Origin of the sequence: Rhizobium freirei PRF 81, from assembly GCF_000359745.1 — a bacterium.
GTDB lineage: Bacteria > Pseudomonadota > Alphaproteobacteria > Rhizobiales > Rhizobiaceae > Rhizobium > Rhizobium freirei.
The window spans coordinates 115,344-228,979 of record NZ_AQHN01000089.1 but is presented as its reverse complement, the minus strand read 5'-3'; the positions used below and the strand labels follow the sequence as shown (position 1 = coordinate 228,979).

At 59.0% G+C, this 113,636-nt stretch carries 108 protein-coding genes, 3 tRNA genes and 1 pseudogene (2 of these 112 cut by a window edge); 56 read left to right on the top strand and 56 right to left on the bottom strand.

Translation table 11 applies throughout. The annotated features are described in order from the left end of the window. From RHSP_RS28830 to RHSP_RS28805, 6 genes and pseudogenes are all read right to left on the bottom strand, one after another. Positions 1-1,162: the 5' portion of a divergent polysaccharide deacetylase family protein gene (locus RHSP_RS28830; RefSeq protein WP_004127299.1), read on the bottom strand. The gene continues 23 nt to the left of window position 1, outside the view; the window shows 1,162 of its 1,185 coding nt (coding positions 1-1,162); the start codon lies at positions 1,160-1,162; its stop codon lies off the left edge, out of view. Positions 1,163-1,489: 327 nt separating this feature from the next. Further along, positions 1,490-2,818, bottom strand: coding sequence for a S41 family peptidase (locus RHSP_RS28825; protein WP_004127296.1), 1,329 nt, complete (start codon positions 2,816-2,818; stop codon positions 1,490-1,492). Next, on the bottom strand, positions 2,808-4,247 hold the full coding sequence (locus RHSP_RS28820; RefSeq protein ID WP_157385462.1) for a murein hydrolase activator EnvC family protein: 1,440 nt from the start codon (positions 4,245-4,247) through the stop codon (positions 2,808-2,810). Before RHSP_RS28820 ends, RHSP_RS28825 begins: the two co-directional genes overlap by 11 nt. Positions 4,248-4,437: 190 nt before the next feature. Next, on the bottom strand, positions 4,438-4,920 hold the full coding sequence (gene rlmH / locus RHSP_RS28815; protein WP_004127292.1) for a 23S rRNA (pseudouridine(1915)-N(3))-methyltransferase RlmH: 483 nt from the start codon (positions 4,918-4,920) through the stop codon (positions 4,438-4,440). A gap of 226 nt (positions 4,921-5,146) precedes the next feature. After that, positions 5,147-5,589, bottom strand: a pseudogene (gene rsfS, locus RHSP_RS28810) (ribosome silencing factor). Between the two features lie 163 nt (positions 5,590-5,752). After that, on the bottom strand, positions 5,753-6,052 hold the full coding sequence (locus RHSP_RS28805) for a DUF1330 domain-containing protein (RefSeq protein ID WP_004127290.1): 300 nt from the start codon (positions 6,050-6,052) through the stop codon (positions 5,753-5,755). 172 nt (positions 6,053-6,224) lie between these two features. Between RHSP_RS28805 and RHSP_RS28800 the strand changes: the two genes are divergently transcribed. After that, complete coding sequence (locus RHSP_RS28800; RefSeq protein ID WP_037155113.1) at positions 6,225-6,596, top strand: winged helix-turn-helix domain-containing protein; 372 nt, start codon at positions 6,225-6,227, stop codon at positions 6,594-6,596. 7 nt (positions 6,597-6,603) lie between these two features. On the opposite strand, the gene modC is transcribed toward RHSP_RS28800, so the two are convergent. From modC to rplU, 11 genes are all read right to left on the bottom strand, one after another. Continuing rightward, positions 6,604-7,677, bottom strand: coding sequence for a molybdenum ABC transporter ATP-binding protein (gene modC, locus RHSP_RS28795; protein ID WP_037155110.1), 1,074 nt, complete (start codon positions 7,675-7,677; stop codon positions 6,604-6,606). Further along, positions 7,674-8,375 carry a molybdate ABC transporter permease subunit gene (gene modB / locus RHSP_RS28790; protein WP_037155482.1) on the bottom strand — a complete coding sequence of 234 codons (702 nt, stop codon included), beginning with the start codon at positions 8,373-8,375 and terminating at the stop codon, positions 7,674-7,676. The genes modC and modB overlap by 4 nt, the downstream gene beginning before the upstream one ends. Before the next feature lie 151 nt (positions 8,376-8,526). Continuing rightward, on the bottom strand, positions 8,527-9,324 hold the full coding sequence (gene modA, locus RHSP_RS28785; protein WP_004127286.1) for a molybdate ABC transporter substrate-binding protein: 798 nt from the start codon (positions 9,322-9,324) through the stop codon (positions 8,527-8,529). Between the two features lie 555 nt (positions 9,325-9,879). After that, positions 9,880-10,461 (bottom strand): nicotinate-nucleotide adenylyltransferase, encoded by a 582-nt coding sequence (locus RHSP_RS28780; protein ID WP_240535540.1) that lies wholly within the window; start codon positions 10,459-10,461, stop codon positions 9,880-9,882. Positions 10,462-10,498: 37 nt separating this feature from the next. After that, positions 10,499-11,782, bottom strand: a complete 1,284-nt coding sequence (locus RHSP_RS28775) for a glutamate-5-semialdehyde dehydrogenase (RefSeq protein ID WP_037155479.1) — start codon at positions 11,780-11,782, stop codon at positions 10,499-10,501. Further along, positions 11,775-12,944: a glutamate 5-kinase gene (gene proB / locus RHSP_RS28770; protein ID WP_004127278.1), complete on the bottom strand. Its 1,170-nt coding sequence runs from the start codon at positions 12,942-12,944 to the stop codon at positions 11,775-11,777. Before proB ends, RHSP_RS28775 begins: the two co-directional genes overlap by 8 nt. Further along, a complete protein-coding gene (obgE, locus tag RHSP_RS28765) occupies positions 12,941-14,047 on the bottom strand; it encodes a GTPase ObgE (RefSeq protein ID WP_004127275.1) in 1,107 nt (368 codons plus the stop codon). The genes proB and obgE overlap by 4 nt, the downstream gene beginning before the upstream one ends. 267 nt (positions 14,048-14,314) lie before the next feature. Continuing rightward, positions 14,315-14,902: a GNAT family N-acetyltransferase gene (locus RHSP_RS28760; protein WP_004127272.1), complete on the bottom strand. Its 588-nt coding sequence runs from the start codon at positions 14,900-14,902 to the stop codon at positions 14,315-14,317. Beyond that, entirely contained in the window at positions 14,899-15,534 is a 636-nt protein-coding gene (locus RHSP_RS28755) for a GNAT family N-acetyltransferase (protein WP_004127270.1), read from the bottom strand. The genes RHSP_RS28760 and RHSP_RS28755 overlap by 4 nt, the downstream gene beginning before the upstream one ends. 129 nt (positions 15,535-15,663) lie before the next feature. Next, positions 15,664-15,933, bottom strand: coding sequence for a 50S ribosomal protein L27 (rpmA, locus tag RHSP_RS28750; protein ID WP_004127267.1), 270 nt, complete (start codon positions 15,931-15,933; stop codon positions 15,664-15,666). A gap of 32 nt (positions 15,934-15,965) precedes the next feature. After that, positions 15,966-16,283, bottom strand: a complete 318-nt coding sequence (gene rplU / locus RHSP_RS28745) for a 50S ribosomal protein L21 (RefSeq protein WP_004127263.1) — start codon at positions 16,281-16,283, stop codon at positions 15,966-15,968. A 304-nt stretch (positions 16,284-16,587) separates the two neighbouring features. Between rplU and RHSP_RS28740 the strand changes: the two genes are divergently transcribed. Further along, positions 16,588-16,677 (top strand) — tRNA-Ser (locus RHSP_RS28740). A 64-nt stretch (positions 16,678-16,741) separates the two neighbouring features. Here RHSP_RS28740 and RHSP_RS28735 read toward each other — a convergent pair. After that, on the bottom strand, positions 16,742-17,137 hold the full coding sequence (locus RHSP_RS28735; protein ID WP_004127259.1) for a cupin domain-containing protein: 396 nt from the start codon (positions 17,135-17,137) through the stop codon (positions 16,742-16,744). 80 nt (positions 17,138-17,217) lie between these two features. On the opposite strand from RHSP_RS28735, the gene RHSP_RS34950 reads away from it, so the two are divergent. Next, positions 17,218-17,289: transfer RNA gene (locus tag RHSP_RS34950), tRNA-Ser, on the top strand. A gap of 65 nt (positions 17,290-17,354) precedes the next feature. Here the strand turns inward: RHSP_RS34950 and RHSP_RS28730 are convergent. From RHSP_RS28730 to RHSP_RS34945, 3 genes are all read right to left on the bottom strand, one after another. After that, positions 17,355-17,813: a GyrI-like domain-containing protein gene (locus tag RHSP_RS28730; RefSeq protein ID WP_004127256.1), complete on the bottom strand. Its 459-nt coding sequence runs from the start codon at positions 17,811-17,813 to the stop codon at positions 17,355-17,357. Between the two features lie 285 nt (positions 17,814-18,098). Continuing rightward, positions 18,099-18,683, bottom strand: a complete 585-nt coding sequence (locus RHSP_RS28725) for an IMPACT family protein (protein WP_004127253.1) — start codon at positions 18,681-18,683, stop codon at positions 18,099-18,101. Between the two features lie 120 nt (positions 18,684-18,803). Further along, a complete protein-coding gene (locus RHSP_RS34945) occupies positions 18,804-19,067 on the bottom strand; it encodes a hypothetical protein (RefSeq protein ID WP_004127250.1) in 264 nt (87 codons plus the stop codon). A gap of 184 nt (positions 19,068-19,251) precedes the next feature. On the opposite strand from RHSP_RS34945, the gene RHSP_RS28720 reads away from it, so the two are divergent. Beyond that, positions 19,252-19,914 (top strand): flavin reductase family protein, encoded by a 663-nt coding sequence (locus tag RHSP_RS28720; protein WP_004127248.1) that lies wholly within the window; start codon positions 19,252-19,254, stop codon positions 19,912-19,914. Positions 19,915-19,946: 32 nt separating this feature from the next. Here the strand turns inward: RHSP_RS28720 and tetR are convergent, their stop codons facing one another. Further along, the gene (tetR, locus tag RHSP_RS28715) at positions 19,947-20,570 is read right to left on the bottom strand and encodes a tetracycline resistance transcriptional repressor TetR (RefSeq protein ID WP_004127245.1); all 624 of its coding nucleotides are present in this window, start codon (positions 20,568-20,570) and stop codon (positions 19,947-19,949) included. Positions 20,571-20,645: 75 nt separating this feature from the next. Here tetR and RHSP_RS28710 point away from each other — a divergent pair, with 75 nt between their 5' ends. Then, positions 20,646-21,827, top strand: coding sequence for a TCR/Tet family MFS transporter (locus RHSP_RS28710; RefSeq protein WP_004127242.1), 1,182 nt, complete (start codon positions 20,646-20,648; stop codon positions 21,825-21,827). Positions 21,828-21,884: 57 nt separating this feature from the next. On the opposite strand, the gene RHSP_RS28705 is transcribed toward RHSP_RS28710, so the two are convergent. Then, entirely contained in the window at positions 21,885-22,805 is a 921-nt protein-coding gene (locus RHSP_RS28705) for a DUF1003 domain-containing protein (protein WP_004127239.1), read from the bottom strand. 471 nt (positions 22,806-23,276) lie between these two features. Here RHSP_RS28705 and RHSP_RS28700 point away from each other — a divergent pair, with 471 nt between their 5' ends. Then, positions 23,277-24,233 carry a phytanoyl-CoA dioxygenase family protein gene (locus tag RHSP_RS28700; RefSeq protein WP_004127236.1) on the top strand — a complete coding sequence of 319 codons (957 nt, stop codon included), beginning with the start codon at positions 23,277-23,279 and terminating at the stop codon, positions 24,231-24,233. Positions 24,234-24,393: 160 nt separating this feature from the next. Here RHSP_RS28700 and RHSP_RS28695 read toward each other — a convergent pair whose 3' ends face one another. The 5 genes from RHSP_RS28695 to RHSP_RS28675 all read right to left on the bottom strand — a co-directional run bounded on the left by RHSP_RS28695 (position 24,394) and on the right by RHSP_RS28675 (position 27,308). Beyond that, positions 24,394-24,879 (bottom strand): DoxX family protein, encoded by a 486-nt coding sequence (locus RHSP_RS28695; RefSeq protein ID WP_004127233.1) that lies wholly within the window; start codon positions 24,877-24,879, stop codon positions 24,394-24,396. Positions 24,880-25,008: 129 nt separating this feature from the next. Continuing rightward, complete coding sequence (locus tag RHSP_RS28690) at positions 25,009-25,764, bottom strand: HvfC/BufC N-terminal domain-containing protein (RefSeq protein ID WP_037155101.1); 756 nt, start codon at positions 25,762-25,764, stop codon at positions 25,009-25,011. Positions 25,765-25,774: 10 nt separating this feature from the next. Beyond that, complete coding sequence (bufB, locus tag RHSP_RS28685) at positions 25,775-26,629, bottom strand: MNIO family bufferin maturase (RefSeq protein ID WP_037155098.1); 855 nt, start codon at positions 26,627-26,629, stop codon at positions 25,775-25,777. Between the two features lie 82 nt (positions 26,630-26,711). Next, positions 26,712-26,996, bottom strand: a complete 285-nt coding sequence (locus RHSP_RS28680; protein WP_004127227.1) for a BufA1 family periplasmic bufferin-type metallophore — start codon at positions 26,994-26,996, stop codon at positions 26,712-26,714. A gap of 45 nt (positions 26,997-27,041) precedes the next feature. After that, on the bottom strand, positions 27,042-27,308 hold the full coding sequence (locus RHSP_RS28675) for a BufA1 family periplasmic bufferin-type metallophore (RefSeq protein ID WP_004127225.1): 267 nt from the start codon (positions 27,306-27,308) through the stop codon (positions 27,042-27,044). Positions 27,309-27,551: 243 nt separating this feature from the next. On the opposite strand from RHSP_RS28675, the gene RHSP_RS28670 reads away from it, so the two are divergent. The 9 genes from RHSP_RS28670 to RHSP_RS28630 all read left to right on the top strand — a co-directional run bounded on the left by RHSP_RS28670 (position 27,552) and on the right by RHSP_RS28630 (position 35,979). Beyond that, on the top strand, positions 27,552-28,118 hold the full coding sequence (locus RHSP_RS28670; protein ID WP_004127222.1) for a sigma-70 family RNA polymerase sigma factor: 567 nt from the start codon (positions 27,552-27,554) through the stop codon (positions 28,116-28,118). After that, positions 28,105-28,740, top strand: coding sequence for an NrsF family protein (locus RHSP_RS28665; RefSeq protein ID WP_004127218.1), 636 nt, complete (start codon positions 28,105-28,107; stop codon positions 28,738-28,740). Before RHSP_RS28670 ends, RHSP_RS28665 begins: the two co-directional genes overlap by 14 nt. A gap of 238 nt (positions 28,741-28,978) precedes the next feature. Continuing rightward, a tRNA-Gln gene (locus tag RHSP_RS28660) sits at positions 28,979-29,052 on the top strand. Positions 29,053-29,338: 286 nt separating this feature from the next. Next, on the top strand, positions 29,339-30,553 hold the full coding sequence (locus tag RHSP_RS28655; RefSeq protein WP_004127214.1) for an acyltransferase family protein: 1,215 nt from the start codon (positions 29,339-29,341) through the stop codon (positions 30,551-30,553). A gap of 191 nt (positions 30,554-30,744) precedes the next feature. Next, a complete protein-coding gene (locus RHSP_RS28650) occupies positions 30,745-31,683 on the top strand; it encodes a sugar nucleotidyltransferase (RefSeq protein ID WP_157385461.1) in 939 nt (312 codons plus the stop codon). A gap of 334 nt (positions 31,684-32,017) precedes the next feature. Further along, a complete protein-coding gene (locus tag RHSP_RS28645) occupies positions 32,018-33,538 on the top strand; it encodes an aminotransferase class I/II-fold pyridoxal phosphate-dependent enzyme (RefSeq protein WP_167332681.1) in 1,521 nt (506 codons plus the stop codon). Positions 33,539-33,563: 25 nt separating this feature from the next. Beyond that, a complete protein-coding gene (locus RHSP_RS28640) occupies positions 33,564-34,343 on the top strand; it encodes a class I SAM-dependent methyltransferase (protein WP_004127206.1) in 780 nt (259 codons plus the stop codon). Next, positions 34,340-35,032, top strand: coding sequence for an acetyltransferase (locus RHSP_RS28635; protein WP_004127203.1), 693 nt, complete (start codon positions 34,340-34,342; stop codon positions 35,030-35,032). The genes RHSP_RS28640 and RHSP_RS28635 overlap by 4 nt, the downstream gene beginning before the upstream one ends. Further along, positions 35,029-35,979, top strand: a complete 951-nt coding sequence (locus tag RHSP_RS28630; protein ID WP_037155093.1) for a GNAT family N-acetyltransferase — start codon at positions 35,029-35,031, stop codon at positions 35,977-35,979. The genes RHSP_RS28635 and RHSP_RS28630 overlap by 4 nt, the downstream gene beginning before the upstream one ends. Here RHSP_RS28630 and RHSP_RS28625 read toward each other — a convergent pair. Further along, positions 35,974-37,152 carry an FkbM family methyltransferase gene (locus RHSP_RS28625; RefSeq protein ID WP_004127177.1) on the bottom strand — a complete coding sequence of 393 codons (1,179 nt, stop codon included), beginning with the start codon at positions 37,150-37,152 and terminating at the stop codon, positions 35,974-35,976. The genes RHSP_RS28630 and RHSP_RS28625 overlap by 6 nt on opposite strands. Positions 37,153-37,265: 113 nt before the next feature. Here RHSP_RS28625 and RHSP_RS28620 point away from each other — a divergent pair, with 113 nt between their 5' ends. The 7 genes from RHSP_RS28620 (at position 37,266) to RHSP_RS33220 (ending at position 46,324) form a co-directional block, all read left to right on the top strand. Beyond that, a complete protein-coding gene (locus RHSP_RS28620) occupies positions 37,266-39,164 on the top strand; it encodes a glycosyltransferase family 61 protein (protein ID WP_004127174.1) in 1,899 nt (632 codons plus the stop codon). Between the two features lie 82 nt (positions 39,165-39,246). Next, complete coding sequence (locus RHSP_RS28615) at positions 39,247-40,059, top strand: phytanoyl-CoA dioxygenase family protein (RefSeq protein ID WP_004127169.1); 813 nt, start codon at positions 39,247-39,249, stop codon at positions 40,057-40,059. Between the two features lie 90 nt (positions 40,060-40,149). Further along, positions 40,150-41,070, top strand: coding sequence for a glycoside hydrolase family protein (locus RHSP_RS28610; protein ID WP_004127166.1), 921 nt, complete (start codon positions 40,150-40,152; stop codon positions 41,068-41,070). 39 nt (positions 41,071-41,109) lie between these two features. Then, positions 41,110-42,264 (top strand): glycosyltransferase family 2 protein, encoded by a 1,155-nt coding sequence (locus RHSP_RS28605; RefSeq protein ID WP_004127158.1) that lies wholly within the window; start codon positions 41,110-41,112, stop codon positions 42,262-42,264. Between the two features lie 175 nt (positions 42,265-42,439). After that, positions 42,440-43,240 (top strand): ABC transporter permease, encoded by an 801-nt coding sequence (locus RHSP_RS28600; RefSeq protein ID WP_037155083.1) that lies wholly within the window; start codon positions 42,440-42,442, stop codon positions 43,238-43,240. A gap of 4 nt (positions 43,241-43,244) precedes the next feature. Then, a complete protein-coding gene (locus tag RHSP_RS28595) occupies positions 43,245-43,997 on the top strand; it encodes an ABC transporter ATP-binding protein (protein WP_004127152.1) in 753 nt (250 codons plus the stop codon). 95 nt (positions 43,998-44,092) lie between these two features. Beyond that, positions 44,093-46,324 (top strand): glycosyltransferase, encoded by a 2,232-nt coding sequence (locus RHSP_RS33220; RefSeq protein WP_004127149.1) that lies wholly within the window; start codon positions 44,093-44,095, stop codon positions 46,322-46,324. Here the strand turns inward: RHSP_RS33220 and RHSP_RS34120 are convergent. The 7 genes from RHSP_RS34120 to RHSP_RS28550 form a co-directional block, all read right to left on the bottom strand. Then, a complete protein-coding gene (locus RHSP_RS34120; RefSeq protein WP_037155081.1) occupies positions 46,272-47,078 on the bottom strand; it encodes a glycosyltransferase family 2 protein in 807 nt (268 codons plus the stop codon). The two genes, RHSP_RS33220 and RHSP_RS34120, sit on opposite strands and share 53 nt — an antisense overlap. A gap of 3 nt (positions 47,079-47,081) precedes the next feature. Then, on the bottom strand, positions 47,082-48,005 hold the full coding sequence (locus RHSP_RS28580; protein ID WP_004127146.1) for an NAD-dependent epimerase/dehydratase family protein: 924 nt from the start codon (positions 48,003-48,005) through the stop codon (positions 47,082-47,084). 3 nt (positions 48,006-48,008) lie between these two features. Continuing rightward, positions 48,009-48,722 (bottom strand): nucleotidyltransferase family protein, encoded by a 714-nt coding sequence (locus tag RHSP_RS28575; protein ID WP_004127143.1) that lies wholly within the window; start codon positions 48,720-48,722, stop codon positions 48,009-48,011. Positions 48,723-48,746: 24 nt separating this feature from the next. After that, positions 48,747-49,751, bottom strand: a complete 1,005-nt coding sequence (locus RHSP_RS28570) for an SDR family NAD(P)-dependent oxidoreductase (protein WP_004127140.1) — start codon at positions 49,749-49,751, stop codon at positions 48,747-48,749. Between the two features lie 41 nt (positions 49,752-49,792). Next, entirely contained in the window at positions 49,793-50,950 is a 1,158-nt protein-coding gene (locus RHSP_RS28565) for a glycosyltransferase family 4 protein (protein WP_004127137.1), read from the bottom strand. A 263-nt stretch (positions 50,951-51,213) separates the two neighbouring features. Beyond that, positions 51,214-52,599: an O-antigen ligase family protein gene (locus tag RHSP_RS28555; RefSeq protein WP_240535536.1), complete on the bottom strand. Its 1,386-nt coding sequence runs from the start codon at positions 52,597-52,599 to the stop codon at positions 51,214-51,216. A 158-nt stretch (positions 52,600-52,757) separates the two neighbouring features. Beyond that, positions 52,758-53,333 carry a sugar transferase gene (locus RHSP_RS28550; RefSeq protein WP_037155461.1) on the bottom strand — a complete coding sequence of 192 codons (576 nt, stop codon included), beginning with the start codon at positions 53,331-53,333 and terminating at the stop codon, positions 52,758-52,760. A 186-nt stretch (positions 53,334-53,519) separates the two neighbouring features. Here RHSP_RS28550 and RHSP_RS28545 point away from each other — a divergent pair, with 186 nt between their 5' ends. Then, complete coding sequence (locus RHSP_RS28545) at positions 53,520-54,455, top strand: NAD-dependent epimerase/dehydratase family protein (protein WP_004127129.1); 936 nt, start codon at positions 53,520-53,522, stop codon at positions 54,453-54,455. 120 nt (positions 54,456-54,575) lie between these two features. Here the strand turns inward: RHSP_RS28545 and RHSP_RS28540 are convergent, their stop codons facing one another. Further along, positions 54,576-55,862 (bottom strand): nucleotide sugar dehydrogenase, encoded by a 1,287-nt coding sequence (locus RHSP_RS28540; protein WP_004127128.1) that lies wholly within the window; start codon positions 55,860-55,862, stop codon positions 54,576-54,578. A gap of 254 nt (positions 55,863-56,116) precedes the next feature. Here RHSP_RS28540 and RHSP_RS28535 point away from each other — a divergent pair, with 254 nt between their 5' ends. The 4 genes from RHSP_RS28535 to RHSP_RS28520 all read left to right on the top strand — a co-directional run bounded on the left by RHSP_RS28535 (position 56,117) and on the right by RHSP_RS28520 (position 59,802). Continuing rightward, a complete protein-coding gene (locus tag RHSP_RS28535) occupies positions 56,117-56,305 on the top strand; it encodes a hypothetical protein (RefSeq protein WP_037155076.1) in 189 nt (62 codons plus the stop codon). A 127-nt stretch (positions 56,306-56,432) separates the two neighbouring features. Continuing rightward, positions 56,433-57,116: a YoaK family protein gene (locus RHSP_RS28530; protein WP_004127126.1), complete on the top strand. Its 684-nt coding sequence runs from the start codon at positions 56,433-56,435 to the stop codon at positions 57,114-57,116. Between the two features lie 156 nt (positions 57,117-57,272). After that, positions 57,273-58,256 carry a UDP-glucose 4-epimerase GalE gene (galE, locus tag RHSP_RS28525; RefSeq protein ID WP_004127124.1) on the top strand — a complete coding sequence of 328 codons (984 nt, stop codon included), beginning with the start codon at positions 57,273-57,275 and terminating at the stop codon, positions 58,254-58,256. Further along, complete coding sequence (locus RHSP_RS28520; protein WP_037155074.1) at positions 58,234-59,802, top strand: alkaline phosphatase family protein; 1,569 nt, start codon at positions 58,234-58,236, stop codon at positions 59,800-59,802. The genes galE and RHSP_RS28520 overlap by 23 nt, the downstream gene beginning before the upstream one ends. 5 nt (positions 59,803-59,807) lie before the next feature. Here RHSP_RS28520 and RHSP_RS28515 read toward each other — a convergent pair whose 3' ends face one another. After that, a complete protein-coding gene (locus tag RHSP_RS28515) occupies positions 59,808-60,314 on the bottom strand; it encodes a DUF1993 domain-containing protein (RefSeq protein ID WP_004127121.1) in 507 nt (168 codons plus the stop codon). A gap of 375 nt (positions 60,315-60,689) precedes the next feature. Here RHSP_RS28515 and RHSP_RS28510 point away from each other — a divergent pair, with 375 nt between their 5' ends. The 13 genes from RHSP_RS28510 (at position 60,690) to RHSP_RS28455 (ending at position 74,991) form a co-directional block, all read left to right on the top strand. Continuing rightward, positions 60,690-61,619 (top strand): sugar ABC transporter substrate-binding protein, encoded by a 930-nt coding sequence (locus tag RHSP_RS28510; protein WP_037155072.1) that lies wholly within the window; start codon positions 60,690-60,692, stop codon positions 61,617-61,619. Between the two features lie 72 nt (positions 61,620-61,691). Beyond that, entirely contained in the window at positions 61,692-63,233 is a 1,542-nt protein-coding gene (locus RHSP_RS28505; RefSeq protein WP_004127105.1) for a sugar ABC transporter ATP-binding protein, read from the top strand. A 32-nt stretch (positions 63,234-63,265) separates the two neighbouring features. Beyond that, the gene (locus RHSP_RS28500) at positions 63,266-64,291 is read left to right on the top strand and encodes an ABC transporter permease (protein WP_004127101.1); all 1,026 of its coding nucleotides are present in this window, start codon (positions 63,266-63,268) and stop codon (positions 64,289-64,291) included. Between the two features lie 207 nt (positions 64,292-64,498). Beyond that, positions 64,499-65,569: a dipeptidase gene (locus RHSP_RS28495; protein ID WP_004127099.1), complete on the top strand. Its 1,071-nt coding sequence runs from the start codon at positions 64,499-64,501 to the stop codon at positions 65,567-65,569. A gap of 36 nt (positions 65,570-65,605) precedes the next feature. Beyond that, entirely contained in the window at positions 65,606-67,246 is a 1,641-nt protein-coding gene (locus RHSP_RS28490) for an ABC transporter substrate-binding protein (RefSeq protein ID WP_004127097.1), read from the top strand. 21 nt (positions 67,247-67,267) lie between these two features. Then, positions 67,268-68,335, top strand: a complete 1,068-nt coding sequence (locus tag RHSP_RS28485; RefSeq protein ID WP_004127094.1) for an ABC transporter permease — start codon at positions 67,268-67,270, stop codon at positions 68,333-68,335. Beyond that, complete coding sequence (locus RHSP_RS28480) at positions 68,332-69,258, top strand: ABC transporter permease (protein WP_037155070.1); 927 nt, start codon at positions 68,332-68,334, stop codon at positions 69,256-69,258. Before RHSP_RS28485 ends, RHSP_RS28480 begins: the two co-directional genes overlap by 4 nt. Then, on the top strand, positions 69,255-70,088 hold the full coding sequence (locus tag RHSP_RS28475) for an ABC transporter ATP-binding protein (RefSeq protein ID WP_004127089.1): 834 nt from the start codon (positions 69,255-69,257) through the stop codon (positions 70,086-70,088). Before RHSP_RS28480 ends, RHSP_RS28475 begins: the two co-directional genes overlap by 4 nt. Continuing rightward, on the top strand, positions 70,085-70,834 hold the full coding sequence (locus RHSP_RS28470; RefSeq protein ID WP_004127087.1) for an ABC transporter ATP-binding protein: 750 nt from the start codon (positions 70,085-70,087) through the stop codon (positions 70,832-70,834). The genes RHSP_RS28475 and RHSP_RS28470 overlap by 4 nt, the downstream gene beginning before the upstream one ends. 262 nt (positions 70,835-71,096) lie before the next feature. Next, the gene (locus RHSP_RS28465) at positions 71,097-71,285 is read left to right on the top strand and encodes a hypothetical protein (protein WP_037155068.1); all 189 of its coding nucleotides are present in this window, start codon (positions 71,097-71,099) and stop codon (positions 71,283-71,285) included. A 162-nt stretch (positions 71,286-71,447) separates the two neighbouring features. Beyond that, a complete protein-coding gene (locus RHSP_RS35240; RefSeq protein ID WP_167332680.1) occupies positions 71,448-71,606 on the top strand; it encodes a hypothetical protein in 159 nt (52 codons plus the stop codon). A gap of 736 nt (positions 71,607-72,342) precedes the next feature. After that, complete coding sequence (locus RHSP_RS28460; protein ID WP_004127086.1) at positions 72,343-73,557, top strand: OpgC family protein; 1,215 nt, start codon at positions 72,343-72,345, stop codon at positions 73,555-73,557. A 342-nt stretch (positions 73,558-73,899) separates the two neighbouring features. Further along, complete coding sequence (locus RHSP_RS28455) at positions 73,900-74,991, top strand: porin (RefSeq protein ID WP_004127085.1); 1,092 nt, start codon at positions 73,900-73,902, stop codon at positions 74,989-74,991. A gap of 443 nt (positions 74,992-75,434) precedes the next feature. Here RHSP_RS28455 and RHSP_RS28450 read toward each other — a convergent pair whose 3' ends face one another. Continuing rightward, entirely contained in the window at positions 75,435-77,204 is a 1,770-nt protein-coding gene (locus RHSP_RS28450) for a glucan ABC transporter ATP-binding protein/ permease (RefSeq protein ID WP_004127084.1), read from the bottom strand. A gap of 369 nt (positions 77,205-77,573) precedes the next feature. On the opposite strand from RHSP_RS28450, the gene RHSP_RS28445 reads away from it, so the two are divergent. After that, entirely contained in the window at positions 77,574-78,314 is a 741-nt protein-coding gene (locus RHSP_RS28445) for a helix-turn-helix transcriptional regulator (protein ID WP_004127083.1), read from the top strand. Positions 78,315-78,430: 116 nt separating this feature from the next. Beyond that, the gene (gene pyc / locus RHSP_RS28440; protein ID WP_004127081.1) at positions 78,431-81,892 is read left to right on the top strand and encodes a pyruvate carboxylase; all 3,462 of its coding nucleotides are present in this window, start codon (positions 78,431-78,433) and stop codon (positions 81,890-81,892) included. 99 nt (positions 81,893-81,991) lie between these two features. Here pyc and RHSP_RS28435 read toward each other — a convergent pair whose 3' ends face one another. The 4 genes from RHSP_RS28435 to RHSP_RS28420 form a co-directional block, all read right to left on the bottom strand. Then, entirely contained in the window at positions 81,992-83,248 is a 1,257-nt protein-coding gene (locus RHSP_RS28435) for a multidrug effflux MFS transporter (RefSeq protein ID WP_004127078.1), read from the bottom strand. Positions 83,249-83,512: 264 nt separating this feature from the next. Continuing rightward, positions 83,513-84,274 (bottom strand): amino acid ABC transporter ATP-binding protein, encoded by a 762-nt coding sequence (locus RHSP_RS28430; protein ID WP_004127076.1) that lies wholly within the window; start codon positions 84,272-84,274, stop codon positions 83,513-83,515. Beyond that, positions 84,271-84,951, bottom strand: a complete 681-nt coding sequence (locus RHSP_RS28425) for an amino acid ABC transporter permease (protein WP_037155066.1) — start codon at positions 84,949-84,951, stop codon at positions 84,271-84,273. The genes RHSP_RS28430 and RHSP_RS28425 overlap by 4 nt, the downstream gene beginning before the upstream one ends. An 87-nt stretch (positions 84,952-85,038) precedes the next feature. Continuing rightward, complete coding sequence (locus RHSP_RS28420) at positions 85,039-85,812, bottom strand: amino acid ABC transporter substrate-binding protein (protein ID WP_004127070.1); 774 nt, start codon at positions 85,810-85,812, stop codon at positions 85,039-85,041. 282 nt (positions 85,813-86,094) lie between these two features. Here RHSP_RS28420 and RHSP_RS28415 point away from each other — a divergent pair, with 282 nt between their 5' ends. After that, the gene (locus RHSP_RS28415) at positions 86,095-87,033 is read left to right on the top strand and encodes a LysR family transcriptional regulator (RefSeq protein ID WP_037155064.1); all 939 of its coding nucleotides are present in this window, start codon (positions 86,095-86,097) and stop codon (positions 87,031-87,033) included. On the opposite strand, the gene RHSP_RS28410 is transcribed toward RHSP_RS28415, so the two are convergent. The 3 genes from RHSP_RS28410 to RHSP_RS28400 all read right to left on the bottom strand — a co-directional run bounded on the left by RHSP_RS28410 (position 86,984) and on the right by RHSP_RS28400 (position 89,593). Then, a complete protein-coding gene (locus tag RHSP_RS28410) occupies positions 86,984-87,712 on the bottom strand; it encodes an SDR family oxidoreductase (protein WP_200863309.1) in 729 nt (242 codons plus the stop codon). The genes RHSP_RS28415 and RHSP_RS28410 overlap by 50 nt on opposite strands. 302 nt (positions 87,713-88,014) lie before the next feature. Continuing rightward, complete coding sequence (locus RHSP_RS28405) at positions 88,015-88,596, bottom strand: CHAT domain-containing protein (protein ID WP_004127034.1); 582 nt, start codon at positions 88,594-88,596, stop codon at positions 88,015-88,017. Between the two features lie 124 nt (positions 88,597-88,720). Then, positions 88,721-89,593, bottom strand: coding sequence for a DMT family transporter (locus RHSP_RS28400; protein WP_037155062.1), 873 nt, complete (start codon positions 89,591-89,593; stop codon positions 88,721-88,723). A gap of 252 nt (positions 89,594-89,845) precedes the next feature. Here RHSP_RS28400 and RHSP_RS28395 point away from each other — a divergent pair, with 252 nt between their 5' ends. Beyond that, a complete protein-coding gene (locus tag RHSP_RS28395) occupies positions 89,846-91,045 on the top strand; it encodes an MFS transporter (RefSeq protein WP_004127030.1) in 1,200 nt (399 codons plus the stop codon). Positions 91,046-91,172: 127 nt separating this feature from the next. After that, positions 91,173-92,426: a flavodoxin-dependent (E)-4-hydroxy-3-methylbut-2-enyl-diphosphate synthase gene (gene ispG / locus RHSP_RS28390; protein ID WP_037155060.1), complete on the top strand. Its 1,254-nt coding sequence runs from the start codon at positions 91,173-91,175 to the stop codon at positions 92,424-92,426. 74 nt (positions 92,427-92,500) lie between these two features. Here the strand turns inward: ispG and RHSP_RS28385 are convergent, their stop codons facing one another. Together RHSP_RS28385 and RHSP_RS28380 are read right to left on the bottom strand one after the other, a co-directional pair. After that, positions 92,501-93,142, bottom strand: coding sequence for a LysE family translocator (locus RHSP_RS28385; protein ID WP_037155057.1), 642 nt, complete (start codon positions 93,140-93,142; stop codon positions 92,501-92,503). Between the two features lie 183 nt (positions 93,143-93,325). Continuing rightward, a complete protein-coding gene (locus RHSP_RS28380) occupies positions 93,326-94,240 on the bottom strand; it encodes a polyprenyl synthetase family protein (protein ID WP_004127026.1) in 915 nt (304 codons plus the stop codon). 163 nt (positions 94,241-94,403) lie between these two features. On the opposite strand from RHSP_RS28380, the gene mtgA reads away from it, so the two are divergent. From mtgA to rpmF, 4 genes are all read left to right on the top strand, one after another. Then, complete coding sequence (gene mtgA / locus RHSP_RS28375; RefSeq protein ID WP_004127024.1) at positions 94,404-95,165, top strand: monofunctional biosynthetic peptidoglycan transglycosylase; 762 nt, start codon at positions 94,404-94,406, stop codon at positions 95,163-95,165. A 94-nt stretch (positions 95,166-95,259) separates the two neighbouring features. Further along, the gene (locus RHSP_RS28370; protein WP_004127022.1) at positions 95,260-95,982 is read left to right on the top strand and encodes a DUF1868 domain-containing protein; all 723 of its coding nucleotides are present in this window, start codon (positions 95,260-95,262) and stop codon (positions 95,980-95,982) included. 17 nt (positions 95,983-95,999) lie between these two features. Next, a complete protein-coding gene (locus RHSP_RS28365) occupies positions 96,000-96,647 on the top strand; it encodes a glutathione S-transferase family protein (protein ID WP_004127020.1) in 648 nt (215 codons plus the stop codon). 169 nt (positions 96,648-96,816) lie between these two features. Next, complete coding sequence (gene rpmF / locus RHSP_RS28360; RefSeq protein WP_003543812.1) at positions 96,817-97,002, top strand: 50S ribosomal protein L32; 186 nt, start codon at positions 96,817-96,819, stop codon at positions 97,000-97,002. A 355-nt stretch (positions 97,003-97,357) separates the two neighbouring features. Here the strand turns inward: rpmF and phaR are convergent, their stop codons facing one another. Further along, the gene (phaR, locus tag RHSP_RS28355; protein ID WP_004127018.1) at positions 97,358-97,930 is read right to left on the bottom strand and encodes a polyhydroxyalkanoate synthesis repressor PhaR; all 573 of its coding nucleotides are present in this window, start codon (positions 97,928-97,930) and stop codon (positions 97,358-97,360) included. 240 nt (positions 97,931-98,170) lie between these two features. Between phaR and RHSP_RS28350 the strand changes: the two genes are divergently transcribed. Next, a complete protein-coding gene (locus RHSP_RS28350; RefSeq protein ID WP_004127016.1) occupies positions 98,171-99,352 on the top strand; it encodes an acetyl-CoA C-acetyltransferase in 1,182 nt (393 codons plus the stop codon). Positions 99,353-99,450: 98 nt separating this feature from the next. Then, positions 99,451-100,176, top strand: coding sequence for a beta-ketoacyl-ACP reductase (phbB, locus tag RHSP_RS28345; protein ID WP_004127015.1), 726 nt, complete (start codon positions 99,451-99,453; stop codon positions 100,174-100,176). Positions 100,177-100,321: 145 nt separating this feature from the next. Here phbB and RHSP_RS35235 read toward each other — a convergent pair whose 3' ends face one another. The 3 genes from RHSP_RS35235 to RHSP_RS34115 all read right to left on the bottom strand — a co-directional run bounded on the left by RHSP_RS35235 (position 100,322) and on the right by RHSP_RS34115 (position 101,107). Then, a complete protein-coding gene (locus tag RHSP_RS35235) occupies positions 100,322-100,495 on the bottom strand; it encodes a hypothetical protein (protein ID WP_167332679.1) in 174 nt (57 codons plus the stop codon). Positions 100,496-100,649: 154 nt separating this feature from the next. Beyond that, positions 100,650-100,907: a YMGG-like glycine zipper-containing protein gene (locus RHSP_RS28340; RefSeq protein WP_200863308.1), complete on the bottom strand. Its 258-nt coding sequence runs from the start codon at positions 100,905-100,907 to the stop codon at positions 100,650-100,652. Positions 100,908-100,951: 44 nt separating this feature from the next. Beyond that, positions 100,952-101,107: a DUF3309 family protein gene (locus RHSP_RS34115; RefSeq protein WP_075853478.1), complete on the bottom strand. Its 156-nt coding sequence runs from the start codon at positions 101,105-101,107 to the stop codon at positions 100,952-100,954. A gap of 1,233 nt (positions 101,108-102,340) precedes the next feature. On the opposite strand from RHSP_RS34115, the gene RHSP_RS28335 reads away from it, so the two are divergent. The 5 genes from RHSP_RS28335 (at position 102,341) to RHSP_RS28315 (ending at position 108,641) form a co-directional block, all read left to right on the top strand. Continuing rightward, a complete protein-coding gene (locus RHSP_RS28335; RefSeq protein ID WP_037155052.1) occupies positions 102,341-105,481 on the top strand; it encodes a helicase-related protein in 3,141 nt (1,046 codons plus the stop codon). 3 nt (positions 105,482-105,484) lie between these two features. Beyond that, complete coding sequence (locus tag RHSP_RS28330) at positions 105,485-105,889, top strand: RNA-binding S4 domain-containing protein (RefSeq protein WP_004127006.1); 405 nt, start codon at positions 105,485-105,487, stop codon at positions 105,887-105,889. A gap of 173 nt (positions 105,890-106,062) precedes the next feature. Further along, positions 106,063-106,401, top strand: a complete 339-nt coding sequence (fdxA, locus tag RHSP_RS28325; RefSeq protein WP_004127002.1) for a ferredoxin FdxA — start codon at positions 106,063-106,065, stop codon at positions 106,399-106,401. A gap of 396 nt (positions 106,402-106,797) precedes the next feature. After that, a complete protein-coding gene (locus tag RHSP_RS28320) occupies positions 106,798-107,370 on the top strand; it encodes a CarD family transcriptional regulator (protein ID WP_004127000.1) in 573 nt (190 codons plus the stop codon). Positions 107,371-107,777: 407 nt separating this feature from the next. Then, positions 107,778-108,641 (top strand): RNA polymerase factor sigma-32, encoded by an 864-nt coding sequence (locus RHSP_RS28315; RefSeq protein WP_004126997.1) that lies wholly within the window; start codon positions 107,778-107,780, stop codon positions 108,639-108,641. Positions 108,642-108,678: 37 nt separating this feature from the next. On the opposite strand, the gene RHSP_RS28310 is transcribed toward RHSP_RS28315, so the two are convergent. The 4 genes from RHSP_RS28310 to thiB all read right to left on the bottom strand — a co-directional run. Next, the gene (locus tag RHSP_RS28310; protein WP_037155455.1) at positions 108,679-110,103 is read right to left on the bottom strand and encodes a M48 family metalloprotease; all 1,425 of its coding nucleotides are present in this window, start codon (positions 110,101-110,103) and stop codon (positions 108,679-108,681) included. Positions 110,104-110,484: 381 nt separating this feature from the next. Beyond that, positions 110,485-111,213 (bottom strand): thiamine ABC transporter ATP-binding protein, encoded by a 729-nt coding sequence (locus tag RHSP_RS28305; RefSeq protein WP_004126992.1) that lies wholly within the window; start codon positions 111,211-111,213, stop codon positions 110,485-110,487. After that, a complete protein-coding gene (gene thiP / locus RHSP_RS28300) occupies positions 111,200-112,843 on the bottom strand; it encodes a thiamine/thiamine pyrophosphate ABC transporter permease ThiP (RefSeq protein WP_004126991.1) in 1,644 nt (547 codons plus the stop codon). Before thiP ends, RHSP_RS28305 begins: the two co-directional genes overlap by 14 nt. Positions 112,844-112,853: 10 nt before the next feature. Beyond that, positions 112,854-113,636 carry the 3' portion of a thiamine ABC transporter substrate binding subunit gene (gene thiB / locus RHSP_RS28295; RefSeq protein ID WP_004126990.1) on the bottom strand. Its footprint extends 246 nt past the window's final position, so 783 of the gene's 1,029 nt are visible here — the last part of the coding sequence; the start codon falls outside the window, past its right edge; the stop codon is at positions 112,854-112,856.

The following is a 113,636-nucleotide window of genomic DNA, read 5'->3' as shown; positions in this document are numbered from 1 at the left end:
CAACGGCCGAAACCGCAACGATTTCGATGCCGCGCATGGCGGCTTCCTCACTCCATTTGCTGATGGCGTCGACGCTCTCGTCGAAGGCGGAGGCGACGCCGATCGCAGAGCCGTTGCGACGGGCAATACGCTCCAGCTCATCGAGCTTCCTCAGGATCGCGTCCCGCTGCAGTTCTCCATCAAGCTGGACGTCGGCAAAGGCATGCGGCACTTGCAGCGTCTTGGCAAGGGTTCCGGACCTGGATTGCGCCGAGGAGCCGTCGTCAAGGAAAAGCAGGCCGCGCTTGCCGATGTCGCGCAGCACCGGTTCCATGGCGCTGGTATTAGCGAGGAACCGGCCGCCGAGATAATTCATCACGCCGGTATAATTGGTGATCCTGCCCATCGCCTTATGCAGATTGTCGACGTTCTTCGCCGATGACAGCGAGGTCAGCAGCGTATCCGGGCCTGGATTGTTGCTCGGATAGTCGAAGGGCTCGAAGGGGACCTGGATGAGGACTTCGTGGCCGCCGCGCCGCGCATCCTGCATCCAGCGCTGCAGGCTGTTGCCGCTGACGGCAAAAGCGAGCGTGATTTCTTCCGGCAGCTTCTCGATGGCGCGCTGCGTGCCGGTCTGGCTGAGGCCGAGGCCGCTGACGACGATGGCGACGCGGATGCCGCGGGCGCCGGACCAAGGCCTGGCATACTGATCCATCGGCCGCAGGCCGCTTGGCCCCGTGATCGGCAGCTTGCCGAAGGGAGAATCCTCGAGCAAGCTGTCGTTCGGCGTCGCCGCCATGCGGGGATCCTGGCCGACCTGATTGGCGTTGATCAGGACCGGGCCGTTGCCGTCGCGATTGTTGGGACTGAACATGGTGACGACGGAACCGTCGTTGGTCACGACGCGGGTGGTATTGGCGCCGGATTGCGGATCCACCTGCGTTAGGCCTGTTTGGCCAGCTGCTGCCGGCTTGGCGTCGGACGGGGGAGCCGGATCTTCCTTCTTGGCCGTTTCGATCGGCTGGGTTTTCTTCAGATCGTCGCGCAGCAGCGCCGAATAAAGCGAAAAACCGGCAATCGCGATCAGGCAGAGGCCGCCGAGAATGCGCCCGAAGGGCGGGAGTCTCCGCTGACGGCCGGGGCGGCGATTCTGTCCCAGCGGTGCATGCAAATCCGTTCCCAAAGTCCGTATCCACCCCAAACGGGAATTTGTTCCGGCGCTGAGCGTTCCGCTTTCCCGTTGTCACTGCAATGGAAAATCGGGCTTCAGGCTCAAAGTATCAAAACATCAACGAAACAGCTTTCGAACGACATCACGCCCGTTCGACTAGAGCGGTTCAGCTTTTCACGGCAACTCTGAACCGCTCTATCTCTTTGTTCTTTCGCAATTCCGGACGGAAAACCGCTACGCACTTTTCCTGGAGTTGCTCTAAGGCGAGCGGAACGATACGCGAATCCCACTCACTCCTTATGAAAGCGCCGGGTCTGTTTCCAGCCCGGCGCTCTATCCTTACTTGGAGGAGACCGCCTTTTCCGGGTTCGGCGGGAAAGCTGGATCCGTCTTGTCGCCACGCAACAGGTCGAGCGCGTAGTTGAGCTGGATATCGTCCTTCGGGTCCGGCGGCATATAAGCCGAGGAGCCGGAGCCCTTGTCGGTCTCGCTCTGGCCCTTGATGTGCCCCGGCAGGCTGGATTCGCCTTCGGACGTCAGCTTGCCCTTCAGATCGTCCGGCAGCGGCTGGTCGACCTTGATGTCAGGCGTGATGCCGGTGCCCTGGATCGAGCGGCCCGAGGGCGTATAATAGAGAGCCGTCGTCAGGCGCAGCGCGCCATTGCCATCGCCCAGAGGGATGATCGTCTGGACGGAGCCCTTGCCGAAGGACTGCGTGCCGAGAACGGTGGCGCGACGCAGATCCTGCAGGGCGCCGGCGACGATTTCCGAAGCGGAAGCGGAGCCGCCGTTGGTGAGCACGATGATCGGCTTGCCATCGGTCAGATCGCCAGGCGTGGCGTTGAAGCGGCGGGTTTCGTCCGGGTTGCGGCCACGGGTCGAAACGATCTCGCCACGCTCCAGCACGTCGTCGGCAACGTTGATCGCCTGGTCGAGCAGGCCGCCCGGATTGAGACGCAGGTCGAGGACATAGCCCTTCAGCTTGTCGGCCGGGATATCCTTCTTAATCTTGGCGATCGCGGCTTCGAGGTCCGGCGTCGTCTTTTCCGTGAAGGAGATGATGCGGATATAGCCGACATTGCCGCCTTCCTCGCGCGACTTGACGGCAGCGACTGCGATCACGTCACGGATGATGGTAAGCTCGATCGGCTTGTCGGCGCCCTTGCGCATCAAGGTGAGCTTGATCGGCGTCTTGACCGGGCCGCGCATCTTCTCGACGGCGTCTTCCAGCTTCAGGCCGCGGACAGACTGGCCGTCGATGGCGGTGATATAGTCGCCTGCCAGAACGCCGGCCTTGGCGGCGGGCGTATCGTCGATCGGAGTAATGACCTTGACGAGGTCGTTGTCCATCGTGACTTCGATGCCGAGGCCGCCGAATTCACCCTTGGTCTGGGTGCGCATGTCTTCGGCATCCTTGGCATTCATATAGCTCGAATGCGGATCCAGCGAGGACAGCATGCCGTTGATGGCGGCTTCGATCAGCTTGTCTTCCTGGGGCGGAGTCACATACTGGGCACGGACGCGCTCAAAGACGTCGCCGAAAATCGACAACTCCTTGTAGGTGGAAGTTCCTGCGGCTTCCGCCGGCGCCACCGCCGAGTAGATAACGCTCATCGCGGTCGCACCCATCAATGCGCCGACGAGAACAAGAGAAGCCCTACGTATCATTGCGTGCCTTTCCAGTGTCTTTGGAGGTCCACCACGGCCGAGAATCGACCGGCTTTCCATCTTTTCGGAATTCAATGTAAAGCGTTGGCCGATCCGTTTCCAGCGCCAATGCGGTCGCGCTCGCGACTCTTTTTTGACCCATTGAGGCGAGCGGCTCGCCGGCGAAGACGAATCTGCCGGGGCGCGTCTTGATCGCGTCCATTCCCGACAGCACCATGTGATAGCCGTCGCCCGTATCCAGAATGATCATCTGGCCGTAGCTGCGAAACGCGCCGGCATAGACGACCGTGCCGTCGGCGGGAGCTGTGACGAGCGCATCCGGGCCGGTTGCGATGGTCAATCCCATCGCGGTATGGCCGGTGCCGTCGTCGTCGCCGAACTGGCGGAGAGTATCGCCCGCCACGGGCAGCTCCAACTTTTGTCTAAGGTCCGAAAAGGCATATGCGGGCGTAATGCGGTTTTTATCGGGCACGCCGCTCTCGGCAAGCGCTTTCGCCTGTTCGCGCTGCTGATCGGTCATCTGCGCCCGGCGCGCTTCCTCCGCGCGGGCAGCGGCGGCCGCATCACGTACCGAGCCGATCTGACTCTCGAGGGAGGCGACGAGCCCTTCAAGGCTGGTGGCCTGGCCCGCCAGCTCTTCCGCGCGCTTGCGCTCCGTCTCGAGCTGGGCGGTATTCTCCTTGCTGTGCTTGTGGTTTTCGGCAATCAGCAGATCCATGCGCCGCTCCTCCTCCAGACTATTGGTCATGGTGGCGGTGAAGCTGGTTTTCTCGGCGGCTACATCGGCATGCAGCTTGCTGAGATCCGTGAGGTCGGCGATGAGCTTGTCCGTTTCCTTGCGCATCCCGGGCACGACGGCGCCGAGAAGAATGGCGCTGCGCACCGAGCCGAGGGCGTCGTCCGGCGTCACCAGCAGCGCCGGCGGCGGGTTGCGCCCCATGCGCTCCAGCGCACCGAGAACCTCCGCCAGCAGGGCGCGGCGCTCGTGCAGGGATGCGCGGATCTTGTCTTCCTTTACGGCAAGGTCGGTCAGCGTCTTCTCGCTTTGCTGGATCTTGCGGTCCAGCTCCTTGCGGCGGGCGGCGCTGTCGATCAGCGCCTGGCGCAGGCTGGCGGTATTCTTGTCGAGCGAGGCTATGCTGTCTTCCAGCTCCTTCGTCTTGTCGGACGAGAGATTGATCGTCTTCGACAGCTGCTCCAGCTGACTGCGTGTTTCGTCGCGCTTGCGGGCAAGGTCCGCTGCCGGGTCCGGCGCCTGTTGCGCCGAGGGCGACGACGCGGTCGCCGAAGGGCGATCGTCGGGGGCATTGGGCGCCTTTGTATCAGCCTCCTGCGCGACCGCCACGTCCTTCAGGGACAAAGGGCCGACTATATAAGCGCCCATGCCGAGAGATGCCGCCAAGGCTGGCAGCACGAGACGCGAAAGCATGGGCGGGGCTTTTTTCATCCAGTCGGTTCGGGCCTGGTCACTTCAGATCGCGTGAAAATAAGCTGATTTGCCGCGATCAGCTAGGAAGCATCGTCATTTTCAGGGCGGGAATCAAAACACGCCTGTGTGAGCGTTTCGTTAACGCAAAAAGACCGAAAGCCAAACTGTTTTCGAAGCCGGGATGAGACGATCAAACCCGGTGGTAGGGGTGGCCGGAAAGGATAGTCACGGCGCGGTAGAGCTGCTCGGCAATGAGGATGCGCACGAGCTGGTGCGGCCAGGTCAGCTTGCCCAAGCAAACGGTCATGTCGGCCTTGTCGTAAAGGGACGGGTCGAGACCGTCGGCGCCGCCGATCGCAATCGTCAGGTCGCGCTTGCCCTGATCACGGAACGTACCGAGCATGGCGGCGAAGGCTTCGCTGTCCAGCGCCTTGCCGCGTTCATCAAGAAGAATGAGGACGCCGCCTTCCGGATGCGCCTTCTGCAACAGGCCCGCCTCTTCGCGCTTGCGGGTCTCGCTATTGGAGGCCCGGCTTTCGGCAACCTCGGTCATACGCGCCATTTCCAGGCCGATCGCCGGTCCGGCCTTGGCGAAACGGTCGAGATAGCGAGCCGCAAGATCCTTTTCTGGGCCGGCTTTGAGCCGTCCCACCGCAAAAAGACCGATCCGCATTCCCGCTCCCACGCATATCCGCCGTCATGGCGGCACAAAACAAAACCTTTGCCGGAGGCTCATCCCCGGCGACCCAAAGCTGCCAACCGGGGCCGGGAACGGCGCTCTTGACCGGCCAGAGCATGATCCCGAAAAGTGTAAGCGGTTTTCGGCCCATCATGCTCTACTTATTTGATTCTAGAGCGGATTCAGATTTTAGGTCGAAGAGACCTAAAATCATCCGACTCTAGTGCAGCGTGCCTTCGTCGAGATCGGGTGCCGCCCACATCTTTTCGACGTTGTAGAACTCGCGGATCTCCGGTCGGAAGACATGAATGATGATGTCGCCGGTGTCGATCAACACCCAGTCGCCGCCATCCAGACCTTCGACGCGGGCATTGCCGAAGCCCTCGTCCTTGAGATCGGTCATGAGATGGTCGGCAATCGCCAGGACATGGCGGCTCGATCGACCGGAGACGACGACCATGTGGTCTCCAAGCGCAGATTTGCCAGCAATGTCGATGGTGACGATATTTTCGGCCTTGGAGTCCTCGAGGCTTGCGAGGACGGCTTGCAGGGCGCGGGCAGCGGCATCGGCGCCACGTTCCGTGCTCTTCGGGATAACGACAGGCGTTCTTCCCTTGGCGTGTACTGTTGTCAGTGCTCTTCCTTCCTTGAGTAACAGAACATGCACATACGCGATCCGAGTCGATCACGCCATAAAGATAGGCACCATTGTATAAAGGTTTCAAGACGCAAACGGTCATCTCGAGGCGTTGAGGACAAGGTTTTGTGTCCAAATGGAGCTATTTCGCACCAGATATGGGGAAATATCCGCACCGAGGGCGAAAAATCAGCCTTGCTGGCTCACTCCGCCGACAAGAATGAGATTGCGGCTGAGAGCCTGATCGCGAACTTCGAGAGCGAATGCATATTCCGGCGAACGATACCAGGCTCTCGCCCGTTCCAGGTCCGGAAATTCCACGATCACAATCGCTCGCGGCGACCAGTCGCCCTCCAGCTTTTCGATCGGTCCGTTGCGGACAAGATAATGCCCGCCATGCTGGGCAATGGAGGCGGCCGCGCGGGTTCGGTAGGTCTGGAAGGCTGCTGCATCCCTGACGGTGATATCGGAAATGATATAGGCGGGCATCGCGTCTCCAATCCCTTGAGATCAAGGCTCGCGCGTTCCTTGCTCGGCGCGCGAAAGCGCTCATATTTGAAGATCAGATAGGTCGGCTCTACTGCTTGTCCATTTACCGTTGGCATGTACAGTCGCACGAAGGCCGCGTATACACGATGCAGACCAAATCGCTACAGATGCCATGACAGACGCTCCGCAACCATCGTTGAAGCCCATCCTCCGCATCAGCTTTTCGGAGCATGACCGGCTTGGGCGCGGCAAGATGGAGCTCCTTGAGCATATCCAGGAAACCGGCTCGATTTCGGCCGCCGGCCGCGCCATGGACATGTCCTATCGCCGGGCGTGGCTGCTCGTCAGCGAATTGAACCATATGTTCCGGGAAACGGTGGTGGAATCGCAGCGGGGCGGCCAAAAGGGCGGGGGAGCGGCGCTGACGCCGTTTGGCGAGGAGCTGCTGCGGCGCTTTCGCGGCATGGAAACGACGCTGCGTGCCGCAATAGCCGACGATCTGAACTGGCTGGAAGCCAATCGCAGCCCGGCCGATCCGTCCTGATCGATCTCTAATGTTCAAGCGCCACGGTCTTGATGATTGCATGGATCGGCATGCCGGCCCGAAGCTCCAATCGCTCGGCTGAGAACTGCGTGATGCGTGCAAGCACGATGTCGCCACCGCAGTCGACCGCCACCTCCGCCGTTCCGTCGGCCACCATGCCGATGTCGCGCACCACGCCCTCGAGGATGTTCAATGCGCTCAAGCCCTCGGGTTTCGCTATCGCTAGCATCACGTCGCGGGCAGGGATATGGACGCGCACCGTCCTGCCGACACCGGCCGCCTGCCCAGGCACGACGAGCCTTGCGGCCTTCAAGGCGACGACCGTCAGCCTGTGCTGGCCGTCAAGCCGCTCGACCTGGCCTTCCAAAAGCACGCCGGCCTCGCGACGGTCGGCCGCCAGTGGGCCGGACAGCTGGCTGAAGACATCGACGGCAGCGCCGATCGTCTCGATCTTGCCGTCACGCATGACGACGACGCGGTTGGCGAGGCGAGCCACCTCGGCAATGGAGTGGCTGACATAGATGATCGGCACCTTCGTTTCGTCGCGCAGCCGCTCGAGATAGGGAAGGATTTCCGCCTTGCGGGCCTCGTCGAGTGCGGCAAGCGGTTCGTCCATCAGCAGGAGTCGCGGTGATGACAGAAGGGCGCGGCCGATCGCGACGCGCTGCTTTTCGCCGCCGGAGAGCTTTGCCGGGCGCCGGTCGAGCAAGGCGGCAATGCCGAGCAGATCGACGACGCTGTCGAAGCTTTCGCTGCGCTCGTTTCTCGGGGCGAACCAGCGGCCGTAATTGAGGTTCTGCTGCACCGAAAGATGAGGAAACAGACGTGCTTCCTGAAAGACATAGCCGAAGCGGCGGCGGTGGCGAGGAATGAAGATCTGCCTCTCGGTATCGGCAAGCACCGTGTCGTCGAGGCTGACGCGGCCGTGATCGGGGCGGGTAAGGCCGGCAATGATGCGGACGATCGAGGTTTTGCCGGAGCCGGAACGGCCGAAAAGGGCGGTGACGCCGCCATTGGAGGTAAAAGCGGCCTCCAGCGAAAAAGCGCCGAGGCGATGGCGAATATCGACTGAGAGCGTCATTCGAAGTCTACCCTTCGGCCGGCGAGATAAGCGAGAAATTCCGAGGCGAGCAGAGCCGCCATGGAAATGACGATAGCGACGATGGTCAGCCGCATGGCGCCGGCATCGCCGCCGGGAACCTGGGTGAAGGTGTAGATGGCTGAAGACAGCGTCTGCGTTTCGCCGGGAATATTGGAGACGAAGGTGATGGTGGCGCCGAATTCGCCCATGGCCTTGGCGAAGGACAGGATCATGCCGGCAATAATGCCGGGCAGGATCAGCGGCAGGGTCACGGTTACGAAGGTCCAGATGGGACCGGCGCCGAGCGTGCCGGCGGCTTCCTCCAGCTTGCGGTCGACGGCTTCGATCGACAGGCGGATGCTTCGAACCATCAGCGGAAAGCCCATGACGCCGCAGGCAAGTGCGGCCCCCGTCCAGCGAAACGAGAAGACGAGGCCGAGATATTGCTCGAAAAGCGAACCGATCGGCCCCTTGCGGCCGAAGAGAATGAGCAGGATGAAGCCGGTGACAACAGGCGGTAGGATCAGCGGCAGATGAATGACGCCGTTGAGGATCGATTTGCCCCAGAACCGGCCGCGCGCCAGCAGATATGCGACTGCGATGCCGAAGGGCAGGCTCACCAGCATGGCGACGATGGAGACGCGCAGGCTCAGTTCTATGGCCGTCCATTCGTCGCTGCTCAAACCCAATGCGTCCAAATCCTGCCTCTTGAAACAAATCAGGCCCGCCATGAACCGGCGAGCCTAGGTCCTTTCCCTATCCCGGATGCCTGGAGCAATTCCAGGAAAAGTGCATAGCAGTTTTTCGTCCGGAATTGCGTAAATGCGAAAAAAGCTCCGGCGATGATATTTATCGCTTCAGAACAGTGAAGCCCTCGTGCTCGAAGAACGGAACAGCCTTAGCCGATTTCAGATAATCGAAATAGGCTTGCACGTCCGGGTTCTTGCTGCTGCTGGTGATGGCGATCGGATAGACGATCGGCGGGTGGCTGTCTGCCGGGAAAGTGCCGACGACGGCAACGCCTGGATCGGCCGATACGTCGGTCTGATAGACGATACCGTAGGGGGCCTCGCCGCGCGAAACCAGCGCGAGCGCTGCCCGCACGCTTTCGGCGCCGGCGATCTTCTTTTCAACCGAGGGCCAGATGCCGAGCTTTTCCAGCGCCGTCTTGCCGTATTTGCCTGCCGGCACCGATTCCGGCTGGCCGATCGCCAGGCGGCCATCGCCGAGCAGGGCGGCGAGATCCAGGCCCTGCTTGATCTCGACCGGCTTGGCCTTGTCCTTGGCGGCGACGAGGACGAGCTTGTTGCCGAGCAGGTTGGTGCGGCTGTCGTTCTTGATCAGCTTCTTGCCGGCAACGTAGTCCATCCAGTTCGTATCGGCGGAGATGAAGACGTCCGCCGGTGCGCCGTTTTCAAGCTGCTTGGCGAGCGGGCCGCTTGCCGCATAGGAGACGGTAACCTCCTTGCCGGTTTCCTTGGTGAAGGCTGCATCGGCGTTGTCGAGCGCATTCTTCATGCTGGCGGCGGCAAATACGACGATCTTGTCGGCGGCAAGAGCCGGCGTCGGCGTGACCGAGAGGCCGAGCCATGCGGCTGATAGCGCGGCGGTTGCAAGCTTGATCCATCGGTGGCGGCTGGTGGCCATCTAATATCTCCCCAAAGATGTCGACATGTTTCGAGAGATATAACGATGCGCGAGGCTTGGCTAGGGATATATCTCCAAAAATATAGCGCGATATCACCGCGTAACCCTACGAATTTTATGGATTTTCATCCCTACATCGCATATGAGAGGCTATCGCCATTGCAAAAATGCATGACTGGATTCGCTCATTGAATTGGCGAACGCTCACGAAGTGAGAAACAACGTTACGGACCGTGCGTTTATGGCACATTGCGCCGTCTATGCGACTCCGACACCGAAAAATCAGAGCGCGAAATGTCTGCGAAGAAGCGTTTTTTGGGCAGGAAAATTTCTTTGTTATGCAACAGCTGCATTGCTGCATTGCGAAATCGGTCATTTATCAATCGGTAAAATCTGATAGAACTTAATCATCGAAACGGCGATCTCCTCCTCCCAATGCCGTTCGATATGGATCAGCAACTCTCCTCCTCCCAGTTGCTGATCAGGTTCAAAGCCCGACGCATCCTCCTCCCGCGTCGGGCTTTTTATTTTTTATCTTCCCGAAAAATCAATTGGTTATTCTGCCCTGCGCAGGGCTGTCGAGCTGAGCGCCGAGCGTGGCCCATGGATGAAGGTCCAGGCCGGCGCACGCTTCTTCCAGAGGACGCGGGCATCGTCTTCGTCGACACGGGCATAATGGAAGGTCTTGGCCATCTTGGCCGAGAGGTAGGATAGCGTCGATCCCGGCCGATCGATGACAGCGATCGGGAAGGTGCGGGCGATTTCCTGCCACTTCTGCCAGCGATGGAACGTGTTGAGGCTGTCGGCGCCCATGATCCAGATGAAGTGGACATGGCTGTTGCGTGCCTTCACATGCGCCAAGGTATTGGCCGTGTAGCTCATGCCCAGCGTCTGCTCGAACGCCGTCACCTTGATGCGCGGATCGTGAAGCATCTGTTCGCTAAGCGCGATACGTTCGGCAAGCGGCGCCAGATGATTGTGGTTCTTCAACGGATTGCCCGGCGTCACCATCCACCAGAGCTGATCGAGGCCGAGCCTGCGAAGGGCGATCTCGGCCACGAGCGCATGGCCGCGATGCGGCGGATTGAAGGAGCCGCCGAACAGACCGACCACCATGCCGCGCTCGGCATGAGGCATGCGCAGATAGCGTTGATCGACCTCTTCTTTCAGCACGTTAGGGCCGTATCTGTCCGGTGCCGCGCACGCGATATTTGAAGGAGGTGAGCTGCTCGACGCCAACAGGTCCGCGCGCATGCATCTTGCCAGTGGCAATGCCGATTTCCGCGCCCATGCCGAATTCGCCGCCATCGGCAAATTGCGTCGAGGCATTGTGCAGCAGGATTGCCGAATCGATCTCGGTGAAGAAGCGTTCGACGACTGCGGGATCCTCGGCGATGACGGCCTCGGTATGGTTCGACGAATATTTGCCGATATGGGCGATTGCGCCGGAGATGCCGTCGACCAGAGCGACCGAGATGATCGGCGCCAGATATTCCGTCGACCAGTCCTCTTCCGTTGCCGCCTTTGCGCCGGGCTCAAGCTTGAGGACATCGGCGGAACCGCGGATTTCGCAGCCTGCGGCGGCAAGTCCGTCAAGCAGCGGCTTCAGATGGGTGGAGGCGACCTTGGAATCGACCAGCAGGGTTTCGGCCGCACCGCAGATGCCCGTGCGGCGCATTTTGGCGTTGACGACGATTGATTTTGCCATGTCGAGATCGGCCGAGGCGTCGATATAGAGGTGGCAAAGGCCTTCCAGATGGGCAAAGACCGGTACGCGCGCCTCGGTCTGCACGCGCGCGACAAGGCTCTTGCCGCCGCGCGGCACGATGACGTCGATATTGCCTTCCAGACCGCGCAGCATGGCGCCGACGGCAGCGCGATCGCTGATGGGCACGAGCTGGATCGAATGTTCCGGCAGGCCCGCAGCCTTCAGGCCTTCGACCAGGCAGTCATAGATCGCCTGCGAGGAGCGCCGGGAATCGCTGCCGCAGCGCAGGATCACAGCATTGCCGGCCTTCAGGCACAGCGCACCGGCATCGGCTGTCACGTTCGGGCGGCTTTCGAAGATGACACCGATGACGCCGAGCGGCGTACGGACGCGCTCGATCTTCAACCCGTTCGGTCGATCCCAGGCGGCGATGACTTCACCCACTGGATCATTAAGCGCGGCAATGGCGCGAATGCCTTCGGCCATTTCAGCAATGCGCTTATCGTTCAGCGTCAGGCGATCGACGAAGGAGGCGAGCATGTCCGTGCCCTCGACATCCTTCAGGTCTTTGGCGTTTTCAGAGAGGATATGATCTTTATGGGCAAGAATGGCGTCCGCCATGGCGTTCAGCGCCTTGTTCTTGCTGTCAGTCGAAGCAAAGGCCAATGGTCGCGACGCAGCCCGGGCCTTGCGGCCGATATCGTTCATCAGCGCGTCGATGTCGGGGCTTTGTGCGACAGTATCAAGCATGAGCTTCATCCTTCTTCGATTTCTCGGCCTTCGCCTTGACGGACGCGGTCATGACGAGGTCGTCGCGATGCACCATGGCGGCGCGGCCGGCATAGCCGAGGATCGCCTCGATCTCGGCCGACTTGCGGCCAGTGATCTGGCGGGCCTCTTCGGCATCGTAGCCGGCAAGGCCACGGGCGATTTCACGGCCCGACGGCCCGACGACCGCCACCGTGTCGCCGCGGCCGAAATGGCCGATGACCTTCCGCACGCCGGCCGGCAGCAGGCTCTTGCCGGCCCCAAGGGCCGTGACCGCGCCGTCGTCGACATGCAATTCGCCAGCCGGCTGCAGCTGTCCGGCAATCCAGGTCTTGCGGGCGGTGACGGGCGTGCCCGACGGTGCGAACCAGGAGGAGCGGGCACCGTTTTCGATCGCGTTCAACGGGCGGTTGGTCTTGCCTGACGCGATGATCATGGCACATCCGGCGCCGGTCGCAATCTTGCCGGCATCGATCTTCGTGCGCATGCCGCCACGCGACAGTTCCGAAGCAGCGCCGCCGGCCATGGCTTCGATTTCGGGCGTGATATCAGCGATCGTATCGAGGAACTTCGCCTGCGGATCGAGATGCGGCGGGGCGGTATAGAGCCCGTCGATGTCCGACAGCAGTACCAGAAGGTCGGCGCCGGTCATGGTGGCGACGCGCGCGGCAAGGCGATCATTGTCGCCATAGCGGATTTCGCTGGTCGCGACCGTATCGTTCTCGTTGATGATCGGCACGGCGCCGATTTTCAGAAGCTGGTTGATGGTGGCGCGAGCGTTCAGGTAGCGGCGGCGCTCTTCGGTATCGCCGAGCGTCAGCAGGATCTGGCCGGCGACGATATCGTCATGCGACAGGCTCTCCGACCAGGCGCGGGCAAGCGAGATCTGACCTACAGCGGCGGCTGCCTGGCTTTCCTCCAGCTTCAGCGCGCCGGAGGGCAGGTCGAGCACGGAGCGGCCGAGCGCGATGGCGCCCGAGGAAACCACGAGGACATCGATGCCCTTGGCCTTCAACGCGGCGATGTCGGCACACATGCCGTCGAGCCATGATTTCCTCAAGCCGGTCTTGCGATCGACCAGAAGAGCGGAGCCGATCTTGATGACGATGCGGCGGTAGCGGTCGAGCGGCTTGCGGGCTGTCATCCCTGATGATCCCCGTCCTCACTAAGACGCTCGTCGTCGCCTTCGTCGTCGGAAGGCAACATATCGCGATGGCGCACCTTGGGTGCCTTGGCCGGCTTGTCCGCCTCGCCTGAATTGGCTTCGACGATGACGTCACGCAGCGCGCGCAGCACTTCCGTCATGCCGCGCCCTGTGATGGCGGAAATCTGGAAGGGCGTTCTGCCGCAGGCGCGGGCGAGTTCGCGCGTCTTCTTCTTCAGCGTTTCCTCGTCAACCACGTCGATCTGCGACAGCGCGACAATTTCCGGTTTGTCGGGGATGTCGTTGCCGTAGGCCTCAAGCTCATGCTTCACGGTCTTGTAGGCCTTGCCGACCTTTTCTTCCTGAGCGGAGACCAGATGCAGCAATACGCGCGTGCGCTCGACATGGCCGAGGAAACGGTCGCCGATGCCGACGCCTTCATGCGCGCCCTCGATGAGCCCGGGGATGTCGGCCAGCACGAATTCCTGGCCGTCGATGGTGGCGACGCCGAGATTGGGATGCAGCGTCGTGAAAGGATAGTTGGCGATCTTCGGCCGCGCGCGGCTGACGGCGGCGAGGAAGGTGGATTTGCCGGCATTCGGCAGGCCGACAAGGCCGGCATCGGCGATCAGCTTCAGCCGCAGCCAGAGGGTCTTTTCCTCGCCGGGTAGACCGGGATTGGCCCAATCGGGCGCCTGGTTGACCGAGGACTTGAAATAGGCGTTGCCGAAGCCGCCATTGCCGCCCGGCGCCAGGCGGAAGCGCTGGCCTTCCTGCGTGATGTCGCAGATCAGGGTTTCGCCGTCTTCCTCGAAGATCTGCGTGCCGACGGGAACCTTCAGCGTCACATCGGCGCCCTTGGCGCCGGCGCGGTTCTTGCCCATGCCGTGCATGCCGATCGTGGCTTTGAAATGCTGCTGGTAGCGAAAGTCGATCAGCGTGTTGAGGCCGTTGACGGCCTCGACCCAGACATCGCCGCCGCGGCCGCCATCGCCGCCGTCAGGACCGCCGAATTCGATGAATTTCTCGCGCCGGAAGGAAACGCTGCCTGCGCCACCATCGCCTGAGCGAATATAGACTTTTGCTTCATCGAGAAATTTCATCTTACGTCGTCACCCGGTGTCGGCGCATGTCCCTTCGGATCGAATGGGATTTAGAAAAGCCTATGCGCTCTTTATCGATTGCCGCCGTCCTCTGCGCATCCATGGGGACGCATCGGCCGGCCATTTACCCGTCATGTCGCCTTCGATATAGGCGCTACGGGCCGAGGTCAAAGAATATCGTGCGGTCTACCTGTCATAACACGAAGAACAGCGCGATTGATGCTGTGCTATCGCCGGTCGGGCCGGCGATAGCGGGTTTTCAAGGCTTCACGCCGCCTGCGAGAGCCGCAGCGCTCCCGGCTTCAACACGGTTTCGATGTGCGGAACCATGGTGTTGCGGGCAAAGCTGTAGATCTCCGAGCAACCGGTGATCTCGAAGCCGAGCTTCTGCTGCAGCTTGAGCGACGCCGGATTGTCGGCGAAGACGCCGGAATGGATGGCGACTTCGGGCATGCGGCGGGCAAAGCGCTCCAGCGCGGCCTTGACCGCCTCGGTCATGATGCCTTGCCGCCAGTAGAAGCGGTTCAGCCAGTAGCCTAGGTGCCAGCGGCCATGCCGCAGCTCCAGCCCGACGCAGCCGATATGGGCATCGTCCCGCTCGGTGATGGCCAGTGCCCAATCGATGCCAAGGCCGGAGGTGTGCTCCACCAGCCAGTCGAGCGCATCCTGCCGGTCATAGGGTGCAGGCACCCTAGCCAGCATGCGGGTGACCGCGAAATCGGACAGCGATTCCGCGATCATGTCGGCGTCGCTCAGCCGGTGCGGGCGCAGCGTCAGCCGCCCGGTCTGGATGACCGGCGTCGGGCCGGGCATCAGCATCCTGTCGTTGCGGCGGTTGAGGGCGAGCGCGTTCATCTCATGCCTCCCCAGCTACGCAAGGATATCCAGGTCTTGCGGTCGAGCCTGTACCATTCGACCGGAACGGTGCTGCCGAGCGCCAGCGACGCGGCAAGACCGGACCCCTGGAACTGGAAGCCGCACTTCTGAACGACCCTTCTTGAGGCAACGTTCATGACCCTGCAGCGGGCGTCGATCTGGGCGACGTTCTCACGGGTACGGAAGACCATGTCGATCAGGGCATGGGCGGCTTCCGTCGTATAGCCCTGGTTCCAATAGGGCTCGCCCAGCCAGTAACCGATCTCGACGGTGTCCGGATCGGCCGTCGGCTCGACGCCGCAGCATCCGAGAAAGGCGCCGTTGTCCGCTTTCGTAATCGCATAGACGCACTTGCCAATCTCGCCAAGCTTCGTGCGTCGCACGAAATCGGCGGCATCATTGGTCGTATACGGGTGCGGCATACGCGATACCATAGTAGCGACATTGGCGTTGTTGGCGAGATGGGCAAGGGCGTCGATGTCTTCTTCGTGGGGCGCGCGCAGAACGAGCCTTTCCGACAGTAAGACGGGGCAATCGGTCCTTAACCTATCCGGCCTCAGCCGTTCTTCGGGAGACCTCGATTGGTCTTCCCTTAACAATTCGCCTTGCATGGTTCAGTCCTCCTTGGTTGAGGGTACAAGAAAAAGGGGAGATGGCGCCCCATCTCCCCTTTTTCTGGACTGAACCTGATGCGGCCAGCCGGGTCGATGAGACGCCGGCTGTTTTAGAGCGCTACCGGCTTATTCCGCTGCTTCCGCTTTCGGCATTACAGACACGTACACGCGGCCATTGGCCTTCGTACGGTAGTTCACGTTGCCCGCCGTAAGCGCAAAAATCGTGTGATCCTTGCCGAGGCCAACGTTGGAACCCGGATGCCACTGTGTACCGCGCTGACGCACGATAATGTTGCCTGCGATGACGGCTTCGCCGCCGAACTTCTTCACGCCAAGGCGCTTGGATTCGGAATCGCGACCGTTGCGCGAGGAACCGCCAGCTTTTTTGTGTGCCATTGGAGTTCTCCTTTAAACCCTGATCCCGTTACTTACTTGGCAGCCACGATGTCCGTGATGCGGACAACAGTGTGGTGCTGGCGATGGCCGCGCGAACGCTTCGAGTTCTGACGACGGCGCTTCTTGAAGGCGATGACCTTCTTGCCGCGGTTGTGCTCGACCACTTCGGCCTTGACGGAAGCGCCCTTGACGAAGGGAGCACCAATCGCAGCGTCGGCGCCTTCGCCGATAACGAGGACTTCGGTGAATTCTACGGTGCCGCCGGCGGTGACTTCGAGCTTCTCGATGGTCAGCACGTCGTTGGCTGCCACTCGGTACTGCTTACCGCCGGTCTTGATGACTGCGAACATTTTTTATCCTTTCATGTTCGTTCCGGCTCTCTCGCCATAGGGACGAGCGGCCGTCTTTTTATCAGTCGAAATTTAGCAGGAATTCCAAAGGCTCAAGGCCTTAAAAAGATCTGCCGGTGAAGCCCTGCGCGAAGCAGGGCGGGCAAGGCGCGGACTTATCCACACCTATTGCGCCGCACGGGATATATAAGCGTCCCTGATCTGTCAAGGCAAAAGGATGAAAAGCTTTCATATTCGCCCTTGCCATCCTCTCCGACTGTCGCTATGAGACAGCCCGCGCTTGACAGCGCCGACCAGCATAACCGGAGAGGTGGCAGAGTGGTCGAATGCACCGCACTCGAAATGCGGCATACCTGCAAGGGTATCGTGGGTTCAAATCCCACCCTCTCCGCCACCTTCTAGGGCCTAGTTGCCGTATTTCTCAGACCATCGACTTGATGAGAACAGCCCGGAATTTCTCAATTCTCCGGAAACCGATAGACCACATCTGCAAAAGAGCCGGTCGGGAAGACGTAGAAGAATTTCAGGGTGGCGGATGATTCGTTGCGGATGCCGTGTTCGGCATTGCCGGGGATGAAGACGGTGGTGCCGGCCTTGACCGTGGTTTCCTGCCCGTCGATCCGCACGATGCCGGTTCCCTCGAAGATGAAATAGATTTCCGATGGGTCATGCCGGTGTGGCTTGAGCTCGCCACCGGGCGCAAGTTCGGCGATGCCGGCGCTCATGCTGTCGGTGGGGGTGATGTCGCCGCTCAAGAGCGTGTGCCAGGAGATGGAGCCGTGGACGGGGTCGTTCCATCCGTCGCGCGGGCGTTCCTCGGCCGTAGTGATAACTGCTTGCGATCGTTTTGTCATTTTACCTCAAAACGGTGGGTCAGCAACCGTGCGGAACGGTGTCACAATGACAGAGAATGTCAATCGGACTGATATAGCGCGGCAAAGTGGTTGAATGCACAGCATTTGAAATGCGGCTTATCTGCAACGGCATCGTGGGTTCAAATCCCGTCTTCCGGCAGTCCTCCAGAGAATCTGGCAGATCCAAATCGTCGATTTCCTGTGGCGATCGAAGGGGTCAGCGCGCAAGGCCGAACTGAATTTCGACCCTTTGGTAAGATGAGCCAGGGCCGTTCCAGCCATGATAGACTTCCCGGCTCTCCCCCGAAAAGATATGGCGGGACATTTCGATTTCGGCGACCAAAGGGGCATAGCCCTGGGTAAAAAGGGTTCGCAACGATCCCTGATGCATTTTGCTCGCCACAATGATCGGCTCCAGATGGTGAAGTTCCATCGTACCGTCATATCGTTCGGGCTTTTCTACCGGACGGCATATTTGCCAATCGAAGAACGTCTTACTGTCTCTCGGAAGGTTGTGGGAGACAAAGAGCCATGGGCCGGCGACCCTTAGCCCGGATTCGGCAATCTGCTTTTCGAATTGCGGAGCATATTCAATCGCGGCCTGTTTGATATCGGGAATGCGCAAGCGTCTTTTGGCGCGCAGCACCCACAGATCAGGCGTTTCCTTGATTTCCATCGCACATTCCTTCGAGGTGTCAGGTAAAGAAGAGCTGAGGTGGGGTAGGCCGATAAAGGGAAGCCTGCAAATCGAAAACCGGAATGAAATGCTAAAGATGGAGGGAAATGGTGTCTTCTGGAGAAATGCTTACCTTGTTTCCCGATCAGCGGTTAGGGGAGGGCCACGGCGTAAGGAAGTTGCCCGCCTTCATTGTTCGCGGTGTCTGCCATTTCGTTTAAGGGAAGCTATCGTTCGCTTTTCACTTCCCGTTCCGACGCACCGGGCGCTCGAACCGATGGTCCATCAGCCTCTGTCGATCATAGCGCGGCCGCTCGTGAGGTCCGTTATCATCCGCAGGGTGTCGTCGGCGTTTGCCGCGGGGATGCTGAGGGTCAGCACGGCGCCGGTGGCGATGAACTGCTCTGCCGTGATGACGGTGTCCCGCAGCGAGGAAAGGCGTGATTTCAGCAAAGCGAGATCGGAGAACTGCACCTCTATGGCCAAGGAGACCATGGGTACGATCTTGGTCTTTTCAGCAGCCTGAAGACAGAGGGCGGCGGTGCCGCCGTAGGCTCTGATCAGCCCGCCGCTGCCGAGCAGAACACCGCCAAACCAGCGGGTCACGACGACGACGACGTTGTCCAGCTCCTGTCCGTCGATCGCCTGGAGGATCGGCTTGCCCGCCGTGCCGCTCGGCTCCCCGTCGTCGTTGAACCGATAGATCTGGCCGATCCGCCATGCCCAGCAATTGTGGTTGGCGTCGGCGGCTGCGTGCTCCGCGATAAAGTCTTTTGCGGCCTGCTCGTCTGCCACCGGCCCGGCTATCGCGAGAAAGCGGCTGCGTTTGATCTCCTGGGAATGGCTGCTGGCGGTCGTGAGCGTAAACATGAGCCGCTCCTTAGCGCAGAAATGTCAATTTTCCGACAGGCTTCATTCGAACGATTGCGCCGCCGACCCTGTCGGGGAAGAGCGCGATGTCCGTTAGCCGGCAAATGGGAATTGAGTTCGCTATTCGGCGACGACACTGCTGCGGCGCAGAAGCGCCAGAAAGATTTGCGGGATGAGCGTGGTGATGATGGTGGTCACGAAGGCCAGCAGAACCGGCGCCGTCATCGCTCCGGGTGGCCGCTTGCTCTTATACTGCGGCTTGCCGTTGACAGTCTGGTAGGAGCGTCGGGAGGAATCCGGCGCTGGATGAGGAATGCGATCAGCGAGATGATGACGAGCGTCAGCGACAGGATGGCGGCAAGGCTGGGTGCGGACGGTGGCCAATACTCATGGCCTAATCCCATATATCAAGCTAGAGACCGCATAGCCGGTCAGGCATATATCTGTAAAAGATTGTTATCACTTGGTTTCTTTAGCAACCTGACCTCCACACCTCATAGTTCGGCCGTAGCCGAACTATTGCATGCACCTGTTCGGTTACACTGCAGCTCCAAAAGGAGATTTTGCAATGATGACCCACACCGCCGAATTTACACTAGCCGCAGATGATCGCGAGCATATCGTCATCAAGCCCAGTGTGCTCTATGTCGGCACGCCCGTCGCGCTGATCACGAGCCTCAATCCGGACGGCACTACGAATATCTCGCCCATGTCCTCGGCCTGGGCGCTTTTCGACCGCATGGTTCTCGGCCTGACATCCACCAGCAAGGGGCGGGAAAATGCCATACGCGAGCGGCAGCTGGTGTTGAATTTCCCTTCTCCGGATCTCTGGCCGAAGATCGAGGCCCTGGCTCCGACGACCGGCCGCAACCCCGTTCCTCTCCACAAGGAAAAAATCGGCTATCGCTTCGAGAAGAATAAATTCGATGTGTCCGGCTTCACGCCGCAGGTGTCGGACCTCGTTCGGCCACTGCGCATAGCCGAATGTCCGATCCAGCTTGAAGCGGAGGTCGTCGCCGCGCACGCGCCCGGCGGCGAATGGCCCGCGGAGCGGCAGGAGGCGTTCTGGATCATCGAAACGAGGGTGATCCGGGTCCACGCGCACAGGGATATCGTCATACCGGGAACGAACCACATCGATACCGGCCGGTGGAGCCCGCTGCTCTATGTGTTCCGGCATTATTTCGGCATCGGGCCGGATCTCGGCCGCACCTTCAAGGCGGAGGCGTGATGAGATTGCCGGTTCGGTATTCGTCGCATTCATCAAGGCGCTTTGAGCTGCCGGCGCGTGGCTTCGGCGCCGCCGATCAGCAGCTCCAGGCCCGCTTCGAAAAATGCCTCATGCCCGCTCGCCCGATAATGCGCGATTGCTTGAGCTAGATTCGGATGGCTTTCCGCCGCGGTGTCGAGATTTGACCGCTCCGGCGGATCTGCCGCGTCGGCCTGTTCTTCCAGCACGCAGCCCACCACATAGCGGCCGATGGCGATCAGAGTTTCCAGGGCCTGGCCCGGCGCGAAGCCGGCTTTGCACAGACAGTCGAGCTGGGCCTCGATCGTATCCAGATCGGAGGGATCGGCCTCCGTCCCGGCGTGAACGCGCGCGCCATCGCGCCAGGCCAGCAAGGCAGAGCGGAAACTGTGGGCGTTGGCGCGCAGGAACTCCTGCCAGGTTTCGCCGGCAAGCGGTGTGCGGCGCGTATGGCTCCGCTTCAGCATCTCGGTGTTCATGGCAGCAAGCAAAGCCCGCTTGCCCTTGAAGTGCCAATAGAGCGCCGGCTGCTGAACGCCGAGGCGCTGGGCGATCTGCCGCGTCGACAAGCCGTCGATACCGACCTCGTTCAAGATGGTCAGCGCCGTATCGACGATCTGGTCTCGATCGATTTTCACAGGCCCTCCGATTGACAGCTTCGCTCACATAATTTATCAGCGATAAAGTTCCTTATCAACGATAAATTTTATACAATGAACAAGGTGCTTTCGACCATTCTGGCCGTTGTGGTTCTCGATGCTGCCGGCACGGGCCTCGTCATGCCGATCCTGCCGCAGCTTCTCAGGAGCGTGACGCATACGTCCGATCTCGGCTGGCGCTACGGTGCGTTCTTGTCGCTCTATGCCGCCCTGCAGTTTCTCGCTTCTCCCATCCTCGGGACGCTGAGCGATCGCTATGGCCGCCGGCCGGTGCTGCTTGTTTCGCTGGCAGGCGGCATGATCGACTATGCTTTCATGGCGTGGGCGCCGGATTTCTGGTGGCTGTTCCTGGGGCGCGCCGTTGCCGGCCTGACGGCCGCCAACGCCTCGGTTGCGGCGGCATGCCTGACGGATATCACCCCCGAGGAAAAGCGCGCCCGCGCCTTCGGGCTGCTCAGCGCCTGCTTCGGCATCGGCTTCATTCTCGGGCCGGTCATCGGCGGCGTGCTCGGCACGGTTTCCCTTCGCGCGCCTTTCGTGGCTGCCGGCGTACTTGTCCTATTGAATTTCATTCTCGCGCTCATAGCGCTGCCGGAGACGCGCAGCGCCAAGCCGGAGCGCGTCGATCCGGCCGCCTTTCATCCGCTGGCGCCGTTGCGCTGGATCACGGCGTTTCCGGCGCTGCTGCCGCTGCTGTTCATGTCCGTCATTCTCAGCATGGTCGGTGAGATTGGCGGCACCGTCTGGGTGCTCTACGGCCAGGACAAGTTTGGCTGGGATATAGCGGCTGTCGGCCTGTCATTGGCCGGTTTCGGCCTCTTCCATGCGCTCGCCCAGGCCTTCGTCGCCGGCCCCTTGAGCGAGCGCTGGGGCGAACGGCGCGCGCTCGTCGTTGCGATCGTCTGCGACAGCGCCGCCTATATCGCGATCGCCTTCGCCACGCGCGGTTTCATCGCCTTCCTGCTCTTTCCGCTCTTCTGCCTCGGTGGGATCGGCCAGCCTGCATTGCTGTCCCTGATGACGCAGCGCGTGAGCCCGGGTGAGCAGGGTCGTCTGCAGGGCGTGTTAGGCAGCCTGACGAGCCTTGCATCCGTCCTCGCGCCTCTGGCGATCAGCGAGATCTACTTCGCATCCAGATCTGCCTTTCCCGGCTTGATCTGGATTCTCGGTGCCCTGCTTTATCTGGTCTGTGTGCCGATACTGTTTACGGCCCGAAGGAAGGCAGCCGAAGCGTGATCTTCGGACCGGTGTGGGCGGCTGGAAGAGGGCTTCGCGCCGCGCCTGCCCGTCAGATCAATTCACCGAATCGTCCGGTTCGGGATCATCCTTGACCTTGCCGAAGAGGCTCTTCAGGGCGCTGGTCTTGGCTTTCGTAGCCTTGTTGGCCTTGATCGCGCGCGTCGCAGCCTTGGCCTGTTCCAGCATCATCTCGATCTGGATCTGCTGGATTTCGGTCAGTCGCTCCCATTGGCGGTTGAGGAGGTGATCGACCTTTTCATGCAGATGGCGGATTTCCAGTTCGGCCTTCAGGTTGACCTTGTAATCGTTGAGCGCGCGCAGGCGATCCTTCTCTTCCTGGCGCCGCTGGCTCATCATGATAACGGGCGCCTGCAGCGCGGCGATCGTCGACAGGACGAGATTGAGGAGAATGAAGGGATAGGCATCGAATGCCTGCTTTTCGCCCATGACGACATTGACCGCCATCCACACGGCCAGAAACAGACAGAAAGAGATGATGAAGACCCAGCTGCCGCCGAAGGAGGCGACGCCATCGGCCATCCGGTCGCCGATGGAACGGTGGTCCTCATAATCCTCTTCGATGTTCTCGGCAAGCGTATCATGCGTCTTCAGGCTTTCGACGACCTCATCCTCGAGGTTGGAAAGCTCTCCGCGCTCCACCGTCAGGAGTTCGGCGATATACTGGGCGCGATAGTCGTCCATGACCTTGCGGCTGACATAGTCGTCCGCGCGAAGCTCTGGATGTTTCAGCCGAATGAAATCCGCCAATGATGGGCGGAGGTCGTCGACGTGCACAGCATCCTTCTTCTTCAGCGTCTGACCGGTGATGGCATCGACGAGCTTGATAGATTTGGCCTTCGCCCTGGCAAGGCTTTTGGTATAATCGTCCATCTCCACGATGGTCGGGGCTTCGCCCTCGCCTGCATCGAAATCGACTATTCCTTCCGCGGGGTCAACGGTCTTCGTTTCTGTCATAAAGGGGGGCCTCTTCTGTGTCTTCCTGCTCATTTAGCCAAAAATGCCAACAGGAATGTGACTGTTACAAGACTGTCAAATCGAAGTCGCCATCAAGCGTTATCGCGTCGTTTCGTTGTCGCCACTCCGTTTGAAGCCGCCGAATGTCTTATAATGCCACTGTCCTAATTAACGGCAAATGGGATGGCTGGTTCCGGCATCGGATTGCGCTGCCCCGGCTATCTCATCGGAAAGCAACCGTCCCGCGATGTTGGAGCCATCTCCGAAAGCCCAGCGTGTCGATCCGGCAATTTCTGTCGGCTGACGGCGATTTATGAGTTTCCTTCCCCCTTGACCGAAGGCGGCGGCATTCTATGTGCTGCGCTGCACAGTACATTCGCTGCTGCAAATAAATGCGAAGTCTCAATGATTTAATACAACAGGGTGTTGGGGCCTGTTGCTGCAACTTGCACATGTGCAGAGAGGATAACGATGCACAATTTCCAAGCAGGAGACTTGGAGTCCGTCGCCCGGCAAGGCGGCCGCTTCAAGCGCATGGCAGTCAGAATACCCACCTACCTGACCGATCTCAAAGAAAACCCGGCATGGCTGCCGATGTTCCTGTTGGCGCGAACGCTGCCGTTTCGGCGCATGCATTGGTTTGCCACCAAGCAGCGGGTCAAGCTTCCTGCTTCCGGCCCCTCGATGTTTACGGGGGTCGAGCGTAAAGATGTCGTCGATGCATTGCGGTCGGACGGGATCTATCCGAACCTCATGCTGCCCGATCATATCCATCGAGAAATTGCCGAGTTTGCGCGCATCACCGGCTGCTTCGGCAATTTCAACCGGAAACTCGAATTCGTTGCGGGAGACCATAGGGAAGCTGAGGCCCGCTTCGGCCGCCCGATTCTAAGCGGACACTTCTTTGAACGTTCGCTGGATTGCGATGCTGTCATGGCGGTGCAGCGCGATCCACTGCTGATCGATGTCGCCCGACACTATCTCGGCGGGCAAGCCAAGGTGATTACCACCCGTATCTGGTGGAGTTTTCCAACGCAGGCTTCGGAGGCAGACAGAAGCCTCGCTTCGCTCGACAAATACCATTTCGACCTCGATGACTGGCGGATGCTGAAGTTCTTCTTCAACCTGGTCGACGTCGATGAGGGCACTGGCCCGCACGTTTTCATCAAGGGAAGCCACAAGCGCCGCCAGCTCCGGCATCAGCTGACATTGCTTGTAGGGCACCCAGCAAACGAGGTGCTCGATTATTATGGGCAGGCGAATGCGCTGACGCTGACCGGCAAGGCCGGGTCCGGCTTCGTCGAGGATCCCTTCGGCTTCCATATGGGCACGGTGCCGACGCAGAAGCCGCGGTTGATGATGGAGGTCGGCTTCGGGGTTTCCGCACCTTCGCGCCGTCGTTTCCACGGGGAGCCGGTGCTGCGCTAAGCCCCGCCTTGAGCGGTTCAGTTTTTCACGGAATCTGAGAACCGCTCTAACTTATTGCTTCTACGCAATTCCGGACGGAAAACCGCTGCGCACGTTTCCGGGAATTGCTCCAGCCGCATGCTAAGGAGCGCCGTGCAGTGGCGCTCCCACCTTTCTCAACTCAGGACGCGCGGCCAAACCTTTTGGCGATCAGATGATCGAGTGCGATGCGTCCAGGCCCGCCCGCGATGATCACCAGAAAGCAGGTCGCCCAAGTGCCGTGCGTCGGCCAGGCGTCGGGATAGACGAATATCTCGATCACCAGCGTCATGCCGAGCAACGCCAGCGCCGAGAGCCGGCTAGCCAGGCCGATGACCAGCAGGGCAGGGAAGAAATGCTCGCTGAAGGCGGCGATATGGGCGGCGATCCAGGGATCGACGAAGGGGAGCTTGTATTCCGTCTGGAAGAGATAGACGGCGTTGTCGGTCACGTGCCAGCCGTCGACCTTTGTCTGGCCCGACTGCCAGAAGACGGCAGCAATCGACAGGCGCGCGACCAGCGCGATCAGATCATGTGGAATGTGGCCGAGGAGCCTGAGCGCGCGGTAGAGCCTCTCGGCCATGGTTTCGCGTTCGGCTGTGGCAGCCGTCATCATCCGGTTTTGCATGTCGGTTCTCCTTAGAGCACGATGCCGAAAAGTGTCAGCGGTTTTCGGACGGCATAAATCTATCTATTTGATTTCACATATGATTTAGATTTTTGATCGATTCGACCTAAAATCATCCGGCTCTTGCGCTCAGCGAATATCCGAGAAGGCACCGGCGGCGAGCGCACCGGCAAGATTGGCGGAAAGATCGAAATCGGCAGCCTCGGCAAGCGCCGCCTCGAAGGCTTGGCCAAGATCGGCGCCGGCAAAGAGCCGCTCCAGAAAGGTCGCGCCGCCCGACGGCAGTCGGTGCACCTCGACGATCATCTGCGGGCGGACGACGAGAGCATCCTCGGCCGTCCAATCGGCAATATCCGCAAGCTCGATTTCGCCGGTGTTCATCGCCCAAATGGTGACGGCCGGATGGGCGGAGCGTGTGATAGAGGCGGAAGGATGCGGCACGAAGGCCAGTTCCGCCAGGCCCGCCGGCTCGACCGTCGCCAACAGAGCGGCATCGAGCGGCGTCGCGTCGGCTGCGTGATAGGCCCGTCCCCGGGCTGCCTCCAATCTCATAACGTCGGGCAGATAGGGGATTTCAGCCGCCGGCTCGAAATTCTCGACGAAGCCGGGGAAGTCATCGCCATAGGCCAGCAACAGAGGTGATCGCGGTGGATGCAGACGGACGAATTCATGCGCCATGGCCGGGAAGAATTCCTTTCCGACGATCTTTTCCGCGGCCGGAAAGCGCGAGGCGAGCGCACCGATCAGGCCGATGGCGACATTGTTGCGATAGACGCCGAAGCGCCGTTCAGGCCTAGGGCCATTCCACGCCGCCAACCCCTCTGGCACGGCCTTGCCGGGATCGATGAGGGCTGCGGCGAATTGGCTTTGCGTCGCGAGAGACATGACCCCCTCCTCAGGCCGCCCGGCGTTCGGCGGCGTGTTTCAAAATGGCCTCGGCAGCTTCTGCCTCGGCTCTCAAAACCGGCCATTCCGGCACGTCGTTGTCCCATTCGACCAGGCTGGCGATCGGCCCGGTTCGGCCGATGAGCCCCTCGTAAAGCTCCCAGACGGGATCCTTCACCGGGGTATCGTGGCTGTCGATCAAGAGCGGCGCACCGGCATCGTCGACTGTCTCCGAATGGCCGCTCAGATGGATCTCGCGCACCCATTGCACCGGGAAGCGTTTGAGATAGGCGCGCGGATCCATGTGGTGGTTGGTGGCGGCGACGAAAACATTGTTGACGTCGAGCAGCAGGCCGCAGCCGGTGCGGCGTGCGACCTCGGCCAGAAACTCCGTCTCCTCGATGGTGCTCTCCTCGAAGAGCAGATAGGTAGCCGGATTCTCGAGCAGCATCTGCCGGCCGAGCAGCGTCTGAACCTGATCGATATGGGCGCAGACCTGAGCCAGCGTCGCCTCGGTATAGGGCAGGGGCAGCAGATCGTTGAGAAAGGTGGTGTCGTGGCTCGACCAGGCGAGGTGCTCCGAAAAACTCTCGGGCTCGTAGCGGTCGCAGACGATCTTGAGGCGGGCAAGATGATCGGCGTCGAGCGGCTGCATCGAGCCGATGGAAAGACCGACGCCATGGACGGACAAGGCATAATCCTGGCGCAGCTTGCCAAGCTGGGCATGCGGCGGACCGCCGGCGCCCATATAGTTTTCGGCATGGACCTCGAAGAAGCCGATCGGCTGGCTGGCGGCATTGATCGTTGCGAAATGTTCCGGCTTGAAGCCGACCCCGGCACGGCGGGGAAGTTCTGACGGTTTCATTGCAGGCCTCCATTTGGATAGGCTCGATCCTGGAAGGAGGGCGGCGCGGGGACCATGCGCCGCCCTGCGTTAGCGCATTTGATCAGACAGGTGCCGGACCTTGCATCAGCGTGCCATGGCCGTTCGGCGTCTTGATCGCTTCGCAGGTCCCGGCGGGAACGAGCTTCCACGAGTTGCGCTGATAATCGATCTTCGATGTGCCGGCGCAGGTTGTGCCGGGACCGGCGGCGCAATCATTCTGGCCCTTGAGGGCGATGCCGTAGCATTTCTCTTTGGCATCGGCGGCCGAAGCGGTGGTGACGCCGGCGGCTAGCGTCACCGCCGTTGCGACCGATGCGGCCAGGGCGACTGCGGAAATCCTGTTCATGACAAACTCCTTACATCAGCAAATTGATCGGTGATCGGATTCGGATCAGGCCGGGGTCAGCGAGCCATGGCCCTGCGGGGTCTTCATGGAAGTGCAGGTGCCTGTGGGAACGAGCTTGAAGGACATCTTATCATAGCTCATCGTCGACTTGCCGGCGCAATCGTGCTTGCCGGCGGCACAATCGTTCTGACCCTTGAGGGCAACGCCGTAGCACTTTTCCTTGGTGTCGGCGGCCGATGCCGGGACGGCGACGGATGCGAGTGCCGAGGCGATCGAGCCGGCGATGGCCAGGGTGATGATGCTGTTCTTCATGGATCTGTCTCCTAGATGGGCGCGAGCCGTCATTGGCCTGCATCAGGGTCTACGGAGTGCGCCGGCTGGATGTTACAGCCGGCACGAAATTTTTCTATCGGCGCTGAAATACTCTGCGCCGGCTATATGTTCGCCCGACCGGCCTGCGGCATGATCACCTTTGGGTGGAAGCCGAAAAGACTTGAAAAAGAACGACCGTTGCCGGTAACGAAATCCTGCGGTCCTGCGTAGAGGAGATGTCGGGTGAATCATTCGGCGCGCGAAGAGGAATGGGCAGTCTGGATGCGCGGCGCCATCGGCGGCGATGCGCAGGCCTATCACCGTTTCCTGTCCGCCGTGACGCCGCATCTGCGCGCCATGGCGCGCAGGCGCTGCGATCAGCTGGGCGCGCCGGTAAGTGAGGCCGAGGATGTGGTTCAGGAAGTGCTGCTGGCCATCCATCTGAAGCGCGGCACATGGGATTCATCGCGTCCGATCGGCCCCTGGCTGTCGACGATCGTGCGCAACAAGCTCATCGACAGCCTGAGGCGACGTGGACGACATATGAGCGTGCCGATCGACGATGTGATCGATTTCCTGGAGGCAGAAGAGCATACTGATGCCTTGGACCGGTTCGATGTCGATCGCATGCTGGAGCAGTTGAAAGATCCGCAGAAAACGATCGTGCGCTCGATTTCCGTCGAGGGAGCCAGCGTCCGGGAAACGGCGGATCGGCTGAAGATGACGGAAGGGGCGGTGCGCGTGGCGCTGCACCGCGCGTTGAAGGCGCTTGCAGCCCTCTATCGGAGTGAGACCAGTGAAAACCGATGACCTCATCAATCTTCTGGCGCAGGATGCGCCGGTCCGCACACGGATCGGCAAGGCCCTGACCCTGGCGGTCGTCGCGGGCATCCTGATCAGCGGCGGCATCTTCTTTGCTGCGATCGGCTTTCGCTCCGATATCGACAGCGCGATGGAAACGGTCCGCTTCCTGTTCAAGTTCGTCGTGACCATCGCGCTTGCCGTGACCGCTTGCGCCGTTGTCTTCCGCATCGGGCGCCCGGGCGTGTCGCTTCGCATCTGGGGTTGGATGCTTCTGGCGGCGCCGATCCTGTTGCTCGCGGCCGTTGCCGCCGAGCTGGCGGTCATGCCGGCCGAGAGCTGGGGAGCGCGGATGATCGGGCACAATGCCCGCTTCTGCCTGACGCTCATCCCTCTGCTGTCGATCGGCCCGCTTGCCTGCTTCCTGTTTGCCTTGCGCCATGGAGCGCCGGAGCGGCCCGGTGTCGCCGGAGCCGTCGCCGGGCTTGCCGCCAGCGGCATCGCCGCAACCTTCTATGCCTCCAACTGCACGGACGACAGCCCGCTCTTCGTGCTGCTCTGGTATCCGATCGCGATCGCGATCGTAACGGGAATCGGCTATATCCTCGGCAAGCGTATCCTGCGCTGGTGAGCTGATTTGGCGCGTTGTGTCGGCCAAGGATGAGCGTCCTTCCCTGGTCGTCGCCCGTCACGACAGCCGCTATATCCGGAAAGTCCGCTGGAGGCGCCGGCAAAAGCAGGCTGACATCGGCTTTCGCCTCGAACTTTCAAAAAATCGCATTTGCATGTGTTAAAGTGTTTGCATCCGCGGCAAATTCGATTATAGAGGCGCTGCCTTCGCTGCGAATGCTCAATCGCTTGGCAGCTGTTGGGGAATAGTTCAATGGTAGAACGACGGACTCTGACTCCGTTAATCTTGGTTCGAGTCCAGGTTCCCCAGCCAATCACGTTTACTAAGAAAATCAGCTTTTTAGCATTTGAAAGCCTGAAGATTCCGCTGGTTTCGTGTTGCGACTTGTTGTGCGCTATTTCCCTCGCGCTTCAGGGATTTTCCGGAAGTTGAAGCAAGCCCGTGCTATAAAAAGGTTCCGACCCTCAAGAACAAATGCTCTTTCGCGTTTGGCGGTCTTTGCAGCGCAACAATGAATGTTGAAGTATCTACTCATTGAAAGCTTGCGTATGGCAGTTTCGAGTGGCAATAGAATCTCGACACTAGAGCTGGACAAAGCATGCGCTCAATCGAATATCGCGGGTTCAATGATGCTCTCTTATCGTTGAGAGGCATTGCCGCCTGCGCAGTGCTGATGTTTCACGGAATGCTGGTCTTCAAAGTTGATGGACTAAGCTTTGGCCCGTACGATCATACATTCCTGTGGTTCGCATCGGATGCAGGGATTGCAGCACAGCTCGAGAAATGGACGGTTATGCTGGCCAATGGCCACGCTGCTGTGACTTTTTTTCTTGTGCACAGCGGCTTTGTACTTGCGCTTTCCATGAGTCGGATGACGTGGGGATCGAGCCTCCCAGATGGCGCGACGGCTTTGATCGCTTACGCGGCCAAGAGGATATTTCGCCTCTGGCCCATGATCATCGTGAGCTGTGTCTTGGCATTTGCTTATCAGTTTGCCGGCCATAAGGTCGCGAGTCCCACGCACTCAACGTGGTATTCGGCGTTCTTCACGTCTCTGACCGATTTCAGCGACCTTCTCCACAATATCGCCTTGCAGCGATTTAATCTCGTTCCCTTCCTGTGGAGTCTGCTCGTCGAGACATACGGCTCAATCCTTATGCCGCTGTTCTATTTCTTAGGGCGCCGCACGTTCACCACCTACCTTCTGTTGGTGGCATTTTACTTACTGTCGTGGGCAGTCCCTTCTGACGCCTACGTCATTGTCAACGGCTGGACATTTAGCGCCCTATCAACCGTTTTCGTGTTTTGTTTCGTGATCGGGACAATCACAGCGTTCATCCGCCAAGATCTCCCGCAAAGACCGTCCTGGATTAGCCAGAACGCGCTTATTCTGATAAGCTTCATATTCTTGGTGTTAGCGCGGTGGGCTCTCCCCACCATAGGCGGTGCGGTTGTCATTGAGGCCCTGGCCTCGGCGGTTATTGTTTATAGTGTCTACTATCACGCCGAAGGCCCATTGCAGTGGTTCTGTAATTTGCGGATCGTGAAGTTTTTCGGACTGATTTCTTTCAGTCTCTATGTTAACTCGCTACTTTGCATCCACATTTCCGGTCAGATCCTGACCCGACTTGTGCCGGAGGCGTTCATCGAGGCTAACGGTTTGGGCATGAATATGATCGCAGTCGCGCTGGCTGCTGCTTTGGTGACGGTTCTCTCATATCTGACGTTCCACTTCATCGAGGCGCCGTTCATGAGGGCCGGAAAGCAGATTTCGGGTTTGATGGAAGGTCGATTGCAGGTCGCGCAATCCTGAATTTCCTATTCGCTCACTATTGGTCTCGATTGTCGGAACATCCCTAAGTAACAATATTGTATGTCCCTGAGGTTGATGCATTCGCTCTGATTTTGGTGGGTCCATGTGGCGCGAGATAGGACAGAATTTCGTCGTTGAATGCCGGGCGCCTGTTTGTGAAGGAAAGCTGGAACACATAAAGGAGTAGATGAATGTCAGATCTTCCCTTGAAAGGTGTGGTGCTGTCAGGCGGCAAGGGCACACGGTTGTATCCGTCCACGTTGGTTGCATGTAAGCAGCTTCTTCCCGTTTTCGATAAGCCAATGATCCATTATCCTCTGTCCCTACTTCTTTTGCAGAGGATACGTGAGATACTATTTATCACGAACCCAGAAGATCTCGGCGCGATGAAACGGCTGTTGGGAACGGGCGAACAATTCGGAGCAAAATTCTCCTACATTACTCAATCGGAGCCGCGCGGGATCGCCGATGGTCTGGCGCTCGCTGAAGAGTTTCTCGCAGGCAGTCCCGTCTGCTTCCTCCTCGGAGACAACATTTTGTTCGGGCAAGATGTCCGGCATGCGATGTCCGAAGCCGGCAAGATTATTCGCACGGAAAATTCGGCAGTGATTTTCGGATATCGTGTTTCCGATCCTCAGAATTTCGGCGTGATAACTTTCGGCAGCGATGGCAGTGTGATCGAAGTCGTCGAAAAGCCTGCGGCTCCCAAATCAACATGGGCCTCCATCGGCGTCTATTTCTTTCCCGGGGATGTAGCGGGATACGCAAAAAAGGTCGTTCCGTCGAAGCGGAACGAGCTGGAGATTACCGAGGTACACCGCCAATACATTGAAGAGAATCGGTTGCGCGCTATCAAGCTCGGTCGCGGGACTGCATGGTTGGATACTGGCACACCCGAGGCGATTATGGAGGCAGGCAATTTTCTGCATGCAATCGAGAAACGGCAGGGCCTGAAGGTCTATTGCCCGGAAGAGGTGGCCTTTAGATCCGGTCTGATTTCAAGCGAAGAACTGCTGCGGCAAATCGAAGACATTTCGAGCTCAAGCTATCGCGGTTATCTTCTACGCATCATTGACGAAGAGCGGGCCGAGCCAAGGTCAGGTCATTTGGCTGGAGCCAACTTGTTCTAAGGTACTAACATTGAGTGTCCCCATGGAAAAGGGCCGTTACAAGCCGCCCGGCACTTGAGTGGTGCTCCACGCAACTTTGTATTTTCAAAGTGCGAATCAGTCTGTTGCTGACCTGTTTGGCTGAGCGCCGTCGGTATTTCACGCGCGTTGACATGCATGGATACGTACTGTACTCGACGCGATGGGTATATGCGTAAAAGTAGACATTGCGCCCCAGCCAGGGTAATTTTGCTTCTTTATAATGTGCGAGCAAGGCCGTTTTCAAGCGGTGCAGTCGCAACAGTAACTAGCGCGTTGGGGGGAGATTGTGACGGCTATCTTGGACTCTGTGGAATTGAACGAGCCGCGCGTTGTTCAGGTGAAAACGGTAAAAGATCCCAGGGGCCTACTCGGCGTCGTCGAGGGGCTCAAGGAAGTGGGCTTCGATTTTAAACGATTCTATTTTTTGACCGAGCTTCGTGAGGACAGTGAGCGCGGAGGCCATGCGCATAAGCGTCTGTCTCAATGTTTCGTAGCATTGCGCGGGGGCGTAACGATCAAGCTGGAAGGCTTCGGCAAGAGGCATGAGTTTCGCCTCGATAGTTATGACAAGGCGCTGATCTTGCCGCCCGGATATTGGCGGGAGCTCGTCGATTTCGATAGCGATAGTCTCGTGGCCGTACTTGCCTCGGACTATTATGATCAGAAGGATTACATCCGTAACTACGAAGAGTTTCTCAGCTATAGCCGCCCGGCCCCTGTAACCAAAGTTCCGTATATCGATCTCGGACGACACGTCGATGCGATGCGGGGCGAGCTGCAGAAGGCCGTAGACCGCACCTTCGATTCCGGTATGTTCATCGGGGGCTCGTTGGTTGAGGAATTCGAAGTTGCTTTCGCGCATTATTCCGGCGCGGCGAAGGCCGTCGGCGTGGCCAACGGATATGATGCCCTGGAATTGGCTCTCCGTGCCCGTAATATTGGTTCAGGTCACGAGGTTATTGTCCCGGCTCACACTTTCGTCGCAACAGCACTTGCGGTAGTGCGTGCGGGTGCGACTCCCATACTTGTCGATGTTGAGCGGGATTCCGCTCTAATGGATGTATCGCAGGTAGAGGCGCTTATAACCCCTCGTACCAGAGCGGTTATTCCGGTGCATCTGTATGGCCATCCGGTCGATATGGATCCACTGATAGAGATCGCGCGCCGCCACGACCTTTTTGTTCTTGAGGACGCCGCGCAGTCGCATGGGGCGTTTTACAAGGGCCGCCGATGCGGTTCTCTAGGGGACGCGGCTGCTTTTAGCTTCTATCCGACAAAGAATTTGGGCGCTTACGGGGATGCGGGCGGTGTCACGTCAGGCGATCCAGACTTGATAGCAAAGGTCAAGCAACTAGGAAATTACGGCGCGTCGCGCAAATACTATCACGACGACCTGGGGGTTAATTCGCGCCTCGATCCGATGCAAGCCGCCTTTCTCCTTCGAAAGTTGGATCGGTTGGATCGTTGGAACGCTCGTCGCGTGGAGCTCGCACGTCGTTATATAGACGGGCTGAGCGATATAGATGGTTTGCGCCTTCCTGCTGTTCGCAATTGGGCTGAACCTGTCTGGCATGTGTTTGCGGTGCAGGTAGCCGAAGGTCGGCGTGAGGCGCTGGAGAGTTGGCTTGCGGGTGTTGGCGTCGGCACCAATATTCACTATCCCTTGCCGATCCATCATCAGAAGTGTTTCTCTGGTTTCCGTTGGGATCCCAATAGTTTCCCGATCGCTCAAGATCTGACACAATCGGTTCTCAGTTTGCCGTTAGATGCTTTCCACACCGATGACGAAATCGACTATGTCATAGAGCAGACGCGGAATTTCTTCAAAGTCTGAACATTGAATTCGCATAGGGGAAAGCGTGAAGAACGACGAGCTAGCGACCTCGAAGGACATCAATCTGGCTGCAGTAGAGCTCGATTACGAGGGCTTTCGCAAGCTTGCTTCCAATCCGCATCTTTCCGTTCACGAACGGATCGGCTTTCCTGACGCATATCGCGAGAGATTCGAAGAAGCGATATTCCGGGATATCTGCGAGAAATTGCCGAGCTTGACCAGCAGCAAAAAGGTGATCCTCGATATAGGTCCTGGATGTGCCAATCTGCCTCGCATGCTTATCGATCTTTGCGAGAGAAACGATCATCGACTCATATTGGTTGATTCCGAGGAGATGCTGAGGCAGCTGCCAGATGCGCCGCATGTAACGAAGGTCAGCGGCTTTTTTCCGAACAATATCGAAGCAGTTCGCTCTGCAGCCAATGGCCCAATTGATGCAGTTCTTAGCTATAGCGTCCTTCAATATCTGTTTGTGGAGACAAATCCGTTTCACGTGATGGATGTCTTGGTGGATTTGTTGGCAGAAGGTGGCGAGATTTTATTCGGGGATATTCCGAATGCTTCCAAGCGTCGGCGTTTTTTCCTCAGCCAGGCAGGTATACGTTTCCACCGCGAATTCACCGGTCGGGACGATCTTCCTCCGCTTCCTTCCCCCAGCGCCGGACAGGGTTTGATCGACGATGCGGTGCTTCAGGGCCTTATCAGCAGAGCGCACTCCATGAGTTGTGATGCCTATCTCGTTCCGCAGCCATCCTCCCTTCCTATGGCCAACCGACGCGACGATTTGCTTGTGAGGAAACCATGACAGGAATTTCGAAAGACAAGGAGTCGCTGCTGATTGTTGGCAACGGCGAAATCGCTTCCATGGCCTACGAATATTTCCTGCACGATTCGTCTTACGAGCCTGTCGGATTCGCAATTGGTTCTGACTATATCAATGGAGACACCTTCGAGGGGCTGCCCCTTGTCGATCTCGCAACCGTCGAAGAGCATTTTCCGCCAGCAAAAACAAAGGCCTTCGTGGCTATTGGCGATTCTCAGCTGAACAGGGTGCGTGCTCGGCACTATGTCAATATGAAAGCGAGAGGCTATACGCTCGCCAGTTATGTCAGCTCGCGTGCCTTTGTCTGGCACAATGTGAAAATCGGCGACAATTGCTTTGTCCTTGAGGACAATACGATTCAGGCATTTGTCACGATCGGAAACAATGTCATCCTCTGGAGCGGCAATCACATCGGGCACCGTTCGACGGTCGAAGACAATGTCTTCATAACCTCCCATGTTGTGGTTTCCGGCTTCTGTAATATCGGCAAATATTCCTATATCGGCGTGAATGCTGCGATAGGGAACAACACGGATGTTGCTGAAGATAACTATATCGCAATGTCCGCATCCATCGCATCATCGACATCCCCGAATACGATATACCAAGGCAATCCGGCAGAACCTCGTAAGATTGCGGCGACGCGCTTTTGCAGGGTGCGGGACGAATGATTGAAATCGTTCCCTTTACCCAGTCGGAGCGTGAGATATGGAATGCCCTCAACGCGGAAGCGAGGAATGGGCATTTTCTCTTCGATCGGCGCTTCATGGAATATCATTCCGATCGATTCCAGGATTGCTCTTATATTTTTATGGATGAAGGCAAGCCGATCGGCCTTCTGCCGGCAAACATCGCCGGGGATACCCTTTATTCGCATCAGGGTTTAACATTCGGCGGCCTGGTGGTTGATCAGCGAGTGACATCCGTTCGTATGCTCGCCATATGGGACATACTTCTGCATCGGCTGCGCGAGCAGGGAGTCCGACGGCTTATTTATAAGGCCTTGCCATCGATTTATCATCGAGCACCCGCGCAGGAGGACCTGTACGCATTGTTTCGCCATCGAGCTCAATTGATCCGGCGAGATGTGACGACAACTATCGACTATCTTTCCCCTGGCGTACGATCAAAGCGGCGTGAACGCGGTGTTAAGAAGGCGGTTAAGGCGCAATTACACTTCACGGAAAGTCAGGATTGGCCAGCCTTCTGGCGAATTCTCTCCGACACGCTTCAGTCGCGGCATGGGGTTGCGCCGACACATACTCTTCAGGAAATAATACTGTTGTCGGAGCGGTTGCCTGAAGCTATCAAATTGTATCTCGCAGAGCAGGACAGCCAAGCGGTGGCCGGCGTCGTGATGTTTGACACCGCAACTGTCGCACACGCGCAATATATCGCAGCAAGCGAACAGGGCCGTGACGTCGCGGCGCTGGATGGGCTATTTGACTTTCTGATTGAGCGCTATCGCCATTCGCACCGCTTCTTTGATTTCGGGATTTCCAACGAAGACGGCGGACGTATATTGAACGAGGGCCTCGTCACTCAAAAAGAAGAGTTTGGAGGCAGTTCCGTCGCCCACGATGTTTATGAGGTCGTTGTCGATACTTCGGCCTTATGACGCGAGGTCTGCCGCATTTGGCACAAAGGCGTAAACCATAAGATCCGCTCCATCGCAACCGTTGCTGCGCAAGGCAAATCGATAGTTTTGGTCCAGTTGGCTTACATATTGGGGGAGAGCCCATAGATCGGATGGCGCATGGTATACCGAGATCGCCAGCCACACTTTCCGCTCAATAATTGAACGTTTTGCGCCTTTCAGCGTGGCCAAGTCGGCGCCTTCCACGTCTATTTTGACCAATATGTGGTCGTTGGGTTCGCAATATTTTTCAATGATTTCGTCCAAAGCTGCGACATCTACTTCGGATGAGCCAGCTTCCGAAAGCGAAGATGCTTGGTTTTTTCCAAGATCAAACTTCAGCTTACCGCTGGTTTCTCCCGTCGCTGCTGCAATCGGAATGATCTTTCGTCGATCATCTGCACTTAAGGAAGCAAGATTGTTCGTCATTCGGTGGAAGTTATGAGGATCGGGTTCGATCGGGAGCGCCAGCCGTACTCGGTTGCTATGCTCCTGCATAAACGGAATTAACGTATCGCCATCATAGGCGCCGCAATCGAGGTATACGATTTTCTCAGAAGGAATCGCGCTGGGCCAAAATACGCGTTGCACGGCAGGCAGCGCGCCATAGTCGAGATTAAGTCTGAAGTGAATATGCGCAAGCAGCTGGGCCAGCGACTCTTCATCTACTAACCTGTCAAGAAGCCACCGAATGTCTTCGGCATGGCGATGAAGAAAGGTTGGATGATTCAGAAAATAAAAAGACGAACTGTCATCTTCATTGGCGACCCAAAGAAATTCAAATAGCGACACATGCTCTATATCTTGCGACCTTAATCTGGCGGAGATCTCGGAGAAACCAATATGTGGGGAAAATATTGACGTGATCAAAATAGTTTTCCCTCGTCCAGCGAGGTAATCTAATGAATATACCGGAAGGCCGGTTACAATAGTGTTTTGTTTTGCCGGAGTGTCGTCAATATATGCCACAGCTTTCAAACTGATTTGACCGAGGAGGTCGGCGACATGCTGACCATTCTGACCAGCACCAAAAATATAAATTTCCGCAGCCGATTGAAGACGTTCCGTGATTGCGGCGCGCCGCAGCTTAAATGCTGTTTCGTTGTATGTCTGAAATAGGCTCGAAAGCCGATTTCGAAAATCAGAGCGCTTCATTTTGCGTCATTCAGCCCGTGTGATAGAGAGACATCTTGTCTATAGTGCTATTCATTTAGCTCCCTTGCCCGCTTATGACTAGACCTTGAAAGTCCTATCGCAGAAGGAATAGCATGCTAGCCAGAGTTTCTTGGAGGAACAGGTCCGCACGTTTAGGGCTGGTCGTTGTTGGAGTTTTGTGGCTCACCGCCTTCAAATTTAACAGGATTGAAAATATCCGACGCCGCTATGGGGCGAATCGCACCTCTATGTGCTGGGCAATACTTGGGCATGTTATGCGGAATATTGCATCCATTCCCGGGCGAAACCAACAAATATTCCTGTCGCAGATACCTAATCCCTTCTCAAGCGAAGGCCATCACGGACGTTGGCGCAGCAATCCTCGCGGTCCGATGCTGCTATTTCTAGCTAACACGTTCAAGCATGCCGGGATGTTCGACCTCGCGTTTGCAGCCTATCAGTTGGCTCTGAAAGAGGAATACAAGACGGATCTTGTCCTGACCGGCTTGGGGGATTTATTCCTCGTAGAAGCCTGCTGGACTGAGGAGGCGCAAGCCCATCTGGCTGCAGGAATTCTCCTTGATGAAAGTTTAGCTCCCAGCTTGCGGTTTCGAACGCGGGCCTGGGAGGCCAGGTCGTTTTCGGATGCGGTCAAGGAATTGCGAAAAGCAACTGAGATCAACCCCCAAAACAAATCAGCGTGGTGGCTTTTGTGCTGTTCGCTTCTCAAAATGAAGGAGTGGGATGCAAGCTTGTTGGCCTTGCATGAGTATCTCGCGCTGGCCCATCCCATGTATGAACAGAATTTGGCGATGGCAATTGCGGAATTTGGAAGAGATCCAGTCCTTGGTCTCGCCGCGCTAAAGTCCAAGCTTGATCGTTGGCAGGGCTGGGTAACCGCGTCGGTGGTCCAAATTGCTGACAGTCATAAGGCACGACATTTGGACGGGGTGAAACAAGAGGAGCTATTGGAGGAAGTCAAGCTGACGATAAAGTCGCATGTCGTCGCGGGAGGGGAAATATCTTACTACGAGCGTGAACACACCTTTGGAAGGGTTTTTAATTATAAGATCGAAAAGGCTGAGATTTTGCCTTCTTATGGTGCCTCAATCGCTGAGGGAAATTATCTCTTGGCGGATACAAATCATATTTCGCCCATTCACTGGCATCGCTATACACCCTCTATCCTTGCCGTCAGCGAGGAAAACGCCCTGGTTTGCCGAGATGCGTCGCGTTGCGTCAATTTGAAAGACGCTATATATTTCGGACATAATAAAAATTACTATCATTTTATTTGCGAAGACTTACCGAGGCTGCTTCTTCTTGAAGAGAAATCTACCCACGCGGATGAAGCTATTCTTGTGGATCTCGATATCAAACCTTGGCAGGAGCGTCTGCTTGCTCGACTTGGGGTCAACCAGTCACGGTGGAGAGCCGTTAATTTCAGTTCTCCGCTTCGATTGAGGCAGCTTACCGTCCCTTCCGTTGTCTCCAGAGATCTCATGGCTCACCCAAGAGCAATCAACTTGATACGCGAGCGGCTCTTGCCTGCTGGTGGCGAGGGCAAGCCACGTCCGGGAAAGCGGCTGTATCTGACGCGCGGGATCGGAAGTCGCACTGCACGATTCCTCAATGAAGAAAAGATAGTGCGATTGCTTTCCAAGGCTGGATTTGTATCGGTAAACACCGGGAATATGAGCGTCGACGATCAGATCGAGCTTTTTTCCGATGTTGAAATTGTCGCAGGCCCAGCAGGTGCTGCTTTTGCCAATCTCGCCTTTGCGCCGCGTGAATGTGCCGTGCTCGTGTTCGCAGCCAGTTCAGACGCTGGAGAGGCTTTCAGCAGTATCACGTCGTCAATTTGTCAGGATTATTTTATCTGCGTGGGGGATGGCTATCCGCGGCCGAACGTCTCTTGGATACACACGAATTTTGATTTTGCTATCGATCCCATGGATGTGAGAGTGGCATTGGACCGGATTTTGGTGAAAGGCGGTCGAGCTAAGTGCTAAAAAGCGGTCTCTTCAGGCTTGGCTGTCGTTTTTTAAGATGCTAAGCCGACTCTTGAGGAAGCATATAGCTGGGGATGAGGCGATGGAAACGGTGAAAACCTACGGCATTACCAACGCAAGTTCTGCGACAGGGCGCGCAGCTGCTATTTGCGAAGAGATTGCTGTTCGGGGCTTTGGCGTATTAGAATCTGTTCTGCCAATGTCCAAAGTCGCTAGCCTTAATCAAAAGCTTGAAGACGTTTACGCTGCTCAATGTGCAGAGGTCTCAGGCGAGGAAGCTCTTGAGAAATTGAATGATCGTGACATTGTTCGCTGTCCCCTAGCGTATGATCGTGAGTTTCTCGAGCTCGCCACCTCAGCGGAATTGCTGGAAATTCCCCGATTGGTTTTGGGGGAGGGCATCCAGCTGCTCATGCAAAACGGTGTCATCAATCGTCCCGAGCGGGTTCAAGCTCAAACCGGATGGCATCGTGATTTAAATTATCAGCATTGGGTATCATCGAAGCCATTGGCTGTCAGTGCGCTGGTTTGCCTCGAAGACTTCAATCTTGAAACTGGTGGCACGGCATTTTTGCCGTCTAGCCATAAATTTGAAGCGTTTCCCTCGGAGCAACTGGTTGCTCTTTCTCAGTACGTACCAAGCGCGCCGGCTGGCTCGATTTTGTTTTTCGACGCGATGACCTTCCATCGCGCAGGCATAAATAAATCAAGCCGCATTCGCCGGGCGATCAACCACGTTATAGGTGTTCCCATCTTGGCGCAGCAAATCAGTATCCCTTCGATGCTGAGCGAAGCGCCCGAGGATCCGGCGATTCGTTCATACCTTGGATATCGGTGGTTACCGTCTCCGAGTGTTAAGGCATGGCGTCAGGCTAAGCTTTCGTCTTCTAAATAAATGTGTCTCTTGGAAACAAGAGGGCCTGCTGATGGTGGCGTCACGGCGCGGTCCTCAAACTAGAAGATCGGACCATCCTGGGATGCGACAATGAACTGGGAGCGATTAGGTCCTATATTTAATGCCAACGGCCGGGCAAAGTGGATGCATTCGCACGCTTATTTGCCGACCGCCATCGAAATGGATGCGGATCGCATCCGCGTTTTTCTCGCTTTCCGCGACGATCTTCAGGTGGGACGCTTGGGCTGGATAGACGTCTCATCGAGCGACCCAACTCGTGTAATTGCGTTTTCGGAGCGGCCCGCTCTCGATATTGGTAGACCCGGAGCTTTTGACGACAACGGCGTGACGCCGCTCGCTGTTGTTCGCGATGGCGCGCGCCTCCGCATGTATTATGCAGGATGGCAGTTAACCCCGCGTGCGCGCTATCTGCTGTTTACAGGCTTGGCCTTTAGCGACGATGGCGGGGACAGTTTCGTCCGGTACCAAGAAACGCCGATTCTGGACCGAACTCCCGCGGAGTTCATCGTGCGCACCGGCGCTCACGTTCTAAGGGACGAGGAGCAGGACCTCTGGAAAATCTGGTACGCAGCCGGCTCCGCTTTTGTCGAAACTGCTGGCAAACAGGTTCCCACCTATCATATGGCCTATCTGGAATCTTCAGATGGGGTGTCGTGGCCTGATCGAAGCACGGCGGTTTTGAAACCCATTGGGCCTGATGAATACGGCTTCGGGCGCCCGTATATTCGAAAGATCAATGGTGTTTACGAGATGTGGCATTCAGTAAGGTCGCATTCAAAAGGCTATAGCATAGGCTATGCAACATCGAGCGATGGTGTGAACTGGCAGCGTCAAGACAGGGTGGGCGGCCTCGAGCCCTCCGTCAGTGGTTGGGATTCCGAGATGACGTGCTTCGCCTCGGTAGTGGAAAACCAGCACGGAACGTTCTTGTTTTATAACGGGAATGGTTTTGGTTTGACTGGCGTTGGTGTAGCGCGATTGCGCAAATAACAATCTTTGCCAGCTCGTATACGAAATGGAAATTCTCAGATGACTGGGTCAAGAATAGAGACCGCCGTGCATCCACGCGTATCCGTATGTATCCCTGCCTATAATCACGAAAAGTATATTGGGGCGTGCATTGAGAGCGTTTTGGCCCAAACTTTCTCTGATTTTGAAATATTGGTGACAGATGATGGTTCGTCGGACGCAACGGTAGATGTCGTTAAATCGTTCTCGGATCCACGAATTCGATTGTTTAGGCTACCCAGGAATCAAGGCCCAAGCGTCGCCGCAAATAACAATTTTCGTGAGGCGCGCGGAGAATTCATCTGTCCCCTTGCTTCGGATGACTTATTCAATAGAGAAAAGTTAGAGCGCCAGCTCGCATTTCTCAGCGCCAATCCCCAAATTGGCGCGGCGTTCAGCTACATGCGTTACGTCAATGAAGCTGGAGAGGAAATAAGGGATCACATTGGCTATAAGTGGGTTGAAGTGGACAACTGCCCACGTGAGGTTTGGCTCCGTCGCTTCTTTAAAGTCGGCAACAACTTATCCGCACCAACGGCGATGATACGGCGGGGTGTTTTTGACAAGATTGGACTGACGGATCCGCGCCTTCTCCAAACGCAGGACCTTGATCTGTGGATCCGCATTTGTCTGGACTTTGAAGTATACGTGATGCCGGAGCGATTGATCGACTATCGAATTCGCGACAATCAGCAAAACACCAGCGCGACCACGCCATACAAACAAGCACAAGTCCATTGGGAGCTCGCAAAGGTATTCGAATCCTACGCGACAATCGAAGACCGCGATTTTTTTTGCCGGATCTTTCCCGAGGCGAAGGAGTCTCGGTATGACAACTGGCCCATCAAGGCAATCATGGCGGACCTCGCGATGAAGGAGGAAGCGCATCATATGCGCGCGTTTGGGCTGGAGCTGATGTATCGCGTGCTGAGTGATGAAGCCAGCGCCCGGGTTCTGGCCGAAAACGGCTTTACCTTCCCCAGTTTCTTCAAGGCAATGGGCAGCGCCGATGTCTTTGGAATAGTTGCCTATTCGGAGCTTCAGCAGCGCTTGCGCCATACAGAAAAACGAGTGATGGAACTCGCGGAAGAAGTGGCTTTCTGGATGCGCCGGTGTGAGCGAACGTTGGACGTGCGCGCCAGGGTACTGCTTCGCAAGTTGATCGGGCGAGCGTAAACCCAGGCTGGTGCAATCGGATTGATATCTGCACGGATCAACGGCTTTTGGCGTCAACGGATCTTCACGCTCGCGACATGTAATACGTCGTGCGGCTTGTCAAAGCATAGGCAAGCGCACTAGAAGCACAAGCAAACATGAATGGCGGCGATTTTTCGCGATGACGAGTTAGCGGATGAGTTTCAAGACACCTTATGTGGCGGGGTCCATCGAGTTGATGGACGGAATAAGGAGCTGGCGCATATGGCACCTGTTGGGTACCGCCGATCTGCGGCGCAGGCACTCCAGGTCTAAATTCGGCCAAATGTGGATCGCCCTGTCGACGGGCGTGACGATTTTCGCACTCGGCCTTGTCTGGTCGCTCCTTTGGAAAATGCCGGTTGCCGGCATCCTTCCTTACATAACTGTCGCAATGATCTTTTGGGGACTCATATCCGGTACCCTGAATGAGTCCACGGTGGCCCTCACCTCGACTGGCAATCTTTTCCTAAATCAGAAAACCAGCTTCTCTGTCGCGATTTATACGCTGATCTACCGAAACCTCATCACTACGGGCTATAATTTCATCATTGTTGTCGTCGTCTTCGCGTGCTTTCAGGTGGTACCAAACTGGAATATCTTCCTGATATTTCCGGGAATTGTCTTGACGGTGCTGTTCTTGGTTCCGGCATGCTACATACTCGCGCTTATCACAACGCGCTTCAGAGATGCTGCTCCCCTGACGCAGAGCTTGACGCAGATAGGGTATTTTGTGACGCCGGTTCTCTGGAGGCCGGAGTTCATTCCGCAAAATTATCAATGGATGAACATAGTCAATCCATTTTCGGTCTTCTTGGCTCTTCTCCGAGACCCTGTACTGGGCGTGGAGACATCGGCAACGGTGTGGGCGGTGGCTTTAGCTTACACCGCCTTTATCTGGATTGTCGGGCTGCCCTTTATTGGCATTTATCACAAACGCGCCATTTATTGGATCTAAACAAATGGCACATATACGCCTTAAGAACGTCTCGATCTCCTACCCGATCTTCAATTCCCATTCGCGGTCTTTGCGAACGGCTGTCTTTTCGAAGCTGGGCGGCAATATCGTCGCCCATAACAATACGGTCGTCGTCGATGCCATCAAGGACTTGACCCTCAATCTGGAGAACGGCGATCGTCTCGCGTTGCTCGGACACAACGGGGCGGGTAAAACAACCCTTCTGCGCACACTGGCAGGCGTCTATCCGCCGCTGAGGGGCTCGGTCGACATCGATGGGCTCATCAGCTCCTTTACCGACATAACCCTCGGAATGGACATGGAGGCGAGCGGCTGGGACAACATCATCTTTCGCTGCGCATTCATGGGACTGAGTTTTAAGGAAGCTTGGGAGTTGGCGCCGTCGATCGCAGAGTTTTGCGAACTTGGCGACTTTCTCGATATGCCGGTGCGAACATATTCTTCGGGCATGTTCGTGCGGCTGGCCTTCGCCATTTCGACATCGATCGAACCCGACATCGTCATCATGGACGAAATGATCAATGCGGGCGATGCACAGTTCATTGCCAAGGCGAGAGCGCGCATCGAAAAGATCTTGGGTAATGCCAGCGTTTTTGTGATCGCCTCTCATGACATTTCGATTACGCGCCAATTCTGCAAGACCGCGCTTTGGCTCGAAAAGGGTGTCGCGAAGGCTGTAGGCCCGGTCGATGAGATCACAGAGGCGTACCTGGCATCGAGGGCCGCCTCGGGGTGATCGGTGTGGCGACGGCATATTCGACGCGGTACTTAAATGTTTCCTTGAGCTGAGGACGGTTCAATCTTCCAGGCAGACTGTATTGGATTTTGCAGATGAAGCGCGCGAACACAGGCAGAACAGTTTCGGTGCTCCGCGCACGGGCAATGCGGTTGCGCCATGTGCTTAAGACCGCCTTTCGTCTGATTATTAGCGGTCAGATCTACGTCATTTATGCTACTCTGCTGCGGCGCGTCTTCCCTGTCCGTGAAGAATATATCCCGATTGAATATATCGACGTCGCCTTGGCGGACGGGATGGTCGTCAGTTCTAATGGGCCTGATGAGAGCCCCATCGACAAAAGCAATGCGGATCAGGCCGGCTTTTCGGTAGACCTAGATGGACGTCAGGTTGATCCGCTAGTGTCTGTTGTCATTCCTTGCTTCAATTATGGGCGTTTTCTTGAGCGGGCGATCGATTCAATTCTCAGTCAAACGATTGATAATGTTGAGATTATTGTTGTAGAAGGAGGGTCCACCGATGGCGAAACTCCCGACATCGTCAAGAAACTGAACCGACCGAAAACCCGCGTTATCATTCACGATAAGCCGACGCTCGTCGGAGCTAATCGCAATGCCGGGATTGCGATTGCGCGAGGGAAGTTCATTTGCTGCCTTGATGCGGACGACACGCTTGATCCCACTTACCTGGAAAAGGCCGCGTATCTCCTGGACGCTCATTTCTATGATGTCGTTTCCACGGGTATTCGCTTTACCGGCGCTCGCACTGGAGTAATCGATCTCCTGGAGATACCGAGCCTCAAGGATATGACCTACGGAAATCACGTGACGACCTGCGCTGTGTTTCGTCGCGACTTATGGGAAAAGGCAGGCGGCTTCTTCGATACAGGGAAAGGGCAGGACCACGTTGCGGAAGATTGGGACTTTTGGTTGCGTTGCGTCGCCGTCGGCGGGCGTGTACGCAACATTACGGGCGAATATCTTTTCAACTATACCGTCCATGGCTCAGGCTCGTTGTCGTCGACAGGCGTCCGCAGTCTTGGATATCAGAAGAACGCGATATTGAAGCGAAATAGAGCGCTTCTCCAACCTGAAGCATTTACCCATTCGAAATCGCAAGCACGCAGGCGAATGGTTCGCGTACCTGAAGGTGGCCTGCCTTGGCCATCGGTGCCTGCCTCCGAGCGAGATCGTTCGCTTCTGATTGCGGTCCCTTTTCTCATCGTGGGAGGAGCAGAGCGTCTGCTTTCCTCAATCGTGCGTTACCTGATATCTGAGGGCTGGCATGTCGCAATCATCTCCACTCTTCCTCAAAAGGGGCTTGAGGACGCCAGCGGGTGGTTCAAAGAGATTACAAGCGAAGTATACATCCTTCCGCAATTCCTGAGGGAATGGGAATATTCGAGCTTTATACATTATCTGATCCAAAGTCGCCGTTTCGACGTTGCGCTGCTTGCGGGTAGCCGGGTCTTCTATGAGCTACTTCCCGAGTTGAACGAAAAATATCGCAGCATGGCAGTCGTTGACCTGCTGTTCAATACGGCAGGTCATACCCACTCCCATGTGGAATATCGATCGCAATTAACCTCCGCCGTTGCGGAAAATCCCGAAGTCATTGCTTGGTTGAAGAAGCAGGGGTGGGCTGAGGATAGAGTCAAGCTAGTCGAAAGCGGCGTCGATGTGACGAGGTTTGATACCGAACGTTCGGCGGACGTCGTCAAGGAGCTTCAGATTGGAGAGGAGGAAATCGTTATCGGCTTCTCCGGTCGTCTTTCCGAAGAAAAGGCTCCTGAGGTCTTTATAAAGCTAGCGGCAGCCTTTAGTCGCGAATCCTCAGTACGCTTCGTCATGACAGGAGGCGGCCCGCTGAAGGACGCGGTCGAAGCCGAGATCAAGAAGTTGCCGGCCGGTGCTCGCTTTCAATTCATGGGGTTAGTCAACAGCACGCAAGAGTATTTTTCGACGTACGACATATTCGTTTTGCCCTCGCGTATAGACGGGCGCCCTATCGCTTTGCTGGAGGCCCTGGCTTCGGGGTGTGCAGTCGTTGCTTCCGATGTCGGGGGCATTCCGGCCATTCTGCGTGACTCCGGTGCTGGAATTCTATGCAAGCCCGCGAATACGTCCGATTTCATAGCGGCCATTCGCTCCCTCATCTCTGATAGAGCCAAATTGGCACTTATGAAATCGGCTGCACGTGCAACAGCCAGTCAAATGCTGTCGGAAAGACAGATGGGCGCTAGCTACGAGGCGGCGCTGCAAGCAGCTATCGAGCTCAAGCGTTCTGCGACGGAGATGAGCGTCGTGCGCGAAAACGATGCAACATAAGTCGGCGCGCAAACTTTATAAGAGTCCAGGGTATCAGCAGCAGGTATTCGGGCATTCGGATAAGGCCCTCTCGTGCAAGAAGGCGGTGCGTACGCATTTCGCCCAGCTGCATAGCGAACATCCTGGCACTGAGCCCACTCGCACCGAATGCTGGCTTGTCAGCTCGGGCAAGAGCGAGGTTCATCCTCAGTGAGGCAATTCCCGAAAGCAGATTTGCCGCGACGAAAGCATAGTCTTCGCCAGCATACCATTTGGGGAAGAGGTGATGAATAGAGTCACGTCTTATAATTACAGTCGAAATTGAAGCTGGATTCTTGAGGAGTATTTCCCAGCGGCTGAATTCGGAGATCTGCTCGGGCGATGGCAAAGACCAGTCTTGGTTGGAGAAGGACTTCAAATGTGCGGAGAAGGCTGGCCTTCTTGGAGCCAGCATGACCTTCATCTGGCGCTCGACTTTTTCGCTATGCCATTCATCGTCGGCGTCGAGAAAAGCGATGTACGGCTTGCTGCTGGCGGATATGCCCGCATTGCGGGCGCCGCCAGGCCCGACGTTCTGCTCAAGTGTAACAAGCTTGACCGGGAGATCAGCGAAGGCCGGCAGGAATTTCGAGCAGGTATCGTCATTCCCGGCGTCGTCCACAACGATAATTTCTGCAGGCTGCCACGTTTGGCAGGCTATCGACGACAAAGCACGAGCGAGAGCTTTACCATCACGATAAGTTGGGATCACCACGGACAGCGGCACGGTCGTCACCGTTCAAGACTTCCGAACAATCGCGCGCTCATGCGAAAGCATCTTTTCCAGAACAGACCGAAAGTCCGGCTTGGATATATCGAGCCCCACCGAGCGTAGTCTGTCATTGCTGCCGATGACCGTATCGATGTCGCTGGTGCCGCGGCGGGTGCTCTCGATCTGATGCTGAACCGCAATGCCGGACACTTCAATCAGCTGCGATACGAGATCCTGTAACCTGACGCCCGCGCCAGCGCATACATTGTAGACCTTACCTTGAACGTCGGAGAGAAGCGAAAGTCTCACAATTGCAGAGGCAGCTTCTGCGACGTCGATAAAGTCACGCGTGCTATGAAGGGACCCCGTTCGGAGTATTCCCCCTCCAGTCGGCATCGAGGCAATCTGGCGGACGAAGCTTCCAAGCGCCGTAGTTGCTGGACTTCCCACCCCAATCGGATTGAAAAGTCGCGCTATGGTAACACACAGACCGGCCTCACTCGCAGCTAAGCCATGATGCGTTTGGGCAAGCTTGGAAATGCCATAGGCGGAAAGTGGGCTGCACGTGTCGCTTTCCCGCGAGATCATATCAGAATTGACCGGTCGGCCGTATTCAGCCGCACTTCCGATCAAAATGACTTTTGGGGGGGACTTTGCCGATGCCGCCGCGCTCAGTATTGATTGAGCGAAAAAGACGTTCGCCTGATAGAGTGCCTCCAGATCCGAGGCCTGACTGGTCCCTGCGAGATGATAGACAATTGCCGCCTGCCTCTCATCAATGATCTTGCATATTTCCGAAGCCGTCGGCTTTGCGGATAACGGAGATGCCTTCTCATCTTCAACCGTCGAACCGCGGCTGAGGCGTACTACATCGTATCCGCGGTCTAGAATTTCTCGGCAGACATAATTACCCAGGAATCCGTTGGCGCCCGTTACCAAGGCAACTGCCATTGCCTAGTCCTTCAAAAAGAGGCTTCGCTGAGTTTCGAACATTTGCTGAGCGGAAGCGTAGTCATCGGGGCGACCAATATCCAGCCAGACGCAGTCCTGCCGCTGACATTGGACGGTCCTTCCGCTGTGCTGAAGCGACTGCATCAATTGCGGCATATCGAGATGCACGCCGACTTCCAGGTAAGGCGCAACGGAATCCCTGTTTAGAATATAAAGACCCATGCTCACGAGATGAGAATAAGAAGGCTTTTCGCGATAGCCGGTAAGGCGCATATGATCATCGACTTCTATCAGACCGAAATCGATGTTGACCTTCCGCTCATAGACCGCGATTGACGCACTAGCTCCAGAGTCCTGGTGCTTTTGCGCCATTTCCGGAATGGAGAAATTGGTGAGCAGATCGCCGTTGGTAACGATGAAATTCTCGCCTGCGCGGTCGAGTACCGCTGCGATTGGGCCGGCAGTTCCCAAAGGAGTATCCTCGAGAACATAATCGATATTGAGGCCGAAAGCCGAGCCGTCACCGCAAAAAGCTCGAATCAAATGATGCAGATGGTTGACCGCCAAAATCACCTCTTCGACGCCAGCAGCTTTCAGCTGACGCAGAAGCAATTCCAGTACCGGCATGTCCCCTAATGGAACGAGAGGTTTCGGGAAGGAGGCAGTGAATGGCTGAAGTCTCGTTCCCTTGCCCCCTGCCATAACGATAGCTTTCATAGCCGATCCTTTATACGCTTACGATCAGACGGTATATTCTGTGGGACGGTACAGATGAATGTTCGCTTCCACAAACGATATGGTTTGCTTCAGGCCGTCTTCTACTGACGTCGCGGGCGTCCAGCCAAGCAAGCGCTGTGCCTTGCTGTTGTCCGACACCAGTTTCAAAACTTCACTTTCCGCCGGACGCAGACGTTTCGGATCTTGTGTCACCGGTTTGCTGCAATTCATCAGCTTCAAAATCTTTGTCGCAAAATCGCCAATCGATGCGGTGCTGCCAGTTCCGAGATTGATGGTCTGGCCGTCAATGCCGCTCGTTGCCCCTGCCAATAGGAAGCCCGCCACGGTATCACCTACGAACGTCATGTCGCGCATCGGATCGAGCGCGCCCAGTTCGATGACATCGCGCGTTACGGCTTGAGAAATGATCGTGGGTATGAAGGCGCGGGCCGACTGCCGGGGTCCAAACGTATTGAATGGCCGCAAGGTTACGACCGGCGTCGAGAACGATCGATAGTAGCTTTCTGCAATCTTGTCCGCACCGATTTTGGAGGCGGAATATGGAGATTGACCTTGGAGCGGATGGTCTTCGTCGATCGGCTCGCGCAACGCAGTGCCATAAACCTCCGATGTCGATGTATGTACAACGCGGCTTGTGCCAAGTCGGCGAGCCGCCTCAACGACATTTAGCGTACCTTCGACATTCGTCCGCACGTAGCTTCTGGGAGCGACGTAAGAGTAAGGAATTGCGATCAGCGCGGCCAGGTGAAAAACAACATCCTTACCTTTCACGACGTTCATGACGAAGTCAGAGTCTTCGACATTGCCGGCAACGACTTGGAGAGAGCGCTTCGTATTCGCGTCTGCGTGCTCCAAGTTGCCCCAGTGAGACGAGGAGCCGTACTTAATCATCGCGGTAACGTTTGCGCCGTTGCGCACGAGGACTTCAGCCAAATGACTGCCGATAAATCCACCCGCTCCGGTAACGAGAACATTCTTCCCGCGGTAAAAGCTCTGGAGGTCAATCATCGGTAAATTCTCTTCGGTTTCTCAGGGTTGAGGAGCCGCAATTAACGCATTTGCGGATATCTAACAAGGTTAAAATAGACCTCGATTATTCTGGGAACAACGCTCTCAATGGAGAATCGCTGTTCAAAGTCAGACCGCGCAGCTGCGCCCATTCGTGCGCGTAATTCGGCATCGTTCGCAAGCTTCAAGATTGCATCAGCCACTGCGCGAACATCTCCCGGCGGGACAAGGAAGCCATTTATGCCGTCTTGCACGATAGATCGGCAGCCGGCGACGTCAAAGGCAATCATTGGCAATCCCGTCGCTGCTGCCTCGATAAGAGAGCGTGGCATACCTTCCCGCTCCGAAAGAAGGATCGCGATATCGGCGCGCTGCCAAGTTGTCGATACGTCTGCAGCCCGACCACACCATCGCACCCCTTCTAGTTTAGAGAATGCAAGCAGCTGATCTTCCGTCAAGCTCGTGAGATTGCCCGGATCAGGCGTTCCCCACAACTCGAGCTGAACGTCCACCTTTTCCCTGGCGAGTTGCACCGCCTTGACGGTCGGCTCGATGCCTTTCGACTTGAGCATTCGACCTAGATAGAGCGCACGAACCGGCGAGGCCGAATGCATGCTCTTGGGGGATAGCGGAATGGCATCGACCCCCCAGCCGCCAATAACGATCTTATCGTTCAAATGCGGAAACTCATGGGAGTCGTCGTCATTTTCGAAGGTAAATGTTATTGGTGAGCGCAACCCTAGGACACGTAAGATAGATCGAACAGCCGCGCGCGATACCCGCAAGACTGACCTGTTTCCGCTCCAGAGATAACCTAGGCCGGTTAGAGAAAAGACCCCGGCGCTTCCACCGCTTAACAGGTTGGCAATTCCTCCCAGGATGATTGATTTCAGCGCGATCGCATGAATGATATCCGGACGCTCTCTCAAAAATATCGCCCGTAGGCGAAAAAGCGTAGAGAGGAGCGGCCCTATACCGAAAGCCGAACGGTCTGCCGCGAGTGCAACAAGCCGAAATCCTTCGCTCTCAATTTCCTTTGCGCGATCCCCCACCCGGGTCACGACCACGATCTCGAAACCTGCCCTTTGGGCTGCCCGTGCCATCGGCAGGAAATGGGTCACAAAGAACCAGTCTTCGGTGACGACATAAACCAATCGAAGTGGGCAATTTCGTTTATGAACTGCGCGATCTCTTTGCATGTTTACACTGCTGATGTCCCCTGTGGGGGCGAAAGGTTAAAGAAATCGATCGCCGAAAGTTGAGCTGCTTCCTCGGAAGACACGTCCAGATAATGGAAATGCACGATGAAAATACTAGTCACGGGGCTGTGAGCTTCGTTTGTTCGGCGATCTGCCGGCATCTGCTTGCGCATATGAATCATTTCATCGTCGTATAGAACAGCCTGATTTATGTTGCAGGATATCTCGGCTTTACAAGTCATTCGTTCAATGACCGGTTTTATTCAAGCCCCCACTACCGCCTCCTGCCGCACCGGCTTTGCCGCCGCCAGATATTCGCCCTTCAGGCGCATGTGGCACCAGCAGGCGAAGGCGGAGGAGGTGAAGGCTAGGCCTTCGCCGATGGCGAGGCGGTTGTTGGAGTTGCTGAGCAGCGTCAGCGAAAAGAACACCAGGCACAGCACATAGGCGTGCCACACAGCGCGCGGAATGATGCCTGCCTTGCGGGCCAGCCATGCCGCCCGCAGGAAGACGCCGAGCATCAGGGACATCACGGCTGCGCCGAACAGGCCGAAGCGCACCAGGATTTCCAGATAGCCGTTGTGCAGCAGCGTGTATTGAACATGCGAGTAGCGCGTCTCGGCCCAGCGTTCGAGCCACTGATTGCCCCAGCCGAAGATCGGTGCGGAGGAGAAGACCTCCCAGCTGTTGGACCAGAGCTGCAAGCGCTCGTCCATCGATACCGGGGTGTCGGACGAGCCGATGGTGGTCGTCATCACGCCGCCCAGATCGTGGCTGCCGGTGACGCTCTCGACCATGGAAAGGGCCGCCGATACGGTCGGGCCTGCGGTCTTGTCGAGGTTGTGCCTGACGCCATAGATGCCGGCGATCAACAGGACTGCCACGGCGACGATGGCGATAATGCCGCTCTTCATGCGCAGATAGGTGAGCGTAACCAGCGCCAGCAGCGGCATGGTGATGCCGAGCGCCAGCCAGACGCCTTTCGATTTGGCGCCGTAGATGGCGATGAAACAGAGCGCGAAGATGAAGGGCGAAACAATATAAGCGAAACGCGCGATGCGGCGATCGCTGGATTTTTCCGTTAGATAATGCAGCAGCCAGAACAGGGTGAAGATTACGATCATGCCGCAGGCGACGGCACCGTGGATCTGATTGTTCATGATCAGCGGGCGGATGGTCTCGCCGGCGAAAACTTCGCGCAGATGCTGGGTGGCGACCAGCATGATGAGGACCATGGCGAAATAGGCCGCGACGATCTTTTCCATCAGCTCTTCATAGAGCAGGAAGCCGACGCCCAGGATCGGAAAGAAGAAGGTGAAGGCATAGAGCCAGTCTGAAGCACCGATGTCGTGCTGCGACGTCAGCCAATAGATGATGGCGAAGCGGACCATGACATAGGCGGCCCAGCCCATGCAGAGCCAGCCGATCCAGTCCGTGCGCGGCTTAACTGGCGCTTTCAGATAGTAGTAGAGAGCGATCATCGACAGGATTGCCGTCGCATAGCGGTAGGCGTCGCTTTCGACGACGGTCGGCGAAGCCATCAGCAGCCAAAGCAGGCCGCCGACGATTGCCATGAATTTTGGCATGACGCTTGCGGCTGTGGTGATGCCGGGAGGACGGGTCGTGAGATCGGCCGGCGATGTGTTCACGCGTGAGCTATCCAATGTCGTCGTTCCCCTGTCGTCCACATTGATCCCCTATCCAGCCTGCCGAAGCAATCTTGACGGCCCCTAAGATCGCAAAGAGGCAGGAATGCGGCTTTCTTGCGGCGTGGCTCCATCCGCCTGACGGTTTCGCCCGATGCTTGCTAATGCGTCACGCCATCGCGCCGAGCCACCTTCAATGCCGTCAGGGCGATGATCTTGAGATCGAAAAGGAAGGAGCGCTTGCGCAGATAATCCTCATCGAGCGCTACTTTCTGCGGGATCGGCAGCTCGTCGCGGCCGTTGACCTGCGCCCAGCCGGTGAGGCCTGGCAGAAGCGCGTCGACGCCGCGCTCCGTGCGCAGCGTAATCAGGTCGTGCTGATTGAAGAGGGCGGGTCTCGGGCCGACGAGGCTCATCTCGCCTTTCAGGATGCAGAGTAGCTGCGGCAGCTCGTCCAGGCTGGATTTGCGCAGGAAGGAGCCGATCGGCGTGAGATAGACCTTCGGATCCTTCAGCAGATGCGTCGCAACGGCCGGCGTGTCGGTGCGCATGCTGCGAAACTTCGGCATGCGGAAGATCCTGTTCCTGCGGCCGACCCGATCCGACCAATAGAGGATCGGTCCCGGAGACGTCAGCCTGACGGCGATGGCGACGATCAGTATCGGAATGGAAAAGACGATGGCCGCGGCAAGGGCCGCTAGAAAATCGAAAAGGCGCTTGGCGATCGTATAAAGCATCGTCTCTTGCAGTTGCATCGTCTCCCGTGCGAGCGGCGACGGCGGTTTCATATTTTGTGCATCTCATATTGCGGATTGGTGCACAACTGCCTTGCGCCAGATTCCCCGGTCTTGTTCCGGGCTGACATCCGGTGCATTGCATTGACGCAATGAAGACTGGCACGAACGAGCAGAGGTAGCGGACGCATGATCCTGGTCACCGGCGCAACTGGTTTTGTCGGGCAAGCGCTCTGTGCCGAGCTTTCGCGGAGACAGATGGCGTACCGGCCTATCAGCCGCGTCTCGCGGCCGGGCTTTACCGCCATCGGCGCGATCGATGCGACGACGGATTGGGCCGCCGCGCTTGCCGGTGTCAGCATCGTCGTGCATCTAGCGGCGCGCGTTCACGTCATGAACGAAAGCGCTGCCGATCCGCTCGCCGCATTTCGCGCCGTCAATGTCGACGCCACGGTCAATCTGGCGCGGCAGGCGGCGAGAGCCGGGGTCAGGCGCTTTATCTTTCTGAGCTCGATCAAGGTCAATGGCGAGGAAACTGCGCCGGGAAGGCCATTTAGGGCTTCCGACGCGCCACATCCGGAAGATGCCTATGGCCGCTCGAAGCTGGAGGCGGAAGAGGCGCTGCTTACCATCGGCGCCGAAACCGGCATGGAAGTCGTCATCATCCGGCCGCCGCTGGTTTACGGGCCTGGCGTGAAGGCGAATTTCGCCAGCCTGATGAGGTGGGCCGCACGGTCGTTTCCCTGGCCGTTCGGCGCGGTTCGAAACCGCAGGTCGCTCGTGTTCGTCGGCAACCTCGTCGATTTCATGCTGCTTTGCAGTTCCCATCCGGCTGCAGCGAACCGTGCGTTCCTCATCAGCGATGACAAGGATCTCTCGATCGGCGAATTGATCTCCAGATTGTCGTCGGCGCAGGGGAGGAAAGCCTTGATGTTGCCGGTCCCGCCAATGCTGCTGGAAGGGCTTGCGGCGCTGCTTGGACGCCGTGCGGCAGCGCGCCGCCTGCTCGGTTCGCTTCAGGTCGATATTGGCGAAACAAAAGCGATCACCGGCTGGTCGCCACCCTATTCCATCGAGCAGGGCCTGGCGGCGACGGTCGCCGGCTCCGAAGCGAAGGGTCGCTAGGCTGACTGCGGAGCCGGTTAGAGCTTTTCCGCTTTTGTTCGAATTGCGAAAACGCCCTATCTTCCTGTTTCTTTGTGCATTCCGGACGGAAAACCGCTGAGCACTTTTCCTGGAAATGCTCTAAAGGCTCCAGACGGAATGCCCGTCGAGCCGGGGATTGTCGCGTTCCAGTGCTGCCTTCACGTCGACCACCACGCCGTTTTCGCCCAGTAGATTGAGAATCTCCGCCGCACTATCGGCCAGATAGGATTTGTGCGGCACGGCGAGGACGACGGCGTCGAGCTTGCCGAAATCCTGAAGCGCGGCCAGACGTATGCCGTATTCCTCCTCCGCTTCCGCATGGTTCGCCATGGGATCGTGCACCAGCGGTTCCAGGCCGAACTGATGCAGTTCACTTATAATATCGGGTACGCGGCTGTTGCGCAGATCGGGTACGTTTTCCTTGAAGGTCAGGCCGAAAATGCCGATGCGGGCGCCATTGATCGGCCTTTTGGCCGAGACCAGCATCTTGATGAGCTTCTGGGCGATGAAGGCGCCCATGCCGTCATTGATGCGGCGGCCGGAGAGGATGACTTCCGGATGATAGCCGAGCTCTTCGGCCTTGGCCGTCAGGTAATACGGATCGACGCCGATGCAATGGCCACCCACCAGACCGGGGGTGAAGGGCAGGAAATTCCATTTCGTCCGTGCCGCCTTCAGCACGTCGGCGGTGCGGATATCCATCTTCTCGAAAATGATCGAAAGCTCGTTCATCAGCGCGATGTTGACGTCGCGCTGGGTGTTTTCGATCACCTTGGCGGCTTCGGCCACCTTGATGCTCGGAGCGCGATGGATGCCGGCCTCGACCACGGCGCCGTAGACGGCGGCGATCCTCTCCAGCGTTTCCTCGTCGTCGCCGGCGACGACCTTCACGATGCGCTCGAAAGTGTGTTCCTTGTCGCCGGGGTTGATGCGCTCCGGCGAATAGCCGACATGGAAGTCCACGCCCTGCCGCAGGCCGGAGACCTCCGACAGCACAAGGCCGCAGACCTCTTCCGTCACGCCGGGATACACGGTCGATTCGTAGACGACGATCGAGCCTTTGCGCAAAACCTTACCGACCGTGCGCGAGGCGGAGACCATTGGCCGCAGATCCGGCTGGCGGTTGCGGTCGATCGGCGTCGGCACGGCGACGATGAACATATCGCGATCCTGCAGATCCTGCATGTCGCTGCTGATGCGCAGCCCGCTCGATCGCAGCCGTTCGGCCGAAATCTCGCGGGTATCGTCCTCGCCGGCCTTCAACGCAGCGACGCGCGAGGCCTTGATGTCGAAACCGACCACATCATGAAATTTTTCGGCGAGCGCAATCGCGACTGGAAGGCCTACATAACCGAGGCCGATAACGGCAATTTTTTCGTTCAACACAGTTTACCTCGAACAATCCACCTGAATTAGCCCAAATCCGCAGCCCGTGTCAGCGGCAATATTCGCGTTTGGGATCATTTCAGATGCCGGTCGCATGAATGTGATGACCGGTTGCCCGCTTTGCAACGGACCCAGGATAAAGCGTCGCTGCAAGCTGCGACTGCAGTTTGCTGGAGATGATACCTATCGAAACTTTCTTCCGCCGAACCCATTTATTAGGGTGAGACTTACTTTTTCAGAAAGCGTGGTTCGCAATGCGAAACAGCTATCTCAAACAACTACGCACCCAGCGCGAGGCGCTCGAAGCCAAGCTGGAACTACATATAGCCCGCTATTGTTTCGGTGATGGCGAGGTGGACGACGGCACCGAGGCAGAGCTCCGGCATGGTATCGCGGAAATATCCGACGAGATTGCGGATCTCGAACGCGATCGCGGCGAGTAAGCGCTGCGGGAGCTTTTCCGCTTGCTACTACCGTCGGCCAAACGCAGGAACCTCATCGGTAACGGCTCGACAGGGACGGCCATTCGGCGCGATAAGGTCGGAGACGATAAAAGCGAGCGAGGGGCCTATGAAGCCGAGCCTGCCTACTTTGTTGAGCATCAATGGCGGCTATGTCGATACCGCCGGTTTTCTTGCCCTGCACGGCCTGTTCACCGCGCATGTCACCGGCAACTTCGTCACGCTCGGTGCCGCCCTGGCCTTGGGAGCCTCGGGCGCGGTCGCCAAGCTTCTGGCGCTGCCGGTCTTTTGCGTCGTCGTCATTCTCGCCCGCCTTGTCGGCGGCGATCTTTCCCGGCGCAATCTGCCGACATTGCAGATCGTCCTCTCGCTTAAATTCCTGTTGCTGGTGCTGGCAGCGATTCTTGCCATGCGCTTCGGCCCGTTTGGCGATGGGGACGGCTGGCAGGCGATCCTGACCGGCATGACGCTTGTCGCCGCGATGGCCATCCAGACCACAGCGCATCGCATCCATCTCGGCTCGACACCGCCGACGACGATGATGACGGGCACGACGACGCAGATCATGATCGACATCGCCGATCTGCTGCGCGGCGCCAAGCCCGAGGAGAAAGCAGCGATGAAGGCGCGGCTCGCGCGCATGGGGGCTGCGGTCGGCGGCTTTGCGCTTGGCTGCGCGGTGGCGGCAGGGCTCTTCCTGCTCGTCGGCATGGCTTGTTTTCTCGTCCCGCCGGTTCTGGCGCTTGCCGGAATTCTCATGCATGCCGGCAAGATGGAGGCGAAGCCGGCATAGGCGGGTTTTGGCTCGCGCCCATTCCTGACACTGCCAATCTTGCTCCTTTTGCCAGCCTTGCAAGTCGGCTACAGCTCTCTAAGTGTACGCGTCGGATCGAACCCGGTCCGCCGCATTTAGGGGCGGCATTTGTCTGTAGCTTGAGAAGGGGTGATCATGGCAGGAGAAACGGTGCTTGTGGTGGGCGGAGCCGGCTATATCGGTTCGCACACATGTCTGGATCTGGCGAACAAGGGCTTTCAGCCCGTCGTCTACGACAATTTCTCCAACGGCCATCGTGAATTCGTCAAATGGGGTCCGGCAGAGGAAGGCGACATTCGCGATCGGGCGCGCCTCGACGAGGTGCTCGCCAAATACAAGCCCGCCGCCATCCTGCATTTCGCCGCGCTGATCGAAGTGGGTGAATCGGTCAAGGATCCCGTATCCTTCTATGAAAATAACGTCATCGGCACGCTGACCCTGCTTTCGGCAGCCCAGGCTGCTGGCGTGAACGCCTTCGTCTTTTCCTCCACCTGCGCGACCTATGGCCTGCCGCAGAGCGTGCCGCTCGACGAAAGCCATCGGCAGGTGCCGATCAATCCCTACGGCCGCACGAAATACATCGTCGAGCAGGCGCTTGCCGATTATGACCAGTACAAGGGGCTGCGCTCCGTCGTGCTGCGCTATTTCAACGCCGCCGGCGCGGATTTCGAAGGCCGTATCGGCGAGTGGCATACGCCGGAAACTCATGCCATCCCGCTCGCCATCGATGCGGCCCTCGGCCGCCGCCAGGGCTTCAAGGTGTTCGGCAGCGATTACGACACGCGCGATGGCACCTGCGTGCGCGATTACATCCATGTGCTCGATCTTGCCGACGCCCATGTCCGCGCCGTGGAATATCTGCTGCGCGGCGGCGATTCCGTCGCGCTCAATCTGGGCACGGGCACCGGCACGACGGTGAAGGAACTGCTCGGAACGATCGAGACAGTGTCGAATCGGCCGTTCCCCGTCGAATATGTCGGCCGCCGCGAGGGCGATTCGACGACGCTCGTCGCCAATAACGACAAGGCCCGCGATATTCTCGGTTGGTCACCGCAATATGATCTGACCGAGATCATCCAATCCGCTTGGAACTGGCATGCCAAGTCCAACCAGCACTGAGCGTTCCTCCTTAGCTGGCACTGGAGGCAAGCGCCCGAACGTCCTGTTGATTTCGGCCGACCAATGGCGGGGGGATTGCCTCTCCGCCGTCGGTCATGAATGTGTGAAGACGCCGAATGTCGACGCTCTGGCGCAGGAAGGCGTGCTTTTCCGCCGGCATTATGCTGGTGCGGCACCCTGCTCGCCGGCGCGGGCGACGCTCTATACCGGCCTCTATCAGATGAACCATCGCGTTTGCCGCAACGGTTCGCCGCTGGACGCTCGGTTCGACAATGTCGCGCTTGCGGCCCGTCGGGCCGGCTATGACCCGACGCTGTTCGGTTATACCGACACGGCGCCTGATCCGCGCAGCCGCGATCCCCACGATCCGCATCTGACCACCTATGAAGGTGTACTCCCCGGCTTCACGCCGCGGCAGCTCCTGCCCGAACATGAAAAGCAGTGGCTATCCTGGCTGCGATCGCGCGGCCATGCCGATGCCGTCAGCCGCGATATCCATATCCCAGTCGGTGCGGCACCCGGCGAGATTTCCAACAATGCGCCTGCCTATTCCAAGGATGAGACGCAGACGGCTTTCCTGGCGGGCGAGTTCATTCGCTGGCTCGGAGAGCAGGACGCACCCTGGTTTGCGCATGTTTCGTTTCTGCGGCCGCACCCGCCATTCTCGGTGCCCGAACCCTACAATCGCATGTTCTCCACGTCCGACGGCCCCGCCTTCGCCCGCGCTCAGGACCGCGAGACGGAGGAGGCTGCGCATCCGCTGCTCGCCTTCGCGCTGCCGCTGATCGACAAAAGCGGGTTCATGTATGGCGGCCAGGGCTCCATCGACGAATGGACTTCTCAGGATTTTTCAGCGATCCGCGCCGTCTACTACGGCATGATCGCCGAAGTCGATGCGCAGCTCGGGCGGATCTGGCAGGCGCTGAAGAATGCCGGCGCCTGGGACGACACGGTGATCGTCTTTACGTCGGACCATGCCGAAATGATGGGCGATCACTGGATGCTCGGCAAGGGCGGCTTCTATGACGGCAGCTATCATGTGCCGCTTGTCATTCGCGATCCAGGCCAATCCGCCGCACATGGCCGGCAGGTGAAGCATTTCACCAGCGCCGCGGATATCTTCCCGAGCCTGTGCGACCGGCTTGGAACTGCTCCGGCTAACCATGTCGATGGCGAAAGCCTTCTGCCGTTCCTGTCGGGTTCCGAACCGGCGAACTGGCGCGAGGCGGCATTCTGGGAGTTCGATTTCCGGGATATCGCCGATGGGATTCCCGAGCGGCATTTCGGGCTGAAATCCAATGCCTGCAACCTCGCCGTCATCCGCGACGAACGGTTCAAATATGTCCATTGCGCCGGTCTTCGGCCGCTCCTCTTCGATCTCGCAAAGGACCCGGCGGAGCTCTCCAATGTTGCCGATGACGGCGGCTATATGTCGATCAGGCTTGCCTATGCCGAAAAGCTTCTTTCCCTCCGGGCGCAGCATCTGGACCAGACGCTTGCCTATACGGAACTGACGGAGAAAGGGCCGGTTTCGCTCCGGCCCTGATCGCTTCAGCCAAGCGGTCCGAGATAGGTCATCTTGCCGATGGGCAGGCCACGGCTGCGCAGGATGCCGTGGGCGGTGGCGACATGGAAGAAGAAGTTCGGCAGCGCGAACTTCGTCAGATAATCCTCGCCCTTGAAGGCCATCTTGTTGCCTCCAGGCGAGATCGTCACCTCGCGCGTTTCGCTACCTTCCAAGGCTTGCGGCGTCACGGTTGCCAGGAAATCCTGCGTTTTCTTCAGGCGCTCACGCAGCTCGGCAACGGTGGTCTCCTTGTCCTCGAAGCGTGGCGCATCGATGCCTGCGAGCCGGGCGATGGCCAGTTTCGCAGAGTCGGAAGCGCGCTGGAATTGGCCTGAAAGCGGCAGCATGTCGTCGAAGAGCCGCGCTGCGACGAGCTCACTGGGCTCGATGCCCTTTTCAGAGGCATAGGCTTCGATCTGGTCGAGGTAGACCGAGAGGTTTTGCAGGCCGCGTTGAAAGACGGGGACCGAGAAACTGTACATCGAGGGCATGTTTGTTCTCCGTTGCGGGCCGCCTGCGGGCGGCCGGGATCAATCTTATCCTACTCCGTTCCCATCGCGATGGAATAACCGTTTCATTGGGCGGGGTGATGCTATGTAGGTTCGACGGCGAGGACTTGCACTAGCGCCCGCAAGAAATCCGTCTTCTTCGCCTCCGAGAATGATGCCCGAATTTAGTATTGACCTTTGTCGCGAAAAATGGAATGAATATTCCGTACTTGGAATTTTACGGTTTGTTTGTTCCGTTTTTTTTCAACGCAGTCGGCATGGGAGTGCCGACCGAATTGATGACAGGCCCCACGGTCGAGATCGGGGGCTCCGGCATTCAGGAGGGGTGTGGCCGGGCACCGCATCTGGGAGGAAAATATGAAGAAATTCATTCTTGGCTCGGCAATGGCGCTTCTGTTGTCGACCGCTGCTCATGCTCAAACGATCGGCGTATCCATGGCGCTGTTCGACGACAACTTCCTGACCGTTCTGCGCAACGGCATGCAGGACTATGCAAAGGGCATGAGCGGCGTGACGCTGCAGGTCGAAGACGCTCAGAACGACGTTGCCAAGCAGCAGAGCCAGATCCAGAACTTCATCGCCAGTAAGGTCGATGCCATCATCGTCAACCCGGTCGATACCGACGCAACGGCTGCCATCTCCAAGCTGGCTGCCGACGCCAAGATCCCGCTCGTCTACGTCAACCGCGAGCCGGCCAACGTCGACAGCCTTCCGGACAAGCAGGCCTTCGTCGCATCCAACGAGCAGGAATCCGGCACGCTGGAAACCAAGGAAGTTTGCCGAATCCTCGGCGGCAAGGGCAAGGCCGTCGTCATGATGGGCGAATTGTCCAACCAGGCAGCCCGCATGCGTACGAAGGACGTTCATGACGTTCTGGCTACCGATGGCTGCAAGGGCATCAAGATCGTTCAGGAGCAGACTGCAAACTGGCAGCGTACCCAGGGCGCCGACCTGATGACCAACTGGCTCTCCAGCGGTCTCGAATTCGACGCGGTCATCTCCAACAACGACGAAATGGCGATCGGCGCCATCCAGGCGTTGAAGGCTGCGGGCAAGCCAATGGACAAGATCGTCGTCGCCGGCGTCGATGCGACGCAGGACGCGCTTGCCGCCATGCAGGCCGGCGACCTGAAGGTCACCGTGTTCCAGGATGCTGCCGGTCAGGGCAAGGGCGCGGTCGATGCCGCGCTGAAGCTCGCCAAGGGCGATAAGATCGACAAAAAGGTCTATATTCCCTTCCAGCTCGTGACGCCGACAAACGTCAAGGACTTCGTCAAGAAGAACTGATCGCATGGCGATCGACGGATGCGGGCATTCGAGCCCGCATCCTCATAAATCCGATCTGCCCGGGAGGGAAAAATGGTTGTGAGCCCATCCACCATGGCGGCGGTGCGCGCCAGCGGCGTTGTTCCGAATGCCGCCTATCTGCTGAGCGCGGAAGGCATCCGCAAGGAATTTCCCGGCGTGCTGGCCCTCGACGACGTTTCTTTCCACCTGAAGCGCGGAACGGTGCATGCGCTGATGGGTGAAAACGGCGCGGGCAAGTCTACGCTGATGAAGATCCTTGCCGGCATCTATATCCCCGACCAGGGTGATGTGCGCCTCAAGGGCGTGGAAATCCGGCTGAAGTCGCCGCTCGATGCGCTGGAAAACGGCATCGCGATGATCCATCAGGAACTGAACCTGATGCCCTATATGACGGTGGCGGAGAATATCTGGATCCGGCGTGAGCCGAAGAACCGTTTCGGCTTCGTCGATCATACGGAGATGAGACGCAAGACCGAGGAACTCTTCCATCGCCTGAACATTTCCATCGATCCTGAAATCCAGGTGCGCGAGCTTTCAGTTGCCAACCGGCAGATGGTCGAAATCGCCAAGGCGGTTTCCTATAATTCCGACGTGCTGATCATGGATGAACCGACCTCGGCCCTGACCGAGCGCGAGGTGGCGCATCTCTTCCAGATCATCCGCGATTTGCGCACCCAGGGCATCGGCATTGTCTACATCACCCACAAGATGAACGAGCTGTTCGAGATCGCCGACGAATTCTCGGTGTTCCGCGACGGCAAGTATATCGGCACGCATGCCTCCACCGATGTGACGCGCGACGACATCATCCGCATGATGGTCGGCCGCGAGATCACGCAGATGTTTCCGAAGGAGGAGGTGCCGATCGGCGAGACCGTGCTTTCGGTCAAGGATCTCAGCCTCGACGGCGTATTCTCGAATGTGTCCTTCGATGTCAGAGCCGGCGAAATTCTCGGCGTTGCCGGCCTGGTCGGCTCCGGTCGGTCGAATGTCGCCGAAACCATTTTCGGCGTGACGCCGGCCTCGTCGGGCACGATCCAGCTCTTCGGCAAGGCGGCCACGATTTCCTCGCCGGCGGACGCCATCCGTCACCGGATGGCCTTCCTGACGGAAGACCGCAAGGATACCGGCTGTCTTCTCATCCTCAGCGTGCTTGAGAACATGCAGGTCGCGGTGCTGCACGACAAATTCGTGCGCGGCGGCTTCGTGCAGGAAGGGCCGATCGAGCAGGCGTGCGAGGAGATGGCGAAGAAGTTGCGCGTCAAGACGCCCAACCTTGATGAGCGCATCGAAAACCTTTCCGGCGGCAATCAGCAGAAGGCGCTGATCGGCCGGTGGATGCTGACCAACCCGCGCATTCTGATCCTCGACGAGCCGACCCGCGGCATCGACGTCGGCGCCAAGGCGGAAATCCATCGCCTGGTCACCGAAATGGCGCGCAACGGCGTCGCCGTCATCATGATCTCCTCGGAAATGCCGGAGGTGCTCGGCATGAGCGATCGGATCATGGTGATGCACGAAGGACGGGTGACCGGATTCCTGGATCGCGCGGACGCAACTCAAGTGAAGGTGATGGAACTGGCCGCGCAGTGACGCCGCCAATCATCGCAAGGGAGGATTGAACCATGGTTAGCAAAGTTGCAGAGGCGGCCGCACCGGCATTGACTCGTCCTAGACGCCGTCGCGTTCCGCCGGAACTCGGCATCTTCCTTGTGCTGATCGGCATTGCGCTTCTCTGTGAAATCCTCGGCTGGATCTTCGTCGGCCAGAGCTTCCTGATGAACCTGCAGCGCCTGAAGATCATGATCCTGCAGGTTTCGGTCATCGGCATCATCTCCGTCGGCGTGACGCAGGTCATCATTACGGGTGGCATCGACCTGTCATCAGGTTCCGTCGTCGGCCTGACGGCCATGGTGGCGGCCAGCTTCGCTCAGTCCTCCACCTGGGCGCGGGCCGTCTATCCGGCGCTGACCGACATGCCCTTCTTCGTTCCGATCGGCATCGGTTTGCTGATCGGCCTCGTTGCGGGCTATATCAACGGCCAGCTCATTACCCGCACGAAAATTCCGCCCTTCATCGCCACGCTCGGCATGATGGTCTCGGCACGCGGCCTGTCGAAGCTCTACACCAAGGGGCAACCAATCTCGGGCTTGACCGATCAGTTCAATTTCATCGGCTCCGGCATCTGGCCCGTCGTCGTCTTCCTGATCATCGCCGTCGTTTTCCATATCGTGCTGCGCTATACGCGCTACGGCAAGTTCACCTATGCGATCGGTGCCAATGTGCAGGCGGCGCGCGTCTCGGGCATCAATGTCGAGGGGCATCTGGTCAAGGTCTATGCGATTGCCGGGCTTCTGGCAGGCCTTGCCGGCATCATTACGGCTGCTCGTGTCCAGACGGCGCAGGCCGGCATGGGCGTGACATATGAATTGGACGCTATCGCTGCGGCCGTCATCGGCGGCACCTCGCTCACCGGCGGCGTCGGGCGCATCGCCGGCACGGTGATCGGCACGATCATCCTCGGCGTGATGATCTCCGGCTTCACCTTCCTGAACGTCGACGCCTATTACCAGGAAATCGCCAAGGGCGTCATCATCATCGCCGCCGTCGCCATCGACGTCTACCGCCAGAAGAAGCGCGCCAAACGCTGAAATGCCCGACACATCGTCAGCGATCGAGAGGCGGGGTTTCTACCCCGCCTTTTCTGTTTAGCGGTTTTTGCCGCGCTTTTTCTGCTTAAATGAGCCATTCCATGCAAATGCAAATTTTTTTCATTTGGGTATGGCGAATCCTGTCAGCTTTTCTATTCTGCCACTTTCCATTCGCTCCCCCGTCGGGGCGCCTATCCAGGGTAGACGATGCAATCCGTATTCGATGGTCACAACGACGTTCTGCTGAGACTGTGGCATCATGCGCGCGATGGCGCCGATCCGATCGCCGAGTTCAGGGATGGAACGTCGAGCGGCCATATCGATGCGCCACGGGCCCGCGCAGGCGGGCTGGCCGGCGGTCTCTGCGCCATCTACATCCCATCAGGCGATCTCGTCTTTGCCAATCCTGACGTCAACGGTCACTACGCAACACCGCTTTCCGCTCCGCTGGAGCGGGCGCCGTCGCTGGATATCGCGCTGGAAATGGCAGCGATTGCCTTGCGGCTGGATCGTGCCGGTGTCTGGAAGCTCTGCCGCTCCACCGCTGATATCCGCGATTGCATGGAAAAGGGCGTTTTCGCAGCCGTGATGCACATGGAAGGCTGCGAAGCCATCGATGCCGATCTCGCAGCACTCGAAACCGTTTATGCAGCCGGCCTGCGCTCGCTCGGCCCCGTCTGGAGCCGCAACAATGTCTTTGCCCATGGTGTGCCTTTCGCCTATCCGAGTTCTCCGGACACCGGACCCGGTCTGACGGATGCCGGCTTTGCGCTGGTGCGTGCATGCAACCGGCTCGGCATCCTCGTCGATCTCGCCCATATCACCGAGAAGGGCTTCTGGGATGTAGCCAAGACTACGGACCAGCCGCTGGTTGCCAGTCATTCCAATGCCCATGCCCTGACGCCGGTTGCGCGCAACCTCACCGACAGGCAGCTCGACGCCATCAGGGAAAGCCACGGCATCGTCGGCCTCAACTATGCGACGGCCATGCTGCGCGAGGATGCTCGCTCGGATGCCGATACGCCGCTCGAGGCGATGGTGCGCCATGTGGAGCATCTGGTCGATCGCGTTGGCATCGATTGCGTCGGCCTGGGATCGGACTTCGACGGCGCGACGATTCCCGCCGAAATCGGCGATGCGGCGGGCAATCAAATCCTGATTGCCGCCCTTCGGAAGGTTGGCTATGGTGAGGCCGATCTTGTAAAGCTGTGCAGGGAGAACTGGCTTCGCGTCCTGGCGTCCGCTTGGAAGGAAGGCAGCCGGTCAAGTGCGTCCTGATATTGCGTAAAGTTTGTTAAGAGGGGAATGAAAACAATGATGATTACCAAGATGAACAGCGGTTTCCGCGCGCTTTCCGCCGGCGTGGCTCTCTCGCTTCTGTTGATGGCGGCGCCGAACGCTTTCGCTGCGACGCCCAAGGATACGCTGGTTGAAGGCTTCGCCTTCGACGATATTCTGAGCATGGATCCGGCCGAAGCCTATGAGCTGTCGGCTGCCGAAATCACCGGCAACACCTACAGCCTGCTCGTCCGCCTCGACATCAACGACACCTCCAAGATCAAGGGCGACCTCGCCGAAAGCTGGTCGGTCTCCGACGATCACCTGACCTACACCTTCAAGCTGAAGTCAGGCCTGAAGTTCGCGTCCGGCAATCCGATCACGGCCGACGACGTTGCCTGGTCCTTCGAGCGTGTCGTCAAGCTCGACAAGAGCCCGGCCTTCATTCTCACCCAGTTCGGCATCAACGGCGGCAACGTGACGGAAAAGGCCAAGGCGACCGATCCGAACACCTTCACCTTCACCGTCGACAAGCCCTATGCGCCGAGCTTCGTGCTGAACTGCCTGACGGCAACCGTTGCCGAAGTGGTCGACAAGAAGCTGGTCATGCAGCATGTGAAGCCGGTCACGCCGTCTGCCGACTACAAATATGACAACGATTTCGGCAATGGCTGGCTGAAGACCGGCTTTGCCGGTTCCGGCCCGTTCAAGCTGCGCGAGTGGCGTGCCAACGAAGCCGTCGTGCTGGAGCGCAACGACAATTATTACGGCGACAAGACGAAGCTGAACCGCGTCATCTATCGCTTCATGAAGGAAAGCTCCGCGCAGCGTCTGGCTCTTGAGAACGGCGATATCGATATCGCCCGCAACCTCTCGCCGACCGATCTCACGGCCATCGAGAAGAACCCGAAGCTCGCTTCGACCAGCGCGCCCAAGGGCACGATCTACTACATGAGCCTCAACCAGAAGAATGCGAACCTTGCCAAGCCGGAAGTGCAGCAAGCGTTCAAGTCCCTGGTCGATTATGACGCCATCGGAAAGACGCTGATCAAGGGTATCGGCGAAATCCATCAGACCTTCGAGCCGAAGGGCATGCTCGGTTCGCTGGACGAGAACCCGTTCAAGCTCGACGTTGCCAAGGCCAAGGAATTGCTGGCCAAGGCAGGTCTGCCGAACGGCTTCTCGATCACGATGGACGTGCGCAGCATCGAGCCGGACACGAGCATCGCCACCGCGATCCAGCAGACCCTCGGCCAGGCCGGCATCAAGGTGGAGATCATCCCCGGCGACGGCAAGCAGAAGCTGACCAAGTATCGCGCCCGTAATCACGACATCTACTTCGGCAACTGGGGCCCGGACTATTGGGATCCCCATTCCAACGCCGATACCTTCACGACCAATGACGACAATTCGGATACCAGCACGAACAAGACGCTCGTCTGGCGCAACACCTGGACGGCGCCGGAGCTGGAGAAGCTCGCTAAGGCAGCCCTCTTCGAAGGGGATGCGGCCAAGCGCGGCGCCATGTATCAGGACATCGAAAAGAAGTTCATGGACGCGAGCCCCTTCGTCATCCTGTATCAGCAGACGGAAGTCGCCGGCTATCGCAAGGACGTGAAGGATTTCAAGCTCGGCCCGAGCTTCGACAACAACTTCGTCTGGCCGATCTCGAAGTGATGATCCGGCAGGATTAGTCTTTTGAGCACTGTCGAACGTAAAATGCAGGTGCGGCCCAAGAAGGGCCGTGCCGCTCCATTTTTCATGGGACTGCTGCGATTCCTGGTCGTGGCAGTCACCACCTATCTTGGTCTTCTCGCCGTTACCTTCTTCATCGGGCGCGTCATTCCGATCGATCCGGCGCTGGCGATCGCCGGCGACCACGCGCCGCAGCAGGTGCTGGAGCGCCTGCGGCGGGAGATGCATCTTGACCAACCGCTCTATCTGCAGTTCTATTATTATCTGCTGAGCGCCTTGAGCGGCGATTTCGGCACGTCGGTGCTGACGACCAATGCGGTCATGGACGACATCAAGCGCGTCTTTCCGGCGACGATGGAGCTTGCGACCGTCGGCACGATCATCGGCGCCGTCTTCGGCGTTCCCTTCGGCGTTCTCGCGGCAGTGCGCCGCAACAGCTTCATCGATCAGATCGTCCGCGTCATCGGCCTTGTCGGCTATTCCGTGCCGGTCTTCTGGCTGGCCATGGTTTCGCTCGTCATCTTCTATGCGAAGCTGAACTGGGTGGCTTATCCGGGCCGCATCGACATCGCCTTCGAATATACCTTCACGCCGGTCACGGGCTTCTTCCTGCTCGACAGCGCCATGCAGGGACAGTGGGATGTCTTCTGGGACGTCTTCCGCCACATCATCCTGCCGGCGTCGCTGCTCGGCTATTTCTCACTCGCCTATATCAGCCGCATGACGCGCAGCTTCATGCTGAACGAGCTCGGCCAGGAATATGTCGTGGCCGCGCGTGCCAAGGGGCTTTCCGAGACGCGGGTGATCTGGGGGCATGCGCTTCGCAGCGCTATGGTGCCGTTGATCACCGTCATCGCGCTTTCCTATGCCGGATTGCTCGAGGGCTCGGTGCTGACGGAAATCGTCTTTTCCTGGCCCGGCATCGGCTTCTACATTACCAGCTCGCTGCGCAATGCCGATATGAACGCCGTCCTCGGCGGCACCATCGTCGTCGGCACGGTTTTCATCGGCATCAACCTGATTTCCGATCTCCTGTATCGGACTCTCGATCCAAGGACTCGACGTAAATGACGGCTGAGACCACCCAACCCAGCTTGCGGGACTGGCTGCTGTCCGACCGGCCGCAGTCGCGCAGACAGGCAAGACTCGGGCGTGCCTACGTCACATGGCGGCAGTTTTCCGCCAATCGCCTCGCCGTTGTCGGCCTGCTGATCATCATCGCGCTTGTACTCATCGCGGCGCTTGCCGATGTCATCGCACCGCATTCGCCCGTCATCGGCGATCTGACCAATGCCTATCTGAAGCCGCCCGGCACGCCGGGCTATCTTCTCGGTACGGACGACCTCGGGCGCGATATTCTCTCGCGGCTCATCTACGGCTCGCGCTGGACGCTCTACATCGTCGTTCTGGTCGCGATCATATCGGCGCCGATCGGGCTGATCATCGGCATGATCTCCGGCTATCTCGGCGGCTGGACCGACACCATATTGATGCGCATCACCGATATCTTCCTTGCCTTCCCGAAGCTGGTGCTGGCGCTTGCCTTTGCCGGTGCGCTCGGGGCCGGCATCGAAAACGCCATCATCGCGATCGCCATCACCTCCTGGCCGCCCTATGCGCGCTTGGCGCGCGCGGAAACGATGACGGTGCGGCGCTCGGACTATATTGCCGCCGTACAGCTCATGGGCGCTTCGCCCCTGCGCATCATCTTCCGCCATGTCATGCCGCTCTGCATCTCCTCGGTGATCGTGCGCGTCACGCTCGATATGGCGGGCGTGATCCTGACGGCGGCCGGCCTCGGCTTCCTCGGCCTCGGTGCGCAGCCGCCTCTGCCGGAATGGGGCGTGATGATCGCCAGCGGCTTCAAATACTATCTCGATCAATGGTGGGTAGCGGCCATGCCCGGCATCGCGATCCTCATCGTCAGCCTCGGCTTCAACCTGCTTGGCGATGGCCTGCGCGACGCGCTCGATCCGAAGGAGAGCGGCCAATGACGACGCTGCTGACAGTCGAAAACCTCAAGGTTCGCTATCCGACGCGCACAGGCGTCATCGAAGCGGTGCGCGGCGTGTCCTTCACGCTCGGCCGCGAAAGGCTCGGGATCGTCGGCGAGAGCGGCTCCGGCAAATCGCAGACGGGCCGCGCGATCATGGGGCTTACGCCGCCGCATGCGCTCGTCAGTGCCGATAAGCTTGACTTCAGCGGCATGGACCTTCTGTCGATTTCCGCGAGGGAGCGCCGGTCGCTGCGGGGCAAGCGTATCGCCATGGTGCTGCAGGATCCGAAATATTCGCTCGATCCCGTGATGACCATCGGCAAGCAGATCACCGAGACGCTGCGCACGCACGAGAAGGTGAGCAAGGCGGAGGCGCGCGACCGAGCGCTTGCCATGCTCGAAGCCGTGCAGATCCGCGATCCCGGCCGTGTCTACGACCTGCATCCGCATGAGGTTTCGGGCGGCATGGGGCAGCGCGTCATGATCGCGATGATGCTGATCGCCGGACCGGAGCTGTTGATTGCCGACGAGCCGACCTCGGCGCTGGACGTGACCGTGCAGCTCGATGTCCTCAAAATCATGGACAAGCTGGTGTCGGAGCGCGGCATGGGACTGATTTTCGTGTCGCACGACCTGCGGCTGGTTTCCTCCTTCTGCGATCGCGTGCTCGTCATGTATGCAGGCAAGGTGGTGGAGGAAATCAAGGCTTCCGAGCTCAACAATGCCCAGCATCCCTACACGCGCGGTCTGCTGAGCTGCATGCCTGTGATCGGGGAGAATCGTCATCCGTTGCCGGTTCTCGACCGTAAACCGGAGTGGGCGGCATGACGGCGGCGCTTGCGGTTGACGGCCTCAGTGTCGTCTATGACGGTTACTACGCTCTCGATGCAGTCAGTGTCGATGTGAACAAGGGTGAATCCTTCGGCCTGGTCGGTGAATCCGGCTCCGGCAAATCGACGCTGCTGCGCGCCGTCGCGGGTCTTGCGCCCGTTACCGACGGCACGATCCGCGTCGGAGGCGAGCAGCTGAAGGGGGCAAAGCGCAGCAAGGTCTTTTATAGCCAGGTGCAGATGGTATTCCAGGACCCTTACGGTTCCCTCCATCCGCGCCAGACGATCGACCGTCTGCTCTTGGAGCCGCTGGCGATCCACGGGATCGGCGATAGCGAAACGCGCATCGCCAGGGCGCTCGACGAAGTGGGACTCGGGACCGGCTTTCGCTTCCGCTATCCGCATCAGCTTTCCGGTGGCCAGCGCCAGCGCGTCGCCATTGCGCGCGCGCTGATCGTGGAGCCATCCATCCTGTTGCTTGACGAGCCGACCTCAGCGCTCGATGCCTCGGTGCAGGCCGAAGTGCTCAATCTGCTCGAGCAGGTGCGCAGGGATCGCCAGCTGACATTCGTCATGGTGAGCCACGATCTCGGCGTCGTCACCCATATGTGCGAACGCCTGGCGGTCATGCGCAATGGTGCCGTTGTCGAGCGGCTGAGCGCCAAAGAACTGGCGGCGGGCGACGTCAAGGAAGACTACACGCGCAATCTCATGGTTGCCAGCAAAGGCTTCGTCCGCGCCTGAGCGGATGATGTCCGGCGGCTTGTCAGGTCAAAGCAGCTCGGCGTTTCACGGGAGTCGCCGAGCCGCCTTAACCGTTTGTTTTGATGGAATTCTGGACGGAAGAACCTCTGTACGCTTCTCCTGGAATTACTTAACGAGCGAGCCGTTGAAACACGACCAATCGTATAGACTATTGACACCTGCCGCAATTCTGTCATGATCTCGTTAATGGCGGTTAACTTTCGTGATCCCGAACGCGGGTCACACGTAAGTGGAGGCAGGTATGTTTTTCATGGGTGGCATGACCATGGGCTATCTTCATCCACCGGTGCCGGCGAAGCAGGAAGGTGTGCGGTCTGCTTCTCTTTCCGATGAAAAATGCCGCCGCCAGGCCGGTTCTGCCGAAGAGCCGACGGCCGATACGAGCGCTGTGGAGCGCAGTTTGATTTGGGCTCGCCGCATTCTCAGCTGATTTGGTTTTGTCGATCTTTTGAGCCCTCGCAACCCAATGGTTTAATTTTTCTCGAGCGGGCTGCTGGACAGAAATTCATCTCTACCTAATTGATAGGAATTGTATGAATGTCGGTCTGAAGCTTAGTCCGAGACACATAAGAAGAACGAACGGAGGCAACACATGGCGAATTTGGGCGTGTCTAATACGCATGTGAATCAGTTCGACGGTTCCAAGCGAACTGCCAAAACGCGTAGCAAGATACAGACGGCGGTCAACGTCGTGCTGTTTTCGGCAGCGTTTTTGTTCGTTGCGGCGATTGTGTTGGGTTTTGTGGTCTGATCGACGCGTTCGCGCGGAGGCGGGTCTGACCGGCTCATGGTCAGGCTTTTCGGAGTTCATTTTTTTCTATAGCGAATGGTGAGAGCGCGGCCGACAGATTTGTCGTTGCTGCGTTTTTGTTGTGGCCATGTCGTCATGGGCGTGCGCGAGATCGCACCGACGAGGCCTATGGAGCATTTCCAGGAAAAGTGCGCAGCGGCTTTCCGGCCGGAATGCGCAAGAAAACGAGAAGATAGAGCGTTTCCGCGATTCAAAGAAAAGCGAAAACGCTCGCCTCGATGGGCTCGGTCCGGTCAGCCATGCACGTGATCGTGATCGGCCGACAGCGATCGTGTAAAGCCCTCTGTCGTTGCGGCTGATATCTAATGTAAGGGGAATCGACTCGCCGTGACGACTGGATCTGACGACACAGGATCCGCCGGCCGGCTGTATCGTGTCGCGATCGAAGGCATTCTCGGCGGCTGAACCAATATGGCCGGCCCATGTCAAGCCGGCTTTGCCTTCACGATTGGATAGCTTGCGGTGGACATTGAGCCATCGGACGGAAAAATGTCTGCTTCCGTCTCAAAAGCGCCCAATGCGGCAGGATACTCGGTTCCCGTAATACGGACGGTCGCCCATCACCAGGGCATCTGATCGGACAGTCGCATTTCTGCACTGTTTTGCGTCGTCGTTCGGTGCAGGGAGGGAACTCTTTGGCTCCGATCGCATTTGATTGTCGGAACAGGAGATCTTGATGAACTCAAGGGCGAATATCGGCCCTGCATCGGCAAATCCAGTCAATTTGGCAGGGCCGGTGCTTCAGAGGGATACGCGGCTGGATGTGCTCAGGGCCTTGGCCTTGATCATGATCTTCATCAACCATGTGCCGGGGCAGATCTTCGAGTTCATGACCTCGAAGAATTTCGGTTTTTCCGACGGGGCCGAAGCCTTTGTGCTGATCTCTGGCATATCGGTCGGTCTCGCCTATGGAACCCGTTTTTCTCCCGGGAGCCGGCTGTCCGTGGCATGGAAGGCGGTCAAGCGCGCCTTCACGCTCTATACCGCGCATATGATCACCACCTTTGTGACGCTGGTGCTCTTCATCGCCGGCGCCTGGATTTTCCAGCAGAAGGGCCTGCTGTGCGAGGTGAATATCCTGGCCTTGCTGATGGATCCGGCTGGCGGTATCCCGGCGCTGCTCACGCTCGGACACCAGATCGGCTACAACAATATCCTTCCCATGTACGCTGCACTATTTCTCATGCTGCCGCTGATCATGCTGCTGGAGGAAAAAAGCCCACTGCTGCTGCTATTGGTTTCCGCCAGTGTCTGGCTCGTGTCGGGCATCTACTACATCGCGCCCCATACGACGCTGCTTGAAGGCTTCTGGTTCCTCAACCCGCTGTCCTGGCAATTTCTATTCGTCATTGGCTTCGTCGCCTGCATGCAGGTGAAGCGTGGTGGAAAGATCCCCGCTCATCCGCTGCTGATCGCGTTCGCCGCCTTGTACGTGCTCGTCTCCTTCGTCTGGGTCACCGACAAGCTCTGGGTGCTCGGCGATTATCTGGCGATGCTCGGCCTGCCGACCGTCGTCACCGGTTTCGACAAAACCTTCCTGTCGCTGCCGCGATTGCTGCATGTGCTGGCGCTGGCCTATCTGATCGTCAGCGTGCCATCCATTTCGCGGTTCTTGCGCCGTTCCGCTCATCATCCGCTGACGATCCTCGGGCGGCATTCGCTCGATATTTTCGTCGCGGGCACGATCCTTGCCATGGCCGGTCAGGTTCTTCTCTATGTGACCAACAAGAGCCCCATCGTCGGGGCGATCTATGTTGTCGTCGGCACCGCCGCACAGTTCCTCTATGCCTATCATCTCGAGCGCAAGCGGCTTCAGACGGCAGGGCAGCGGCCTGAAAAGGCACAGCTGGCGGTGACGGCCGTGTCGGCGCATATGGCAAAGCGCCGCTGAGCGCGCCATCGGGCCGCGCTTAGGGTGCGGCTTAAATATATGATTTTCCTCTAAATTAATTTGTGACACTTTCACGAAGGAAGTGTGACGTGATTTTTCTGCAACGCAAAATAATTGTGCTGCAGTGCGCCAGAAATTTAAGTGCCCAAAATCTTGTTGTGCAAAATTTAATTGTTATATCGTCGTCGTGACGGCGCTTAGGGAGTGCCGCCATCGCGTCGCCGGCTTATCCAAGGGGGATGGCCGTGCATTCGCGGGGATTGTCAAAATCGGGAATGGGTGCGGACGTCGAATTCTCGGCGCGATAGCTCATGTCCAATCGATACTGAATTGGAGTTATCTATGAATATCAGAAGTCTTCTTCTCGGTTCGGCCGCCGCTCTGGCAGCTGCATCGGGGGCGCAGGCGGCTGACGCCATTGTGGCCGCCGAGCCGGAACCGCTTCAATATGTTCGCATTTGTGATGCCTATGGCCCCGGCTACTTCTTTATACCGGGCACGGAAACCTGCCTCAAGGTCGGCGGCCGCGTCCGCACCGAAGGCGAATGGTACGATGCCTACAATGCCAGCAGCAAGAACGGCACGCTCTGGCATACCCGTGCAGAACTCGCCGTCGACACGGCGACGGACACCGAATACGGTCCGCTGAAGACCAACACGGTTATCCGCTGGGACTGGAACGACGGCAACACGACCAGCACCAAGCTGCTCTGGGCCAACATCAGCCTCGGCGGCTTCCTCGTCGGTAAGGCAGACTCTCAATACAATTCCTACATGGGCTATGCCGGCAACGTCATCAACGACGACGTCGTTTATGACGGCCCGAAGGAACTCAACCAGCTGACCTACAAGTACGATGCCGGCAACGGCTTCACTGCCGTCATCTCCGTGGAAGATTCCAACTCCGCAGGCGATACTTCGTCCTACGGCGGCGCCTGGCAGACCGGCAAGGGCAACCACTACGCTCCGGACGTGGTTCTCGGCGCCGGCTACAAGACGGGTGCTTGGACGCTGCGGGTCATCGGCGGCTATGACAGTGTCGTCGAGGAAGGCGCCATCAAGGCTCGTGTCGACGCCGACTTCGGCGACTTCAAGGCCTTCCTGATGGGTGGCTGGAACACCAATGGTGACAAGCTGAACAAGTATGCCGGCTCCTATCTCAACAGCAACCGTGCGGCCTGCCCGGTCAACGGCGCGGATTGCGGTTGGGGCGATTGGGCCTTCTGGACGGGTGCCAGCTATCAGATCAATCCGAAGCTGCAGGCCAATGCTCAGCTTGCCTATACCGACTCGAAGATCTTCGCCGCAACGGCCAATGTTGCCTGGCGTCCGGTCAAGGATCTGCTGGTTCAGCCGGAAGTCTCCTACACGAACTGGGATGCTGCCGATCGCGATCAGTGGGCCGGCGTTCTCCGCTTCGAGCGCAAGTTCTGATCCGATCTAGGCTGGGTACCGATCTTAGCTCCTGGTGGCGCCCAGCCGAATTGACCTCCGATCAGAAAACGGAAAGGCCCGGTTTTCCCGCCGGGCCTTTCTTGTTTTTGGTTGGCTGTGTATTCGTTCAAGGGAACGGATCTTGGCGGGCCGCTCCTTGCGGGCATAGCCCCTCACCCTAGCCCTCTCCCCGTTGAAACGGGGAGAGGGGACCTGTTCCGCATCTGCGGCACCATCACGCATGGGCTGAAGGTATCGGTTTTTACGCGCGATAAGCTCCCTCTCCCCGCTCGTGCGGGGAGAGGGTTGGGGTGAGGGGCCAAGTCGCAGGGTTGCGGTGGCATCACGTTTTCCTGACAAACATCGTCCGGCCCGAAGCTTCGACAGCAAAAAGCCGGGAGAGCATCACTCTCCCGGCTTCCATTTTGGGCCCCTTGCGAAGATCAGGCGGCTTCGTTTTCCGTTGCGCGCGCCTTGCGGACCTCTTCGTCCGTCAGGATGCCGCTGGCGCGCAGCAGGGCGGCGAAGCGGCCGTTGCTCTGGCTGAGCTCGTTGAAGCTGCCGTTCTCGATGATGCGGCCGTTGTCAAGGAAGAGGACCATATCGGCCTCGCGGACCGTCGACAGGCGGTGCGCAATGATGAAGGTCGTGCGGTTCTGGCGCAGGTTGTCGATCGCCGTCTTGACCCGGTTTTCGGTTTCGACGTCGAGCGCGCTGGTGGCTTCGTCGAGCACCAGGATCGGCGCATCCTTCAGGATGGCGCGGGCGATCGCGATACGCTGGCGCTCACCACCCGAGAGCTTGTTGCCACGCTCGCCGACGCGGGTATCGTAGCCGCTTTCGCGGTTTTCGATGAAGTCGTTGGCGGCGGCGGCCTGGGCTGCACGGATCATTTCTTCCTGCGTAGCACCTTCGCGGCCGAGGCAGATGTTGTCGCTGATCGAGCGGTTCAGCAGACCGGCATCCTGGAACACGGTGGCGATGAAGCGGCGCAGCGACTTGCGCGTCACCTTGGTGATGTCGTGACCGTCGACGAGGATCTGGCCCTTCTGCGGGTCGAAAACGCGCTGCAGCAGGTTGACGAGCGTCGTCTTGCCGGCGCCGGTCGGGCCGACGATGGCGACGGTCTGGCCAGCCTTCACCTTGAAGGAGATGTCGTGCAGGCCCTGTGAGGTATTGGCGAAGCCGAAGGATATATCGCGGAACTCCACTTCGCCCTTGACGTCCTTGATCTCGGCCAGGCCAGCAGGCTCTTCGCGGTCGCGGACCGAATCTTCCAGCGAGTAGAAGTCGATGAGCTTGGCGCGGGCTTCGAAAATCTGGTTTGCGAAGTTGCGCAGCTGCTCCAGGCGGCCGATCAGCACGTTGGCGAAGGCGATGAAGGTGATCAGCGCGCCAAGGCTCAGGCTGCCGTCCTGAACGAGAACGGTACCAATCATCAGGATCGCCATCATGGCAACGGTCGAAGCCGTACGGTTCAGCGCGCCGGCAAGAGCCCACCAGTCAAGAACCGGATACTGGGCGGCCAGCAGGCGTTCGGTGAACGACTTCAGCGCCTTGGTTTCAGCTTCGATACGGTTGTAGCTGTGCAGCACCGAGACGTTGCTGATCGAGTCGCTGACATGCGAGAAGACGGTATTGTAGTGACTTTCGACCGAGGTCTGGCCGTCCTTCGTGCGGCTCATGACCAGGCGGCCGATGAACCAGTAGAAGACGCCGAGCAGGATGAGCACTGCGGACAGGCGCATGTCCATCGACATGGCGGTCGGGATCATGATGACGAGCGCAACGGCGGTCGACAGATGGTTGCGCATGAATTCGAGCCACAGGCCGAACAGCGCTTCGCAAGCGCGCAGCAGCGTGTTTAGCGCGCTCGCCGTGCCGCGCTGGCTATGCCAGGATAGCGGCATCGAGATGATGCGGCCGAATGCTTCGGTCAAAAGGGAGGCGCGGCGGCCATGCGCGAGACGATCCGCCTCGCGGGATACCACGATGAAGGCTACGGCGCTGAAGACGGCAAAGCTCGCCCAAAGCACCATGGTCGGCGTGACGGCCTCTTTCTTGGCAATGGCGTCGAAGATGCGGCCGAACAGAACCGGTTCGTAAATGGTGGTCATCGCCAACGCGATGTTTGCGATCACGACCATCCACACGCGGTATCGGTACGCGCCAAGATACTTCAGGGCTCTCGCATAGACTTTGAACAGTGACACGTCTGGCACCCTCTTTGCATCGGCAAAACTCGGAATGCTCGGATGCTACAGATCGCTACCTGAACCGGCGATTAACGGAATCTGACGCTGTTTTTTAACGCGAATTTTCGCGTCATACGCGCGCACGCCTTAAGTTGTCGCTATCGGTTTTGTTTAAAATGTGAGAGGCTGGCGCCGCCTTGGCGTCACATTGCCATATCGCGCAAGATCTGCCATCCAAGGTTGAATGATAAAAATTTCGCCAAGTACGTTCAATTTTGTGCCGGGCTGAGTATGTTGCCCGGCAATTGGATGCGCTTTGGACGAGGCGGGACACCGTTCAGGATGTCGGCGCGCCAGCAATTCAGGCTGTGAAGCCAAGAGGTAGATGTGAATATCCATTCGTTGTTACAGCTGCTTGTCGTCATCGAAGAATGCAAGCTAGCCAAGAATGTCGTGTCCGAACTCGAGGTGGTGCTCCGTTCCTACAAGTTCGATTTCTACGGCCTGCTGCGGCAGCCGCGGCCGAATATCGAGCTTGCGAGTTTTATTCTTGCCGGCCGCTGGCCCGAAAAATGGCCGCTGACCTATGAAAACAAGCGCTATATGCTTGTCGACCCGGTCGCGCGCCATCTCAGCCGGGCGCAGCGGCCCTTCCGCTGGCGCGACGCCGTGACCGCGCTCAAGAGCGATCCCCTGCGCAGACGGATGGAGCAGATGATGGCGGACGCCCGCGCCAACGGGCTGATCGATGGCTACATCTTTCCCATTCACGGGCGCAACGGCCTGCTCGGCAGCATGACGATCGGCGGCGATGCCGTCGATCTGTCGCCGACGGAGCTTTCGCTCTTCGATGCGGTGGCCAGGAAGGCGTTCTGGCGGCTTCTGGAGCTGCGCGGCGAGGCGAAATCGCTGGAGGACGCCACAAAGGTCGATGCGAAATTGACAAAGCGCGAGATGGAGGTGCTGAGCCACTTGGCAGAAGGCATGACGTCGATCGAGATCAGCCGCCTGCTTGTCATCTCCAACCATACCGTCGACTGGTACATGAATAGCATCCAGGACAAGCTGAAGGCGAAGAACCGGCAGCACATTGTCGCAATCGCTTTCAGAAATGGTCTTATTCCGTAGCGGCAACTATTTTGATTTCTGGCAGCATGAGGAAATTGACACTTCTTGTGACAAGAAGTTAAGAATTTTCTTCGCGGGTGCAGCATTGCCCGTTTCGATGCCGTGAGGAGACTGCATTGCCCATTTCCAAGATCCTGGTTGCCAACCGTTCCGAAATCGCCATTCGCGTATTCCGCGCCGCCAACGAGCTTGGCATAAAGACGGTGGCCATCTGGGCCGAGGAAGACAAACTCGCGCTGCATCGCTTCAAAGCGGATGAGAGCTATCAGGTGGGCCGCGGCCCGCATCTTGCCCGCGATCTCGGCCCGATCGAGAGCTATCTGTCGATCGACGAGATCATCCGCGTCGCCAAGCTTTCCGGCGCCGACGCCATCCATCCGGGCTACGGCCTTCTGTCGGAAAGCCCTGAATTCGTCGATGCCTGCGATGCTGCCGGCATCATCTTCATCGGTCCCAGAGCCGATACGATGCGCCAGCTCGGCAACAAGGTGGCAGCCCGCAATCTGGCGATCTCGGTCGGCGTGCCCGTCGTGCCGGCAACCGAGCCGCTGCCGGAAGATATGGCAGAGGTCGCCAAGATGGCGGCTGAGATCGGCTATCCGGTCATGCTCAAGGCCTCCTGGGGCGGCGGCGGCCGCGGCATGCGCGTCATCCGTTCCGAAGCCGATCTCGCCAAGGAAGTGACGGAGGCCAAGCGCGAGGCGAAGGCCGCCTTCGGCAAGGACGAGGTCTATCTCGAAAAGCTCGTCGAGCGCGCCCGCCACGTCGAAAGCCAGATCCTCGGCGACACGCACGGCAATGTCGTGCATCTGTTCGAGCGCGACTGTTCTGTCCAGCGCCGCAACCAGAAGGTCGTCGAACGCGCGCCGGCACCCTATCTCACCAACGCGCAGCGCCAGGAACTCGCCGCCTATTCGCTGAAGATCGCCGGAGCAACCAACTATGTCGGCGCTGGCACCGTCGAATATCTGATGGATGCCGATACCGGCAAATTCTACTTCATCGAAGTCAATCCGCGTATCCAGGTCGAGCACACGGTAACCGAAGTCGTCACCGGCATCGATATCGTCAAGGCGCAGATCCATATTCTCGACGGCTTTGCCATCGGCACGGCGGAATCGGGCGTTCCGCGCCAAGAGGACATCCGCCTCAACGGCCATGCGCTGCAGTGCCGCGTGACGACCGAAGATCCGGAGCATAATTTCATCCCGGATTACGGCCGCATCACTGCCTATCGCTCGGCCTCCGGCTTCGGCATCCGTCTCGATGGCGGCACCTCCTATACCGGTGCGATCATCACTCGCTACTACGATCCGCTGCTGGTGAAGGTGACGGCCTGGGCGCCGAACCCGCAGGAGGCGATCGCCCGCATGGACCGCGCGCTGCGCGAATTCCGCATCCGCGGCGTCGCCACCAACCTCACCTTCCTCGAAGCGATCATCACCCATCCGAAATTCCGCGACAACAGCTATACGACGCGCTTCATCGACACGACGCCGGAGCTGTTCCAGCAGGTCAAGCGCCAGGATCGCGCCACCAAGCTTTTGACCTATCTCGCCGATGTCACCGTCAACGGTCACCCCGAGACACGCGGCCGGCCCATGCCCTCGCCGAAGGCGGCCAACCCGGTCCTGCCCTATATCGACAGCAATATTCCCGACGGCACCAAGCAGCTGCTGGACAAGCTCGGCCCGCAGAAGTTTGCCGAGTGGATGCGCGGCGAAAAGCGGGTGCTGATGACCGACACGACCATGCGCGACGGCCATCAATCGCTGCTCGCCACCCGCATGCGCACCTATGACATCGCCAGCGTCGCTGGCACCTATGCGCGCGCCCTGCCGCAGCTTCTGTCGCTGGAATGCTGGGGCGGCGCCACCTTCGACGTCTCCATGCGCTTCCTCACTGAAGATCCGTGGGAGCGCCTGTCGCTGATCCGCGAGGGTGCGCCGAACCTGCTGCTGCAGATGCTTTTGCGCGGCGCCAACGGCGTCGGCTACACCAACTATCCCGACAATGTCGTCAAGTACTTCGTTCGCCAGGCGGCCAAGGGCGGCATCGACCTCTTCCGCGTCTTCGACTGCCTGAACTGGGTCGAAAACATGCGCGTGTCGATGGATGCCGTTGCCGAAGAGAACAAGCTCTGCGAGGCAGCGATCTGCTATACGGGCGATATCCTCAACTCCGCCCGCCCGAAATACGATCTGAAATACTATACGGATCTCGCCGTCGAGCTGGAAAAGGCCGGTGCCCATATCATCGCGCTGAAGGACATGGCAGGCCTGTTGAAGCCGGCTGCGGCCAAGGTGCTGTTCAAGGCGTTGCGCGAGGCAACCGGGCTGCCGATCCATTTCCATACGCATGATACGTCGGGCATTGCGGCCGCCACCGTGCTGGCGGCGGTCGACGCCGGCGTCGATGCCGTCGATGCGGCGATGGATGCGCTGTCGGGCAATACCTCGCAGCCCTGCCTCGGCTCGATCGTCGAAGCCCTTAAAGGCTCCGAGCGCGATCCGGGCCTCGATCCCGAATGGATCCGCCGCATCTCCTTCTACTGGGAAGCTGTGCGCCACCAGTATGCCGCCTTCGAAAGCGATCTCAAGGGACCGGCTTCGGAAGTCTACCTGCACGAAATGCCGGGTGGCCAGTTCACCAACCTCAAGGAGCAGGCGCGTTCGCTCGGCCTTGAGACCCGCTGGCATCAGGTGGCGCAGGCTTATGCCGACGCCAACCAGATGTTCGGCGATATCGTCAAGGTGACGCCGTCGTCCAAGGTCGTCGGCGACATGGCGCTGATGATGGTGAGCCAGGACCTGACGGTTGCCGATGTCGAAAACCCGGCCAAGGATATCGCCTTCCCGGATTCGGTCGTCTCGATGTTGAAGGGCGATCTTGGCCAGCCGCCGTCTGGATGGCCGGAAGCGCTGCAGAAGAAGGCGCTGAAGGGCGACAAGCCCTATACCGTCCGCCCCGGCTCGCTGCTTGCCGAAGCCGATCTCGATGCCGAGCGCAAAGTCATCGAGACCAAGCTGGAACGCAAGGTCGGCGATTTCGAATTCGCCTCCTACCTGATGTATCCGAAGGTCTTCACCGACTATGCGCTGGCTGCCGACACTTACGGTCCGGTCTCCGTGCTGCCGACTCCGGCCTATTTCTACGGCCTCAAGGAAGGCGACGAACTCTTTGCCGAAATCGAAAAAGGCAAGACGCTCGTCATCGTCAACCAGGCGATGACGGCAACCGATGAGAAGGGTATGGTCACCGTGTTCTTCGAACTCAACGGCCAGCCGCGTCGCATCAAGGTGCCGGATCGTGCTCATGGCGCTTCCGGCAGCGCTATCCGGCGTAAGGTTGAAACTGGCAATGCCGCCCATGTCGGTGCGCCGATGCCGGGTGTGATCTCAACTGTCTTTATCTCGCCCGGCCAGGCGATCAAGGCCGGCGACGTGCTGGTTTCGATCGAGGCCATGAAGATGGAAACGGCGCTGCATGCCGAAAAGGACGGCACGATCTCCGAGGTGCTGGTGCGCGCCGGCGATCAGATCGACGCCAAGGATCTGCTCGTCGTCTATGGCGCGTAATCGGCGAGGGCCGGTCTTCGAACCGAGCCGTTGATTAAAATATGAATGTCTTCGTCGCACGGCCGGGCTGTTATCGCCGGCCTTGCGGCGAAGATGTCCTTATTCCGGCTGGCGAGCATGTCGCTCCACGAAGGCTGCCCAAAGTGCCATCAGCTGCGCGAGCACTGCGGATACCAGCATCAGGGCGAACAGAGTTTGGATCGTCGGCGATCGGGCGAGAAGCAGTCCTGCAAAGGAGCCGATCAGCGCGCCGCCTGATATCCGCATGGCGGCGGCGAGCCCCGCGGCCGTCCCGACCATATCCGCTCGTACCGACATCGCGCCGCTGTTGGCAGCCGGCATGGTAAGGCCGTTGCCGAGGCCGATGAAGATGCAGGGGCCGAAGAGCGCGAGAATATGCGTCGCGCCTGACAGCGATAAGGCGAGGCCGGTTGCCAGGCCGATGCAGGTCAGAAGCCGGGCCATAACGAGGATTGTGCCGAGCCGGATTCTTGCTGCGTAGCGGCCGGCCAGATAGCTGCCGAAAATGAAGCCGGCGGGAACCAGCCCCATGTAAAAGCCGAGCAAGGCGCTGGAACCGCCGAGCGTATCGCCTATCGTGAGCGGTGCCCCGCCGAGGAAGATGTAAAGTACGCCCATCGAGCAGGCCATGCAGAGCGTATAGGCCCAGAACCGCTGCGAACGCAGAAGCAGTTCATAGGAGGTAAGATAGTTCCTGCCCATTCCCGACGAAGGCGGCCTCGATCCCTTCAGCTCGTGAAGGGACAGAAGAAAGGCAGCGATGCCGAGGATTGCGAGGACGACGAAGCTTGCCTGCCAGCCGAAAAGCTCGTCCAGCGAGCCTCCGAAGAGCGGCCCGACCATAGGCGCCAGCGCCCATCCCATGGCGAGATAGCCGAATTTGCTGGCCGCCTCCCGATCGTTTGATGTTTCCTTGATGATAACGAGCGCTACAGAGTAGCAAGGGCCGATGCACGCCTGCATCATGCGGCAAAGCAGGAAGATGCCGATATTCGGAGCGAGAGCGCAGCCGATCGAGGCGACGATGAAGATCGAGAGCGCGGTCAGGACAACCGGCCGGCGGCCGAACCGGTCCGATATCGCACCGCCGATGGCTTCCAGGGCTGCCGTGACAATGGAAAAGCCCGCGACCGAGAGGTTCACGAGGGCGAAATCGGCATGGAATGCCGCGGCGATTTTTGGCAGCGACGGCAGGATCATGTTGACCGGCAGCACGGCAAGGGCGGAAAGCAGGATGAGGGTCGTCAGCCGCGGCCGTGCGGCTGCTCTTTCGATTGTCGTGTCTTCGATTGCTTGTGTGGATGAACTTTCGATGCGGCTTTCGGTGCGCGTCATGGCCTTGTCCGTCGTGTGAGTGGGAAGTCGAGGAAGATCTGACGGGTGCCGCCCCGTTTCAGGGCAATAAAAAAGGCCCCATCAGGAGCCTGCTTACCGCGCATGGGTGCTTTCGCTGGATGGTTACACCATCCTGCCCATGCGCCTTCCTACCACTGCGAGAACGAGTGCCGTGTTCATGATGTTAGAGCTAACCGCAAAGCCGCGGATCGTCAATGCGCGGCCTCCCCAAGATTGAAGCCGTTTTTGATCCCGATCGGCGACTCAGATGTCGTAGCTGTGGCCGGCATTCAGCGTCGAGATGAATTGCTTGGTCCGCTCTTGGGAAGGATTGGAGAAGACGCTGCGCGAGGAGCCGGTCTCGACGATGTTGCCAGCTTCCAGGAAGACCACGTTGTTGGCGATCTTCGAGGCGAGGCGCAGGTCATGCGTCGCCATGACCATGGTCGTGCCTTCATTGGCGAGCTTGCCGAGGACGTCGACCACTTCTGCCGCCAGTTCCGGATCGAGCGCCGAAGTTGGCTCGTCGCAGAGCAGCACGCGCGGCGAGGGGGCAAGCGCCCGGGCGATGGCTACGCGCTGCTGCTGCCCGCCCGATAGCGTCGAGGGCCAGGCATCCATCTTGTGTGCCATGCCGACCTTGGTCAGCAGTTCGACGGCGCGGGCGCGGGCCTTTTCAGTCGGCCAGCGCAACACCGTCGTCAGGCCTTCCATGACATTCTCGATGGCGGTGCGGTGCGGAAAGAGCTGGAAATTCTGGAAGACCATGCCCGTCTGCCGGCGGATCTTCTGGATGTCCTGCCATGCCACGCGCTTGTTCGGCGCAAAGGAGATGGACTCGCCGCCGATGTTGATCGTTCCGGCCGTCGGGATTTCCAAGAGGTTGATGCAGCGCAGCAGCGTGCTTTTGCCGCCGCCGGAAGGACCGACCAGCGCCGTCACCGTGCCCTCGGGAATCATCAGGCTGATATCCTTGAGGATGACGTTGTCGCCGAAGCGCTTTTCGATGTGGGACAGCTCGATCATGCGCGTGCCTCCAGCGTGCCGCCGGAACGGGAGAAATGGCGCTCGAGGTAGCCCTGCAGCGTCGAGAGGAAAGTGCTGAGCACGAGATAGATGATGGCAGCCTCGACATAGAGGATCAGCGGCTCATAGGTCGTCGCCACGATGCGCTGCGCGGCCTGGAACAGCTCCGGCACGGTGATGGCGGCGGCAAGCGAGGTATCCTTGACCAGCGAGATGAAGGTGTTCGACAGCGGCGGCACCGCGACGCGGGCCGCCTGCGGCAGGATGGTGCGGCTCATCGCCTGGCGCCAGTTCATGCCGATCGAATAGGCGGCTTCCCACTGGCCCTTCGGCACGGAAGAGATCACGGCGCGGATGATTTCCGACGTATAGGCACCGACGCTGAGCGTGAAGCCGATCACGGCGGCCGGGAACGCATCGAGCAGGATGCCGAGGCTCGGCAGGCCATAGAAAATGACGAAGAGCTGCACCAGAAGCGGCGTACCGCGGATCACCCAGACATAGAAGCGCGCGACGGCGACCAGCGGCGGCGGGCCGAACAGGCGCGTGACGGCGGTGAGCAGGCCTAGCAATATGCCGAGGACGAAGGTTATCAGGGTAAGCGGGATGGTGAAGACGAGCCCCGCCCAAAGCAGCGTGCCCAGTGACTCCGACATCAGTTGCAACCAGTGCTCCACGCAGATGCGACCTTTCCATAAGAGAATGCGTCCGGAGATGACCCCGGACGCATCTTTTTCACAATTTGGCGTTTCTGCCTATTCCCCTTACTTCGAAACGTCCTGTCCGAAGTATTTCTGGGAGATCTTGGCATAGGTGCCGTCAGCCTTGATGTCGGCCAGGGCCTTGTTGATGGCGGCCTGCAGTTCCGGCTCGCCCTTGCGGAAGATGACGGCGGAATAATCGGCATTGGCCTGCTGGGCGACGATCTTCACCGGCGCATCGGGCTTGTGCTTCTTGAAGTCGAGGAAGGAGAGGCTGTCGTTGATGGTGGCGTCGGCGCGGCCGGTCAGCACGAGCTGGATCGACTGGTCGAAGCCGTCGGTGCCGACGAGTTCGGCGCCGGCTTCGGTGGCGAGCTTGCCGAAGTTGCTGGTCAGCGACTGTGCTGATTTCTTGCCCTTGAGATCGGCGAAATCCTTGATGCCGGCATTGCTTTCCTTGACGATCAGCACGGCCTTGGAGGCGATGTAGGGATCGGAGAAATCATACTTCTTCTTGCGCGCATCGGTGACGCCGACTTCGTTGATGACGGTGTCGTAGCGGTTGGCGTCGAGGCCGGCGATCAGGCCGTCCCACTTGCCTTCCAGGAACTGCGCCTTGACGCCGAGCTTGGAGGCGATGGCTTCGGCGATCTCGACATCGAAGCCGGTGAGCTTGCCGCTCTCGTCATGATAGGTGAAGGGCGCGTAAGTGCCTTCCGTGCCGACCTTCAGCACGCCGGCAGCCTGGATCGCCTTGAGATTGTCGCCGGCATGGGCGGGGAGCAGGAGCGCGGCCTGCACGAGGGCGGCGGCGGCAACAGTCTTCAACCAGTTCATCGTTTTCTTCCGTTTCTAGAGCGGTTTCGATCAATGTTGCATACATCGCAGAAAAAATGGAACGAGGAAGCGTAGAAAACTGCGAGATAAATGGGCAATTGCGAATATTTTTCTCAAGATGCAGCGGATATCGCGCATAGGCCTATGGCGAGCGATAGGCATGGCATGATCCGCTGCTTGTTGACCCGAGCTCCGGCGGCGTGGCAGCCTTCCAACATAGAGCGCGGCCTTTCCCCTTCGCTCGTCGCAGCACCTGCTGCGGCATCATTACGGAATTGATTGATGCATCCGAGACTTCTCAGGACATTTTTGGCAGTCGCTCATAACAGAAGCTTCACGCGCGCTGCCGAGGAGGTTCACCTCGCGCAATCGAGTGTCAGCGATCAGATGCAGGCCTTGGAGGTGGAGCTCGGCGCCGAGCTCTTCGTTCGCTCGCGGCAAGGCCTGGATTTGACGCAGGCCGGTAAGGTCCTGGCCTCCTATGCGGCGGAAATCCTCGAGCTGGCGGATGAGGCGCGGATAGCCGTTGCCGCTGCGGGCGGTTCCGAGAAGGGGACCGTCGTCATCGGCGCGCTTGAGACTATCGCCTCCGTCCGGTTGCCGGAATGGCTTGCCAGCTTTCAGGCGGCTCATGCCGACATTGCGCTTCGGTTGAAGATCGCGGGAACCGGCGAGTTGATGCGCAAGCTTGAAGCCGGTGAGCTCGACGTCGTCTTCTGTTTCGACGGTGGCGGTCTTGATGAGCGTTTTGTGAAGCGTGCGGTTGCCATGGAAGCGCTGGTTCTCGTGGCGCCCAAGGGCGGCGCCTTTGACGAGCGACAGCCGGATCTGGCCGAGCTTACCGCGATCGATTTCCTGGCAACCGAGGTTGGATGCGTTTATCGAGCCATGTTTGACAAGGCCTTTGCCGAAGCCGATCTGGCACCGCCGAGGCTTGCCGCGGAGGCCGGAAGCATCGGCGCAATCGCGAGATTGATTGCTGCTGGTGCGGGCATGGGACTCGTGCCGCGTCTTGCCGTCGCCGATGCCATCGATCGGGACGAAATCAACGAGCTGCCTTGGCCCGGGCCGTCGCAAACCGTTCCGCTTGTCATGATCTGGCGGCGCCGGCGCGTGCAGCCGCCGCCGTTGAAGTTGCTGCTGGCGGCTGCGAGCGAAGGCTTCGCGCCGGTTAAATCAACCGATGCCCGCCCTCGACATGCAGTACAGTTCCCGTCGTAAAGCGGTTGCCCATCAGGTAGCCGATGGCGTCGGCTATATCCTCCGGCTGCCCGACGCGTCCGGCCGGTAATCGCTTGGCCATGGCGTCCAAGGTCTCGTTTCTTTTATCGCCCGCTACGAATGTCCAGATAGGCGTGTCGACCCAGCCGGGCGACACGGCATTGACCCGGATCGGCGCCAATTCGACCGCAAGCGCGCGTACCAGTCCTTCCAGTGCCGCATTGACAGCCGCCACGACCGATCCGCGCGGCTGAGGCCGATAAGCCGCGACGCCGGAGGTGAAGGTGAGGGAGCCGGAGGGCGACAGTGCGGGCGCGCCGTATTTCGCCAGCAGCAGCGGGCCGAAGAATTTGCTGTCGACGACCCTTTGTGCTGCCCTCATGTCCATGTTGGGCAGGAGTTCATAGGCTCCTTCGATATCGGCGGCGGTACTCACGATGTGATCGACCGTGCCGATGCGATCGAACAGGGCAGCTACTTCCGCCTCACGAGAAATGTCTATCGTCACCGTCGATAGTGCCGGATGCGACAGTTCCGCGCTGGCACGGCCGAGCTTTTCGGCATTCCGTCCGGCGATGATGACCTCTGCCCCGGCGGCAAGCGATTGCTTCGCCAGCGCCATGCCCATTCCGGAACTGCCGCCGACGATCAGGATCCTTGAATTCGCTATGTCTGTCATTGCCATGTTTTCCACTCCTGCAGCTGATGACCGTAGTGGAGATTTGGCAGAGAGGGATGCGGAGCGAAAACGGAGAAAACCGATGGCGCTATCGGCTCGTCCGATGGAGAGTGGACGTGACAGTCTTAGACAAACACGCATGGTGTCTTCAGCTCAGCCAAGCGCTGCTTTTTCCATGCGTCCGCTATCATGACCACCATTGCGTCGAGCGGCCGAGCGGTGTCGATTTAGAGATCGCATCGGCAATCGTTGGGCAGGCGTATCTTATACCGCAACGACAGGTCGTCGCAGACAGCTGTCGTTCACGAGCCCGCAGATGCTTCGCTGGACCCTTGAAACAGGGCAATTGCCAGCTCGTTGCTATCGAAGTTGCTCGCCAGCGTGACGGCCTCCTCCAAAGAGGCCTGCTTTTGAAGGAGGTGATAGAAAAACCCGTGCACGAAGAGCGGGATGGCCGCGCCATCCGGGTATTCGGCGGGCGCAATGTAGGCGCGGGCGCCTCCGGAAAGAAAGGCCCGTGCGAAGGCCTCGTTGCCTGTCAGGCACGCCGTACTCAAGATGACCTTGCCCGGCAGCTTGATCCGGTCCATGAGATTGGCGGGCGGCAGGCTCCCTTTGACGAGGGCCGACGTGTCGATTTCCTCGACGAATTGTCCGAGTACGAAGCCCGTCTCGTCGCCGTGGCCGGACAGGATGACATATTCCGGCGCGGTTTCCCCCTGGCCCAGGCATTTTAGGACATCGTTTGGTGTTCCCGGCAAATGCAGCAGGACTGCGGCTCCAAGGCTTTCCAGAATTGCTCTGAGAAGAAGCGCCTCGCCAGTATCGCCGATTGCGACAATCGCAACCGGCTCGCGAGGCCAGGAAAAGTACTTGTCGATCATCACCCTATCTCCGGCATTCCCGATAAACGTGAAGGTCTGGCATAACAGGCGCGCTTTTCGACGCCTTTGCCGTGAAGGATACGGCAGACGACATCTTTAGCGATAGAATTTATTCTTGCCGACTTCAAGCCGTAGCCGTGCGCCGCTTCATCCGTTCGCTGATGATGATGATGAAACCGGCGCTGAGGATGAGGATGGCGCCGATGAAGGTGTTGATGCCGGGGATATCGCCCCAGATCAGGTAGCCGAGAAGGAAGGCCCAGACGAGCGAGGTATATTCGAACGGCGCCAGCACCGAGACCGGCGCCTGGCGCATGCCCTCGAACAGGGCGAGCTGGCCAGTACCTGCAATGACGCCGGTTAGCAGAAGCAGGACGATCTGGAATGGGGTCGGCGTGTGCCAGTAGGCGATGGCCATGCCGGTGGTCAGGATGATGAACAGGATGTTGGAGACGGCCATCTGGATGTGGCTCTTCTCGTGCAGCGCGGTCTTGCGCAGGAGCACCATGCCGCTCGCCCAGAGGACCGCTGCCTGCAGCGCCAGATAGACCGGCCAGGAGATCGACAGCCCCACCGGATTGGAAGCGATCACGACGCCGCAGAAACCGACGCCGACGGCCATCCAGCGCGCGACAGTGACCTTTTCGCGCAGCACGATGGTCGCAAGGATCGTGCCGACGATCGGTGCGGCGTAGTAAAGTGTCGTTACCTCGGCGAGCTGCAGATAGGAGGCCGCTGTATAATAGGAGATCCAGGCGATCAGGATAATGATGCTGCGCACGATCATCGGCTTGATGATCGGCGAGCGCGCCACTTTACGGGCAAGCGGCGGTCCTTCGAAGACGAAGCAGCCGGCAAGGATCGTACAGCTGCGGATGAACAGGACCTGCCAGACCGGGATGGAGGTGACGAGCAGCTTCACCGCCGAATCGTGGGCAGTGAACATCATATAGGCAAACACCGTCAGTAGGATGCCAAAGCTGATGGAATTTTTCACGGAAACACCAAGGGATAACCCGACGCGGGCGGGCCGAAGAATCTTTCAGGCTTCAAGCGATAGGAGCCTCGTTTTTCATCGTCAATAGGGCTTTTCGCCTATGCCGTACGGTCACGATTTATTTATTCGGGGTTGTGGCGCCTTTGCCTCCGCTTTAACAGGTGGAGATGAAATGTGACCGTTCCTGCCTGTTTCCGTCGTTGAGATTTCAATCGATTTAAATAGACTGCGGTGCCGATTTGGAGGAATTTCATGGACGAAATGGCGAAATTTGAGGGACTCGAGGCCCGTCGGAGCGCATTTTTCACAAAACCGCGCGCAGCCGTTTCGTTGATGTTCCTGCTGAACGGCTTCATGGTCGGCTGCTGGGCACCGAAAATTCCGGAATTCGCCGAGCGGCTGCAGCTGACGAAATTCGAGCTCGGCCTGATGATCCTAGTCTTCGGCGTCGGCTCGCTTGTCATGATGCCGTTTGCAGGCGCGCAGATCGCCGTGCGTGGCTCGCGCGTCGTCGTGCGCGCCTTTGCGGTGCTGCTGCTGCCGATGATTCTGGCTCTCACACTCGCGCCGAACGTATGGACCGCGGCCGTCGCACTCTTCCTCTTCGGCGGCTTCATCGGCGCCATGGACGTGGCGATGAACGCCAATGCCGTCTCGGTCGAAAAGACCATGCGCCGGGCGATCATGTCCTCCTGCCATGCCTTCTGGAGCCTCGGCGGCCTGCTCGGCTCGGCGATCGGCGGTTTGCTGATATCGCGCTGGGGCGTTCTCGGCCATGCCGAGGCATCGACGGTTCTTGCCGTTCTCTTCCTGATCATTGCCTGGCCGATGGTTCTCGGCGACCAGCCGCATCCCGATGAGGCCAAGCCGAAGGCGCGCCTGCCAATGATCCCGCTGCCATGGCTGCTCGGCATTGTCGCGCTGTTCTGCATGGTGCCGGAAGGCGCGGTGCTCGACTGGAGCGCGCTCTATCTCGGTCAGGAAAAAGGCGCGTCGGTGGCGCTCTCCGGCTTCGGCTTCGCCGCCTTCTCGGCCACCATGGCGACCATGCGCTTTGCCGGCGATTTCGTCCGCGATTGGCTCGGCGCAGTCCGGACGCTGCGCGTCTGCACGGTCTTTGCCATCGTCGGCATGATGATGGCGGCGCTGGCGCCGAATGCGGAGATCGCTATCCTCGGCTTTGCGCTGTGCGGCATCGGCATTTCCAACATGGTGCCGATTGCCTTCTCCGCCGCCGGCAACATTCCGGGGCTGCAGCCCGGCATCGGCATTTCGGTCGTCACCACGCTCGGCTATTCCGGCATGCTGGTCGCGCCATCGGCTATCGGCTTTGCCGCCGAGCATGTCGGCTTCTCGCCGGTGCTGATGGCGCTGCCGGCGCTGCTGCTCGTCGTGCTCGCCTTGTCGTCGCTTGCGCGCTACGCAGACGGCATTGGCGAGAGCGAGCATTAATTTCGTCGCTTTTGCCCGGTAACGGGTTGGACCCGTCCGATCAAAAGAGATTGTCGCAGCGGTTGACAACGACCGTTTCGTGATCCACCTGAAAGGCACCCATTTCCGAGGCCTGCGAGAGCTTTCCATGTCGTCCGCCACCGATTTCGATCCGAAACCGCGCCGTTCCTCCGTAGCCGTCGATGTCGGCGGCGTGATCGTCGGCGGCGGTGCCCCCGTGGTCGTGCAGTCCATGACCAATACCGATACGGCCGATATCGATTCGACCGTGGCGCAGGTGGCGGCCCTTTACAAAGCCGGTTCGGAACTCGTGCGCATCACCGTCGATCGCGATGAAAGCGCCGCCGCCGTGCCGAAGATTCGCGAGAGGCTGCTCCGTCTCGGCATGGACGTGCCGCTGATCGGCGACTTCCACTATATCGGCCACAAGCTGCTGGCCGATCATCCGGCCTGCGCCGAAGCGCTGGCGAAATACCGCATCAATCCCGGCAATGTCGGCTTCAAGGACAAGAAGGACAAGCAGTTCGCCGAAATTATCGAGATGGCGATCCGCTACGACAAGCCGGTGCGCATCGGCGTCAACTGGGGTTCGCTCGATCAGGATCTCCTGACCGCGCTGATGGACAAGAACGCCGCCGAAGGCTCGCCGCTGTCGGCCCGGCAGGTGACGCGCGAGACGATCGTGCAGTCGGCGCTGATCTCGGCCGATCTTGCCGAGGAAATCGGCCTGCCGCGCAACCGTATCATCCTGTCGGCCAAGGTCAGCCAGGTGCAGGATTTGATCGCCGTCTATTCCATGCTGTCCGAGCGCTCCGACCATGCGCTGCATTTGGGCTTGACCGAGGCCGGTATGGGTTCCAAGGGCATTGTCGCTTCGTCGGCAGCCATGGGCTATGTGCTGCAGCACGGCATCGGCGATACGATCCGCGTTTCGCTGACGCCTGAGCCGAATGGTGACCGCACCCGCGAAGTGCAGGTGGCGCAGGAGCTGCTGCAGGTGATGGGCTTCCGTCAGTTCGTGCCCGTCGTCGCGGCGTGTCCCGGCTGCGGCCGCACGACATCGACCGTGTTCCAGGAACTGGCGCAGAACATCCAGAACGATATCCGCAAGAACATGCCGGTCTGGCGCGAGAAATATCCGGGTGTCGAGGCGCTGAACGTCGCCGTCATGGGCTGCATCGTCAACGGACCCGGCGAAAGCAAGCATGCCGATATCGGCATTTCCCTGCCCGGTACGGGCGAGACGCCGGCAGCCCCCGTCTTCATCGATGGCCAGAAGGCCATGACGCTGCGCGGCCCGAACATCGCCTCTGACTTCGAGGCGCTGGTGACCGACTATATCGAAAAGCGGTTTGGCCAGAAGAACGCCGCGGCGGAGTGATCCGCCGCTTGCCGGATTGCCGTTCTTACGCAATTCCGGCCGGAAAACTGCTGCCCATCTTTCCTCGAATTGCCCTAGATATTGCTCGTCAGCAACTTGATGCCGGCGAAGCAATAGAAGCCAGCCATCGCGCCTTCGATCCAGCGACGCGCACCGCGGTAGATCTTCAGCGCATGCGGCGTGGAGAATAGGACCGCATAGCCCATGAATACCACGAAGCCGGTACTGCAGCAGACGGCGATGATCAGCATCGCGACCGAGGCGGGCGCGCCCTGCGGCATGCCGAGCGCGATGATGGCGAGCCAGGCGAAGATCGCCTTCGGGTTGGTGACGTGGATACCGTAGCCGCGCAAGATCAGCGATTTGAAGCTGGGCGTCTTCGGCCCCTCTGCGGCAGTCGTCAGTTCTCCGTTTGAGCGGACGGCGCGAAACGCCTTGTAGGCGAGATAGAGCAGATAGAGACCGCCGAAGATCTTCAGGAGTTCCAGCGCCATCGCGTAGGTCTGCAGCAGAGTGGCGAGGCCGGCGGCAGCGGCAATCGCCCATGTCAGCGAGCCGCCGAAGATGCCGAGCGAGATGGTCATGCCGGCCTTGCGGCCATGGGTCATCGACGTGCCGATAATGGCCATGATGGCCGGGCCGGGACTGACCACGGCAACAATATAGGCAATATAGGCCGGCAGGATCTGCGGCAGGTAGGTAAGCGCTTCGCGCATGGAGAATATTCCTGGGGCGTTGGCTGGCGCGAAGGATTCCGCGTCTACGGGCCAATTCAGCGCAGGAACTTCTCACAACGCGAAACGGAAATCACCCTTCGGAACGCAGATTCTTGTCATGGTGACATTCGCTGGCGTCGAGCGAGGTCCGGGTGAAGGGGCGCGGCAAGACGCCGCGCGCGCTCAGTTTCTGCGGTTTGCCACGAACCGGGCCGTCTCGATCAAGATGTTCGCTTTGTCGCCATAGGCGGACAACAGGTCGCCCGCTTCGGTCACCAGCCTTGAAACCGTCGCTTCCGCCCATTCCTGGCCGTGCAGGCCGACGAGCGTACCCTTGCCGCGGGCGGCATCCTTACCCGTTGCCTTGCCCATGGTGACGGCGTCGGCGGTGAGGTCGAGCAGGTCGTCGGCAAGCTGGAAGGCAAGGCCGATCTTTTCGCCGAAGAGCCGCAGGCGCTTGCGGTCCTCGTCTGAGGCACCGGCGGCGATGGCGCCGGCCTCGCAGGCAAAGCGGATCAGCGCGCCCGTCTTCATCGCCTGCAGCGTCGTGATGCCGCTTTCGTCGGGCGTTTCCTTTTCCGCGGCGAGATCAAGCGCCTGGCCGCCAGCCATGCCGCCGATGCCGCCCGCCCGCGACAGCGCCAGGACGAGCGCCATTTTCCGGTCGGCGGGCAGCTGCGTTTCGGGCGCCGCGATGATGTCGAAGGCGTAGGTCAACAGGCTGTCGCCCGCCAGGATCGCCGTCGCATAGTCGTAGGCGATATGCACGGTCGGCTGGCCGCGGCGCAGGTCGTCGTCATCCATTGCGGGCAGGTCGTCATGGACGAGAGAGTAGCAATGCACGCATTCGAGCGCGGCGCCGATCCTGAGCGCTGCATCTGCGTCGCCGCCGAGAAGGGCTGCGGATTCCAGGACGAGAAAGGGCCTCAATCGCTTGCCGCCGTTCAGTACGCCATGGCGCATCGCGCTCAGCAGCCGTGCGGGGCGGACGATTTCGTCGTCGAGGCTGGCGTCGTCGAGAAGCCGGTTCAGCAGGGCTTCGATCTTGCCGGCATTGTCCTTGAGACGGTGCTCGAATGAGGAATAGGTGCTGTCCATGGCGGCTGTTTGGCATGAGAGGCGGTTGCTGGCAACGAGAATTGTCAACAGCCGGGCGGGGAATCATGCCCTACTCTGGTCATCACTCCGTGTAGACGGTATGACGGGTGCAGCATCAGAGCGTTTCCCGGATGCATTGAGAGTGCGCCGGGATGGAGCGATCGTGGACCTCAGGCAATTGGACATATCGACCGACAACGAAGAGGAGGCCGAGGTGCCGCAACGGTCCTCCCTGTTTGCGCGCTTCAAGGCAAGGCCGCTTTGGCAACGCATCGTCCTCGTGCTGATCGGCTTTTTCCTGCTGCCCTATCTCCTCATCATCCTCTACCTGCTGCCATTCGTTCATCCGGTCTCTACCTTGATGGTGGGAGATGCGGCCACCTTTCATGGCTATGATCGCCGCTGGGTTCCGCTCGAGAATATTGCGCCGGTGCTGGTGAAATCTGTGATGGTGTCCGAGGACGGGCAGTTCTGCTTTCATGGCGGTGTCGATTGGGGCGAGATGCGGACGCTTGTCCAGGAGACGCTGCGCGGCAAATCCACGCGCGGCGGCAGCACCATCCCGATGCAGACGGTGAAGAACCTGTTCCTTTGGAACGGCCGCTCCTTCGTGCGCAAGACGCTGGAGCTGCCGCTTGCGGTTTCCGCCTCTTTCGTCTGGCCCAAGCGCCGAATGATGGAGATATACCTCAATGTCGCCGAATGGGGGCCGGGCATCTATGGCATCGAGGCGGCGGCGCGCTACCATTTCAAGGTGCCGGCCTCCAGGCTGACGGCGCGTCAGGCGGCTCTTCTTGCCGTTTCGCTTCCGAACCCGATCGATCGGGTAGCAAGCAAGCCGGGGCGCGGGCTCAGCCAGCTCGCCTCGCTGATCCAGCGCCGCGCGCGCAACGCCGACGCATACATCAAATGTCTTTATGACTGAGATCAGAACTTGTCGTTCGATCGGCTCATCGTCATCTGGCATTCTTGGCCGTGACGTAAGGCGGATGATCTGCCAACGATGATCGGACGCACCCATGGATTTCGACGTTTTCTCTCCCGAGCTGCTCAAATATTCCAAGAGCCTGCATCCGGAGCCGCCGCCCCATTTCGGCAGGCGCTACGATCGATCCAGCGTCTTCCAGCCTGAGCCCGGCAATACGATCATCTGCCACGTAGCCAAAGCCTCGCAGACACAGCATGCGATCGCTGCGGCGCGACAGAAATATCTCGACATGCCGGAGGCTAAGCAATTCGCCTTCACACCGATCTCCAGCCTGCATATGACCCTGTTCCAGGGCATCATCGAATATCGCCGCAGCCGGTCCTTTTGGCCTGATGACATCGCGCTCGACACGCCGATCGATGAAATGACCGAGATCATGGGCGAGCGGCTGAAGGCCCTTGCCATGCGCGATCCGTTCAAGGTTGCGGTGACGAAGGCGCGGTCGAGCGGCCTTCTGGTCGACGGGGCAACCGAAGCGGATCGCAAGACAATGCGCGCCTGGCGAAATGCGCTGGCGGATCTTCTCGGCTATCGCCATCCCGATCACGAAACCTATCCTTTCCATATCACGTTTGCCTATGCCATCGAGCGGCTGGCCGACGAGGCGCTGCCGCGCTGGCAGGCGATGCTGGACGCGGTGGCGGCGGAGCTTCGCGCCGAGGTGCCCGTTCTGGAGCTGCGGCCGCCTGCCTTCTGCGCGTTCGGCGATATGAACCATTTCGAGGAACTCCTCGTCTTTGAATTCCGGAGCTAACAAGGAAAAAGGGAATTATGGAAAAGCTGACCCTCTATATCGGCAACAAGAACTATTCTTCCTGGTCGTTTCGGCCATGGATCGCGCTGCAGGGCTGCGGCGTCGCCTTCGAGGAGGTATTAATTCCCTTCGACTTTCCGGCCGGCAATCCGCAAATTCGCGAGGTTTCGCCGACCGGAAAAGTGCCGATGCTGGACCATCGCGGTTTCAAGATCTGGGAATCGCTCGCCATCATCGAATATGTGGCCGAGCTCTTCCCGGATGCCGGTCTTCTGCCGGCGGATCGGCAGGCGCGAGCCTTGGCGCGGTCCTACAGCATGGAGATGCTTTCGGGCTTTAGCGCCCTGCGCAGCAACTGCCCGATGAATATGCGCCGTCCGGTGAGCCGTCCCGAGCTGCCAGAAGAGGTCATGACGGATGTCGCGCGCATCGAAACCATATGGCACGAGGCGCGCTCCCGCTCCGGCGGCCCCTTCCTGTTCGGGGCGTTTTCTGGCGCCGATGCGATGTTTGCGCCTGTTGTCAGCCGCTTCGAGCGCTATGATATCGCCGTCTCCGACGAGACAAAGGCTTACATGGCTGCTATGAAGGCGCTGCCTGCCTGGAGGAAATGGGAGGAGGCGGCACTGAAGGAAACATGGATCGTCCCGGAGGACGATGCGTGAGCCGCTGATTCGGCTCGATTCAGGCGCGGCGGGCAAAAAATGCTAGAAGGGACTGGTCAAAGCCCTGCAAGCCATGTATAAGCCCGCCCAATTTCCGAAATTGATGCATGTCTGTTTCGGCCGCCTCGCTGGCCGTGGATATGTTTCGTCCGTACATGGAGTAACGAGAATGGCTGTACCGAAGAGAAAAACGAGCCCGTCCAAGCGCGGTATGCGCCGCTCTGCTGACGCCCTGAAGGCTCCGACCTACGTCGAAGACAAGAACTCCGGCGAACTGCGTCGTCCGCACCACATCGACCTGAAGACCGGCATGTATCGCGGCCGCCAGGTTCTGACGCCGAAGGAAAGCGCATAATTTAGCGCTGCCTCGATGGCGTGAATAAAAAAAGGCTGGCGTTTCGCCGGCCTTTTTCTGTTTTGATCGAGGTTGTGCTGGGATGCGTGAAAGTTGCCTGTTTGTGTGCCGGGCCTCTGATACCCCCCTCTGTCCCTTCGGGACATCTCCCCCACAAGGGGGGAGATTGTTGGGAGTATGCTGTGCCTGCTCTGGCAAGAAAACACATATAGTTTCAACAGATGCAATAATGACTTGAGGCAAGAAGGCGCTGCGAATTACCGATCTCCCCCCTGTGGGGGAGATGTCCCGAAGGGACAGAGGGGGGTATCAGAGGCCCGGCAAACTCATGGCTGCTTTCCTCCGCTGCCTTATCTCAAAGACTATCCAGCTTGTTCTGCATGGCGCGGAGCTGTTCCTTCAGCTCGTCGATGTCCTTGGCTTCGGCCTTGCGGCTTTCCTTGGCCGGCGGCTTCATGAAGGGCGAGAACATCTGCATGGCCTGCTGAAACATCTCGGTGTTGCGGCGAACCTGTTCCTCGACCATCTGCATCGGCAATTGCAGGTTCTTGCCGAGCGGCGTTTCGCCGAAGGCGCGGTTCATCTGTTCGCGCATCTGGGTCTGCTGCTCGGTGAAAGCGCGCATGGAATGTTCCAGGAAGCTCGGCACCACCATCTGCATCTGATCGCCGTAATAGCCGATCAGCTGCCTGAGGAACGAAATCGGCAGCAGCGTGTTGCCGGTCTTCGATTCCTGCTCGAAAATGATCTGCGTCAGGACCGAATGCGTAATATCCTCGCCGCTTTTGGCGTCCTGGACGACAAATTCTTCACCCTTCTTCACCATCTCCGCCAGGTCGTCCAGCGTCACGTAAGTGCTGGTGCCGGTATTGTATAGGCGGCGATTGGCATATTTCTTGATTACGATCTGGCCGTCATTCTTCGCCATTATCAGTCTCCTGGCCCCGTCTGATTGTATGGAATACTCCTCCACCGCTGAGTGTAGACGCAAAAGAAGCTTGGTGACAATCGGTTTGTGCGATGCGGCAAGCCCTTTCCTTTGATTGGGTTTTTGTGAGCGATGACGGCTTCATGAAATCTGCGCGTCGGAAATTCTTGCAGTTTGACTCCGGCGCAAAGCTTTGACAGTTTCGACTTATATACACGTTCTTTCTGTGAGGAGGCTTTCATGAGCAGTTCATCCATCGTCGTCGCCAGCGCGGCTCGCACCGCCGTCGGCTCCTTCAACGGCGCGTTTGCGACCGTCCCGGCTCATGAGCTTGGCGCCGCCGCCATCAAGGGCGCGCTCGAGCGTGCGGGCGTCGATGCCAAGGAGGTCGACGAAGTGATCCTCGGTCAGGTGCTGCAGGCCGGCGAAGGGCAGAACCCGGCTCGCCAGGCTGCGATGAAGGCCGGCATTCCGCAGGAAGCGACCGCATGGGGCGTCAATCAGCTCTGCGGCTCCGGCCTGCGCGCCGTCGCACTCGGCATGCAGCAGATCGTGACCGGCGATGCGAAGATCATCGTCGCCGGCGGCCAGGAATCCATGTCGATGGCCCCGCACGCCGCCCATCTTCGTGGCGGCACCAAGATGGGCGACATGAAGATGATCGACACCATGATCAAGGACGGCCTGATGGATGCCTTCTATGGCTATCACATGGGCATCACGGCGGAAAATGTCGCGCGGCAGTGGCAGCTTTCGCGCGACGATCAGGACCAGTTTGCCGTTTCCTCCCAGAACAAGGCGGAAGCTGCGCAGAAGGTCGGCCGGTTCAAGGACGAGATCGTTCCCTTCACGATCCAGACGCGCAAGGGCGACGTCACCGTCGATGCCGACGAATATATCCGCCACGGCGCGACGCTGGACGGCATGGTGAAACTGCGCCCGGCCTTCGACAAGGAAGGTACTGTGACCGCCGGTAACGCCTCCGGCCTCAATGACGGCGCTGCCGCCGCCGTTCTGATGACCGAGGCTGAAGCCTCGCGCCGCGGCATCCAGCCGCTTGCCCGCATCGTCTCCTGGGCGACTGCCGGCGTCGACCCGCAGATCATGGGCACAGGCCCCATTCCGGCCTCCCGCAGGGCACTGGAAAAGGCCGGCTGGTCCGTCGGCGATCTCGATCTCGTCGAGGCCAACGAAGCCTTCGCCGCCCAGGCTTGCGCCGTCAACAAGGATCTCGGCTGGGATACGTCGATCGTCAACGTCAATGGCGGCGCGATCGCCATCGGCCACCCCATCGGCGCCTCCGGTGCCCGTATTCTCAACACGCTGCTGTTCGAAATGAAGCGCCGTGGCGCCCGCAAGGGGCTTGCTACGCTCTGCATCGGCGGCGGCATGGGTGTCGCAATGTGCTTCGAGGCGCTCTGAGCGCTTCAAGCGAGAATTTCCGGAAGACGTGGTGAAAGTGGAGAGGGCGCTCGATGTACGAGCGTCCCGTCTCCGCAGCAACAAAAGGGGAGTGGCACATGAGCAGAGTGGCATTGGTAACCGGAGGGACGCGTGGTATTGGAGCGGCCATTTCGATGGCGCTGCACAATGCGGGCTATAAGGTGGCGGCAACCTATGCCGGCAACGACGAAAAAGCCCGGGCTTTCCACGATGTGACCGGCATCTCCGTCCACAAGTGGGATGTGACCGACTATGAGGACTGCGGCAAGGGCATCGCCAAGATCGAGCACGATCTCGGCCATGTCGAAGTCCTGGTCAACAATGCCGGCATTACCCGCGATGCCATGTTCCACAAGATGACGCCGCAGCAGTGGCACGAGGTCATCAATACCAACCTCACCGGCCTGTTCAACATGACGCATCATGTCTGGCAGGGGATGCGCGAGCGCAGCTTTGGCCGAATCATCAACATCTCTTCGATCAACGGTCAGAAGGGGCAGATGGGGCAGGCGAACTACTCTGCCGCCAAGGCTGGCGATCTCGGCTTCACCAAGGCGCTTGCCCAGGAAGGGGCCAACAAGAACATCACCGTCAACGCCATTTGCCCAGGCTATATCGGTACGGAAATGGTGCTTGCCGTGCCGGAAAAGGTGCTGAACGAGCGTATTATCCCGCAGATTCCCGTGGGACGTCTCGGCGAGCCGGAAGAAATCGCCCGCGTGGTGGTCTTCCTTGCCAGCGACGATGCCGGTTTCATCACGGGGTCGACGATATCAGCCAACGGCGGACAGTTCTTCGTCTGAACGGATTTTTATGTGCATGGCGTTTCCGCGATTCGAAGGAAAGCGGAAGCGCCATATCTTCTCGTTTCTTCGCGCTTTCTAGATGGAAAACCGCCGTGCGGTTTTCCTGAAAATGCTCCCAAAGATTGCCGGGTTAGCCCGGCAATCATCCTCGGCCCGAGTTGGCCGATTGCCGCTGTCGCGGCTTGAATTCCAGGATGACGGCTTCCAGCGCCATGCGCCGTTTTTCCTTGCTGCGGGCCCTGACCGCGCAGCCGAGGGCGTAAAAGGTCGTGCCGACGAGTGCGAATGCTGCAATGCTTGCGACAATTGCGGCCATGACGCCGTTCCTTTCTCAAAACACTGCTTCATCCCCGCAAACAGGCTGGTGCGGGAAAGGGATCGTCTTTCGCAAATTGCCGCCTCAAGCGTCCGGCGCGCGGAGCTTGAATGTCATGACCGGCCGACAGGTCGGCCGGTCATGACACTTGGTGTTAGCGGCAACGAGCCTCATAACGGTTGCCATAGCGGTCGCGATAGATGCAGTAGCCGCGACGATCGTGCGACTGGCCGATGAGGTTGCCTACGAGACCACCGGCGACTGCGCCGACGGCTGCGCCACCCCAGCTATGCGTGGCAACGCCGCCGATCAAAGCACCCGTACCGGCGCCGATGGCTGTGCCTTTTTCTGTTGCGGTGCACGACGCCAGTGCCCCGACGATGGCGATCGCGACGATGATCTTCTTCATGATGTTAGCTCCCTGGTGCTTCGAAGTTTTCAACAATGATCTGCGGATCAGATCCGCCCCATCAATAGCAGAATAAGAACAATGACGAGAACAAGCCCGAGACCGCCTGACGGGCCGTATCCCCAAGCGCGACTGTAGCCCCAACTCGGAAGTGCGCCTATCAGCAGCAGAATCAGTATCACAAGCAATACTGTACCAAGCATGATATGTCTCCTCCATGTCCGTCGCAGAATATTCCCAGCGCCTTGAGCCATCCAGCGACGCGCTTCGGAACTTCTGCCGTGACCGCTCGCGATGCGCGAAGACGGCGTTCCCGACATTTCTGCCTTAGAAACTTGCGTGACGGAAAATTGTTCCGGCTAAGAAATAAAAATCGCGGTGCCGAGAGGCATCATGATCTGAAAATTCTTAATGCGGCGGCATGAGCGAGCGGGAATGCAGGTAAGATGAGACGTAATCTTATGGTTAAAATATGATTAAAATACAATAGGTTGCGGTGAACGAAACGAGAAAGAGGTGATGTCTGCGATTCGTCGGTGATTCGTTCTGCATTTGAGCCTTGGTTAATATGGAGGCCGCTGGAACGAGGTGTCGATCCTTCCAGACGAGCGGAACAGGGGAAGCGACCATTTGCCGGATACCGCCGATAGTCGCCGAAAAGTAGCGTTCGGGGATCTCCATCGGTTAACGCCGGGGTGTTTGCGGTGCAATTCGCGAACATGCTCGTTCCTTATGTCGCGATGCCGTCCATCCGCGCTACCATATATAGCCGTGAATATATGAAACACATGCATGCATCCTATGGGTGTATCTGCCGACTTCTATATTTGCGCTCGCCGAAAGATTAATTGCAATCCACGATTCGGCTCGAATCGCGGCTTCAATCATTCGGAGTCCGGTATGAGTCGTGGGAGAACATACTATATATTGTGGAGAACAAAGGCGGAATCGGCGGAAATCAGCGATTCGTCGCCGATTCGTTCCGGCTTTGACCCGAATCTTAACGAGGCGGTCGGATTCGGGAGAATAGCTATCATTTACAAATAATTAATCACGTTTTCTTGCGAAAACGGCTTTCGTTCGGATTCGTTTCTTGACTCGTTTTCCCATGGAAAGGGTGGTGAAATCGCGATTCAGTATCTGGTGTGAATCTATGAATTGAACTCCATATATAGTAGGGAACATATAGGGAATCTTGTCGAGTCAGCGATTCGTCGCCGATTCGTTCTTAGGCTGTTCCGGAATCCGCGGGACTCGCATTGGATGTATGGCCAATGTATCTCCTGGTTGAGCCTGCTCATTGTGATATCGATTGCTGCGGCTGTTCTTTTTTCATTCGGGTCTTGCCTTTGTCGCATATGGTCGTCATCTCTTCCTTTCTTCCAAGAGGAGCTTGCTGATCGGAAGACGGTAGTTTCTCGCCCATGCACGGACCAATGATTAGAAATTCGCAGCCTATGATCCTGAGCGGACGCGGCGTAACCGCGGTGCTCGGACCAACCAATACCGGCAAGACCCATTATGCCATCGAGCGTATGGTGGCGCACGGCAGCGGCGTGATCGGCCTGCCGCTGCGGCTGCTGGCGCGCGAGGTCTATACGCGTGTGGTCGAGAAGGTCGGGGCGCAGCATGTCGCGCTTGTTACCGGCGAGGAAAAGATATCGCCGCCCAATGCGCGCTATTCGGTCTGCACGGTCGAGGCCATGCCGCGCGAGACGCGCGCCTCCTTCGTCGCCATCGACGAAGTGCAGCTGGCCGGCGACCTCGAACGCGGTCATATCTTCACGGACCGTATCCTGCATCTGCGCGGCCGCGATGAGACGCTGCTGCTTGGTGCCGGCACGATGCGACCCATCCTCGAGCAGCTTCTGCCCGGGATTACCGTTATCGAGCGGCCGAGGCTTTCACATCTCTTCTATGCCGGCCAGAAGAAGATCACGCGTCTGCCGCAGCGTACCGCGATCGTCGCCTTCTCCGCCGACGAGGTCTATGCCGTCGCCGAGCTCATCCGTCGCCAGCGTGGCGGCGCCGCCGTCGTGCTTGGGGCGCTCAGCCCGCGGACCCGCAATGCGCAGGTCGCGCTCTATCAGGCCGGCGATGTCGAGTACCTGGTCGCGACCGATGCGATCGGCATGGGTCTCAATCTCGATGTCGATCACGTCGCCTTCGCCCAGGACCGCAAGTTCGACGGCTATCAGTTCCGCAATCTCAATCCGGCCGAACTCGGCCAGATCGCCGGCCGCGCCGGTCGCCATCTCAAGGACGGCACTTTCGGTGTGACGGGCCAGGTCGATCCCTTCGACGACGAACTGGTGCGGCGGATTGAGGGCCATGAATTCGACACGGTGAAGGTGCTGCAATGGCGCAGCAAGGATTTCGATTTTTCATCCATCGCCGCGCTGCGTGCAAGTTTAGAAGACGCGCCACGCGTGCAGGGCTTGACGCGGGCGCTGCCTGCGGTAGACCAGCAGGCGTTGGAATATTTGTCACGCGATCTGGAGATTGTCGATCTTGCCAGCAACCCGGCCCGGGTTGAGAAATTATGGGAAGCCTGTGCGCTTCCGGACTACCGGCGCATCACGCCCGCGCAGCACGCCGATCTCATCGCTACCCTCTTTTCCGATCTTGTGCGCTATGGCACGGTGAAAGAGGATTTCCTTGCCGAGCAGGTGCATCGCGCCGATCGGACGGATGGTGAGATTGACACGCTTTCGGCGCGAATCGCGCAGATAAGGACTTGGACCTATGTGTCGAATCGGCCCGGCTGGCTTGCCGATCCGACACACTGGCAAGAAAAGACGCGGGAAATCGAAGATCGATTGTCCGACGCGTTACATGAGAGGTTGACGAAACGCTTTGTTGATCGCAGGACATCTGTGCTCATGAAGCGCCTGAGAGAGAATGCGATGCTGGAAGCTGAAATCAGTGTGAATGGGGATGTCTTCGTCGAGGGACATCATGTGGGACAGTTGACCGGATTCCGGTTCACGCCTATCTCGGGAACCGAGGGGCCGGACGCCAAGGCTGTCCAGGCTGCCTCGCTGAAGGCGCTCGCGCTGGAATTCGAGGCGCGTGCCGCGCGCATGCATGCCGCCGGCAACGGCGATCTTGCAATCAGTGCCGATGGTCTGGTGCGCTGGCTCGGCGATCCCGTAGCGCGCCTGTCGGGTAGCGATCATATCATGCGGCCGCGCGTCATCCTGCTTGCTGACGAGCAGCTGACGGGCAATGCGCGCGATCATGTGGCTGCTCGCGTCGAGCGTTTCGTAAATCATCACATCAGCACGATCCTGAAGCCGCTCGACGATCTTCAGCGCGCCGAGGATCTGCAGGGTCTGGCCAAGGGCCTGGCCTTCCAGCTGGTGGAAAATCTGGGCGTTCTGTTCCGCCGCGACGTCACGGAAGAAGTGAAGTCGCTGGATCAGGATGGACGCGCCTCCATGCGCCGTTACGGCGTTCGCTTCGGCGCCTATCATATTTTTGTGCCCGCACTGCTGAAGCCGGCTCCGGCCGAACTCATTACTTTGCTCTGGGCATTGAAGAATGATGGCCTTGATAAGCCGGGCTATGGTGATCTGATTCCCGTACTGGCTGCTGGCCGCACCTCGGTCGTCACCGATCCGAGCTATGAGCGCATGTTCTACAAGCTCGCCGGCTTCCGGTTCCTCGGCAAGCGTGCAGTGCGCATCGACATCCTCGAGCGTCTGGCGGATCTGATCCGTCCGCTGCTGCAATGGAAGCCCGGCCAGGCATCGCGCCCCGAAGGCGCCTATGACGGCCGCCGCTTCACGACGACGACGGCGATGCTCTCCATCCTCGGCGCGACGCTGGAGGATATGGAGGAAATCCTCAAGGGTCTCGGCTATCGCGCCGATGCCGTGAAGCCCGAGGAAGCTGCAGCCTTTCTCGCGCAGCAGGATGCAAGTGCCGCACCGGCGCCGGCTACTGAAGCTGCCGCCGAAAAGGCCGATCACGACGATGCCGACGCGGCTGGCGAAGAACCGGCTAAGGAAACCGAAGCCGTTGCCCAAGAGGCAGCTCCGGTTGCCGAGGTCGTGGCCGTTGAAGTTGCCGCCGTCGAGGAAGCAGCAGCGCCGGATGCCGTTGTCGCCGAGGCTGTCGAGCCGAAGCCGGTTCTGCTTTGGCGTCTTGGCGGCCGCGGCGATCAGCAGCAGCGTCAGGGCGGCCGTGGTCATCATGGCGACCGTCGGGGCCAGCAGGGCGAGGGCCGCGGTCAGCAGGGCAACCGTCGCGCTGGCGGCGAGCAGGCAAGCGGCGAAGGCAATCGCGAAGGTCGGGATCGTCGCGACGGGCGCGAAGCTCGTGGCGGAGACAAGGGCCAGCGTGGCAACAATCGCGAGGGCGGACGTCCGCAGCAGCAGGGTGGCCGTGGCGAGCGCAACGACCGTCAGGAGCGTGGCGACCGGAACGACCGCAACAATCGGAACGACCGCAACAACCGCGGCGCGTCGCAGCCTTTGCGCTTCGAAGCCAAGCCGCCGCGCAAGGAAAAGCCGATCGATCCGGATTCTCCGTTCGCAAAGCTCGCTGCCCTCAAGGAGCAGATGAAGAAATAGGCCATGAAAGACGAGAAGCAGCCATTTTCCGGTTCGCGCCAGCGCATCGACAAATGGCTGTTCTTTGCCCGCATGGTGAAATCCCGTTCGCTCGCACAGCTCTACATACAGAATGGCAATGTGCGGGTGAACGGCGAGCGGGTCGTGCAGCCGAGCTACAATCTCAAGGCAGGCGATCGGATAGAGCTGTCCTTCGAACGCCGCGACGTCATCCTGATCGTGCGGGCGGCCGGCGAGCGCAGGGGGCCCTTCGAGGAAGCCAAGCTGCTCTACGAAGACCTGACGCCGCCGCCGGGTGAGACAAAACATCTCACCCCTTTCGAGCAGGCCCAGCGGGCGCCGGGTAGCGGCAGGCCGACAAAGCGCGACCGGCGCGCAATCGATCGTCTGACCTCGGACGATGATTAGAAAACTCTGTCTTTCCTTCGTTGTTTTGAAGATTGTTTGTCCTTGAAATTGGGCAGCAAAGTCGATACCTCACGATCAACCTGCCGGTAACCAGCCGAGCGGCGAGTCTGCGCGTGGCGCATTCGTCTGTTCGTTCGGCTCCGCGGAAGCTAGAGACATTCCTGGAGTGCTTCATGACATATGTCGTGACCGATAATTGCATCCGCTGCAAGTATACCGATTGCGTAGAAGTCTGCCCCGTCGACTGCTTCTACGAAGGCGAGAATTTTCTTGTTATCCATCCTGACGAATGCATCGATTGCGGCGTCTGCGAACCGGAATGTCCTGCCGAGGCGATCAAGCCCGATACGGAGCCGGGCCTCGACAAGTGGCTGAAGATCAATGCCGAATATGCGTCCATCTGGCCGAACATCACGGTGAAGCGCGATGCGCTGCCGGAAGCCAAGGAGATGGATGGCGAGCAGGGCAAGTTCGAGAAATATTTCTCGACGAATCCGGGCGCCGGCGATTGATCTGGGGCGGTGACAGGCCGCCCATAAAGGTGTAGTCGATACTGCACGAAGCGAATCACCTCGGTTGAACCGCATGGCGGTCAACGTGGCCATTTTGGCGCGCGCGAAGCAAATTATTGATTTCCTCAGATTTTTGTGATAGCTTGCTCACACTGATCCACTGCGGCATTTCGCATGCCCAAAACCATCACGAAAGCAAATCACCAATCCGTACGCGGTTTCCTTGACATATCAACGTTTTGTGTGTCGGGTCCAGGGGCGCGATGGGTGGGTTTATGTTTGCATGAGTCTGGCTGGACCAGAATCGAAGTCACTTGACGGTACTCCGTCTCATCCGGGCCTGACTGACCCGGCCCCGGCCCTTACTGGGCGCGTAACAGGGAGTTTTTGAAAAGAATGACGACCCAGCAGAAAAAACCTTCAGCAGCACGCCATGGCTTCAAGACTGGTGAAGCGATCGTTTATCCGGCCCACGGTGTCGGCACGATCACCGCGATTGAAGAACAAGAAGTCGCGGGCATGAAGCTCGAGCTGTTCGTAATCGATTTTGAGAAAGACAAGATGCGTCTGAAGGTGCCGGTGGCCAAGGCCATGAGCATCGGCATGCGCAAGCTTTCCGAGACGGATTTCGTCGATCGTGCATTGAAGGTCGTGCAGGGCAAGGCCCGCGTGAAGCGCACCATGTGGTCGCGCCGCGCTCAGGAATACGATGCCAAGATCAATTCCGGCGATCTGATCTCGATCGCGGAAGTCGTTCGCGACCTCTATCGTGCCGAGAATCAGCCGGAACAGTCCTATTCCGAACGCCAGCTCTATGAAGCCGCGCTCGACCGCATGGCGCGCGAAATTGCCGCCGTCAACAAGATGTCGGAAACCGAGGCCGTTCGCCTCGTCGAGACCAACCTGAACAAGGGCCCGAAGCGCGGCAAGATCGTCGAGGACGACGATTCCCAAGACGAAGCCGCATAAGGCCAAGGCATCAAATACTGCTTTCAAAAACCCGGCCACCGTGCCGGGTTTTTTCTTTGGAACCTTTTTCGTCCTGCCGCGTTTTATGCTTCGTGTTGGCGGTCCGTGTGGGTGCACTCCGGTGGGAGAGTTTCCGAAGAGGCCGCTTATGGACATTCACGAGGACCGGCCTATGCGTTGTCATTCGAAGCCCCCCGGCGATCTGAAGATGCTTCAATCGTCAGACCCATTCGCTGAGATCGAACTAGACTAGTCATCGATCATCCGGCGAACCGGATATCGGTCTCCAATTTGAAATTTCATTCATTGATTTCCATCCGAACAGCGATGTTCGGAAACGATGCTTGCTGCCCTTTTCGTCGACCGCGGCATTAAAGACGATTTGAGGTCGAACCCAGGAGATACATATGACGAATATGTCTGCAGATCGACGTATGATCAAAGTTGCGATGGCTGCTCCCTATCTCGATCGCGACGAGGAACATGATCTTGCCATACGCTGGAAGGATCATGATGATCGTGGCGCGCGCAACCAGATCGCCACCGCCCATATGCGTCTTGTCATTTCGATGGCAGGCAAGTTTCGCAATTTCGGGCTGCCGATGAGCGACCTCGTGCAGGAAGGCTATGTGGGCCTGCTGGAGGCGGCAGCACGCTTCGAGCCGGAACGGGAAGTGCGCTTCTCGACCTATGCCAGCTGGTGGATCCGTGCCTCGATCCAAGATTATATCCTGCGCAACTGGTCGATCGTGCGCGGCGGCACGAGTTCGGCGCAGAAGGCGCTGTTCTTCAATCTCCGCCGCCTTCGCGCCAAGCTCGCCCGCAGCAATTCCGGCGTCACCGTCCAGTCCATCCATGAGGAGATCGCCGTAACGCTTGGCGTCAGCCTTGCCGACGTGCAGACCATGGATGCGCGCCTTTCGGGCAGCGACACCTCGCTGCAGGCGCCTTCGATCGCGGGCGATTCCGAAAGCGCCGAGCGCATCGATTTCCTCATTAGCGCCGAGCCGCTTCCCGATGAGCAGGTGTCCGACATGATCGACGGCGAACGCCGTCGCGTGTGGCTGGCATCGGCGCTGAAGCATCTCAACGAACGTGAAATGAAGATTATCCGCGCTCGCCGGCTCGTGGAAGACGGGGCGACACTTGAGGAGCTCGGCGCTGATCTCGGTATCTCCAAGGAGCGCGTACGGCAGATCGAAAGCCGCGCCATGGACAAGCTCCGCATGGCGCTGGTCGATGCCGATCCGGGCATGGCAAGCTACGCCTGAGAGCAACCTTCTCCCGTTCGGGAGAAGGCAGAATTTCTTATTCGGCTATAATTTTTACCTTGTCGCCCACGGCAATGCTCGCGCCTGTCGGCATTGCATTGATCAGCTTGAAGAGGTCGAGCTTGCGGTCGGTGCCCATCATGCGGGCGGCAAGCGTGGTGATCGTATCGCCGGGTTTGACGGTGACGACGCGGACGCGCAGCGGCTTCAGCGAGGCTGCCTCTTCCGGCGTCATATGGCGGAAGCTCGAGCGCAGCACATTGGCTGTCTGATTGAGCTGAGCAATATTTCCCTTTGGAACCGCCGTCAGGAAACGGAAGATCTGCGTGCGGTCGCGGATCACCGTGACGTCGAAATCCCAGCGATCGGCGGAGGCGCGCGCAGTGGCGGCCGGCATGCCGTTGACGGTGATCGGCTTGATCGACGACGGATCGAGGCCGGTCACCCAGCCGCTGGAAATATAGTTTGTCAGATTCTGGTTCTGGGTGTCGGCAACGCCGTCGAAGCGGATGGCGATGTCGCCGGGGCCGGTCGCCATGACGGCCTCGACCTTGTTGTCGATGCGGAAATCGGGCGGCACGTCGAAGCGGATGCCGAGGCCGCCATGCAGGAAGGTCTGGCCGCGCACATAGCCTTCCTCCGGGCTGTCGCCATAGAGCAGCCCGTCAATGCCGTTCAGATAGTAGGCGCGGCCATTGTCGCCGACCTTGCCTTCCTCGCCGAATTCGCGGGCATGGGCCTTGGCGAGATCGATGCGCTGCGGAGTGCTCGGATGGCTCGAAAGGAAGTCCAGGCTCTGATCGGCGTCGGAATTGGCCGACATGAAGCGGCTGTAGTCTTCCATGGCGTTCAGGAAACGGGCAGCGGCATAGGGGTCGTAGCCGGCCTGGCCGAGCGTACGGATGCCGATCTCGTCGGCCTGCAGCTCCTGCTGGCGCGAGAAGGCGGCGAGGCGCAGCTTGCCGCGGGCGAGCGCCTGCTTGCCGGCAAGATCGCTCGACAGGACCTCGGCAACGACGCGGCTGGCGATGACTTCGGCTTCCTCGCGCTTCTGCCGTTCGATGCCGTGATTGGCTGTTACGTGCGCCATTTCGTGCGACAGGACGGCTGCGACTTCCGAGGCGTCGTTGGCCAATGCCAGCAGGCCGCGCGTCACGTATAGGTAGCCGCCCGGCAGGGCGAAGGCGTTGATAGACGGCGAATTGAGAATGGTGATGCGGTAGGACTGCTGGGGGTTCTCCGACACGCTTGTCAAGGCGCCGGCGATACGGGCAACAAGGCGCTCGGTCTTGGCGTCCTTGTACTCACCGCCGTAGCTTGCAAGAATCCGCGGATGTTCGCGGGCTCCCATTTGCGCGCGCGGGTCGTTCTTCTGTACCTCGGAAACGATTTGCGGATTGGCCGAAGGCGAGACGCTCGGCTGATACGACTGATCCATCACCGTTTGGCAACTGTTCAGCATCGCAGCGGCGACAAGAAGAGGCGCCAGGCGGCGCAAACGGGCTGCGACGGTCACGCTGATCCTTCGTTCTGCTCGTTCGCTGTGCTTCTTTACCAGTGTCTCGCTCATTTCGCTGCCATGCCGGCTCGGCGCCAAATCCGGTTGATCGTGACCGGGCAGATAGATCATCGCCGCGTGCCGATAAAGCTTGCCTTTACCCCGGCGATCCGCATTTGCCCGGACGGTCTCCACCCCTTGCTGTAGCCGATTTTGGCACCGGTTGCATAGCGAGACTCCGTTTAAATGTGGCAGCGTTGTATTTTAGCAAGCATTTCCCTGGACTTTCAGCCGCTCGGCGCGACGAAATTAAGGCAAAGCCGGCAGCAAGATGCTGCGACGCACTCAATGCTGGAGGAATGTGGCCAATGCAGGGATGTCGGTGGCTTTCAGGAAGGTCTCGATGGGCGCCGAAAGCCCGATCCTGCCGCCATCGATGAAGACGGCGTGGTCGGCGAGGCGCCGCACCTCGGCCGGATCGTGCGAGACGATGAGGACAGTGTTGCCGGTGTCACGATGCAAGGTTTTAAGCAGTTCGACCATGCCGGAGCGCAAGCCGGGATCGAGTGCGGCAAAGGGCTCGTCGAGAAGCAGGATCGGCTTGTCGCGCACCAAGGCCCTGGCGAAGGCGGCGCGCTGGCGTTCGCCGCCGGACAGCGTTCCCGGCTTGCGCCTTTCGAAGCCGGAAAGCCCGACGCGCGCCAATGCCTCCGAGACCCTTTGCCGGTCTTGCATAGAGAGCTTCAACGATGAGCTGATGCCCAAGCCGACATTGGTGAAGAGATCGAGATGGGCAAAGAGATTGTTGTCCTGGAAGACGAGCGACACGGGCCGCTCGGCGGGATGCATGCCGGTCATGTCCTGTCCGGCAAGCAGGATACGGCCGCGATCGGGCTGCTCGAAGCCGGCGACGAGATTGAGGAACGTCGACTTGCCCGAGCCGGAAGGGCCGGCGACGGCAATAATCCTGCCCGGCGGCAAGGAGCAATCGAAGCGGAAATCATGCGTTCCGAGCCGCAGTTCGACGCCGGTCATCGCGATGCTGCCTTCGACCATGTTGCTACAGTCCGTCATTTTGCTTGCCTTCGCCATCGCGAGTGCCTTGGCCGGCGGTGCCGGCGATGGTGAGGAGAAAGCATACCAAGCCGAGGATCAAGGCATACCCATTGGCGTCGTTGGTGCGGTAGCTGCCGAGCTTGCTGTAGACCAGCCATGGCAGGGTCATCAGGCTGTCGGAACCGAAAAGAGCCACGGCGCCGAGATCGCCGAGCGAAAGCGCCATGGCGAAGGAGAGCGATGTGAACAGCGGTTTGCGAAGGCCGGGCCAGTCGACCAAGCGCAGGCGGGAGATCCCCCGAAGGCCGAGGCTCGCCGCCAGCCGCTCCGTGCGGCGCCGGTGAACGGCATAGGCCGGCTCCATGACACGGATGACGAAGGGAAGCGCCATCAGAGCGTTGATGACGACAATCAGGAGGGCGGCAAATCGGCTGGGGTCGCCGAGCGGCCGGAGCGCCAAAAACCAACCTGTTGCCAAAACGATCGGCGGAACCAGCAGGATGAGGGAGGAGGTTCCGGTCAGGGCCGCTGCCAGGCCGCGCAGTCTCAGCGATTTCCTGCGATCGGCAGAGATGACCGAGCGAGCGTGAATGATGGCGAACGATGTCGCGACGGCCAGAAGTCCGGCGGCGAGCGCGATTGCGAGGCTCGTCACTGCCGCCTGCAGAAAGATGGTCTGACCGGCGAGCTTGAAGAGGTTGGCTTCGAGGCCGGCTAGGACGACCGCTGCGAGCGGCAGGCCGACGAAAAGCGTAGCGGCAAGCAGTAAGACCGCATCTGCCCATCGCGCGCCGCGCAGCTGTCCGTCTATACGCCGCAGCGGCCGGCCGCTCGTCAGACCATGATCCTCCGGAGGGGGAAACAGCGTCATCGCCCAGAGGATTATGGCTGTCACGGCAATCTGCAGCAGCGACAGCATCACGGCGCGGCCGGGATCGAAATCGAAGCGCAGCGCCTGGTAGATCGCGACTTCCAGCGTCGTTGCGGCCGGGCCGCCGCCAAGGGTCAAGACTAGCGTAAAGCTGGTGGCGCAGAGCATGAAGATCAGGCCGGCGATGCCGGGAATGAGGCCGCGCAGCACCGGCCACTCGATGAAGCGGAAGACCGAGGCAGGCTTCATGCCGAGGCCGCCGGCCACGAGCCAATATTCCGCCGGTACGCGCTCCAGCCCGGCAAGCATCAGCCGGCAGGCGAGCGGCATGTTGAAGAAGACATGCGCCAGCAGAATGCCGACAAGACCGTAGATGCTGACGGGCTGCGAGAAGCCGAGGGCTGCCAGCGCCTGGTTGAGCAATCCCCGCTGCCCCCATATGCCGAGCAGGCCGAGCGCGCCGATCAGCACCGGCAGACCCATAGGCACCGCCATCAGCCGGAGCAGCCACAGCCGGCCGGGAAAGTGTGGTTGGCGTGCCAACGCGCGGGCGACCGGTATGGCAAGTACGATGGAGAGCAGCGTCGACAAGGCCGCCTGCAGCAGGGTGAAGCGCAGCACACGCAGCAGATAGGGATCGGAAAGCGGATTGTCGCCGCCGGACCTGATACCGGCGGCAAGCAGGATCACGACGGCGATCCCGACAAAAGACGCGATGCCTGCGAGGCTGAGCGCCCCACCGGAAATGGCGCGTCTTCTTTCGGGTGCCGTGAGCATGGACCAGATATCAATTGCCGCTGGTGGCGGCGAGCCATTCGTCGATCCAGGCCTTGCGGTTCTTCTCGACCACATCCGGGCTCATGAGAAAGGTCTTCGCCGGGCTCACGAGCTTGCCGAAGGCGTCCGGCAGCGGCGTCGAGGTGGCCGAGACCGGCATCATCCAGTTGCTGGTGGGGATGATGTCCTGGAAGCCGGGCGAGATCATGAATTTCAGGAAGTCGCGGGCAAGATCCTTGTTCGGCGAGGATTTGACGAGGCCGGCAACCTCGATCTGGATGTAATGTCCTTCCGAGAAGGCGGCTGCCTGGTAGCGGTCGGTCTTTTCCTCGATCACATGATAGGCGGGCGATGTCGTGTAGGAGAGCACCATCGGCGCTTCGCCCTTGGTGAAGAGGCCGTAGGCTTCCGACCAGCCGGGCGTTACCGTCAGGATACGGCCCTTGAGCTTCGTCCAGGCATCGGCTGATTTGTCGCCGTAGATCGACTTGATCCAGAGCAGCAGGCCGAGGCCGGGTGTCGATGTGCGCGGGTCCTCGATGACGATCTTCTGCGCGGGGTCGCCCTCGACGAGATCCTTCATGCTCTTAGGCGGATTCTTGACGGTCTGAGTGTCGTAGATGACGGCGAAATGGCCGTAATCATAGGGCACGAAGGCAGCGTCCTTGAAATCGCCGGGGACCTTGAGCGCCGACGTGTCGACGCCGCTCACATCGAACAGGCCGGTATCCTTGGCCTCGTCGACGAGATTGGTATCCAGGCCGAGAACGACATCGGCCTTGGTGCCGGCGCC

Bases quoted from the DNA above. Each gene is read 5' to 3' on its own strand.
- RHSP_RS28680 (WP_004127227.1), bottom strand. From the start codon at position 26,996: ATGAACAGGATTTCCGCAGTCGCCCTGGCCGCATCGGTCGCAACGGCG.
- RHSP_RS28805 (WP_004127290.1), bottom strand. From the start codon at position 6,052: ATGCCCGCCTATATCATTTCCGATATCACCGTCAGGGATGCAGCAGCC.
- RHSP_RS28720 (WP_004127248.1), top strand. From the start codon at position 19,252: ATGATGACCCACACCGCCGAATTTACACTAGCCGCAGATGATCGCGAG.
- rlmH (WP_004127292.1), bottom strand. From the start codon at position 4,920: ATGCGGATCGGTCTTTTTGCGGTGGGACGGCTCAAAGCCGGCCCAGAA.
- RHSP_RS28690 (WP_037155101.1), bottom strand. From the start codon at position 25,764: ATGTCTCTCGCGACGCAAAGCCAATTCGCCGCAGCCCTCATCGATCCC.
- RHSP_RS28820 (WP_157385462.1), bottom strand. From the start codon at position 4,247: ATGCTTTCGCGTCTCGTGCTGCCAGCCTTGGCGGCATCTCTCGGCATG.
- RHSP_RS28370 (WP_004127022.1), top strand. From the start codon at position 95,260: ATGGATTTCGACGTTTTCTCTCCCGAGCTGCTCAAATATTCCAAGAGC.
- RHSP_RS28650 (WP_157385461.1), top strand. From the start codon at position 30,745: ATGTCAGATCTTCCCTTGAAAGGTGTGGTGCTGTCAGGCGGCAAGGGC.
- RHSP_RS28475 (WP_004127089.1), top strand. From the start codon at position 69,255: ATGACGACGCTGCTGACAGTCGAAAACCTCAAGGTTCGCTATCCGACG.
- RHSP_RS28530 (WP_004127126.1), top strand. From the start codon at position 56,433: ATGAAGCCGAGCCTGCCTACTTTGTTGAGCATCAATGGCGGCTATGTC.
- RHSP_RS28415 (WP_037155064.1), top strand. From the start codon at position 86,095: ATGCATCCGAGACTTCTCAGGACATTTTTGGCAGTCGCTCATAACAGA.
- RHSP_RS28455 (WP_004127085.1), top strand. From the start codon at position 73,900: ATGAATATCAGAAGTCTTCTTCTCGGTTCGGCCGCCGCTCTGGCAGCT.
- RHSP_RS28420 (WP_004127070.1), bottom strand. From the start codon at position 85,812: ATGAACTGGTTGAAGACTGTTGCCGCCGCCGCCCTCGTGCAGGCCGCG.
- RHSP_RS28710 (WP_004127242.1), top strand. From the start codon at position 20,646: ATGAACAAGGTGCTTTCGACCATTCTGGCCGTTGTGGTTCTCGATGCT.
- RHSP_RS34115 (WP_075853478.1), bottom strand. From the start codon at position 101,107: ATGCTTGGTACAGTATTGCTTGTGATACTGATTCTGCTGCTGATAGGC.
- RHSP_RS28675 (WP_004127225.1), bottom strand. From the start codon at position 27,308: ATGAAGAACAGCATCATCACCCTGGCCATCGCCGGCTCGATCGCCTCG.
- RHSP_RS28605 (WP_004127158.1), top strand. From the start codon at position 41,110: ATGACTGGGTCAAGAATAGAGACCGCCGTGCATCCACGCGTATCCGTA.
- RHSP_RS28755 (WP_004127270.1), bottom strand. From the start codon at position 15,534: ATGCAAGGCGAATTGTTAAGGGAAGACCAATCGAGGTCTCCCGAAGAA.
- RHSP_RS28395 (WP_004127030.1), top strand. From the start codon at position 89,846: ATGGACGAAATGGCGAAATTTGAGGGACTCGAGGCCCGTCGGAGCGCA.
- RHSP_RS28515 (WP_004127121.1), bottom strand. From the start codon at position 60,314: ATGCCCTCGATGTACAGTTTCTCGGTCCCCGTCTTTCAACGCGGCCTG.
- RHSP_RS28330 (WP_004127006.1), top strand. From the start codon at position 105,485: ATGAAAGACGAGAAGCAGCCATTTTCCGGTTCGCGCCAGCGCATCGAC.
- phaR (WP_004127018.1), bottom strand. From the start codon at position 97,930: ATGGCGAAGAATGACGGCCAGATCGTAATCAAGAAATATGCCAATCGC.
- RHSP_RS28730 (WP_004127256.1), bottom strand. From the start codon at position 17,813: ATGGAAATCAAGGAAACGCCTGATCTGTGGGTGCTGCGCGCCAAAAGA.
- fdxA (WP_004127002.1), top strand. From the start codon at position 106,063: ATGACATATGTCGTGACCGATAATTGCATCCGCTGCAAGTATACCGAT.
- RHSP_RS28735 (WP_004127259.1), bottom strand. From the start codon at position 17,137: ATGACAAAACGATCGCAAGCAGTTATCACTACGGCCGAGGAACGCCCG.
- RHSP_RS28320 (WP_004127000.1), top strand. From the start codon at position 106,798: ATGACGACCCAGCAGAAAAAACCTTCAGCAGCACGCCATGGCTTCAAG.
- RHSP_RS28595 (WP_004127152.1), top strand. From the start codon at position 43,245: ATGGCACATATACGCCTTAAGAACGTCTCGATCTCCTACCCGATCTTC.
- ispG (WP_037155060.1), top strand. From the start codon at position 91,173: ATGTCGTCCGCCACCGATTTCGATCCGAAACCGCGCCGTTCCTCCGTA.
- RHSP_RS28545 (WP_004127129.1), top strand. From the start codon at position 53,520: ATGATCCTGGTCACCGGCGCAACTGGTTTTGTCGGGCAAGCGCTCTGT.
- RHSP_RS28630 (WP_037155093.1), top strand. From the start codon at position 35,029: ATGATTGAAATCGTTCCCTTTACCCAGTCGGAGCGTGAGATATGGAAT.
- phbB (WP_004127015.1), top strand. From the start codon at position 99,451: ATGAGCAGAGTGGCATTGGTAACCGGAGGGACGCGTGGTATTGGAGCG.
- RHSP_RS28505 (WP_004127105.1), top strand. From the start codon at position 61,692: ATGGTTGTGAGCCCATCCACCATGGCGGCGGTGCGCGCCAGCGGCGTT.
- RHSP_RS28510 (WP_037155072.1), top strand. From the start codon at position 60,690: ATGAAGAAATTCATTCTTGGCTCGGCAATGGCGCTTCTGTTGTCGACC.
- RHSP_RS28725 (WP_004127253.1), bottom strand. From the start codon at position 18,683: ATGTTTACGCTCACGACCGCCAGCAGCCATTCCCAGGAGATCAAACGC.
- RHSP_RS28580 (WP_004127146.1), bottom strand. From the start codon at position 48,005: ATGGCAGTTGCCTTGGTAACGGGCGCCAACGGATTCCTGGGTAATTAT.
- RHSP_RS28760 (WP_004127272.1), bottom strand. From the start codon at position 14,902: ATGAACGCGCTCGCCCTCAACCGCCGCAACGACAGGATGCTGATGCCC.
- RHSP_RS28315 (WP_004126997.1), top strand. From the start codon at position 107,778: ATGACGAATATGTCTGCAGATCGACGTATGATCAAAGTTGCGATGGCT.
- RHSP_RS28695 (WP_004127233.1), bottom strand. From the start codon at position 24,879: ATGCAAAACCGGATGATGACGGCTGCCACAGCCGAACGCGAAACCATG.
- RHSP_RS28780 (WP_240535540.1), bottom strand. From the start codon at position 10,461: ATGCCTCATGCCGAGCGCGGCATGGTGGTCGGTCTGTTCGGCGGCTCC.
- RHSP_RS28520 (WP_037155074.1), top strand. From the start codon at position 58,234: ATGCCAAGTCCAACCAGCACTGAGCGTTCCTCCTTAGCTGGCACTGGA.
- RHSP_RS28600 (WP_037155083.1), top strand. From the start codon at position 42,440: ATGAGTTTCAAGACACCTTATGTGGCGGGGTCCATCGAGTTGATGGAC.
- RHSP_RS35240 (WP_167332680.1), top strand. From the start codon at position 71,448: ATGGCGAATTTGGGCGTGTCTAATACGCATGTGAATCAGTTCGACGGT.
- rpmA (WP_004127267.1), bottom strand. From the start codon at position 15,933: ATGGCACACAAAAAAGCTGGCGGTTCCTCGCGCAACGGTCGCGATTCC.
- RHSP_RS28535 (WP_037155076.1), top strand. From the start codon at position 56,117: ATGCGAAACAGCTATCTCAAACAACTACGCACCCAGCGCGAGGCGCTC.
- RHSP_RS28410 (WP_200863309.1), bottom strand. From the start codon at position 87,712: ATGACAGACATAGCGAATTCAAGGATCCTGATCGTCGGCGGCAGTTCC.
- RHSP_RS28635 (WP_004127203.1), top strand. From the start codon at position 34,340: ATGACAGGAATTTCGAAAGACAAGGAGTCGCTGCTGATTGTTGGCAAC.
- RHSP_RS28825 (WP_004127296.1), bottom strand. From the start codon at position 2,818: ATGATACGTAGGGCTTCTCTTGTTCTCGTCGGCGCATTGATGGGTGCG.
- RHSP_RS28705 (WP_004127239.1), bottom strand. From the start codon at position 22,805: ATGACAGAAACGAAGACCGTTGACCCCGCGGAAGGAATAGTCGATTTC.
- RHSP_RS28575 (WP_004127143.1), bottom strand. From the start codon at position 48,722: ATGAAAGCTATCGTTATGGCAGGGGGCAAGGGAACGAGACTTCAGCCA.
- RHSP_RS28435 (WP_004127078.1), bottom strand. From the start codon at position 83,248: ATGACGCGCACCGAAAGCCGCATCGAAAGTTCATCCACACAAGCAATC.
- RHSP_RS35235 (WP_167332679.1), bottom strand. From the start codon at position 100,495: ATGGCCGCAATTGTCGCAAGCATTGCAGCATTCGCACTCGTCGGCACG.
- RHSP_RS28490 (WP_004127097.1), top strand. From the start codon at position 65,606: ATGATGATTACCAAGATGAACAGCGGTTTCCGCGCGCTTTCCGCCGGC.
- RHSP_RS28655 (WP_004127214.1), top strand. From the start codon at position 29,339: ATGCGCTCAATCGAATATCGCGGGTTCAATGATGCTCTCTTATCGTTG.
- RHSP_RS28385 (WP_037155057.1), bottom strand. From the start codon at position 93,142: ATGCGCGAAGCGCTTACCTACCTGCCGCAGATCCTGCCGGCCTATATT.
- RHSP_RS28350 (WP_004127016.1), top strand. From the start codon at position 98,171: ATGAGCAGTTCATCCATCGTCGTCGCCAGCGCGGCTCGCACCGCCGTC.
- RHSP_RS28625 (WP_004127177.1), bottom strand. From the start codon at position 37,152: ATGAAGCGCTCTGATTTTCGAAATCGGCTTTCGAGCCTATTTCAGACA.
- RHSP_RS28305 (WP_004126992.1), bottom strand. From the start codon at position 111,213: ATGACGGACTGTAGCAACATGGTCGAAGGCAGCATCGCGATGACCGGC.
- RHSP_RS28465 (WP_037155068.1), top strand. From the start codon at position 71,097: ATGTTTTTCATGGGTGGCATGACCATGGGCTATCTTCATCCACCGGTG.
- rpmF (WP_003543812.1), top strand. From the start codon at position 96,817: ATGGCTGTACCGAAGAGAAAAACGAGCCCGTCCAAGCGCGGTATGCGC.
- RHSP_RS28800 (WP_037155113.1), top strand. From the start codon at position 6,225: ATGACAGACGCTCCGCAACCATCGTTGAAGCCCATCCTCCGCATCAGC.
- RHSP_RS28335 (WP_037155052.1), top strand. From the start codon at position 102,341: ATGATTAGAAATTCGCAGCCTATGATCCTGAGCGGACGCGGCGTAACC.
- RHSP_RS28620 (WP_004127174.1), top strand. From the start codon at position 37,266: ATGCTAGCCAGAGTTTCTTGGAGGAACAGGTCCGCACGTTTAGGGCTG.
- modA (WP_004127286.1), bottom strand. From the start codon at position 9,324: ATGGCCACCAGCCGCCACCGATGGATCAAGCTTGCAACCGCCGCGCTA.
- RHSP_RS28495 (WP_004127099.1), top strand. From the start codon at position 64,499: ATGCAATCCGTATTCGATGGTCACAACGACGTTCTGCTGAGACTGTGG.
- RHSP_RS28310 (WP_037155455.1), bottom strand. From the start codon at position 110,103: ATGCTGAACAGTTGCCAAACGGTGATGGATCAGTCGTATCAGCCGAGC.
- RHSP_RS28700 (WP_004127236.1), top strand. From the start codon at position 23,277: ATGCACAATTTCCAAGCAGGAGACTTGGAGTCCGTCGCCCGGCAAGGC.
- RHSP_RS28615 (WP_004127169.1), top strand. From the start codon at position 39,247: ATGGAAACGGTGAAAACCTACGGCATTACCAACGCAAGTTCTGCGACA.
- thiP (WP_004126991.1), bottom strand. From the start codon at position 112,843: ATGCTCACGGCACCCGAAAGAAGACGCGCCATTTCCGGTGGGGCGCTC.
- RHSP_RS28365 (WP_004127020.1), top strand. From the start codon at position 96,000: ATGGAAAAGCTGACCCTCTATATCGGCAACAAGAACTATTCTTCCTGG.
- bufB (WP_037155098.1), bottom strand. From the start codon at position 26,629: ATGAAACCGTCAGAACTTCCCCGCCGTGCCGGGGTCGGCTTCAAGCCG.
- RHSP_RS28405 (WP_004127034.1), bottom strand. From the start codon at position 88,596: ATGATCGACAAGTACTTTTCCTGGCCTCGCGAGCCGGTTGCGATTGTC.
- RHSP_RS28430 (WP_004127076.1), bottom strand. From the start codon at position 84,274: ATGATCGAGCTGTCCCACATCGAAAAGCGCTTCGGCGACAACGTCATC.
- obgE (WP_004127275.1), bottom strand. From the start codon at position 14,047: ATGAAATTTCTCGATGAAGCAAAAGTCTATATTCGCTCAGGCGATGGT.
- RHSP_RS28550 (WP_037155461.1), bottom strand. From the start codon at position 53,333: ATGCTTTATACGATCGCCAAGCGCCTTTTCGATTTTCTAGCGGCCCTT.
- RHSP_RS28380 (WP_004127026.1), bottom strand. From the start codon at position 94,240: ATGGACAGCACCTATTCCTCATTCGAGCACCGTCTCAAGGACAATGCC.
- RHSP_RS28570 (WP_004127140.1), bottom strand. From the start codon at position 49,751: ATGATTGACCTCCAGAGCTTTTACCGCGGGAAGAATGTTCTCGTTACC.
- RHSP_RS28775 (WP_037155479.1), bottom strand. From the start codon at position 11,782: ATGCTTGATACTGTCGCACAAAGCCCCGACATCGACGCGCTGATGAAC.
- RHSP_RS28460 (WP_004127086.1), top strand. From the start codon at position 72,343: ATGAACTCAAGGGCGAATATCGGCCCTGCATCGGCAAATCCAGTCAAT.
- galE (WP_004127124.1), top strand. From the start codon at position 57,273: ATGGCAGGAGAAACGGTGCTTGTGGTGGGCGGAGCCGGCTATATCGGT.
- modC (WP_037155110.1), bottom strand. From the start codon at position 7,677: ATGACGCTCTCAGTCGATATTCGCCATCGCCTCGGCGCTTTTTCGCTG.
- RHSP_RS28480 (WP_037155070.1), top strand. From the start codon at position 68,332: ATGACGGCTGAGACCACCCAACCCAGCTTGCGGGACTGGCTGCTGTCC.
- proB (WP_004127278.1), bottom strand. From the start codon at position 12,944: ATGACAGCCCGCAAGCCGCTCGACCGCTACCGCCGCATCGTCATCAAG.
- RHSP_RS33220 (WP_004127149.1), top strand. From the start codon at position 44,093: ATGAAGCGCGCGAACACAGGCAGAACAGTTTCGGTGCTCCGCGCACGG.
- RHSP_RS28610 (WP_004127166.1), top strand. From the start codon at position 40,150: ATGAACTGGGAGCGATTAGGTCCTATATTTAATGCCAACGGCCGGGCA.
- RHSP_RS28500 (WP_004127101.1), top strand. From the start codon at position 63,266: ATGGTTAGCAAAGTTGCAGAGGCGGCCGCACCGGCATTGACTCGTCCT.
- rplU (WP_004127263.1), bottom strand. From the start codon at position 16,283: ATGTTCGCAGTCATCAAGACCGGCGGTAAGCAGTACCGAGTGGCAGCC.
- RHSP_RS28470 (WP_004127087.1), top strand. From the start codon at position 70,085: ATGACGGCGGCGCTTGCGGTTGACGGCCTCAGTGTCGTCTATGACGGT.
- RHSP_RS28565 (WP_004127137.1), bottom strand. From the start codon at position 50,950: ATGCAAAGAGATCGCGCAGTTCATAAACGAAATTGCCCACTTCGATTG.